Origin of the sequence: Pseudomonas sp. R3-18-08, from assembly GCF_003852065.1 — a bacterium.
Taxonomy (GTDB): Bacteria; Pseudomonadota; Gammaproteobacteria; order Pseudomonadales; family Pseudomonadaceae; genus Aquipseudomonas.
In genome coordinates, this window is sequence record NZ_CP027729.1 from 2,964,339 (window position 1) to 3,078,160 (window position 113,822).

General features: G+C 60.5%; 109 protein-coding genes, 1 tRNA gene and 4 pseudogenes (1 of these 114 only partly in view). 59 read left to right on the plus strand and 55 right to left on the minus strand.

The features are described from left to right. Both C4J92_RS13465 and C4J92_RS13470 read right to left on the minus strand, forming a co-directional pair. Window positions 1-1,314, minus strand: the 5' portion of a protein-coding gene (locus tag C4J92_RS13465; RefSeq protein ID WP_124404188.1) for a HAMP domain-containing sensor histidine kinase. Its footprint begins 30 nt before the window's first position; the window shows 1,314 of its 1,344 coding nt (coding positions 1-1,314); its start codon is at window positions 1,312-1,314; the stop codon falls past the left edge of the window. Continuing rightward, window positions 1,311-2,051 (minus strand): response regulator, encoded by a 741-nt coding sequence (locus tag C4J92_RS13470; RefSeq protein WP_124404189.1) that lies wholly within the window; start codon window positions 2,049-2,051, stop codon window positions 1,311-1,313. The genes C4J92_RS13465 and C4J92_RS13470 overlap by 4 nt, the downstream gene beginning before the upstream one ends. Before the next feature lie 268 nt (window positions 2,052-2,319). Between C4J92_RS13470 and C4J92_RS13475 the strand changes: the two genes are divergently transcribed. The 5 genes from C4J92_RS13475 (at window position 2,320) to C4J92_RS13495 (ending at window position 7,541) form a co-directional block, all read left to right on the plus strand. Further along, on the plus strand, window positions 2,320-3,642 hold the full coding sequence (locus tag C4J92_RS13475) for an epoxide hydrolase family protein (protein ID WP_256657409.1): 1,323 nt from the start codon (window positions 2,320-2,322) through the stop codon (window positions 3,640-3,642). Between the two features lie 62 nt (window positions 3,643-3,704). Then, on the plus strand, window positions 3,705-4,778 hold the full coding sequence (locus C4J92_RS13480; RefSeq protein WP_124404191.1) for an alpha/beta fold hydrolase: 1,074 nt from the start codon (window positions 3,705-3,707) through the stop codon (window positions 4,776-4,778). Between the two features lie 14 nt (window positions 4,779-4,792). Next, window positions 4,793-5,293, plus strand: coding sequence for a cytochrome P460 family protein (locus tag C4J92_RS13485; RefSeq protein ID WP_124362886.1), 501 nt, complete (start codon window positions 4,793-4,795; stop codon window positions 5,291-5,293). Window positions 5,294-5,315: 22 nt separating this feature from the next. Next, window positions 5,316-6,092 carry an alpha/beta fold hydrolase gene (locus C4J92_RS13490; protein ID WP_124404192.1) on the plus strand — a complete coding sequence of 259 codons (777 nt, stop codon included), beginning with the start codon at window positions 5,316-5,318 and terminating at the stop codon, window positions 6,090-6,092. 30 nt (window positions 6,093-6,122) lie between these two features. Further along, a complete protein-coding gene (locus tag C4J92_RS13495) occupies window positions 6,123-7,541 on the plus strand; it encodes an aldehyde dehydrogenase family protein (RefSeq protein WP_124404193.1) in 1,419 nt (472 codons plus the stop codon). On the opposite strand, the gene C4J92_RS13500 is transcribed toward C4J92_RS13495, so the two are convergent. Further along, a complete protein-coding gene (locus C4J92_RS13500; protein ID WP_124404194.1) occupies window positions 7,538-8,269 on the minus strand; it encodes a helix-turn-helix transcriptional regulator in 732 nt (243 codons plus the stop codon). The genes C4J92_RS13495 and C4J92_RS13500 overlap by 4 nt on opposite strands. Before the next feature lie 74 nt (window positions 8,270-8,343). On the opposite strand from C4J92_RS13500, the gene C4J92_RS13505 reads away from it, so the two are divergent. Continuing rightward, entirely contained in the window at window positions 8,344-9,519 is a 1,176-nt protein-coding gene (locus C4J92_RS13505) for a cytochrome P450 (RefSeq protein WP_164487535.1), read from the plus strand. A gap of 71 nt (window positions 9,520-9,590) precedes the next feature. On the opposite strand, the gene phzG is transcribed toward C4J92_RS13505, so the two are convergent. Genes phzG through C4J92_RS13540 form a run of 7 tightly spaced genes read right to left on the minus strand, consistent with a single transcriptional unit; the run spans window position 9,591 to window position 15,874 of the window. Next, window positions 9,591-10,259, minus strand: a complete 669-nt coding sequence (phzG, locus tag C4J92_RS13510) for a phenazine biosynthesis FMN-dependent oxidase PhzG (RefSeq protein ID WP_124404195.1) — start codon at window positions 10,257-10,259, stop codon at window positions 9,591-9,593. Next, window positions 10,256-11,092 (minus strand): PhzF family phenazine biosynthesis protein, encoded by an 837-nt coding sequence (locus tag C4J92_RS13515; protein WP_124404196.1) that lies wholly within the window; start codon window positions 11,090-11,092, stop codon window positions 10,256-10,258. Before C4J92_RS13515 ends, phzG begins: the two co-directional genes overlap by 4 nt. Window positions 11,093-11,094: 2 nt before the next feature. Further along, window positions 11,095-12,984, minus strand: a complete 1,890-nt coding sequence (locus tag C4J92_RS13520; RefSeq protein ID WP_372238392.1) for an anthranilate synthase family protein — start codon at window positions 12,982-12,984, stop codon at window positions 11,095-11,097. A gap of 20 nt (window positions 12,985-13,004) precedes the next feature. Continuing rightward, window positions 13,005-13,628: an isochorismatase family protein gene (locus tag C4J92_RS13525; RefSeq protein WP_124404198.1), complete on the minus strand. Its 624-nt coding sequence runs from the start codon at window positions 13,626-13,628 to the stop codon at window positions 13,005-13,007. Continuing rightward, a complete protein-coding gene (locus C4J92_RS13530; RefSeq protein ID WP_124404199.1) occupies window positions 13,625-14,845 on the minus strand; it encodes a 3-deoxy-7-phosphoheptulonate synthase in 1,221 nt (406 codons plus the stop codon). The genes C4J92_RS13525 and C4J92_RS13530 overlap by 4 nt, the downstream gene beginning before the upstream one ends. Before the next feature lie 23 nt (window positions 14,846-14,868). Continuing rightward, window positions 14,869-15,357: a PhzA/PhzB family protein gene (locus C4J92_RS13535; protein WP_124370729.1), complete on the minus strand. Its 489-nt coding sequence runs from the start codon at window positions 15,355-15,357 to the stop codon at window positions 14,869-14,871. Between the two features lie 25 nt (window positions 15,358-15,382). Further along, window positions 15,383-15,874, minus strand: coding sequence for a PhzA/PhzB family protein (locus tag C4J92_RS13540; protein WP_124404200.1), 492 nt, complete (start codon window positions 15,872-15,874; stop codon window positions 15,383-15,385). A 401-nt stretch (window positions 15,875-16,275) separates the two neighbouring features. Between C4J92_RS13540 and C4J92_RS13545 the strand changes: the two genes are divergently transcribed. Next, window positions 16,276-17,001 carry an autoinducer binding domain-containing protein gene (locus C4J92_RS13545; protein WP_124404201.1) on the plus strand — a complete coding sequence of 242 codons (726 nt, stop codon included), beginning with the start codon at window positions 16,276-16,278 and terminating at the stop codon, window positions 16,999-17,001. 47 nt (window positions 17,002-17,048) lie between these two features. On the opposite strand, the gene C4J92_RS13550 is transcribed toward C4J92_RS13545, so the two are convergent. Continuing rightward, entirely contained in the window at window positions 17,049-17,639 is a 591-nt protein-coding gene (locus C4J92_RS13550) for an acyl-homoserine-lactone synthase (protein ID WP_124404202.1), read from the minus strand. A gap of 267 nt (window positions 17,640-17,906) precedes the next feature. Here C4J92_RS13550 and C4J92_RS13555 point away from each other — a divergent pair, with 267 nt between their 5' ends. From C4J92_RS13555 to C4J92_RS13570, 5 genes and pseudogenes are all read left to right on the plus strand, one after another. Further along, window positions 17,907-20,090, plus strand: coding sequence for a PAS domain S-box protein (locus C4J92_RS13555; RefSeq protein ID WP_124404203.1), 2,184 nt, complete (start codon window positions 17,907-17,909; stop codon window positions 20,088-20,090). After that, window positions 20,087-20,452, plus strand: coding sequence for a response regulator (locus tag C4J92_RS13560; protein ID WP_124404204.1), 366 nt, complete (start codon window positions 20,087-20,089; stop codon window positions 20,450-20,452). Before C4J92_RS13555 ends, C4J92_RS13560 begins: the two co-directional genes overlap by 4 nt. 207 nt (window positions 20,453-20,659) lie before the next feature. Continuing rightward, window positions 20,660-21,337 (plus strand): annotated as a pseudogene (locus C4J92_RS27495) (PAS domain-containing protein); the annotation flags it as partial. A gap of 111 nt (window positions 21,338-21,448) precedes the next feature. Then, window positions 21,449-21,925: pseudogene (locus C4J92_RS27500) on the plus strand (methyl-accepting chemotaxis protein); the annotation flags it as partial. A 161-nt stretch (window positions 21,926-22,086) separates the two neighbouring features. Continuing rightward, on the plus strand, window positions 22,087-22,692 hold the full coding sequence (locus C4J92_RS13570) for a class I SAM-dependent methyltransferase (protein WP_124404206.1): 606 nt from the start codon (window positions 22,087-22,089) through the stop codon (window positions 22,690-22,692). Between the two features lie 104 nt (window positions 22,693-22,796). Here C4J92_RS13570 and deoC read toward each other — a convergent pair whose 3' ends face one another. After that, window positions 22,797-23,480 carry a deoxyribose-phosphate aldolase gene (gene deoC / locus C4J92_RS13575; RefSeq protein WP_124404207.1) on the minus strand — a complete coding sequence of 228 codons (684 nt, stop codon included), beginning with the start codon at window positions 23,478-23,480 and terminating at the stop codon, window positions 22,797-22,799. A 128-nt stretch (window positions 23,481-23,608) separates the two neighbouring features. On the opposite strand from deoC, the gene deoR reads away from it, so the two are divergent. Further along, window positions 23,609-24,367 (plus strand): DNA-binding transcriptional repressor DeoR, encoded by a 759-nt coding sequence (deoR, locus tag C4J92_RS13580; protein ID WP_124404208.1) that lies wholly within the window; start codon window positions 23,609-23,611, stop codon window positions 24,365-24,367. Here deoR and C4J92_RS13585 read toward each other — a convergent pair. From C4J92_RS13585 to C4J92_RS27510, 5 genes and pseudogenes are all read right to left on the minus strand, one after another. Next, complete coding sequence (locus C4J92_RS13585; RefSeq protein ID WP_124404209.1) at window positions 24,364-25,410, minus strand: aldose 1-epimerase family protein; 1,047 nt, start codon at window positions 25,408-25,410, stop codon at window positions 24,364-24,366. The genes deoR and C4J92_RS13585 overlap by 4 nt on opposite strands. Then, entirely contained in the window at window positions 25,407-26,738 is a 1,332-nt protein-coding gene (gene fucP, locus C4J92_RS13590) for an L-fucose:H+ symporter permease (RefSeq protein ID WP_124362920.1), read from the minus strand. Before fucP ends, C4J92_RS13585 begins: the two co-directional genes overlap by 4 nt. 26 nt (window positions 26,739-26,764) lie before the next feature. Beyond that, window positions 26,765-27,685, minus strand: a complete 921-nt coding sequence (gene rbsK, locus C4J92_RS13595; protein ID WP_124404210.1) for a ribokinase — start codon at window positions 27,683-27,685, stop codon at window positions 26,765-26,767. Between the two features lie 193 nt (window positions 27,686-27,878). Further along, entirely contained in the window at window positions 27,879-28,742 is an 864-nt protein-coding gene (locus C4J92_RS27505; protein WP_372238393.1) for a methyl-accepting chemotaxis protein, read from the minus strand. After that, window positions 28,737-29,492, minus strand: a pseudogene (locus C4J92_RS27510) (MCP four helix bundle domain-containing protein); the annotation flags it as partial. The gene C4J92_RS27505 and the pseudogene C4J92_RS27510, both read right to left, overlap by 6 nt. 135 nt (window positions 29,493-29,627) lie before the next feature. Here C4J92_RS27510 and C4J92_RS13605 point away from each other — a divergent pair. Further along, window positions 29,628-30,824: a multidrug effflux MFS transporter gene (locus C4J92_RS13605; protein WP_124404212.1), complete on the plus strand. Its 1,197-nt coding sequence runs from the start codon at window positions 29,628-29,630 to the stop codon at window positions 30,822-30,824. A gap of 3 nt (window positions 30,825-30,827) precedes the next feature. Here the strand turns inward: C4J92_RS13605 and xerC are convergent, their stop codons facing one another. Both xerC and C4J92_RS13615 read right to left on the minus strand, forming a co-directional pair. Further along, on the minus strand, window positions 30,828-31,742 hold the full coding sequence (gene xerC, locus C4J92_RS13610; protein WP_124404213.1) for a tyrosine recombinase XerC: 915 nt from the start codon (window positions 31,740-31,742) through the stop codon (window positions 30,828-30,830). 108 nt (window positions 31,743-31,850) lie between these two features. Next, window positions 31,851-32,663: a M949_RS01915 family surface polysaccharide biosynthesis protein gene (locus tag C4J92_RS13615; RefSeq protein ID WP_124404214.1), complete on the minus strand. Its 813-nt coding sequence runs from the start codon at window positions 32,661-32,663 to the stop codon at window positions 31,851-31,853. Between the two features lie 412 nt (window positions 32,664-33,075). On the opposite strand from C4J92_RS13615, the gene arnC reads away from it, so the two are divergent. From arnC to C4J92_RS13675, 12 genes are all read left to right on the plus strand, one after another. Continuing rightward, window positions 33,076-34,110: an undecaprenyl-phosphate 4-deoxy-4-formamido-L-arabinose transferase gene (gene arnC / locus C4J92_RS13620; protein ID WP_124362926.1), complete on the plus strand. Its 1,035-nt coding sequence runs from the start codon at window positions 33,076-33,078 to the stop codon at window positions 34,108-34,110. After that, window positions 34,107-36,098: a bifunctional UDP-4-amino-4-deoxy-L-arabinose formyltransferase/UDP-glucuronic acid oxidase ArnA gene (arnA, locus tag C4J92_RS13625; protein WP_124404215.1), complete on the plus strand. Its 1,992-nt coding sequence runs from the start codon at window positions 34,107-34,109 to the stop codon at window positions 36,096-36,098. Before arnC ends, arnA begins: the two co-directional genes overlap by 4 nt. Beyond that, window positions 36,098-36,982 carry a 4-deoxy-4-formamido-L-arabinose-phosphoundecaprenol deformylase gene (arnD, locus tag C4J92_RS13630; RefSeq protein WP_124404216.1) on the plus strand — a complete coding sequence of 295 codons (885 nt, stop codon included), beginning with the start codon at window positions 36,098-36,100 and terminating at the stop codon, window positions 36,980-36,982. Before arnA ends, arnD begins: the two co-directional genes overlap by 1 nt. Further along, on the plus strand, window positions 36,979-38,634 hold the full coding sequence (arnT, locus tag C4J92_RS13635) for a lipid IV(A) 4-amino-4-deoxy-L-arabinosyltransferase (RefSeq protein WP_124404217.1): 1,656 nt from the start codon (window positions 36,979-36,981) through the stop codon (window positions 38,632-38,634). Before arnD ends, arnT begins: the two co-directional genes overlap by 4 nt. Continuing rightward, entirely contained in the window at window positions 38,631-38,978 is a 348-nt protein-coding gene (gene arnE / locus C4J92_RS13640; protein ID WP_124404218.1) for a 4-amino-4-deoxy-L-arabinose-phosphoundecaprenol flippase subunit ArnE, read from the plus strand. Before arnT ends, arnE begins: the two co-directional genes overlap by 4 nt. After that, complete coding sequence (arnF, locus tag C4J92_RS13645; RefSeq protein ID WP_124404219.1) at window positions 38,975-39,388, plus strand: 4-amino-4-deoxy-L-arabinose-phosphoundecaprenol flippase subunit ArnF; 414 nt, start codon at window positions 38,975-38,977, stop codon at window positions 39,386-39,388. Before arnE ends, arnF begins: the two co-directional genes overlap by 4 nt. Next, entirely contained in the window at window positions 39,385-40,764 is a 1,380-nt protein-coding gene (locus C4J92_RS13650) for a UDP-glucose/GDP-mannose dehydrogenase family protein (RefSeq protein ID WP_124404220.1), read from the plus strand. The genes arnF and C4J92_RS13650 overlap by 4 nt, the downstream gene beginning before the upstream one ends. A gap of 3 nt (window positions 40,765-40,767) precedes the next feature. Further along, on the plus strand, window positions 40,768-42,390 hold the full coding sequence (locus tag C4J92_RS13655; protein WP_124404221.1) for a glycosyltransferase family 39 protein: 1,623 nt from the start codon (window positions 40,768-40,770) through the stop codon (window positions 42,388-42,390). Window positions 42,391-42,686: 296 nt separating this feature from the next. Continuing rightward, window positions 42,687-42,866, plus strand: a complete 180-nt coding sequence (locus C4J92_RS13660) for a hypothetical protein (protein ID WP_124404222.1) — start codon at window positions 42,687-42,689, stop codon at window positions 42,864-42,866. 164 nt (window positions 42,867-43,030) lie between these two features. After that, complete coding sequence (locus tag C4J92_RS13665; protein ID WP_124362935.1) at window positions 43,031-43,738, plus strand: HPP family protein; 708 nt, start codon at window positions 43,031-43,033, stop codon at window positions 43,736-43,738. 131 nt (window positions 43,739-43,869) lie between these two features. Further along, window positions 43,870-44,973, plus strand: coding sequence for an enoyl-CoA hydratase/isomerase family protein (locus tag C4J92_RS13670; protein WP_124404223.1), 1,104 nt, complete (start codon window positions 43,870-43,872; stop codon window positions 44,971-44,973). A 3-nt stretch (window positions 44,974-44,976) separates the two neighbouring features. Further along, on the plus strand, window positions 44,977-46,128 hold the full coding sequence (locus C4J92_RS13675; protein WP_124404224.1) for an acyl-CoA dehydrogenase family protein: 1,152 nt from the start codon (window positions 44,977-44,979) through the stop codon (window positions 46,126-46,128). 186 nt (window positions 46,129-46,314) lie between these two features. Here C4J92_RS13675 and C4J92_RS13680 read toward each other — a convergent pair whose 3' ends face one another. From C4J92_RS13680 to C4J92_RS13700, 5 genes are read right to left on the minus strand one after another with little or no spacing between them, the layout of a single operon-like run. Then, a complete protein-coding gene (locus tag C4J92_RS13680) occupies window positions 46,315-47,088 on the minus strand; it encodes an enoyl-CoA hydratase (protein ID WP_092243611.1) in 774 nt (257 codons plus the stop codon). Between the two features lie 11 nt (window positions 47,089-47,099). Next, window positions 47,100-48,227, minus strand: coding sequence for an acyl-CoA dehydrogenase (locus C4J92_RS13685; protein WP_124404225.1), 1,128 nt, complete (start codon window positions 48,225-48,227; stop codon window positions 47,100-47,102). A gap of 9 nt (window positions 48,228-48,236) precedes the next feature. Further along, window positions 48,237-49,421, minus strand: a complete 1,185-nt coding sequence (locus C4J92_RS13690; RefSeq protein ID WP_124404226.1) for an acetyl-CoA C-acyltransferase — start codon at window positions 49,419-49,421, stop codon at window positions 48,237-48,239. Window positions 49,422-49,433: 12 nt separating this feature from the next. Continuing rightward, on the minus strand, window positions 49,434-50,201 hold the full coding sequence (locus tag C4J92_RS13695; protein ID WP_124404227.1) for an SDR family NAD(P)-dependent oxidoreductase: 768 nt from the start codon (window positions 50,199-50,201) through the stop codon (window positions 49,434-49,436). A gap of 21 nt (window positions 50,202-50,222) precedes the next feature. Further along, window positions 50,223-51,872 carry an AMP-binding protein gene (locus C4J92_RS13700; RefSeq protein WP_124404228.1) on the minus strand — a complete coding sequence of 550 codons (1,650 nt, stop codon included), beginning with the start codon at window positions 51,870-51,872 and terminating at the stop codon, window positions 50,223-50,225. A 203-nt stretch (window positions 51,873-52,075) separates the two neighbouring features. Here C4J92_RS13700 and C4J92_RS13705 point away from each other — a divergent pair, with 203 nt between their 5' ends. The 3 genes from C4J92_RS13705 to C4J92_RS13715 all read left to right on the plus strand — a co-directional run bounded on the left by C4J92_RS13705 (window position 52,076) and on the right by C4J92_RS13715 (window position 56,450). Beyond that, window positions 52,076-53,137 carry a tetratricopeptide repeat protein gene (locus tag C4J92_RS13705; protein ID WP_124404229.1) on the plus strand — a complete coding sequence of 354 codons (1,062 nt, stop codon included), beginning with the start codon at window positions 52,076-52,078 and terminating at the stop codon, window positions 53,135-53,137. Between the two features lie 143 nt (window positions 53,138-53,280). After that, entirely contained in the window at window positions 53,281-54,777 is a 1,497-nt protein-coding gene (locus tag C4J92_RS13710) for an ATPase domain-containing protein (RefSeq protein WP_124404230.1), read from the plus strand. Window positions 54,778-54,779: 2 nt separating this feature from the next. Continuing rightward, entirely contained in the window at window positions 54,780-56,450 is a 1,671-nt protein-coding gene (locus tag C4J92_RS13715; RefSeq protein ID WP_124404231.1) for an ATP-binding protein, read from the plus strand. Window positions 56,451-56,475: 25 nt separating this feature from the next. Here the strand turns inward: C4J92_RS13715 and C4J92_RS13720 are convergent, their stop codons facing one another. The 5 genes from C4J92_RS13720 to C4J92_RS13740 form a co-directional block, all read right to left on the minus strand. After that, window positions 56,476-56,853: a response regulator gene (locus C4J92_RS13720; protein WP_015372062.1), complete on the minus strand. Its 378-nt coding sequence runs from the start codon at window positions 56,851-56,853 to the stop codon at window positions 56,476-56,478. 78 nt (window positions 56,854-56,931) lie between these two features. Continuing rightward, window positions 56,932-58,125, minus strand: coding sequence for a hybrid sensor histidine kinase/response regulator (locus C4J92_RS13725; protein WP_124370774.1), 1,194 nt, complete (start codon window positions 58,123-58,125; stop codon window positions 56,932-56,934). Next, window positions 58,119-58,718, minus strand: coding sequence for a chemotaxis protein CheB (locus C4J92_RS13730; protein WP_124404232.1), 600 nt, complete (start codon window positions 58,716-58,718; stop codon window positions 58,119-58,121). The genes C4J92_RS13725 and C4J92_RS13730 overlap by 7 nt, the downstream gene beginning before the upstream one ends. Then, window positions 58,715-59,545: a protein-glutamate O-methyltransferase CheR gene (locus C4J92_RS13735; protein ID WP_372237478.1), complete on the minus strand. Its 831-nt coding sequence runs from the start codon at window positions 59,543-59,545 to the stop codon at window positions 58,715-58,717. The genes C4J92_RS13730 and C4J92_RS13735 overlap by 4 nt, the downstream gene beginning before the upstream one ends. Continuing rightward, window positions 59,546-63,043: a response regulator gene (locus C4J92_RS13740; RefSeq protein WP_124404233.1), complete on the minus strand. Its 3,498-nt coding sequence runs from the start codon at window positions 63,041-63,043 to the stop codon at window positions 59,546-59,548. A gap of 236 nt (window positions 63,044-63,279) precedes the next feature. Between C4J92_RS13740 and C4J92_RS13745 the strand changes: the two genes are divergently transcribed. Next, a complete protein-coding gene (locus tag C4J92_RS13745; protein ID WP_124370777.1) occupies window positions 63,280-63,636 on the plus strand; it encodes a response regulator in 357 nt (118 codons plus the stop codon). A 107-nt stretch (window positions 63,637-63,743) separates the two neighbouring features. Continuing rightward, window positions 63,744-65,138, plus strand: coding sequence for a DUF1254 domain-containing protein (locus tag C4J92_RS13750; protein WP_124404234.1), 1,395 nt, complete (start codon window positions 63,744-63,746; stop codon window positions 65,136-65,138). A 54-nt stretch (window positions 65,139-65,192) separates the two neighbouring features. On the opposite strand, the gene C4J92_RS13755 is transcribed toward C4J92_RS13750, so the two are convergent. The 5 genes from C4J92_RS13755 to C4J92_RS13775 all read right to left on the minus strand — a co-directional run bounded on the left by C4J92_RS13755 (window position 65,193) and on the right by C4J92_RS13775 (window position 70,515). Continuing rightward, window positions 65,193-65,864, minus strand: a complete 672-nt coding sequence (locus C4J92_RS13755; protein WP_124404235.1) for a DUF3313 domain-containing protein — start codon at window positions 65,862-65,864, stop codon at window positions 65,193-65,195. Window positions 65,865-66,307: 443 nt separating this feature from the next. Then, entirely contained in the window at window positions 66,308-66,802 is a 495-nt protein-coding gene (locus C4J92_RS13760) for a hypothetical protein (protein WP_124404236.1), read from the minus strand. 112 nt (window positions 66,803-66,914) lie between these two features. Beyond that, complete coding sequence (idi, locus tag C4J92_RS13765; protein WP_124370781.1) at window positions 66,915-67,457, minus strand: isopentenyl-diphosphate Delta-isomerase; 543 nt, start codon at window positions 67,455-67,457, stop codon at window positions 66,915-66,917. Between the two features lie 41 nt (window positions 67,458-67,498). Further along, window positions 67,499-68,296, minus strand: a complete 798-nt coding sequence (locus C4J92_RS13770; protein ID WP_124404237.1) for a trans-aconitate 2-methyltransferase — start codon at window positions 68,294-68,296, stop codon at window positions 67,499-67,501. Beyond that, entirely contained in the window at window positions 68,293-70,515 is a 2,223-nt protein-coding gene (locus tag C4J92_RS13775) for a cytochrome P450 (RefSeq protein ID WP_124404238.1), read from the minus strand. The genes C4J92_RS13770 and C4J92_RS13775 overlap by 4 nt, the downstream gene beginning before the upstream one ends. Window positions 70,516-70,770: 255 nt before the next feature. Between C4J92_RS13775 and C4J92_RS13780 the strand changes: the two genes are divergently transcribed. Continuing rightward, the gene (locus tag C4J92_RS13780) at window positions 70,771-71,463 is read left to right on the plus strand and encodes an aspartate/glutamate racemase family protein (protein WP_124404239.1); all 693 of its coding nucleotides are present in this window, start codon (window positions 70,771-70,773) and stop codon (window positions 71,461-71,463) included. Here C4J92_RS13780 and C4J92_RS13785 read toward each other — a convergent pair. The 3 genes from C4J92_RS13785 to C4J92_RS13795 all read right to left on the minus strand — a co-directional run bounded on the left by C4J92_RS13785 (window position 71,460) and on the right by C4J92_RS13795 (window position 74,502). Beyond that, window positions 71,460-71,972 carry a GNAT family N-acetyltransferase gene (locus C4J92_RS13785; RefSeq protein ID WP_124362955.1) on the minus strand — a complete coding sequence of 171 codons (513 nt, stop codon included), beginning with the start codon at window positions 71,970-71,972 and terminating at the stop codon, window positions 71,460-71,462. The genes C4J92_RS13780 and C4J92_RS13785 overlap by 4 nt on opposite strands. A gap of 189 nt (window positions 71,973-72,161) precedes the next feature. Further along, the gene (locus C4J92_RS13790; protein ID WP_124404240.1) at window positions 72,162-73,304 is read right to left on the minus strand and encodes a glycerate kinase; all 1,143 of its coding nucleotides are present in this window, start codon (window positions 73,302-73,304) and stop codon (window positions 72,162-72,164) included. 97 nt (window positions 73,305-73,401) lie between these two features. Continuing rightward, the gene (locus C4J92_RS13795; protein WP_124404241.1) at window positions 73,402-74,502 is read right to left on the minus strand and encodes a sugar diacid recognition domain-containing protein; all 1,101 of its coding nucleotides are present in this window, start codon (window positions 74,500-74,502) and stop codon (window positions 73,402-73,404) included. 161 nt (window positions 74,503-74,663) lie between these two features. Between C4J92_RS13795 and C4J92_RS13800 the strand changes: the two genes are divergently transcribed. Beyond that, a complete protein-coding gene (locus C4J92_RS13800) occupies window positions 74,664-75,974 on the plus strand; it encodes an MFS transporter (protein WP_124404242.1) in 1,311 nt (436 codons plus the stop codon). A 21-nt stretch (window positions 75,975-75,995) separates the two neighbouring features. Here C4J92_RS13800 and C4J92_RS13805 read toward each other — a convergent pair whose 3' ends face one another. Then, window positions 75,996-76,700, minus strand: coding sequence for an SDR family oxidoreductase (locus C4J92_RS13805; protein ID WP_124404243.1), 705 nt, complete (start codon window positions 76,698-76,700; stop codon window positions 75,996-75,998). Between the two features lie 99 nt (window positions 76,701-76,799). Here C4J92_RS13805 and C4J92_RS13810 point away from each other — a divergent pair, with 99 nt between their 5' ends. From C4J92_RS13810 to rarD, 3 genes are all read left to right on the plus strand, one after another. Beyond that, window positions 76,800-77,702 carry a LysR family transcriptional regulator gene (locus C4J92_RS13810; protein WP_124404244.1) on the plus strand — a complete coding sequence of 301 codons (903 nt, stop codon included), beginning with the start codon at window positions 76,800-76,802 and terminating at the stop codon, window positions 77,700-77,702. 81 nt (window positions 77,703-77,783) lie between these two features. Further along, window positions 77,784-78,797, plus strand: a complete 1,014-nt coding sequence (locus C4J92_RS13815) for an aldo/keto reductase (protein WP_124404245.1) — start codon at window positions 77,784-77,786, stop codon at window positions 78,795-78,797. Between the two features lie 136 nt (window positions 78,798-78,933). Beyond that, a complete protein-coding gene (gene rarD, locus C4J92_RS13820; protein ID WP_124404246.1) occupies window positions 78,934-79,815 on the plus strand; it encodes an EamA family transporter RarD in 882 nt (293 codons plus the stop codon). A gap of 131 nt (window positions 79,816-79,946) precedes the next feature. Here rarD and hppD read toward each other — a convergent pair whose 3' ends face one another. Continuing rightward, window positions 79,947-81,023: a 4-hydroxyphenylpyruvate dioxygenase gene (gene hppD / locus C4J92_RS13825; protein WP_124404247.1), complete on the minus strand. Its 1,077-nt coding sequence runs from the start codon at window positions 81,021-81,023 to the stop codon at window positions 79,947-79,949. A gap of 263 nt (window positions 81,024-81,286) precedes the next feature. Next, the gene (locus C4J92_RS13830; RefSeq protein WP_124404248.1) at window positions 81,287-82,210 is read right to left on the minus strand and encodes a DMT family transporter; all 924 of its coding nucleotides are present in this window, start codon (window positions 82,208-82,210) and stop codon (window positions 81,287-81,289) included. A 73-nt stretch (window positions 82,211-82,283) separates the two neighbouring features. Between C4J92_RS13830 and C4J92_RS13835 the strand changes: the two are divergent. From C4J92_RS13835 to C4J92_RS13845, 3 genes and pseudogenes are all read left to right on the plus strand, one after another. Further along, window positions 82,284-83,161: pseudogene (locus C4J92_RS13835) on the plus strand (LysR family transcriptional regulator). Window positions 83,162-83,257: 96 nt separating this feature from the next. Continuing rightward, window positions 83,258-84,799, plus strand: coding sequence for an EAL domain-containing protein (locus C4J92_RS13840; RefSeq protein WP_124404249.1), 1,542 nt, complete (start codon window positions 83,258-83,260; stop codon window positions 84,797-84,799). A 192-nt stretch (window positions 84,800-84,991) separates the two neighbouring features. Continuing rightward, the gene (locus tag C4J92_RS13845) at window positions 84,992-85,357 is read left to right on the plus strand and encodes a histone-like nucleoid-structuring protein, MvaT/MvaU family (protein WP_124362963.1); all 366 of its coding nucleotides are present in this window, start codon (window positions 84,992-84,994) and stop codon (window positions 85,355-85,357) included. Window positions 85,358-85,457: 100 nt separating this feature from the next. Here the strand turns inward: C4J92_RS13845 and C4J92_RS13850 are convergent, their stop codons facing one another. Further along, window positions 85,458-85,994, minus strand: coding sequence for a DUF4946 domain-containing protein (locus C4J92_RS13850; RefSeq protein ID WP_124405805.1), 537 nt, complete (start codon window positions 85,992-85,994; stop codon window positions 85,458-85,460). 179 nt (window positions 85,995-86,173) lie between these two features. On the opposite strand from C4J92_RS13850, the gene gloA reads away from it, so the two are divergent. Continuing rightward, window positions 86,174-86,695: a lactoylglutathione lyase gene (gene gloA, locus C4J92_RS13855; RefSeq protein ID WP_124362964.1), complete on the plus strand. Its 522-nt coding sequence runs from the start codon at window positions 86,174-86,176 to the stop codon at window positions 86,693-86,695. A gap of 49 nt (window positions 86,696-86,744) precedes the next feature. Here gloA and ahpF read toward each other — a convergent pair whose 3' ends face one another. The 3 genes from ahpF to C4J92_RS13870 all read right to left on the minus strand — a co-directional run bounded on the left by ahpF (window position 86,745) and on the right by C4J92_RS13870 (window position 90,063). Beyond that, window positions 86,745-88,310, minus strand: a complete 1,566-nt coding sequence (ahpF, locus tag C4J92_RS13860; RefSeq protein ID WP_124404250.1) for an alkyl hydroperoxide reductase subunit F — start codon at window positions 88,308-88,310, stop codon at window positions 86,745-86,747. Window positions 88,311-88,433: 123 nt separating this feature from the next. Beyond that, entirely contained in the window at window positions 88,434-88,997 is a 564-nt protein-coding gene (gene ahpC / locus C4J92_RS13865; RefSeq protein WP_003191303.1) for an alkyl hydroperoxide reductase subunit C, read from the minus strand. 133 nt (window positions 88,998-89,130) lie between these two features. After that, complete coding sequence (locus C4J92_RS13870; RefSeq protein WP_124404251.1) at window positions 89,131-90,063, minus strand: site-specific integrase; 933 nt, start codon at window positions 90,061-90,063, stop codon at window positions 89,131-89,133. Window positions 90,064-90,234: 171 nt separating this feature from the next. On the opposite strand from C4J92_RS13870, the gene C4J92_RS13875 reads away from it, so the two are divergent. Continuing rightward, window positions 90,235-91,242 (plus strand): DNA-binding protein, encoded by a 1,008-nt coding sequence (locus tag C4J92_RS13875; protein ID WP_124404252.1) that lies wholly within the window; start codon window positions 90,235-90,237, stop codon window positions 91,240-91,242. On the opposite strand, the gene gorA is transcribed toward C4J92_RS13875, so the two are convergent. Both gorA and galU read right to left on the minus strand, forming a co-directional pair. Continuing rightward, window positions 91,243-92,601 (minus strand): glutathione-disulfide reductase, encoded by a 1,359-nt coding sequence (gene gorA, locus C4J92_RS13880; protein WP_124404253.1) that lies wholly within the window; start codon window positions 92,599-92,601, stop codon window positions 91,243-91,245. Between the two features lie 106 nt (window positions 92,602-92,707). Continuing rightward, window positions 92,708-93,547, minus strand: a complete 840-nt coding sequence (galU, locus tag C4J92_RS13885) for a UTP--glucose-1-phosphate uridylyltransferase GalU (protein WP_003173830.1) — start codon at window positions 93,545-93,547, stop codon at window positions 92,708-92,710. A 299-nt stretch (window positions 93,548-93,846) separates the two neighbouring features. Here galU and C4J92_RS13890 point away from each other — a divergent pair, with 299 nt between their 5' ends. Both C4J92_RS13890 and C4J92_RS13895 read left to right on the plus strand, forming a co-directional pair. Continuing rightward, window positions 93,847-94,032 (plus strand): hypothetical protein, encoded by a 186-nt coding sequence (locus tag C4J92_RS13890; protein WP_003173828.1) that lies wholly within the window; start codon window positions 93,847-93,849, stop codon window positions 94,030-94,032. Window positions 94,033-94,175: 143 nt separating this feature from the next. Continuing rightward, a complete protein-coding gene (locus tag C4J92_RS13895; protein ID WP_124362970.1) occupies window positions 94,176-94,457 on the plus strand; it encodes a hypothetical protein in 282 nt (93 codons plus the stop codon). Between the two features lie 9 nt (window positions 94,458-94,466). On the opposite strand, the gene C4J92_RS13900 is transcribed toward C4J92_RS13895, so the two are convergent. The 4 genes from C4J92_RS13900 to C4J92_RS13915 all read right to left on the minus strand — a co-directional run bounded on the left by C4J92_RS13900 (window position 94,467) and on the right by C4J92_RS13915 (window position 96,866). After that, window positions 94,467-94,697 carry a hypothetical protein gene (locus C4J92_RS13900; protein WP_124404254.1) on the minus strand — a complete coding sequence of 77 codons (231 nt, stop codon included), beginning with the start codon at window positions 94,695-94,697 and terminating at the stop codon, window positions 94,467-94,469. A 75-nt stretch (window positions 94,698-94,772) separates the two neighbouring features. Continuing rightward, a complete protein-coding gene (locus C4J92_RS13905; RefSeq protein WP_124404255.1) occupies window positions 94,773-95,684 on the minus strand; it encodes a c-type cytochrome in 912 nt (303 codons plus the stop codon). Continuing rightward, a complete protein-coding gene (locus C4J92_RS13910; RefSeq protein ID WP_124404256.1) occupies window positions 95,681-96,328 on the minus strand; it encodes a c-type cytochrome in 648 nt (215 codons plus the stop codon). The genes C4J92_RS13905 and C4J92_RS13910 overlap by 4 nt, the downstream gene beginning before the upstream one ends. Window positions 96,329-96,515: 187 nt before the next feature. After that, window positions 96,516-96,866 (minus strand): hypothetical protein, encoded by a 351-nt coding sequence (locus C4J92_RS13915; protein ID WP_124404257.1) that lies wholly within the window; start codon window positions 96,864-96,866, stop codon window positions 96,516-96,518. 212 nt (window positions 96,867-97,078) lie between these two features. On the opposite strand from C4J92_RS13915, the gene C4J92_RS13920 reads away from it, so the two are divergent. The 10 genes from C4J92_RS13920 (at window position 97,079) to C4J92_RS13960 (ending at window position 105,707) form a co-directional block, all read left to right on the plus strand. Next, the gene (locus C4J92_RS13920) at window positions 97,079-97,381 is read left to right on the plus strand and encodes a DUF1883 domain-containing protein (RefSeq protein ID WP_124362975.1); all 303 of its coding nucleotides are present in this window, start codon (window positions 97,079-97,081) and stop codon (window positions 97,379-97,381) included. A 25-nt stretch (window positions 97,382-97,406) separates the two neighbouring features. Continuing rightward, window positions 97,407-97,574, plus strand: a complete 168-nt coding sequence (locus C4J92_RS26985; protein ID WP_164484542.1) for a hypothetical protein — start codon at window positions 97,407-97,409, stop codon at window positions 97,572-97,574. Between the two features lie 3 nt (window positions 97,575-97,577). Next, entirely contained in the window at window positions 97,578-98,243 is a 666-nt protein-coding gene (alkB, locus tag C4J92_RS13925) for a DNA oxidative demethylase AlkB (RefSeq protein WP_124404258.1), read from the plus strand. A gap of 133 nt (window positions 98,244-98,376) precedes the next feature. Further along, window positions 98,377-99,438 carry a nitronate monooxygenase family protein gene (locus tag C4J92_RS13930; protein ID WP_124404259.1) on the plus strand — a complete coding sequence of 354 codons (1,062 nt, stop codon included), beginning with the start codon at window positions 98,377-98,379 and terminating at the stop codon, window positions 99,436-99,438. Between the two features lie 96 nt (window positions 99,439-99,534). After that, window positions 99,535-100,287 carry a molybdate ABC transporter substrate-binding protein gene (gene modA / locus C4J92_RS13935; protein WP_124404260.1) on the plus strand — a complete coding sequence of 251 codons (753 nt, stop codon included), beginning with the start codon at window positions 99,535-99,537 and terminating at the stop codon, window positions 100,285-100,287. After that, the gene (modB, locus tag C4J92_RS13940) at window positions 100,288-100,968 is read left to right on the plus strand and encodes a molybdate ABC transporter permease subunit (protein ID WP_124404261.1); all 681 of its coding nucleotides are present in this window, start codon (window positions 100,288-100,290) and stop codon (window positions 100,966-100,968) included. Between the two features lie 5 nt (window positions 100,969-100,973). Next, entirely contained in the window at window positions 100,974-102,053 is a 1,080-nt protein-coding gene (gene modC / locus C4J92_RS13945; RefSeq protein WP_124404262.1) for a molybdenum ABC transporter ATP-binding protein, read from the plus strand. Window positions 102,054-102,128: 75 nt separating this feature from the next. After that, a complete protein-coding gene (locus tag C4J92_RS13950) occupies window positions 102,129-103,178 on the plus strand; it encodes a DNA topoisomerase IB (protein WP_124367146.1) in 1,050 nt (349 codons plus the stop codon). 125 nt (window positions 103,179-103,303) lie between these two features. Continuing rightward, complete coding sequence (locus C4J92_RS13955; RefSeq protein ID WP_124404263.1) at window positions 103,304-104,938, plus strand: ATP-binding cassette domain-containing protein; 1,635 nt, start codon at window positions 103,304-103,306, stop codon at window positions 104,936-104,938. A 64-nt stretch (window positions 104,939-105,002) separates the two neighbouring features. Continuing rightward, window positions 105,003-105,707: a YoaK family protein gene (locus C4J92_RS13960; RefSeq protein WP_124367148.1), complete on the plus strand. Its 705-nt coding sequence runs from the start codon at window positions 105,003-105,005 to the stop codon at window positions 105,705-105,707. A 121-nt stretch (window positions 105,708-105,828) separates the two neighbouring features. Here C4J92_RS13960 and C4J92_RS13965 read toward each other — a convergent pair whose 3' ends face one another. From C4J92_RS13965 to C4J92_RS13980, 4 genes are all read right to left on the minus strand, one after another. Then, complete coding sequence (locus C4J92_RS13965) at window positions 105,829-106,182, minus strand: hypothetical protein (RefSeq protein WP_124362984.1); 354 nt, start codon at window positions 106,180-106,182, stop codon at window positions 105,829-105,831. Window positions 106,183-106,354: 172 nt separating this feature from the next. Continuing rightward, window positions 106,355-106,666: an AzlD domain-containing protein gene (locus C4J92_RS13970; protein ID WP_124362985.1), complete on the minus strand. Its 312-nt coding sequence runs from the start codon at window positions 106,664-106,666 to the stop codon at window positions 106,355-106,357. Continuing rightward, window positions 106,663-107,358 (minus strand): AzlC family ABC transporter permease, encoded by a 696-nt coding sequence (locus C4J92_RS13975; protein WP_124404264.1) that lies wholly within the window; start codon window positions 107,356-107,358, stop codon window positions 106,663-106,665. The genes C4J92_RS13970 and C4J92_RS13975 overlap by 4 nt, the downstream gene beginning before the upstream one ends. Window positions 107,359-107,429: 71 nt before the next feature. Beyond that, window positions 107,430-107,645: a hypothetical protein gene (locus tag C4J92_RS13980; RefSeq protein WP_046068240.1), complete on the minus strand. Its 216-nt coding sequence runs from the start codon at window positions 107,643-107,645 to the stop codon at window positions 107,430-107,432. Window positions 107,646-107,816: 171 nt separating this feature from the next. On the opposite strand from C4J92_RS13980, the gene C4J92_RS13985 reads away from it, so the two are divergent. From C4J92_RS13985 to C4J92_RS13995, 3 genes are all read left to right on the plus strand, one after another. Further along, entirely contained in the window at window positions 107,817-108,017 is a 201-nt protein-coding gene (locus C4J92_RS13985; protein WP_124404265.1) for a hypothetical protein, read from the plus strand. Window positions 108,018-108,036: 19 nt separating this feature from the next. Further along, entirely contained in the window at window positions 108,037-109,320 is a 1,284-nt protein-coding gene (locus C4J92_RS13990) for an arsenic transporter (RefSeq protein ID WP_124404266.1), read from the plus strand. Window positions 109,321-109,386: 66 nt separating this feature from the next. After that, a complete protein-coding gene (locus C4J92_RS13995) occupies window positions 109,387-109,998 on the plus strand; it encodes a LysE family transporter (RefSeq protein ID WP_124404267.1) in 612 nt (203 codons plus the stop codon). A gap of 25 nt (window positions 109,999-110,023) precedes the next feature. Here C4J92_RS13995 and C4J92_RS14000 read toward each other — a convergent pair whose 3' ends face one another. After that, window positions 110,024-110,716 carry a tellurite resistance TerB family protein gene (locus C4J92_RS14000; RefSeq protein ID WP_124404268.1) on the minus strand — a complete coding sequence of 231 codons (693 nt, stop codon included), beginning with the start codon at window positions 110,714-110,716 and terminating at the stop codon, window positions 110,024-110,026. Window positions 110,717-110,841: 125 nt separating this feature from the next. Here C4J92_RS14000 and C4J92_RS14005 point away from each other — a divergent pair, with 125 nt between their 5' ends. The 3 genes from C4J92_RS14005 to C4J92_RS14015 all read left to right on the plus strand — a co-directional run bounded on the left by C4J92_RS14005 (window position 110,842) and on the right by C4J92_RS14015 (window position 113,054). Further along, window positions 110,842-111,369 carry a DinB family protein gene (locus C4J92_RS14005; RefSeq protein WP_124404269.1) on the plus strand — a complete coding sequence of 176 codons (528 nt, stop codon included), beginning with the start codon at window positions 110,842-110,844 and terminating at the stop codon, window positions 111,367-111,369. A gap of 151 nt (window positions 111,370-111,520) precedes the next feature. Next, window positions 111,521-111,607: transfer RNA gene (locus tag C4J92_RS14010), tRNA-Leu, on the plus strand. Window positions 111,608-111,770: 163 nt separating this feature from the next. Then, a complete protein-coding gene (locus C4J92_RS14015; protein ID WP_124404270.1) occupies window positions 111,771-113,054 on the plus strand; it encodes an integrase arm-type DNA-binding domain-containing protein in 1,284 nt (427 codons plus the stop codon). Window positions 113,055-113,822 lie beyond the last annotated feature (768 nt).

A 113,822-nucleotide genomic window follows, 5' to 3' on the forward strand; every position in this document is an offset into this window, starting at 1 on the left:
GAAAGGTCTCAGTGTTGGCGGCAGTTTCAACTCGGCACACAGACCGCCGCCATCCCGGTTCACCAAGCGCAGGGCGCCTTGCAGGGTAAGCGCCAGTTGTTGCGAAATCGCCAAGCCCAGCCCTGTGCCACCGGTTTCCCGGTTTCGCGAATTCTCCACGCGATAAAAAGGTTTCAGCACTTCGGGCAATTGGTGGTCAGGTATGCCGGGGCCACGGTCCAGCACTTGAATCAGCAGCCCACCGTCCGGCTGGTGCTGCGCGATGATTTGCACCTCTGATCCGAACTTCAAAGCATTGTCCAAGAGGTTGACCAACACCCTGCGCAGCGCATGGGGGCGAGTATCGATGGCTGCGCCGCCGTCAGCCTTCAACGTCACTTGCTTGCCGGTATCGAGGTAGTCAAAGACCAGGCTTTCCAGAAAGGAATCGACATCCACGCGCCGGCTTGGCTCATTGGAACCCGCCATGCTCCGCGCGTAGGCCACGCCTTCCTGGACCAGGTGCTGCATTTCCTCCAGGTCGTTGCAGAGATTGTCCTTTTCCATCGAATCGTCCATGAACTCTGCGCGAAGCTTCATTCGTGTGATCGGGGTTTGCAGGTCGTGGGAAATCGCTGCCAACAGCTGCATGCGTTCCTTCACGTAATTGGCGATGCGCTCCTGCAGGGTATTGAAGGCGACGGCCGCGTAGACCACTTCGATTGGCCCTTCCTCCTTGAGCGGTTCGCCCTGGCCATTCGGATCCAGGCTGTCTACCGCTTGGGAAAGCCGCGTCAGTGGCCGTATGACCGTGCGTACGGCGAGCCAGGTGCAGACGAACAGCAGCAACAGTTGCGCAACCAGAACTGCCGGTAACCAAGGTGATAGCGGCATCACCGCAGGTCGCACATCAATCGTCAGGGGGCTGCCGTCCTTGAGGCGCAAGTGGGCCTGATAATGAGGGCGCGCATCGGCAATATCGCTGAAGCTCAGTGGGTACTCCCGGCCCAGCGTGGCTTGCATGGAGCGCACGGAGACGGGAGCGCTGGTCATGTCCATTGGCGTGCCCGGCTGGCCCTCATCCAGTTGGTATCGGTAGTTGGGATGTTCCAGGCGCGGCAACCAGGCCTCACGCTCATTGGCCGGCAACCGCTCCAGTATCGCCAGTGAGGTGGTCAGGTCTTGTTCGAAATTGTCCAGCATCAACATCTTGGCACTTTGGTAGCGCTCATAGAACTGCAGCCCGAATGACAATCCATGGGCCACCGCCAGGCTCACCAGGAAGATCAGTGTCAACCGCGAGGCCAACGTGCGCGGCCAGCGCGTCATGGTCATGGCTGTGCTCCTGACACTTGCACCGCGTAGGTAAAGACATAGCCCTCGCTGCGAACAGTCTTGATGTAGGCGGGATCGCGGGCGTCGTCCTGCAGCCGGTGGCGCAGCCGGCTGACGAGCAAGTCAATCGATCGGTCGAAGAGGTCGGCGTCCCGGCCCTGGGTGAGGTTGAGCAGTTGATCGCGGTTCAGCACGCGCTGGGGGTGATCGAGGAAGACCCGCAGCAAGCGATACTCGCCGCCACTTAACGTCACGATGGTGCCTTCGCTGTCCAGCAGGTGTCGAGCCGTGGTGTCCAGCCGCCATTTGCCGAATGCGAGCAGCCGGCCTGCTTCGGTGACAATCAGGTTGGGCGGCAACATGCGGGTGCGGCGGAGCACGGCATTGATTCGCGCCAGCAACTCCCGGGCGACAAAGGGCTTGGCCAGGTAATCGTCGGCGCCCATCTCCAGGCCGATGATTCGATCCGTATCGTCATTGCGCGCGGTCAGCATCAGAATCGGTGTGGCCTTATGCTTGCCTGCGCGCAGTTCCCGACACAGCACCAGCCCATCGTCTCCGGGCATCATGATGTCCATCACAATCAAGTCGACCGGCGTGGACGCCAGAAAGACACGCATCTGGCGACCGTCCGCCACTACCGTCGTGCGCAGTCCGTTTTTCTGAAGATAGTTCCCCACCAGCTCTCTGATCTCGCGGTCATCGTCGACGATGAGGATGTGATCTACGTGCTCCACTTGACTCACCTTTATCCCTGTTTAACGGCGTTGAAGAAGGTGGCGTCGAGTATATCCAGGTGACGCTTTCCAGCTGGTAAAACTTTTGCACCAGACTCGCCTGGGTGGATTTGTATCGTTGTGTATCTGCGCCGCAGCCAGATACACAGTGATTCGTTCAAGGCGGTTGGTGACACATACGGGATACCTGCGGGGCGTTAAATGAACACATCGAGAAGGCGCAGTCCCTCTTCAATTGATGGCTCATCTAACGCTCGGAGATCTCGTTATGCCCTGGAAAAACCCCGTGAGGATGGGCGTGTTTGGTTTGGCACTGGTCGCAGGCAGCGGCGGTGCCTGGGCCGCCGAAGCGTCAGTTGCCAGTTCGGCCGCGACCCAACCCGAATCGATTCGGCCTTACCGAATTCATGTCGATGAAGCTCAACTGACCGATCTGAAACAGCGCATCGCCGCGACCCGCTGGCCAGACAAAGAGACGGTCAATGACGTCTCCCAAGGCGTGCAGTTGGCCCAGGTTCAGGCGTTGGTGAAGTATTGGGGCAACGGCTATGACTGGCGTAAGGCCGAAGCGAAGCTCAATGCGCTGCCTGAATTCATCACCACCATCGACGGCGTGGATATTCAGTTTATCCACGTCCGCTCGCGCAACCCGAATGCAATGCCGCTGCTGCTGACACACGGATGGCCGGGCTCGCAATTTGAGTTCCTGAAGACCATCGGCCCGCTGACCGACCCTGTGGCTTACGGCGGTAAGGTCGAAGATTCGTTCGACGTAATCATCCCCTCGATCCCCGGACACGGCTTTTCCGGCAAGCCCACTGAATTGGGCTGGGGGCCGGATCGCGTCGCGAAGGCGTGGGATGTGCTTATGAAGCGTCTCGGATACTCCCACTATGTTTCCCAGGGTGGTGATCACGGCTCGGTGATATCGGATGCGCTGGGTCGCCTGAATCCGCCGGGTCTGTTGGGCATTCACTTGAACATGCCGGCCACCATTCCGCCCGAGCTGGTCAAGCCGATCAACAGTGGTGACCCGGCACCTGTCGGGCTCAGCGAGCCTGAACGCAAGGCGTTTGAGTCCCTGAGTACCTTCTTCGGCCGCAACGCTGCCTACGGCGCGATGATGGTGACCCGCCCGCAGACCATCGGCTACCTGCTGGCCGATTCGCCCACCGGTACGGCGGCGTGGATGTACGAAAAATTCGCCGCCTGGACCGACAGCAACGGTCAGCCTGAACGGATACTTACCCGCGACGAGATGCTGGACGACATCAGCCTGTATTGGCTGACGAACGTCGGCGCATCGTCATCGCGTTTCTACTGGGAAAACAACAACAACAATTTCAGCGCCGCCGCGCAGAAAACCGCAAGTATCAAGGTGCCGGTGGCAATCACGGTCTTCCCCCACGAAATCTATCAGGCCCCCAAAAGCTGGGCGCAACGCGCTTACCCCTCACTGGCCTACTACAACCAGGTTAACAAGGGCGGCCACTTCGCTTCCTGGGAACAACCGCAACTATTCAGCGAAGAATTGCGTGAGGCCTTCCGGCCACTGCGCGCCAAGCTCGGCGTAACGAAGACCGCTCAGTAACACTTACCCAACCCCGTCAATACACCGGGCCGTTATGCGGCGGCTCGCTACGGAGAAACATCATGGAGATGACCTTGCTGAACAACCAGAATAAATCCGGCCGCCTGCGGAGTTTTGCCCCCTCGCTACTGGCAGCAGCGTTGCTGCAATTGGGCGCCGTGGCGGCAGGGTTTGCCCAGGCCAGCGCTGCTGACGTACCGGCCTCCACGGTGGCCGCTATTACGCCGGGCGCTCACACTTCGCTGGGTGACCTCAAGCATGTGAAAGCGGGTCTGCTGGACGTTTCCTACGCGGAACTCGGCCCCGCCGACGGCCCGGTGGTTATTTTGCTGCACGGCTGGCCCTACGATATCAACGCCTTCGCTGATGTCGCGCCTGCTTTGGCGGGCAAGGGCTATCGGGTGTTGATCCCGTCTGCCCGTGGGTATGGCGACACGCATTTTCTCTCGCCCAAGACCGTTCGCAATGGGCAACCCGCTGCACTGGCCACCGACCTGATCGACTTCATGGACGCGCTGAAGATCAACAAAGCCGTGCTGGGTGGATTCGACTGGGGCGCCCGCACTGCCGATATCGTTGCCGCACTGTGGCCGGAACGCGTGAAAGCCCTGGTGGCGGTCAGCGGTTACCTGATCGGCAGCCAGGAAGCGGGCAAAGCACCACTGCCACCCGCCGCCGAGTTGCAGTGGTGGTACCAGTTCTACTTCGCAACCGAGCGCGGGCGTCTGGGCTACGAGAAAAACACCCATGACTTCGCCAAGCTCATCTGGAAGCTGGCGTCGCCAAAGTGGAATTTCGACGACGCCACGTTTGACCGCAGCGCGGCATCCCTGCAAAACCCGGATCACGTGGCCGTGTCGATGTTCAATTACCGCTGGCGCCTGGACTTGATCAAAGGCGAGCCCAGGTACGACGCGATCGAGAAGAAGCTGGCGGCATTCCCTTCCATCAGCGTACCGACCATCACGATGGAGGGTGACGCGAACGGTGCGCCCCATCCACCGGCTGAAGCGTATGCAAAACGGTTCACCGGCAAGTATGAGTACCGCCTTATCAGCGGTGGAATAGGCCACAACCTGCCTCAGGAAGCGCCGCAGGCGTTCGCCCAGGCGGTGATTGACGCCGATCATCTCTGACAGGGAGCGTCACCATGAAACTCATGCATCTGTCCGGGGCTGTTGCAGCGCTTGCGCTCACCGTCGCTGGCGTCGCAGCGGGCGATTCCGCTGGCGGTGACGCTTCACCAATCTACGGCGTGAAGATTCCCGAAGGCTATCGCCAGTGGCCGCTGATTGCGCCAGCCCAGGAAGCCGCGCCCTTGGATGAACTGCGCGCCGTGGTCGGCAATAACTTGGCAATCAAGGCCTATCAGGATTCAGCGCTGCCGTTTCCCGATGGCACGGTGCTGGTGAAACTGGCGTGGAAGCACGTCCAGTCGCCGGAATTCGAGCCCGCCTCGATACCCGGTGCGGCCACCACGGTTCAAGTCATGGTGAAGGATTCGAAGCAGTACGCGGCGACCGGTGGGTGGGGCTTTGGGCGTTTTATCAACGGCAAAGCGGTCGACCAGGCTCAGCACGAGACGTGTTTTGCCTGTCATCAAGCGCGCGTCAAAAACCATGATTTCGTGTTCACCCGGTACGCCCCATAACCCCAAGTTCAAGGAGTTTTCCATGAAGAAAATCATTGCCTCGCTGGCAGTCGCTGCCTCTGTGTTGGTCGGTGCTGACGCGTTCGCGCAGACTGAAAAGCCAACAGTCGTGCTTGTTCACGGCGCCTTCGCCGACGCCTCGAGCTGGAACGGCGTGGTCAATATCCTCGAAAAGGATGGCTACACCGTTGTCGCCGCGGCCAACCCGTTGCGCAGTGTGAAAAGTGATGCCGCATCCGTCGCGTCGCTGATTGCGAGTATCAAGTCACCCGTTGTGCTGGTGGGGCATTCCTACGGCGGTAACGTCATCAGCGAAGCGGCCAATGACCAGGTCAACGTCAAGGCGCTGGTCTACGTGAGTGCGTTCGCCCCGGACACCGGCGAAACCGTCGCCGGCCTGGCCGGCAAGTTTCCCGGCAGCACCTTGGGGCCAACCCTCGCGGCACCGGTGCCATTGAATGAGGGTGGCAAGGATTTGTACATCCAGCAGGACAAATTCCACGCGCAATTCGCCGCTGACGTGCCCGCGACTGAAGCGGCAGTGATGGCCGCCACCCAGCGTCCGGTCACCGAAGCCGCGCTGAATGAGCCGTTTACCACGCCGGCGTGGAAGCACATTCCAAGCTGGGCTATCTACGGCGACAAGGACAAGAACATCCCGCCCCAAGCACTGGCCTTCATGGCCCAGCGAGCAGGGGCTAAAGCCGTGGAAGTGGTGAAGGGCGCCTCCCATGTGGTGATGGTTTCAAACCCGGCGCCCGTTGCTCGCTTGATCGAAAGAGCCGCGACGGCGAAATGAGCGCGCTATAAAGACCCCAAGGTGAAGCCCATGTACACCCTCAGCACGAGCTATATAGACGGCACATTCGTCCCGGTTCGGGGCACGGAGAGCTTGCCGATTATTTCCCCCACGACCGAGAACGTCCTCGGGACGGTCACGCTGGCAAACCGCGAAGATGCGGTGCTGGCCATCGAAGCAGCCGCGCGGGCCCAACGTTTATTCGCCAGAAGTCCTAAGGCGCAGCGGATCGACATGCTCAGAGCGCTGCAAGCTGCGGTGTTGAGGAACGCCGATAGCATTCGCGATTCGGCCATCGAGGAGTACGGCGGCGTTTACTCGCGTACTCAATGGGTAAGCCAGTACGTCTCGCAGAGCTTTGCCAATGCTATCCAGACGCTCGAAGATTACCCGCTGATTCGAACAATCGGCGCGGCGCGAGTGTCGATGGATCCAGTCGGTGTCGCAGCGCTGATTGTGCCCTGGAACAGTGTCGCTGGAACGGTCTGCAGCAAATTAGCCTCGGCCATCGCCGCGGGTTGTACAGCGGTCATCAAACCCAGCGAGCTCAGCCCAATCCAGACACAGGTGATCACCGAGGCGCTTCACAGCGCGGGTTTACCGGATGGAGTGTTCAATGTCTTGCTGGGCAGAGGGCTGGACGTTGGGGATGAGCTGAGTACAAATCCAAAGGTTGCGAAGATTTCATTCACGGGCTCTACCCCAACCGGCAAGTTGATTGCGCGTGCAGGCCTCGACAGCCTGAAACGGGTGAGCCTGTCGTTGACCGGCAAGTGCGCCTCGATTCTGCTGGAGGACGCAGATTCAGCGAGTGCCATCCCGATGATCGTGAATGCCGCGTTCATGAACAACGGTCAGGCCTGTGTCGCTGGCTCGCGACTCCTGGTGCCGAGCCAGCAGGCAGACGAGGTCGTTGCTGCCGTGAAGGCCTGTGTTGATGGGTTGGTGGTGGGCGATCCATGGCGTCCCGATACCAGCTTGGGGCCGCTGGCCAGTGCAGCGCAGTTTGATCGAGTCCAGCATTTCATCCGCCAGGGCCTGGAACAGGGGGCCCGACTCGTCGCTGGCGGGGCAGGGCGCCCGGACGGCATCGACAGAGGCTACTTCGTCAAACCGACGGTATTTGCCGACGTGACGAGTTCGATGACGATCGCGCAGGAAGAGATATTCGGGCCGGTGCTGTCAATCATGACCTACGATTCCGAGGAACAGGCTGTCGAGATTGCCAACGACACCATTTACGGACTGCAGGCCTATATCTTCGGTAAAGATCTCGACCGCGCCAAGCGTATGGCCTCCCAGCTTGAGGCTGGCACCGTCTTGATCAATCATGCCACTCCAGAATTACTCGCACCCTTTGGCGGAGTGAAGCAGTCGGGGATAGGCAGAGAGTTTGGCGTGCATGGCCTGGAAGCGTTTCTTGAGGCTAAATCGGTGGTGGTGGGTTAGTCGGCAGGGTCTTTCTCACATCCGGCCGAACTCAGCATGATCCCGAATCGCCCAGACAGCTCCTTTCGTCCCTTGGATGTCACGGCCAGTGCTCGACTATCAAGGTCCTGGATCACCCACTTGCGGCTTATGACCATTTGTAGAACAGCCGCTCCGAGTGCTCCGGCAAGATGTGGGCGGCGCATGCTCCAGTCCAGGCAAGAGCACGCGAAACGGCGTCGCTGGGCTCTTGCTTTTTCTATCCCGATACCGAGACCGCTCATGGCTTTTTCGCCGCTTGTTGTAAGCTGATACAGGCCTTCACCTGAAACCGGCACGGTTAACCAGCCTGACGCCATGAAATGGTCGTGCAGTTGTACCGCCAGTGTTCCTGCCATGTGGTCATAACAGGTGCGCGCGAACTGCAATCGGGTCGGGGTCGTGGACACATATTGTGTCGCTGTGTTTTGGCTGATCACCATGAGAGCCTCAATAGCCTGGGCCACTTGCGCGTCAGCCAGGCTGTAGTAGCGATGCCTGCCTTGGGTGTGCAGCTTTACCAACCCATCCTCTTTTAATCTCGCTAAATGCGCGCTCGCCGTGGATGCACTCACGTCGGCGATGACGGCCATTTCGGTACTGGTACGGGCGTGGCCGTCCATCAACGAACACAGCATTTTCGTTCTCGCAGGTTCGGCTATCGCGCCGGCTACTCGAGAAATCGCGGTGTCATTGCTTTGAGCGTCCATATTTCGTTCCTGAGCGAATCGTCGCCATGAAGGGTGTTCGATAGTAGCTGTTCTTTGTGAACAGGATTTGTGGAATGACGCCTTTTGACGCAGCGACCCATGCTGATCCATACGCTTATTACTCGGGCCTCAGGCGACAAAAAGGCTTGTTATTCGATGCAGGTCTGCGTTTATGGATCGCAAGCAGCGCCAACGCTGTGGAAGCCATTCTGGGGCACCCCGACTGTCGGGTGCGCCCGCTGAAGGAGCCGATACCGCCTGCCATTGCGCAGGGCGCGGCGGGCATGATTTTCGGTCGGTTGATGCGCATGAACGAGGGCCCGCGGCACCTGTGCCCCAGGATGGCTATCGAACCCGCCCTGGCCTCCGTAGAGGTGCAAAGCATCGCAGCCATCGCGTCACGCTTGATCGAGACGCTCGATAAGCCGCTCGAAGACCCGGATGAGTTGATGTTCACGTTACCGGTTTGCGTCGTTGCGGCCTTGTTAGGCCTCCCATCCGACCGGCTACAGGAAGTAGCTCGACTCACACAGAGCTTTGTCGCTTGCTTTTCGCCCTTAAGCGATGCAACTAAACTCGGTGAATCCAATTCCGCAGCCGCTCGGCTGAGCCAGTTATTCAGCGCGCTGCTGAGTAAGGACGATCAGCGCAGCTGCTTCTTGAGCCATATCTTGAGCGGCTGCGAAGCCACCGCCTGGAGAGATGATGAGGCATTGATCGCTAACCTGATCGGCCTGTTGTCACAGACCTGCGAAGCCACTGCGGGCCTGATCGGCAATACCCTTGTAGCGCTCAATCGTAACCCTGGTCTGCTTGAAGACTTGCAAGCTGCGCCGATGCTCGTTGCAGACCTGGTGAAAGAGGTCGCGCGCTACGACTCGCCCGTGCAAAACACCCGGCGATTCGTTGCGAAACGATGCACTATCGAGGGCAGCGTCTTGGAGGCGGGTGATACGGTTCTAGTGTTACTCGCTTCAGCGAACAGGGATTCCAGTGCGAACCCGGACCCCGATAGCTTCTTGCTCAAACGAACTCATCGACGCACCTTCAGCTTTGGCTCTGGGAGACATGAATGCCCAGGCCAGCAACTTGCAATGACGATCGCCTCCGAGGCGATTTTGGCATGGCTACATTGCAAGCCAGCCTCGTCTCGTCGTCATTATCAGTGGAGCTATTTACCCTCTCTTAATAGCCGCATTCCCAGGTTTTATCGTGATAGGGAACTCAGTAGTGATCGCGGTTATGTGTGAAGCATGGCTGCAGGAGGAGCAATAGCCTTCCCTGCAGCGCCTGCGTTCGGAGCGTGAGTTGGCCGCACGCGTCAGGGCTGCAAACGCCGCACCCTCCAGCCTGTATCGCTGCGGTCATAGCGCAACCGCTCATGCAGCCGCTCCTGCCCATTCCCCCAGAACTCCAGCGATTCAAGCCGCAACTCGAACACGCAATACCCCTCGGGACGCGGCAGTGGGCCTTGCGCCTCGGCCAGTTGCCTGGCGGCGTTGCGCATGGCTTGCACGTCTTCTAAATCTTCACTCTGGTGCGATACCGATGACATCGGATGCGTCGCATACGGGCGCTTGAGCCATGCTTCATCGGCCTTGGCATCCGGCAGGCGCACGGCCTGGCCGTTGAGGATGATCTGTTGACTGGTCTCGCGCCAATACAGCACACCCGACGCCCACGGGTTGTCGGTCAGTTCACGGCCTTTCTGGCTGCCAGCATGGGTGCTGAACAACAGCCCGGCGTCGCTGATTTCACTGATGACCACGATCCGCGTAGAGGGCCGGCCCTGGCGGTCGGCGGTGGCCAGCGCCAGGGCCTTGGGTTCGCGGATGCCCACGCGGCGCGCACGCTCCAGCCAGTTGTGCAGCACACTCATGGGGTCGGCGGGCAGTGTCTGATATTCGGGGAAGGGCGCATCCAGTGTGCCGGTGAGGGATTCCGACATACCTTTACCCAGCAGCGGCTTGCCTTGCAGTGAAAGGTTCATAACACGATGCTCCCGCGTCCGAACGTGACGCCATGACCGGATACCTCGACTCGCGTCAGTTGGTCGGCGCGGCCCTCCGCTTTGGCGAACATCAGTGAAGGGCGGCCGATTTCCACGCCTTGCAAAATCTCCACGGGTTGGCCGAACGCTATCTGGCCGTGGCGCGCCAGGTGAACCGCCAACGGCCCGGCAGCAGAACCGGTTGCCGCATCCTCGACCACGCCGTAGGCCGGCGAGAACATCCGGCTGCGCCAATGGCGTCCCGCGCCGGCAAAGCAGTTGATGGCCATGTCGTGGAAGCTGGACAGCGCACGGTGGTCGGGGTGCAGGGCCGACAAGGCTGCAATGCTCGGCAGGCCGACGAACACATGGCGCGGGCCGTTGTGATAAATCTCGATGGGAAAGGTCGAGTCGCCGATGCCCAGGGCCTCGAGCAATTCAGCGTCGCGGCCCAGGGCCGTCCAGGTCGGGATCGGCTGGTCCATGCTGGCGGCGATCACGCTGCCGTTCTGGCGCTCGAGTTCAAAGGCGATGGTGCCCATTTGGGTTTCCAGGTACAGCCGGTGATTGTCGGTGTGCGCACCCAGGGCAATGGCCGTACCCAGCAACGGGTGGCCGGCGAAGGGCAGTTCGTTGACCGGGGTGAAAATCCGGATCAGCGCATCCCCATCGTTACGTGGCTTGAGTACGAAGGTGGTCTCCGACAGGTTCATTTCTCGGGCGATGCGTTGCATCTGCGGGGCCGGCAAGTCGTCGGCGTCAAAGAACACCGCGACCGGATTGCCTTCCAGCGGCACGCTGGCAAAGGCGTCGATGATGACGTAGTTGTGCATGGTTATCTCCCGGCGGCCGAAACGGTGCTGTCGACAGGTGCGTGGATGAGAGCGTGCCGCAGCAGGTCGGCGATGATGCGCGGGCCTTCCTGGGTCAGCAGCGACTCGGCATGAAACTGCATGGAGGCAAACGACGGCCCGCGCAGGGCATGGACCTCGCCGGTCTCGCTGTCACGACTGATCTCGACCGTGCCGATGCCGTCGATGTCCAGGCGGTCACTGGAGCTTTGGGCCGCGAAGGTGTTGTAGAAACCCACCCGTTCGGCGTTGCCGAACAGGTCGATCTGTTTTTGCACGCCCTGGTTGGGAATGGCCTTGCGTTGCAACTGCAGGCCCAGGCACAGGCTCAGCACCTGATGACTCAGGCACACCGCCAGGAAGGGTCGCTGCTGGCTGAGCAGGGAACGGATCGCCACGTGCAAATGGTCGATTTTCGGCAGTTGGACATCGCTCGGGTTGCCAGGGCCAGGGCCCATGATCACCAGGTCGTAACCGTCGAAACTGTACTCGTCGCTGAAGCTGCACACCGTCACCACCAGGCCCAGCGCCCGCAGCTGTTTGGCGATCATCGAGGTGAAGGTGTCTTCGGCGTCGACGATCAGCACATGCCGCCCGTTGAAGTCGGCCTGGGTCTGTTGGCGCTGCTGGCTGTCCATCAACCAGAAATCCGAGACGTAGGCATTGCGGCTGGCCAATGCTGCGCGCACCTGCAGATGGCCACCGAAGCGCGAAGGTGCCTGGTTTTTCAGTGCGGCGATCAGGCCGGCGGCCTTGGCCCGGCTTTCGGCGGCTTCGGTCAGGGGTTCTGAGTGGCGCACGATGGTCGAGCCCACGCTGATGCGGACCTGCCCGCTGTTATCGATGTCGGCGGTGCGAATCAGGATCGCCGAGTCCAGGGAGCGTCCGCCTTTACCATCGCTGCCGATCAGCGCGGCCATGCCGCTGTAGTACGCACGGCCTTGCGGCTCATAGCGCTGGATCACCCGGCAGGCGCTTTCCAGCGGGCTGCCGGTAACCGTCGGGGCGAACAGGGTTTCGTGCAGGATCTCGCGCACATCGCGGCGGGTCTTGCCTTCGATGAAGTACTCGGTGTGAGCCAGGTGCGTCATTTCCTTGAGGTAAGGACCGAGGACGTGCCCGCCGTCTTCACAGATGCGCGCCATCATTTTCAGCTCTTCGTCGACCACCATGTACAGCTCATCGGCCTCCTTGCGGTCAGCCAGAAAGTCCATGACGTCGGTCAGGCTGGGGCCGGCGGGAGGGTAGCGATAGGTGCCGCTGATGGGGTTCATCACCGCGAGCCCGTCCTTGACGCTGATGTGGCGCTCGGGGGACGCGCCGACAAAGGTGCGACTGCCGGTGTGGATGATGAATGTCCAATAGACGCCTTTTTCCCGCTCCAGCAGATGACGAAAGAACGACAGCGCACTGGCCGGGCCATACTCACTGATCTCGGCCAGAAAGGTGCGCTTGATCACGAAGTTGGCGCCTTCCCCGGAGCCGATTTCGTTGGCGATCACTTGGCTGACGATCTCGGCATAGGTGGCGTCGCTGAGGTCGAAGCGTTCGTTGTTCAATTGAATCGGCACGTTGGGCAGCAACGCCAGCAACTGCTCAATGCCGATGGACTGCTGCTCGGTGATGTTCATCGCCAGCAGCGGTGACCCATCGTCCACCGCCTCGAAGCCGCGTTCGGCAATCTGGCGGTAGGGAATCAGCGTCAGTACATCCAGGCGCGGGGCACCGATCGACGGGGCAGGCAAGTCGATATCGGCCAGTACCTGCGGCTGCGACATCTCTCCAATCAGCACGTTCAGCAGCCCGGGGCCGCTGGATTCCGGACGATACAAGAGTGCAAACGGTTCGGGCGCCGGTTGCAGGATGCGTTCCATGAGGCGGGCGGCGGCTTGGCTCATAGCACCACCTCGTCGGTGGTGATGACCATGGCGCAACGGCTGGCGGCGTATTCCATGGCCATCCAGTGATGCTCCTTGCTGAAGTCGGCGATCGCGTCGGCCACGAGGAAGGGTTGGATGTCGTTGGAGTAGGCATCCACGCTGGAAATCAGTACCCCGACATGCGCATACACCCCGCACAGGATCAACTGGTCGCGCTCGCCGGCGTGCATGCGTTGCAGCAAGTCGGAATTGAAGAAGGCGCTGTAGCGCCACTTGGTCAGCAGCCAGTCACCCGGTTGGGGCGTGAGGGCGTCGACCACCTCGCGGTCGGCCGGGCTGGCCTGCATGCCTGGGCCCCAGAAATCCTTGAGCAGCCCGCGTTGCTCCGCGTTCATGCTGCCCGGTTGGGCGGTGTAGGCCACCGGCACGTGGTTGTCGGCGGCCCACTGGCGAATGCGCGCGGCATTGCTCACGACCTCTTCACGCAGGGCCTGGGGCAAGGGCCGCAGAAAGTAGCGCTGCATGTCATGCACCAACAGCACGGCGCGCTCGGGGTCGATACGCCACTGCGCGAGGTTGGAGGGCAGGTCGCGGGAGGTGGGCAGGGCGTAAGGGACGATCGATGGAATGCCGGTCATGGCGACAAACTCCAGTCAGAGGGAACCAGGGGTGGAGGAGGGCAGGTTTGCCAGGCCATCACCGCAGCAATGGCTTGCCTGGGGTTCAGGCGCGGGTCGCACAGGCTTGTGTAGTGGCTGGCAACCTGGTTCAGGCCGGCGGCATCGGAGGCGCACTCGCTGACGTCATCCGGAGTGGTTTCCAGGTGCAGTCCGCCGGCCACGCCACCAGCGGAGGTCACGGCATGTTTGAAGGCGGTGATTTCCTCGGTGATGGTCTGCACCATGCGGGTCTTGTTGCCGCAGGGCGCGACGATGGTGTTGCCGTGCATCGGGTCGCTGAGCCAGATGATCTGGTGGCCGGCACGGCGCACCGCTTCAACCAGCGGTGGCAGGCGGTCGGCGACCTTGTGGGCGCCCATGCGGGCGATCAGCGTCAGCCGGCCGGGTTCGCGCCTGGGGTCCAGGCGCTCGCACAGGCTCAGCAGCTGGTCCTGGGTGATGTCCGGGCCGACCTTGCAGGCCACCGGGTTGAGCACTTCGCTGAGCAAGGCGACGTGAGCGCCGGTCAACTGGCGGGTACGCTCGCCAATCCACGGCCAGTGGGTTGAACCGAGAAATACCCGGCCCTGCTCGTCCTGGCGCACTTGCGGCAGTTCGTAGTCGAGCACCAGCATTTCGTGGCTGGTCCAGGCGGGAGAACCGCTAAGCGGCTCCTTGCCGGCCGGGTCCTTCCACCCCAGGTGTTGCATGATGTCCTGCGCCGCGCGATAGCCGCGCACCAGGCGTTGCGCATCATGCTGGCGATGGCCGCTGACTGCCTCGCGACCGTTGACCATGTCACCGCGATACACCGGCAACTCGACATCGCCGATGCGTTCGCTGTGGTTGGAACGCGGTTTGGCAAACTGCCCGGCAATCCGCCCCACCCGCACCACCGGTTGCTGGGTTACCAGCCGGAACGCACCGGCCAGGATGTCCAGCACCGCGGCTTTGCGCGTCACATGGCTGGGCGCGCTTTCATCCATGTCCTCGGCGCAGTCGCCGCACTGGATGATGATCGCTTCGCCAGCCGCGACCCTCGCCAGGGTGGCACGCAGGACCAGAATGTCTTCGACGCGAATCAGTGACGCGCTGTCCCTGAGGTAGGCCTGCGCGTCATGCAATTGTGAGGGTTCGCTCCATTGAGGCTGCTGGAACGCTTCACAATTTAGAACCCGTTTCAGTAAGTCTTCCATGATGCGATCACTCTCCCAAAGGATTAAGTAGGGATGCCTTCACGCTTGATATGCGGTACCGCAATACCCAGGGCGCGCAGTTGTTGAAAGACGTTCATGAATTCACGATTGCGTTTTACTTTGCCGTCCTCCAGTTCGAAGGAGTGCAGGAAGTGATTCTCGTAATAACCTTCCGGGTAACCGGGAAAGAGAATCTTGCCGTGACCATCGCACTCGACCCAGATATGGTTAGGGTCATCGGTTTCAAACACCTTGACGTTGTACCATTCCCAATCCGGGAAGCACTTGAGTGACCAAATAGCGTGTTCGGCCAACTTGGCTTTGCCACTGATTACAATCGGAGCGCCGGTATCCGTGGTCCATAAGCCGCCGGAACCGTCTTCGGTGAATAGTTCATGCCGGCGCAGGCGATCCTGGCCTTTGGTGCGCATGTATTGCTCGACCGTGGCGCGGTTCTTGCGACGTAGTTCAGTGTCATTAGTTGTCAGTTGTTGTGCTGCGCTGGTAGACATGCTCAATCTCCAATGGATAAAGGGCTTATGAGGCGGGGATCCCTTCACGCTTGATGCTTGGAATCGGGATGCCCAAGGCGCGAAGTTGTTCGAAGGGGTTCATGAATTCACGGTTTTGCGTGATTTTGCCGTTGTCCAGCTCGAAGGAATGGATGTAATGGTTTTCGCAATACCCCTCCGGGTAACCGGGCACCAGGGACTTGCCGCGGCCGTCGCTTTCCACCCAGAAATGGTTGGGATTGTCGGTTTCAAACACCCGGACGTTGTGCCACTGCCAGTCTGGAAAGCACTTGTCCAGCCACACGCCGAGGGCGGCGAGTTTCGCGTGGCCTTTAAACACAAGGGGCTCACCGGTTTCGGTGTTCCAGGAGCCGCCACTGCCATCCGGCGTGAACAGCTCATGCCGGCGCAGGCGATCTGCGCCGTTAGTGCGCATGTACTGTTCAACCGTGGCGCGATTCTTTTGGCGAAGTTCGAGCTGATCATTAAAACCGCCAGGGGTAAGCGAAGCAGGCATGGGCAGCGTTCTCCTTAGTTGGATTAAGATTTAAAAATCAAGTAAATATTTAGTTAATTGCGCATGGCCCTATCTAACAGTTGTTTTAACTGTGGTGCCTTCGCGGCTGTTCCGAACGGTGTTGTTTATACACCCGCATTTCCTGGGCTTGGAACTACCAGATCTTGTAGTGGCTCAAGCCTGAGCGGGGCGGTGCGGGCTGTCGGACAGGTTGTTGCATTATTATGAATGAGCAGGTTCATTCGTCGGCCGGGAACAGTGGCCTATGGCTAGTTAGTTGGGTTAGACATAAGAAATCTAGTGCTAGTGCGAAGCAGTCTATAGCGCTGGAATTTTGTGTTTGACATGAGTTCAGGTTGCTTTAGTCTCACGATTCCTTTCGAGCTTTATAGGTGTTCAAAATGGAATTAGGACAGCTGTTGGGATGGGATGCTTATTTTTACAGTATCTTTGCGCAAACCATGAACATGGAGGAATTCACGGCGGTTTCATTGAGAGTCTTGCGTGAACTGCGGTTTGATTTCTTTGCCTATGGCATGTGCAGCGTGACGCCGTTCATGCGGCCCAGAACCTATATGTACAGCAATTATCCCGAAGACTGGATACAGCGCTATCAGGCAGCTAACTACGCAACGATCGACCCTACGGTGAAACACAGCAAAGTCTCGTCGGCCCCTATTTTATGGAGCAATGAGCTGTTCCGGGGCTGCCCGCAGCTGTGGTCTGAAGCCAACGATTCGAATCTGTGCCACGGCCTGGCACAACCTTCGTTCAACACCCAGGGGCGTGTCGGAGTGTTGAGCCTGGCACGCAAGGACAATGTCATCAGTCTTCAGGAGTTCGAAGCATTGAAGCCGGTGACCAAAGCGTTTGCCGCGGTGGCCCTGGCGAAGATTTCCGAGTTGGAAAGCGATGTTCGTGCGTTCAACACCGATGTGGAGTTCAGCGAGCGGGAATGTGATGTGTTGCGCTGGACCGCAGACGGCAAGACCTCGGAAGAAATTGGCGTGATCATGGGCGTGTGCACCGACACTGTGAATTACCATCACCGCAACATCCAACGCAAACTCGGTGCCAGCAACCGCGTGCAGGCCGTGTCTTACGCGGTCGCGCTGGGCTATATCTGAGGTTCATCGACTGCGCCGAGTCGTCCAGCAGGACGACTCGGCCGGTATCATGCGGTCTCTTCCAGAAACGCCCCGGATGTGAAGGCTGAAGGCATGCGCGCACCACGGTGGTGTTCACGGTGGGCCGAAAGCTTGATGGCGAGGATTTTTTCGTCCTGGTGCAGGGTGACTGGCCCCAGGCGTTCGTAGTTGACCCCATTGATTTTGTAATAGCGCTCCATCGTGCTGTTGACGATTCCGACGATGGCATCGGCGCCTGCCAAGCTGGCAGTCTTGAGGCTTTTCCAGAACAAAGGCATGGCCAATTGCGGTTCGCGGGTGGTGAAGCGGGTCATTTCCCAGATGGCGGTATGCTTGGGCGGTGTACCTGCGCAGGTATGGCTGAAGACGCCCTCCAGCAGGTTGGGGAATATTGTGGGTATCAGACGGGCGCAGCCTATAATGGAATGATGCTCGTTGAACGCCAGGAGGTAGCGGGCGTGCTCCGTGTCGTATTGGTCCCACTCACAACCGGCCTGGTGCGGCTGGATGGGCAATCGCCATCCAAGTTTCTCGACGAATTGTTCGTGCCGAAAGCGACCTAACATGAGTTTGAGCTCGTCACTCATTTCGCTCAGCGTATGCTCTTCCATGTGCATGACAGGATGTTCCTTGGGGAGGGGGCAAGTGCGGGTTTTTATAGAGGACTTGTAGAGGCTTGGCACCTACAAGATCTTGTAGTGGGCTCTATGCGCCATTTTTACTGAACTACCGAAACCCATAATGATCTAGCGTCCATTGCAGGCTCAGAAAAGATCTTTCCGGGTGAAACGAGATTTATCTGAAGTGGAACGCCGTCTCAGGCAGAGTAGGCCCCAAGACGGTAAAAACAGATGCGTTCCAATCAGGTGTTCGAGGGATGAACGATGTTGAATTTTGATGAGCGCCCCAGGGACGCGCGCGAGCCCAGCGAGTACGAGAAGCTGGTCGCGATGGGAACTCAAACGCTCGATGCCATTCCCGGGGCTATCTATCTCTGTGACCACAACGGGTGGCTCGTCCGATTCAACAGCGAAGCGGTCGAGCTGTGGGGCAGGACACCGGCGCTGGGGGAGGGCGGAGACCGCTTCTGCGGTTCGTATCGCCTTTATTCCACAGGTGGCACGCCGTTGGCCGTTGACGAATGCCCGATGGCCTCGACCCTCAACGCGGGGCAGTGCGCGCGTAACCAGGAAGTCTTGATCGAGCGCCCTGACGGATCGCGATTCGTGGCACTCATGAGTATCCGCACGCTGAGAGACCGGGAGGGACACATCCAGGGCGCAATCAACTGCTTTCAGGATGTCTCGACGCACCACGCCATCGCCGAGGAACTGCGACGCAAAAGCTGCGACCTTGAAGACTTTTTCGAAAACAGCGCCGTGGGCCTTCATATTGTCAGCGGCGAAGGCATTATTCTGCGGGCCAACAAAGCCGAGTTGTCGCTGCTGGGCTATTCAGTGGACGAGTACATCGGCCGTCACATCACCGAATTCCATGTGGATGAGCCGGTTATCGGTGACATCCTCACCAAGCTTGGCAGCGGCGATTGCCTGAACAGCTATCCGGCGCGCCTTAAAGCCAAGAACGGCACCATCAAGCATGTCGCGATTACCTCCAATGGGCGCTTTGAAAACGGCAAATTCTTTAATACCCGTTGTTTCACTATCGACGTGACCCGCGTGCACGACGCCGAAACCGAGCGCCAGGAGAGCGATGACCGCTTGGCGGCGACTTACGAGGCGGCGACCATCGGCATTGCGGAAGCAGGGGAGGACGGTCGCCTGCTGCGGGTGAACGATGCCCTGTGCACCATGCTCGGTCGGTCTCGCGAACAACTGCTGGCGATGACCTTCCTGGACTACACCCATCCAGACAGTGTCGAGCAGGACGCGGCGTTATACGCACGGCAGGTGGCGGGCGAACTGGACAATTACGTGTTGCGCAAACGTGCCGTAAAGCTCGATGGCCAGCCGATCTATCTGGATATTCACAGCTCATCGGTCAGGGCTGCCGATGGCAGGTTCCGCTACGGCGTACGGGTCATCCAGGACGTGACGCTGGCCCGAGAGATGGAACACCGCGTGCGCGAAAGCGAGCGACACATGCGCAACCTGCTGGAGGCGCTGCCGGCGGCCGTCTACACCACCGACGCCGAAGGGCGCATCAACTTCTATAACGGCGCGGCCGTCGAGTTGTCGGGGCGCACACCGCAACTGGGCGACCTGTGGTGCGTCACCTGGAAACTGTTCAACACCGACGGCACGTATCTGCCTCACGACCAATGCCCGATGGCCGTGGCGCTCAGGGAAAATCGGCCGGTGCGGGGCGTCGAGGCCATTGCGGAACGCCCGGACGGCACTCGCGTGTCCTTTGCGCCGTATCCGACCCCTCTGCACGATGCCGACGGAAACCTGATCGGTGCGATCAACATGCTCGTGGACATTACTGAGCGAAAGCAGGCAGAAGACCGACAGAAAAACCTGATCGATGAACTCAATCACAGGGTCAAGAACACCCTGGCCACGGTCCAGTCCCTGGCGGCGCAAACCGCGCGCAGCGCGCAGGATGCCAACGAAGGTTATGTCCGCTTCGAAGCCAGGCTGCTCGCGTTGTCGCGTGCCCACGACCTGCTGACGAAGCGGCATTGGGGCCACACGCCGCTGAGCGTGCTGGCCCATGAAGTGCTAATGCCGGTATTCGGCGATGAACCTGGGCGCATCATGATCGCCGGTGACGCCATCGATGTGGACACCCGCGTCGCCCTGAGCCTCACCATGACCCTCAATGAACTGGCAATCAACGCCCTGAAATACGGTTCGATGTCGAACGAAACCGGGACGCTTTACGTGAACTGGAGCGTTCAACCCCAGCCGGACGGCGCGCTACTCACCCTGGACTGGCGCGAGGAGGGCGGCCCTGCAGTGATCACGCCAGAACGCAAAGGGTTGGGTTCGCGTTTGATGCAGCGCTGCATCGAGCGTGATCTAGGCGGTTCTTTTGAACTCGACTTCGCCCGTGAGGGCGTTCATTGCCGCTTTTCGTTCATGGTCGTTGAGAACACACCATGACCGGATTCCCAGGAACCAGGGTGCTCCTGGTTGAAGACGAAGGCACCATCGCGATGTTGATCGAGGAAATGCTCGAAGACATGGGATGCACGGTAGTTGCCTCCGTGGCCCGACTCGCGAAGGCACTCGAAAAGGCCAGTGTGCTCGACGTAGACCTGGCGATTCTGGACGTGAACCTGGCGGGAGAACACGTGTTTCCGGTTGCCAGCGTTTTGCGCGCGCGCAACATTCCGTTCTTGTTCAGCACGGGGTACGGCGTCAGCGGTTTGCCGAAAGAGTTTGCTGACTGTCCGGTGTTGCATAAGCCGTTTGCGGAAAAGGATCTTCGGTTGAAGATGGCGCTGGCGTTGAATGAGGCGTGATCAAAGCGCAGTTTATTGACGTCAAATCATAATTGTGTAATGCCCCATTCAGTTGCCCGATTGTCCGCCGATATCTATTCAAGTCGTATCCGTTGGCGGTAAACCGAGGGGCAGTCCATGTTCAATAAAACTATAAAAGATGAACTGGAGGCCAGGAAGGCTGAAGTAATGGGTTACAAGGGATTGTTCGAAGCACTGGGCCGCTCCATGGCGGTGGTCGAGTTTGATCTGGACGGAAAGGTGCTGCGAGCCAACGATAATTTTCTCGCCACCATAGGCTATAGCGCCGACCAATTGCTTGGTAAGTCGCATCGTGACTTCTGCACGCCTGCGTTAACCCGCAGCGCGGATTACAGCCAGTTTTGGTCGCAACTGCGTGCCGGTACATTCGTGTCGGGGACTTTCCAGCGAATTAACGCGATGGGGCAGAATGTCTGGCTTGAAGCCAGTTACAACCCGGTGCTCGACGAGCGCGGCCAAGTGAACAGGATCGTCAAGTATGCACTGGACGTGACTGAAAAAGTCGCTCAGGAAGCGCTGGCGCGGGGCAAACTGGCCGCGCTGGATCGCGCCATGGCTGTGATTGAGTTTGACCTAACGGGCAATATCCTCTCGGCCAACGACAACTTTCTACACACCATGGGCTACAGCCTGAGCGAGCTCAAGGGTAAGCACCACCGGCTGTTTTGCGAGCCAAGCTTGATCAATAGCAGCGAATACAGCGACTTCTGGCGTCGATTAAATGCCGGCGAGTTTTTCAGTGGTCAGTTCAAACGTATCGGCAAAAACGGACGGGTAGTCTGGCTGGAAGCCACCTATAACCCGGTGTATGACGCTGACGGCAAATTGTCGAAGATCGTCAAGTTCGCCAGTGATATCACCGCGCGCATCGAGCGCTTTGAAGAGGACTCGCGCGGCGCTTCCCGGGCGTACCATATTTCCGCCGAGACCGAGAAAGTCGCCGAACAGGGCGCCCAAGTCATCCAGGAAACAGCCAGAGAGATGCGCCAGATAGCCGAAAACATTGGCGCGTCGGCGCGGCTGGTCGGTCAGTTGGGTGACCGTTCCGAACAGATCACGGCCATCGTCAATACGATTCGCGGTATCGCTGATCAGACCAACCTGCTGGCCCTCAACGCCGCCATTGAAGCAGCCCGAGCGGGCGATCAGGGCCGAGGCTTTGCGGTAGTGGCCGACGAAGTCCGACAGCTGGCGGGACGCACCAGTCGCTCGACTGCGGAAATTGCCGAAATGATTGGCAAGATCCTTTCCGAAACCCGTGATGCCGTCGCCAGCATGAACGCTACTCAAGAGGGCGCGCAACGCGGAGTAGGCCTGGCCGATCAGGCCGGCTCGGTGATATTGCAGATCCGCAGCGGCACCAGCGACGCCGTCGCGGCAGTGAGCATGTTCGCCTCCAAACTCGACGAGTCGGAAGTGATTCCCAAAACTGCTGTGAGTTGGGTTGGGTAAGAGGTTAGAGCAGGTGTGCGCTTTGGGGCATGCCTGTCTTAATAGCTAATTTAACATAATATACATTATGCGAACCCATTGGTATTCCACACAGGCCGTCTCCCAGGTACATTTCAAACCTCAGCCACGCCTCTTGACCACATCCCCTCAGGATTTCCCGCATGCATGAAGCAGCCCATCAGATCATCGATCTTTACGAACGTCACGCTCAAACATGGGATCGAGTTCGTTCACGGCGCCTTGTTGAACAACACTGGCTGGATCGTTTTCGCCAGGCCATGCCGGTTGCAGCTGGTCATGTCCTCGATGTCGGCTGTGGCTGCGCCGAACCCATGGCCGCTTACTTGATCGGCGCGGGTCACGCTGTATCTGGCGTTGATTCTTCCACGGCGATGATCACCTTGTGTCGGCAACGTTTCCCGCAACACGCCTGGCATGTGGCCGACATGCGCCAGTTGGCGTTGAATCAGCGTTACGCTGGCATTCTGGCGTGGGACAGTTTCTTTCATCTGACGCCTGATGATCAGCGTCGAATGTTCCCTATTTTCCAGGCCCATGCCCAGCCTGGTGCTGCACTGATGTTTACCAGTGGCACGGCACATGGCGTCGCGCTGGGCAGCTTTGAGGGCGAAACGCTTTATCATGCAAGCCTGGACCATGGTGAATATATTGCGCTGCTCAATGCCCACGGTTTCAGCGTCGTTGAGCAAATAACAGAAGATCCGGAATGTGGCGGGCATACGATCTGGCTGGCTGTTTTCGGTTGAAATCGGCCTGTCGCCCTGCCCGTTTATATAGATATATCGTATAACTCAACTAAATGACTATTTAGTATAGTTATATCTACCGATCGCTGATCAGCAAAAAACCTTCAATAACCACCCGCCGCCGTCATCGCTCCGCCCACGATCGCAATTCCTGAACTACTGCCCAAACGTGTCGCCCCGGCTTCAATCATCTTTAAAGCCGTCGGATAATCGCGCACACCGCCGGACGCCTTTACACCAACCCCTGCGCCCACGGTCTGGCGCATCAGTGCCACATCTTCGACTGTCGCACCGCTTCGGCTGAAGCCGGTGGAGGTCTTGACGAACGCCACACCCAAGTCGCGGCAGATTTCGCAGGCCTGGACCTTCTGCTTGTCGTCGAGCAGACAGGTTTCCAGTATGACCTTCAACGGCACGGCGCCGCAGGCCTCGTGGACCAGGGCGATGTCTTCGCGCACGGCTTCCAGTAGCCCATCTTTCAACCATCCGATATTGAGCACCATATCGATCTCCCCTGCCCCGGCGGCAATTGCCCGTTGGGCTTCGAAAGCCTTGGTGTCACTCAGACCGGCCCCCAATGGAAAGCCCACAACAGCACAAATCACTACGCTTTTATCGGTCAGGCATGACGCGGCGTAAGGTACTTGACCCGAGTTCAGGCATACGGAGTAAAAGCCGTGTTCGCGGGCCTCTTCGCACAAGGTTCGGATCTGCTCACGGGAGGCGTCGGGAGCCAGCAGGGTGTGATCGATGTACTTGGCCAATGCTGCGGGTGGAAGATTGTTCATTTAACGAGCCCTTGCCTGTATGTTGCCAATGATTGTGGCGCGCGTGTCACAGTGCGCACATAAAATAGTTACAATATTAACATTTAATGTTACTTATTTAACAACAACAATCAACCTCTGGAATACTCGTGGACAGTAGAAAAGCCGATCGACTGAAGCTCATTCAACAAGCCTTGCAGGACCAGAATGCCATTCACTTGAAGGAAATGGCCGCGCTGCTGGAGGTTTCCGAAATGACCCTGCGCCGCGATCTCAACCATTTCAGCGATCATCTGCGCCTGCTGGGCGGCTACATCACGCGAGTCGGCAACGAGGCCGGCGATTATCGCGTGGCGGAGCAGGACACGCGTCACGTTGAGGAAAAACGCCGCATCGGAAAGCTCGCTGCCCAGTTGATCCAGGCCGGTGACACGGTATTTTTTGACTGCGGCACCACCTCGCCTTTTGTGGTTGATTTCATTCCCGATGCGCTGGAGTTCACGGCGGTGTGCAGCTCGCTGAACGTGCTGCTCAAACTGCAGAACAAGCCCAATTGCCACATCGTGTTGTGCGGTGGCACTTTTCACCGCAAGAATCAGGTTTTTGAAAGCCGCGCCGAAAGCAGCATCCTCGACAGCGTGCGCCTGACATGGGCCTTTGTGACCGCCGCCGGCGTCAGCCAGGAATTCGGCGTGACGTGCTTCAACTTCAACGAAGTCGAGGTCAAGCAAAAGGTCATACGCCAGGCCCAGCAGCGCGTGCTGCTCGCCGATTTCAGCAAGTTCGACACGGTGCGCACCGCTCACTTCGCCGCCCTGGAAGACTTTCATTACGTGGTCAGTGACAAGAAAATCCCCCGTGGCTACAAGGAAGTCATCCAGGCCAACGGCACGCAATTGCTGGTCTAACCCAACAGCTTCTGCCGCTCCTGCGCACTCAAGTAACCGGTGGTGACACTGAACGAAGCGCTGGCTCCAGCCGCCAGCACACGCACGTGACCTTTGGCTTTCTCGGCGTTATAGCCCTCGGGCTCACAGGTGGACGGCAGGACGAACGCCGCCACTTGCTGATCCGGTGTGTACAGGATCCAACGCGCGGCGTGCTCGAACTGTTCGGGACGGTAACGGGTGTAAAACGCCGCGCCATTGGGATGATCGAGTAGAAAATGCGCCTGGCCCGCGGCGTCAGTGGCAACACCATCAAAGAAAAACACGATCTCGGGGTCGTACAGTGACGGCTGTTCAAGGCAGGCCAACTGAGTCGGGTGCTCGGCCAGTCGGGCCATGTAGGCGCTCCAGGCTGGCGTCGGCTTGACGTGGTCCGGCACGCTGGTACGCAGACGCAGGCGTTGCACGCCCAATGGTTCGACAAACCGCGCACCGGTCACAAACGCGTAGTTCATGTGGGCCATGTACATCAGGTCCATGGGCTTTGCGGCCAGGTTCGTCACGTCCATATCGATATCGAACAAGGCCGAATCGGCGCGCAATGTGACGCTGGGGCAAGCCAGGTAACGATCGCCGAACCCCTTGGCGTACTGATACGAGCCGCCCAGGCGCAAAAAGCCCTCGCCCACTTCCAGCCAGGCCGTGTCCAGGGGCGCGCAGGGCATTTCGCCGTGCAAGGCGTGCGTGTCGTCCGGCGTCGGGCAACCATTGCGCAGCAGGCCACTGTGAAACATGAAGCAGCCATAGGTGTCGATGATCGTCGGGCTGGGCCGAGGTTGCTCGAACAGGTTGCTCATGGTCAGGTTGCAACCGTCGAACTCGGCTGACCAGATCATCTGTCCTTGATAAGGCAGTACCACCAGCTTGCCACGGCTGTTCTCCAGGCTCAGGGCCAACACACCGGACGCATAGGTCCAGGCACTGACCTTGAATGCAGGGGATTGCAGAAGGATCTTTTCCTGCTCGCCAAACACCGCTCGGTACAGTGGGATACGTGTATTCATGAGGCCACCGCCCCGGTGGCGCCCGCCGGTAAGGTGCCGGGTTGGCGCATGCACTTGAGCGCATACATCACGATCACGATAAAGCACAGTAACGGCACGCTGTAAGCCAGCTGCATGTTGCCGCCGCTGGCGTCGGACAGCAGGCCCTGGAAGATCGGGATCACCCCGCCGCCTACAATGCTCATCACCAGCAAAGAGCCACCGACACCGGTGTCTTCGCCCAGGCCATCGATGGTCAGGCCGTAGATGGTCGGCCAGCAGGGGCCGAGGAAAATGCTCACGCCGACTGCTGCATACACCGCCGAAATGTTCGGCACCAGAATGGTATAGGCCAGCAGCACGATACACAGCACGCCGTAGATCGCCAGGACCTTGGCGGGGTGCAGCCGCCGCATCAACAGGTTGGCGATCAGCTTGCCGACAAAATACGCGGCAAAGGTGGTCAGCAAAAACCAGGAGGCGCTGCGCTCGTTCATACCGCCCATTTGCATGGCCAGGCGAATGGTGAAACTCCACACGCCGACCTGGGCGCCCACGTAAAGAAACTGCGCCAATACGCCAAAGGTAAAGCGTGGGTTGCGCCACAGCCGGCCCAGGCTCTGACGCAGGCTGCCGGGCTTGCTGCCAGCGGGCTTATTGCCCTTGCAGGCGGGAAATCGCGTAATCGCGATCAGGATAAAGATCAGCACCAGCACGGCAATCATCCACTTGTAGGGCAAGAGCGTGGACTGGATCATTTGCAACTGCGCAACCGCCGCCTCGGAAGCGCTCATCTGAGTCAGTTGTTCCCTGGTGGCATCCGTGTCCTTGAACATCACAAAACTGCCTACGTACACCCCGGCCATTGCGCCGAATGGGTGGAAGGTTTGCGAAATGTTCAAGCGTCGGGTCCCGGTTTCCCGTGGCCCCATCAGTGTCGAATAGGTGTTGCACGCGGTTTCAAGGAACGACAGCCCGGCGGCTATCACAAATAGCGCCAACAGGAACATGCCGTACTTGGCCGTGGACGCCGCCGGAAAAAACAACAGGCAGCCGAACATATACAGCAGGAGGCCGATCAGGATCGTGCTCTTGTAGCTGAAGCGACGCACCACCATCGCGGCCGGGATCGCCACGAAAAAGTAGCCCAGATAAAACGCCGACTGCACAAAGGCGGTCTGGAAATCACTCAGCAGAAACGCTTTCTTGAAGTGGGCGATCAGCACGTCGTTCATGCTCGCCGCCGCCGCCCACAGCGCAAAGATGCTGCACAGCAGGATAAAGGCGAACCAGGGCGTGCGGTTCAGGTAGAAGCCATCGGGAGTCGGTTGCAGCGCAGGTTTGTTCATTATTGTTCTCCGGGCTGGGTGGGGTATTACCGCTGTTGCTGGAAACTTGTGAACGTTTCGTGGTCGGGATAAGACGTTTGCGTACCCAGCGCCATGACCGAGCACGCGGAATACGCTACCGCCTGTTCAATGGCCTGACGGATAAGGCCGTCGCGGTTCCAGTGGTGAATGAAGCATCCGATAAAGGCATCGCCGGCCCCCGTGGTATCACGGGCCACCACCTGTACGCCGGGCACATGGAATTCGCCCTCTTCGCCCACGTACAACGCACCGTGCTCGCCAAGGGTGACGATCACGTGGCGAATGCCGCTGGCGACCAGGCTGCGCGCGGCGGCCTGGGCCGAGGCCGGCGAGTTCACGACGTGACCGGTGATCAGCGCCAGTTCCGATTCGTTGGGGATCAGGAAGTCCAGCTGCGCCAAGTGCTCGGCGCTTAACCCGGTCAGCGCCGGTGCCGGGTTGAGCAGCACCGCGATAGCGTGTCGGTGAGCGAATTCGATGGCGTGGTAGACCGTCTCCAGGTTGATTTCCAACTGCAGCACGATCAGCGTGCATTCACGCAGGTCCGCTGCAGCGGCATCGATGTCCGCCGGCGACAGATGCGCATTGGCTCCTTTGACGATCAATATGCTGTTGTGCGAGTCAGTTCGCACGAAGATCGGCGCGACGCCGCTGGAAACACCCGGCACGCGCTGCACGTAACGGGTGTCGATGCCAAAGCGTTGGAAGTTGGCCACGGTGTTGTCGGCAAACATGTCGTCGCCGACCTTGCTCAGCATCAGGACATCAGCCCCCAACTTGGCGGCCGCGACGGCCTGGTTGGCCCCCTTGCCGCCGCAACCGAGGGCAAAACCCGGCGCTTCGAGGGTCTCGCCCTGGGCCGGCATGCGGTCGATGTAGGTAATCAGATCAACCATATTGCTGCCGATGACTGCGATCTTGCTCATTGCTATTCCACCTTGTTACGGCACGACGAGGCAAAGCGTGCCGCTCTTGTTTTGTTATTTAAATAACATTAGGTGTGAATATTCAATCTTTTTTTTGTGGGGTCGAATCAATTTTTGCCGGATGGTCTTACCCGGTTCCCCTTTCTGCGGACAAAAAAAACCGGCCTCAGAGGCCGGCCGTTGATCAACAGGTCTACACGCTGAACCGATCCACCGACTGCGACAATTTCCCGGCCAAGCCAGCCAGCTCATCGGTGGTCGCGGCTGTTTCACCGATGACGCGGCTATTGTTTTGCGACATACCGGCGATCATCTCCACCTGGTGGGCAATTTCATTGCTGGCCAGGCTCTGCTCGCCGATGGTCCGGGAGATGTCGTTGACCAACTCCGTGGTGCTCAAGGTGGCCTGCAGAATCTCGCGAATGGCGCGCTCGACATCGGCGGTCACGGCCATGCCTTTGTCCACTTGGGCGACGCCCTCCTCCATGCTGGTGACCGCTTCCCGGGTGCTTTGCTGGATACGCCCGACCATGCTGGCGATTTCCTGGGTGGAAGCGCTGGTGCGGCCGGCCAGGCTGCGTACTTCGTCGGCAACAACGGCAAAACCGCGCCCTTGTTCACCGGCGCGAGCGGCTTCGATGGCGGCGTTGAGGGCCAGCAGGTTGGTTTGGTCGGCGATGCCCTTGATCACTTGGATGATGCTGTAGATGGCCTCGGATTCCTTGTCCAGGGTGCGAATGACCAGGGCCGACTGCTGGGCGGAACGGGCAATGCCGTCCATGTCGCTGACCACTTGGTGAATCACCCGGCCGCCGTCCTTGGCCAGGGCTTCGGCCTGGTTGGCCATGTCCAGCGCGCGCCCGGCGTGGCGGGTGATTTCTTCGATGCTGGCGGTCATTTCGCTGGCGGCGGCGGCCATGGTGCTGGCGGCGGCGCTTTGCTGCTGGCTGCTGTCCGCCACTTCATGGCAGCCCTGGCTCAGTCGTTCGCTCACGCCATTGACGCCATGGGCATTGCTGCGCACCACGTCGATCATGCCGCGCAAGTCGCGCTGCATGGTGGCCAGGCTGCGAATCAATGAACTGGCTTCGTCGTTGCGGCTGGGCTCGACAATTGGTTCGCTCAAGTTGCCACGGGCGATACTCGCGGCAATGCGGCTGGCTGCTTGCAGAGGCCCCATGATGCTGAGGATTACCCAGCGTCCCTGGGCCAGCAGCAACAGCAGGCTGGCGATCAATACCGAGCCCAGGATCAAGTTGGCGTTATGGATGGTGTGTTGGGTGGCATCACCGGTCCGTTGGGTATGGCTTTCGATCAACTCACTGAAGGCGCCCATTTGGTCTTCGAGCTGACTGAAGGCTTTATTGAAGGTTTCAAGCTCCCCGCGAGCGCCTTCGGGGTTGCCCAAGGCCAGCGCGACGATACGCTCGGCGGCGCTGATGTAGGTGTCCAGGCTGGGCTTGATGTTGTCCAGGTTGGTTTTGAACGTCGCTTCCAACGGCAACTTGAGGTTGTCCCCCAGTACCTTGCGAAAGTTCTCGGCGTGCTCCTTGAGCGAACTATTGACCTCTGCGGCGGTGGTGGTGCTTTTGCCCAGGCCCACCAGCATGGCGGACAACACATCGGCGCGCAGCGCGTCATGCATCATGTCGGCTTCCATGTGGTTGCGCAAAACGGTCATGCTGACCTCGTTTTCCTGCACGGCGGCGCTCATCTGCCGGTTTCCAAGGTAACCGGCCAGGCTCATGACCAGGGCGGTCAGCAACCCGGTCGCAATCAACAGCGTTAAGCGTAACTTGATCGTCATGCGGATATCCCCTTACCCAAGCGCCGATGCGTCGTTACCAGTGTTATCGGCATCACTGGCTGTTAGTGAAGCTCAAGTTTGCGGATCTGCGCGGATACCTTAAGCTGGGCGTCTTTTGCTTGCCCCGGGACACCCATGCCTCAACGTATTGCCCACCTCGCCTTGCTGCTGGGGTTGATCACCGCCATCGGCCCGTTCGCCATCGACAGCTACCTCCCCGCCCTGCCCACCCTGGGCGCCAGCCTGCAGGCGTCGCCTGCCGCCGTGCAGATGAGCCTCACGGTATTTTTCATGATCATCGGCGTGTGCCAGCTGTTCTATGGGCCGCTCAGCGATGTGTATGGGCGCAAGCCGCCGATCTACGCCGGCCTGGTGATTTTCGCCGTGGCCAGCGTCGGTTGCGCGTTGGCGCCGAGCATTGAAGTGCTGATCGGGTTTCGCGCCCTGCAAGCGTTTGGCGCGTGCGCCGGCATGGTCATCCCGCGAGCGATCGTGCGCGACCTCTATACCGGCCATCAAGCCGCGCGCTTGATGGCCTTGCTGATGCTGGTGATGAGTGTGTCGCCGATCCTCGCGCCCCTGGCCGGCAGTGTGGTGATTTCACTCTGGAGCTGGCGCGAGGTGTTCGCCGTGCTGGCGGTGGTGGCCGTGCTGTGCCTGGTGATGACCGTTGTACAACTGCCCGAAACCCACCCGGCCGAGCGGCGCCTGGGCAAAACCCTGGGCGGTGCGATCCGCAGCTACGGCGCGCTGCTGCGCGACCCGGTGTTTATCGGCCTGGCGGTGGTCAGCGGTTTTGGCCTGGCCACGTTCTTTGTGTTTATCGGCAGCGCGCCGTTCGTGTATATCCAGTATTTCGGCTTGACGCCTACCCAGTTCAGCCTGTGCTTTGCCGTCAACGCCGCCTCGTTTTTCGCCATGAGCCAGCTGACAGCCCGCCTGAGCGCGCGCTTTGGCCTGGCACCGCTGATTCGCTGGTCGGTAATTGCCGTGGCCGCCGTGATGGCGCTGCTGGCGGCCACCACGCTGTGGGGCGATAACCTGGCGTTGATGATGACCCTGCTGTTTGTCGGCTTCGGCTTTCTCGGCCTGTTGTTGCCGGCCGCCGGGGTGTTGTCGCTGGAGGATCACGGTGCGGTGGCAGGGTCTGCGTCGGCGTTGCTGGGTGCGATTCAGATGGTCACCGCCGCTGTGTCGATGACGCTGGTGGGGCTGTTCGCCGACCATACGCCCGCGCCAATGTTGGTGGGCATCGCGCTGTGCGCGGCCGCCGCCCTGCTCACGGTGCTATGGACGCTGCGCCGCTTGCCGCCGCACCTGGCGAATGCTTGAACCTTACAAATCGAAGCGATCCACCGCCCGCCGCCGCTCATTGCCGTCACGCACGTCATAGCTGGCGGTGGTCTGGATATTGGTGTGATGGGCCAGCTTCTGTGCGATCGACAGGTCATGCTCCTCGATCACCCGGGTAATGAACGAGCGGCGAAAATCATGGGGCATGATCTTCACGCCCACCTGGTCCCCACGCTGGCGAGCGATGTAGTAAATCGCGTGCTTGGTGATGCGTTCACGGGTGATATGGCTGCCGCGACGGATTCGGTTGAACAGGAACGGGTCGTCCTGTTCGCCTTCCTTGAGTTGCCCGCGACGAAACTCCAGCCAGGCTTGCAGCTTGGCGAAGGCCCAGTCCGGCGCGTATTTGATCAGCTCTTTATTGCCCTTGCCGATCACGCGCAAGCTGCGCTGCTCAAAATCGATCTGCGCCAGGTCAAGGTTGACCGACTCCGATTTGCGCATGCCCGAGCCGTACAGGATGCCGATCACGGCGGCATCGCGCAGGCCCTGGGGGCGTGGGTCGGCGGCGCAGACCTCCATCATTTCGCGGATCAACGTGCGGCGCAGGTTACGCCCCTGCCCCAGGCGCGTACCGGACGCGGCCTTGACCGAACGCATCTTCAACAAGTGTTCCTGGCTGATCAGGCTCATCCGCCACGCTTCGTTCATCACCCCGCGCACCGCATTCACATACAGCGACGAGGTGTTCGGCGCATAGCCGTCCTCGCGCAACGCGGCGACCAGGGCGATCACCTGTTCGGGTTGCAGCAGGTGCCAGTCGATGTCTTCAAGGTTGACGTCTTCAAAGCCCAGGCGGTCGGCGGCGTCCTGCAGCACGTAGCGCATGGTCAGCTGGCTGGAGGGCGCCAGGCGGGTGAGGTAGAGGGTCAGCGGGTTGCGGATGGACTCAGTCAAGGTAGATCAGCCTTTGGATTAAATATCACGAGCAATCTATTGATTAATCGCGATATTTATTGAATTGGCGAAGGCCGAGTCTAGCGCAGTCTTGGCACTGCCATCAAATCACGGCGCCACGTCATCCTCTTGCGTCGGCTGCTGGGGTTGGGTCTGGGACTGGCCCCAGTCGGCGTCCTGTTTTTTCATCAGCGCAAACCAGTGCTGACGCATGAACGCCAGGTAGCTGTCCGGCGCCTTGGCAAAATCCTTCTCGTCGCCATAGCAGCCCGGCAGCGGTAGCTCGGTGCCCTGCTCTTTGTACTGGCTGACCAGCGCCTGCTGCGCGGCAACGCTGCAATCGGTCGGCAACGGCATGCCGCGCAGGGCGCCGGCGTCTTCGTCCCACCAGGCTGCGCCGTAACGGTCGACGCCGCGCAGGCGATACTTCTCGGACTTGCCGGCGTGCATGATCAGCTTGAATTCATTGGGGCTGACATCGCTGGTGCAGGTGCGCGAGTAGCCAACAGTCGCCTGGGTCGTGCCGTCACCCAAAAGGTCGGTGACTCGGGTGGCTGCCGTGTCAAAGTGCAGCCCGGCGTCGAATTCGCACTGGCGCACATCGTCGTAAAGCATCCACACGCGCTTGGGATGCTCGCCGGCCAGCAGGTACTGGGCCGCATAGACAAAGGCCGACTGGGTGCCATCGTCGTCCCGCTCGCTGACCTGTTCGGCCAGCACCAGCAGGTTCTTGCCCTGGCGGTCGTCCCAGGTATAGGCAGCGACCTGCTTGCCACGTACTTCGACGCCTTCCGGCACCTGGTCAATGCTCGCCAGGGCCACGCCCTCATCGGCCCGCACTGTGGTGACACAGGCGACGCACACTAACAATCCGATCAACACCGGCCGCAACTGGCCGCGTAAAAGCTGCACGCTATTCATCCGAGTACCCTGGCAAGAGATGGCTTACTTTACCGGCACTTGAAGGGCAATGCAGAGAAGATTGTTGAATAGAGGCAGTGGAGCCATCACGGGCGCCGATCACATGAACCAAATACGTGTCAGCCCGTTCCTATTCGGCTGAACATTCACAAGGTTTAACACCTTGGCCACATAGCTGAACACTGGCTGTCTACCTGTCAAATAAACGAGTTTTTCATCCGCCTTTCATATTCGTTGAACATTTTTGCGCTTAACCTTATAGGCATCACTTCAGAACAATCCGGGGTTTATCGACTAACCTGTTGATTACACTTTATCTTTAGCGCCGTTTTGTCATCTGCGGGCCGTAGTTTCGCCCACTAATCGCTGCTGTTTTCGCGCTCCAAGTTGCTCCAGCCGAGGTTATTAATCTTTGAAACCCTACCCTATTCATTGCGTATCGATCGTTATCCCGGTCTACAACGAACAAGAGAGCCTGCCTGAGTTGCTGCGCCGTACCACGGCCGCTTGCCAACAACTGGCCTACGACTACGAAATCATCCTGGTGGATGACGGTAGCCGCGACAATTCGGCGCAATTGCTTGAAGACGCCGCCGCCGAAGATGGCAGCAAGGTAGTGGCGGTGATTCTCAACCGTAACTATGGCCAGCACGCCGCGATCATGGCGGGTTTCGAACAGTGCCGGGGCGAAGTGGTGATTACCCTCGACGCCGACCTGCAAAACCCGCCGGAAGAAATCCCGCGCCTAGTGGAACAAGCCGCCCTGGGCTACGACGTGGTCGCAACGGTGCGTAACAATCGCCAGGATTCGGCCTTCCGCCGCTGGCCTTCGCGCCTGATCAACCTGGCCGTGCAGCGCTCCACCGGCGTGGCCATGACCGATTACGGCTGCATGCTGCGCGCCTACCGCCGCACCATCGTCGACGCGATGCTGGCCTGCCGCGAGCGCAGCACCTTTATCCCGATCCTGGCCAACGGCTTCGCCCGGCACACCACGGAAATCCTGGTGCACCACGCCGAGCGTGAACACGGCGAATCCAAATACAGCGCCATGCGCCTGATCAGCCTGATGTTCGACCTGCTCACCTGCATGACCACCACGCCGTTGCGCCTGCTGTCCATCGTCGGGTTCAGCCTGGCGGCGCTGGGCGTGCTGTTTGCCTTCGCGCTGATCGTCATGCGCCTGGCCTTCGGCGCCACTTGGGCGGGCGACGGCCTGTTCGTGCTGTTTGCGGTGCTGTTCGTGTTCACCGGTGGCCAGTTCATCGGCATGGGCCTGCTGGGCGAATACCTGGGGCGCATGTACAGCGATGTGCGCGCCCGCCCGCGTTTCTTTATTGAAAAAGTGCTGCGCAACCAACCGGCCGCACCGGCTCCCGTGGTCGTCGTCGATGGCCTGGTGTCTTCCCATACTTCTACTTCTTCTTCCGATCAGGTCCAGTCATGAGTTCAAAAGCCGTTGTGTTCGCCTACCACGATATTGGCTGTGCGGGTATCGAAGCCCTGCTCGCTGCGGGCTACGACATTGCCGCCGTGTTCACCCATGCCGACGACCCCAAGGAAAACAACTTCTACGGCTCCGTCGCCCAGCTGTGCGCCCGCAACGGTATCCCGGTGCACGCCCCGGAAGACGCCAACCATCCGCTGTGGGTCGAACGCATCGCCAAACTGAACCCGGATTTCATCTTCTCGTTCTACTACCGCAACCTGCTCAGCGAACCGCTGCTGGCCCTCGCCCGCCAAGGCGCGTTCAACCTGCATGGTTCGCTGCTGCCCAAATACCGTGGCCGCGCGCCGGCCAACTGGGTGCTGGTCAACGGTGAAACCGAAACCGGCGTGACCCTGCACCGCATGGTCAAGCGTGCCGATGCCGGCGCGATCCTGGCCCAACACAAAGTCAGCATCGAGCGCAGCGACACCGGCCTGAGCCTGCACGCCAAGCTGCGAGAGACCGCCAGCCACCTGCTGCGCGACGCCCTGCCGCAACTGGCCCAGGGCACACTGGCTGAAACCGCCCAGGACGAAAGCCAGGCGACCTGCTTCGGCCGCCGTACCGCCGCCGATGGCAAGATCGACTGGAACAAGCCCGCCGAACAATTGTTCAACCTGGTGCGCGCCGTGACTCAGCCTTACCCTGGCGCCTTTTGCGCCGTGGGCGAGCACAAACTCATCGTCTGGCAGGCCGACGTGGCCAAAGGCAACGAAGGCCTGGCGCCGGGCCGCGTGATCAGCGTCAATCCGTTGCGCATCGCCTGCGGTGAAGACTCGCTGGTGATCAAGTTCGGCCAGCGCAACGACAACGGCCTTTACCTGGCCGGCCCGTCCCTGGCCGATGAACTGGGCCTGGTGGACGGCTCCGTGCTGCGCGGCGCCGAGTCGGGCCGCAAGCCACGCCGCACCCGCGTGCTGATCCTGGGCGTGAACGGCTTTATCGGTAACCACCTGTCCGAGCGCCTGTTGCGTGACGACCGCTACGAAGTCTACGGCCTGGACATCGGCTCCGACGCCATCGAGCGCCTGCGCAGCCACCCCAATTTCCACTATGTGGAAGGCGATATCAGCATTCACACCGAGTGGATCGAGTACCACATCAAGAAGTGCGACGTGGTACTGCCGCTGGTGGCCATCGCCACGCCGATCGAGTACACCCGCAACCCGCTGCGCGTGTTCGAGCTGGACTTCGAAGAAAACCTCAAGCTGGTGCGCTACTGCGTCAAGTACAACAAGCGCGTGATCTTCCCCTCGACCTCCGAAGTCTATGGCATGTGCCAGGACCAGTACTTCGACGAAGACACCTCCAACCTGGTGGTGGGCCCGGTCAACAAGCAACGCTGGATCTACTCGGTCTCCAAGCAACTGCTCGACCGCGTGATCTGGGCCTACGGCGACAAGGGCCTCAAGTTCACCCTGTTCCGTCCGTTCAACTGGATGGGCCCGCGCCTGGACCGCCTGGACTCGGCGCGTATCGGCAGTTCCCGCGCCATCACCCAGCTGATCCTGAACCTGGTGGAAGGCACGCCGATCCGCCTGTTCGACGGTGGCGAGCAGAAGCGCTGCTTCACCGACATCGCCGACGGCATCGAAGCCCTGGCGCGCATCATCGATAACGACAAGGGTGTCTGCGACGGCCAGATCATCAACATCGGCAACCCGGAAAACGAAGCCAGCATCCGTCAGTTGGGCGAAGAGCTGCTGCGTCAGTTCGAAGCGCACCCGCTGCGCGGCAACTTTCCGCCGTTCGCGGGTTTTCGCGACGTGGAAAGCAAGGCGTTCTACGGCACCGGTTACCAGGACGTGGCACACCGCAAGCCGAGCATCGAGAACGCCAAGCGCCTGCTGAACTGGGAGCCGACCGTGGCGATGAGCGAAACCATCGGCAACACGCTGGATTTTTTCCTGCGTGAAGCGATGCTTGAAATAGCGGACAAAAAGTAATGAAGGCAGGCCTGCGCATCGACGTCGACACCTACCGAGGCACCCGTGAAGGCGTGCCACGGCTGCTCGAGTCCCTGGACGAAGCCGGGATTAAAGCGACGTTCTTTTTCAGCGTCGGGCCGGACAATATGGGGCGCCACTTGTGGCGCCTGATCCGCCCGCAGTTCCTGTGGAAAATGCTGCGTTCCAATGCCGCCGGCCTGTATGGCTGGGACATCCTGCTGGCCGGCACCGCCTGGCCGGGCAAGCCGATTGGCCGTGACCTGGGGCACTTGATGTGCCAGGCCAAGGCCGCCGGGCATGAAGTCGGCCTGCACGCGTGGGACCACCACGGCTGGCAAGCCAATACCGGGCGCTGGAGCGACGCACAACTGGTCGAGCAGATCCGACGCGGCGTGGATACCTTGAGCGACATCCTCGGTGAGCGGATCGACTGTTCCGCAGCCGCCGGTTGGCGCGCCGACGAGCGTGTGGTGCAAGCCAAACAAACCTTCAACTTTCGCTACAACAGTGATTGCCGGGGCACCAGCCTGTTTCGACCGACCCTGGCCGATGGCAGCGCAGGCACCCCACAAATTCCGGTAGACCTGCCGACCTTCGACGAAGTCGTCGGGCCGGTAGTGGCTGCCAAGGACTTCAACACCTTCATCCTTGACCGGTTCAACGCGTCGAAGCTGAACGTCTACACCATTCACGCAGAAGTAGAAGGGATTCTGATGGCCCAGGATTTTCGCCAGTTGCTCGCCCAGGCAGGGCAGCGCGGCATTGATTTCCAACCCTTGAGCGCGTTGTTGCCCACGGATGTGACCACCCTGCCCCAGCAACAGCTGGTGCGCGGCGCGTTGAGCGGCCGCGAAGGTTGGCTCGGAGTGCAGCAGGCATGATCCGCCGCTGGGCATTGCCCTTGCTCCTGTTGGCGTTTGGCGTGTTTTATCTGGTACCGCTGGCCACCCACGGCCTGTGGATTCCGGATGAAACCCGCTACGCGCAGATCAGCCAGGAAATGCTGCTGACCGGCAAGTGGGCCGCGCCGCACTTCATGGGCATTCGCTACTTCGAGAAACCGGCGGCGGGCTACTGGATGATCGCGCTGGGCCAGGCGATCTTCGGCCAGAACCTGTTCGGCGTGCGCTTTGCGTCGGCCTTGAGCACCGGCTTGAGCATCCTGCTGGTTTACCTGATGTCCCGCCGGTTGTGGAACGACCCGCAGAAAAGCCTGATCAGCAGCGTGCTGTACATGAGTTTCGTCAGCGTGGCGATGCTCGGTGGCTACGCCAACCTGGACCCGCAGTTCACCTTCTGGGTCAACCTCACAGGCGTTGCCCTGTGGTTTTGCTTCGACAGCCGCACGCAGCGCGTCAGGTTGTGGTCCTGGGCCTTGCTCGGCCTGGCCTGTGGCATGGGTTTCATGACCAAAGGCTTCCTGGCGTGGCTGCTGCCGGTGTTGATCGCCCTGCCCTACGCCCTCTGGCAGAAACGTTCGATGGAACTATTCAAGTACGGCCCGGTGGCGGTGGCTGCGGCGATCCTGGTCAGCTTGCCATGGGCCCTGGCCGTGCACCTGCAAGAGCCGGATTACTGGCACTTCTTCTTCTGGCATGAGCATATCCAGCGCTTTGCCGGTGAAGACGCGCAGCACGCCGAGCCGTTCTGGTATTACCTGCCGTTGCTGGTGGCGTTCACATTGCCCTGGGTTGCGCTGCTGCCGTCCAGCCTCAAACAGGCATGGCTGGACCGGCGCCTGCCGAACACCGCGTTCCTGCTGCTGTGGCTGCTGATGCCCTTGGCCTTTTTCAGCCTGGCCAAAGGCAAACTGCCCGCCTACATCATGCCGTGCCTGCTGCCCCTGGCCTTGCTGATGGGGTCGACCTTGAGTGACAAGCTCGCTCAAGGCCGTGGCCGCGTATTGCGCATCAACGGTTGGCTGAACCTGGTCATCGGCGTGCTCGCCCTGTTGGCAATCATCTGGTTCCAGTGGAAGAAACCGGTGTACGAACCCGGTGAAGAAACCCTCAGCCTGGTGCTGCTGTTTACCTGTCTGTTCGGCTGGATCCTGGTCAACCTGTTTCAGGCGGCGCGCCCGTTGACACTGTGGGCCGCGCCGCTGATCGGCAGTGCCTTGCTGGTTGCCCTGGTGCCCGCCGCACTGCCCCATTCGGTGGTTTATAACAAGACCCCGGACCAGTTCATCATCGATCATGCCGAAGAACTCAAGCCCTCCATTGCGCTGTTGAGCAACGACCTGGGCGCCTCCGCTGCACTGTCGTGGCGCCTGAAACGGCCCGACATCACGCTCTACAACACCTCTGGCGAGGTGAAATACGGCCTGGCTTATGCGGACACCGCCCAGCGTCTGGTCGACCGCAATCGAATCCAGGCCTGGATGGCCGAAACCCGCCGCAGCGGCGCCGTCGGCGTGGTGATGCGCGTCAACAGCCAGGGCGAAAAGGAAGAACTCGCCCTGCTGCCCGCGGATGGCAAGCGCTATGCGCAGGGCAACATCGTGATTCTGATTTTCCCGCAGGTCGCGCAATGATCACCCTGCTTCTGTTACTCAGCGCCTGCCTGCTTACGTGCGCGGGCCAGGTCTCGCAGAAATTTGCCGTGGAAAGCTGGCGTGAATTGCCCGACGGTTGGGCGCTGAAACTGCGCTCACCCTGGTTGTGGTCGGCGCTGGTGTGCCTGGGCCTGGGTTTGCTGGTGTGGCTGCTGGTGCTGCAGCGCCTGGAAGTGGGCATCGCCTACCCCATGCTCAGCCTGAACTTTGTCGTGGTCACGCTGATGGCGCGCTTTGTGTTTGCTGAACACATCGATGGCCGCCACTGGCTGGGCGTGGTGCTGATCATTGCCGGCGTTGTGCTGCTGGGGCGCCAGGTATGAGCCGGATGCGCGGTTTTGCCCTGGCCCTGGGCAGTGTCGGCCTGGTCAGCGCGGCCCAATTGGGCATGCGCTGGAGCATGACGCGCCTGCCGTTGCCGGAGGCGTGGTTGAGCGCCTTGAGCACCGGCAGCATCGACCTGAACGCCCTGGGCGTGGTGGTCCTCGCGATCAGCGCCTATGCACTGTCGATGCTCTGCTGGCTCGGCGCGCTGAAGCACTTGCCCCTCGGGCGCGCTTACTCGCTGCTGAGCATCAGCTACGCGCTGGTGTACCTGCTGGCCGCCTGCCTGCCGGTATTCAACGAACACTTTTCGCTTGCAAAAACCCTGGGGGTGGCCTTGGTCATCCTCGGCGTACTGGTTATCAACTCTCGTCGTGCTAGCACCTCAAGTCCCAGGAATACCCCATGAAAATCAGTGTATTTGGTAGTGGTTACGTCGGCTTGGTACAGGCCACCGTATTAGCCGAAGTCGGTCACGATGTCATTTGCATGGACGTTGACCGGAGCAAGGTCGAGTCGCTGCAGAAGGGCCATGTGACGATCTTCGAGCCGGGCCTGGCGGCCATGGTCAAGGAAAACCTGGAAAGCGGACGCCTGCATTTCACCTACGACGAAAAACTCGCCGTCGAGCATGGTGAGGTGCTGTTCATTGCGGTGGGCACGCCGTCGGACGAAGACGGTTCGGCCGACCTCAAATACGTGTTGTCGGTGGGTGACGCGGTGGCGCGCCATCGCGTGGCGCCGGTGATCCTGGTGGAAAAGTCCACGGTGCCAGTGGGGACCGGCGACACCCTGCGCGATCATATGCACAAAAAGCTGCACGCAGCGGGCCGTGAACTGCAGTTCGATATCGTCTCCAACCCGGAGTTTCTCAAAGAAGGCTCTGCCGTGGCCGACTGCCGTCGCCCGGATCGCATCATTATTGGCTGCGAGCGCGAAGAAGTGCGGGAGGTGATGCGTGACCTGTACGCGCCGTTCAACCGCAACCATGACCGCATCATCTTCATGGATGTGCGCAGCGCCGAACTGACCAAGTACGCCGCCAACTGCATGCTCGCCACCAAGATCAGCTTCATCAACCAGATCGCCGAGCTGGCCGAACACCTGGGCGCCGACATCGAAGCCGTGCGCCTGGGCATTGGCGCCGACTCGCGCATCGGCTACCACTTCATTTATCCCGGTTGCGGCTACGGCGGCTCCTGCTTTCCCAAAGACATGCGCGCCCTGATCCACAGCGCCAAGCAGGCCAACTGTTCCAGCGACCTGCTGGAAGCCGTGGAAGCGATCAACCAGCGCCAGAAAAGCAAGTTGTTCGAGCGCATCAACGCGTTCTTCAAAGGTGACCTGCGCGGCAAGACCTTCGCCCTGTGGGGCCTGGCCTTCAAGCCCAACACCGACGACATGCGTGACGCGCCGAGTCGCGTGCTGATGGAAGCCTTGTGGGCCGCCGGCGCCAATGTGCGTGCGTTCGACCCCGAGGCCATGCAGGAAACCCAGCGCATCTATGGTGACGACCCACGACTGATGCTGATGGGCACGCCGGAGTCCACCCTGGGCGGCGCCGATGCGCTGATCGTCTGCACCGAGTGGCAGCAATTCAAGGCACCGGACTTCGACCTGATCCACCAGCGCCTGAAAACCCCGGTGATCTTCGACGGTCGCAACCTGTACGACGGCGAGCGCCTGACGCGCAAAGGCTTCAAATACTTCCCGATTGGCCGTGGTGACTCGTGCGAGTTGCCGATTCCCCAGCAAAACTGGGTGCAACAGGCCAAGGCAGGCTGATCAGTGCACAAGGTTCACCCGCCCCTGCTCACGCCAACGCTCCGCCGACAGTCACTGGGTTTGGGGCTGTTGGCGCTGCTGCTGTTCATCGCGGGCAGCTGGCACCAGGCGATTATCGGCTTCGACTCGCGCTTCGTGGTGTTTGCCCAGGAGATGCTGCGCCATGGGCCGAGCTTCTTTCCCACCACCTACGGCCAGCCGTATGCCGATTACCTGGCCACCTCGACCCTGCTGACCTGGCTGTTGTCCCTGCCTATCGGCCAGGTCACCAGCTTCACCGCGTGGCTGCCCAGCGCTGTGGCTTCGGCGTCGATCGTGGTGCTGGTCTATCGGCTCACCGCGCCCTACTCCGTGCGCTGGGGCCTGCTGAGCATCGCAATGTTGCTGCTCAGCAGCACCTTTATCAGCCAAACCCGCGCCGTCTCCCTCGACCAGATGCTCGCGGCCGTGACCCTGGCGGTGTTCTACCTGGGGTATGCCCATGAGCATTTTGCTGCGGCCAAACGCCTGCACTGGGTGTTTGCGCTGTTGATGCTGGGGTTTGCGATTCGTGGGCCGATCGGCCTGGTGATTCCTACCGGGGTGCTGTGCAGTTATTACCTGATCAACCGTCAATGGCGTCAGTTGTTCAGCTTCGGGCTGCTGGCGCTGGCGTTGCTGGCGGCGTGTATCGGCCTGCTGTTGCTGCTGGCCAAGCTCAGCGGTGGCGAAGACTTCATGCGTGAGGTGATTCGCATGCAGTTTCTGGGGCGCATGGATGGCAGCGAAGGCTCCGGCGGCGTGCTGTATTACTTCACCAGCTCCCTCGGCAACTACGCCCTGGCCTATCCGGTGGCGCTGCTGGTGCTGCTGGCCGTGGTGAGCGGCGGCCGCCGAGCGCCGGACCCGGCGTTGAAGCTGGTGCTGTACTGCGCGGCGGCGGGTGTCTTGGTGATGCTTGGCTTGTCGGTGCCCCAGGCAAAAAAGGCGCGGTATATCCTGCCGATGCTGCCGATGGCGGCAATCATTGCCGCGTATCCGTTTCAGGTCGCCCAAGGCCGGCTGTTCAGCGGGTTGCGCGGTTTGATGCTGGTGCTGTGGACGTTGCTACCCGCGCTGTTGGCGGTGGGCCTGATCGTTGCGCGACGGCGCTACCCGCAACTGTTGGCCGATCTCGGGCCGATGTTTGGCGTACTGGCAGTGCTGCAGGTATTGGCGTTGCTGGCACTGTTCCAGGCTCGGCTGCGCCCGGTCGGTCCGGCATTCGCTGCAGTCATGGCGATCTGGACGACTTACATCATGGTGGTCGAGCCCTTGGAGCGCAGCCTTTACGACACCCGTACATTCACCCTGGCGGCCAAGGAGCAGATCCTGCAACAACCGGCGCCATTGGTCTTGCATGCGTTGGGCAAAGACGCAAAAGCCATCAAGTTCATGGTCAACTTCAATTGCGACAAGGTTCCGCTGTTTACCCAGTTGCCCATCGAGCTCCAGCCTGTTCAGGCGCCCGCCTGGCTGGTGATGAGCCAGGCCGACTTTAACAACCTGACTGACCCACGCTTGCGTGCGCTCACGCCGACGCTCACCGGCGCGTTCGATATGACTCCCTATGTGTTGCTGCACCTGGAGAAAAAAGCACCTCTCTGAGTGTGTTTGCAGCCGTCAGGTAAGAAAAACGCCCGCTTATAAACCCCCTGGGCGTTTTTCATCATAATCACCGAGAAACCCCCTACAGTGCTTTGCGTAACGGCCGCTGAACTTTGCCTTCCGGTGCCTGGAGCCCAACTGTAGACTCGTTTGCAAGGGCATTAACTATCTACCACCCGTATCAAGGGCTGCCTGTAACAGCCCTGGTCAGGGAACCTGCATAACGACATAACAACAAGGAGGGCAATGCCGTGCGAGAGGATCGGTTATCTGTAGCCGCGCCGAGACTGGATCGGTTGAGGGGCTTACGTGACGCGCTGGTAGCGTTGAAGGGGCCGCTGGCCGATGAACCAGGCCTGCAGGCGAACCTGCAAAAACGCTTGTTCAACGAAGAAGTCGACAGCCTTGTACTGGGCAAGATTTGCACGCCCGCCGCCCATAGCACCGATCGGATCTTTTTTGACGAAGTCCCTTAAATACATAATTTTTGCATTCAACCCTCATTAATATGCATTGGCGCCGCTGCAACCCAGTTGGCACACTGTTCGGGTTCCTTCCCCCAATGTTGGAACTTTCAAGGGCTTTTCCGGGAAACCAGGCAGGCCTTTTTTTTCGCCTTCAGTTTCAGGACCCCTCTTCAATGCTCGCTCGCTGGTTACCTGCTGCCATCAATACCCGTCCTTCCGAATGGAGTCGCGCCGCTATCGGCATGGCCTTGGGCACACTGCTCAGTGTCTGGGTGTGTGCCCAGGTGTTCGGCATGGAAGTCGCTCTGCACCTGCTCGGCCCGCTGGGGGCGTCGGCGGTGCTGCTGTTTGCCGTGTCGTCGGGGGCGCTGGCGCAACCCTGGTCGATCATGGGCAGTTATCTGTGTGCTGGCGTGGTGGCGTTGCTCGTGGCGCGGGTGTTGGGACGCACCCTGGGCAGCGCTTGCCTGGCGGCGGGCATGACGGTCGTGCTGATCTGCTGGTTGCGCTGCCTGCATCCCCCGGCCGGTGGCCTGGCCATGACGCTGGTACTGGCCGACCCTGCCTCCATCGCCCTCGGCTGGCACGAGCTGGCACCGGTCATGCTCGGCGCCGCTGCCCTGCTGGCGTGTGCGCTGGCCTACAACAATGCCACCCGCACGCGTTATCCCAAGGGACAAGCCGAGCCGGTACCTGTCATGCTCGGCAGCGCGCCGGTGACCGACCCGGCCATCACCGCCGCCGACCTCAAATTGGCATTGGCCGACATGGAGCAGTTCTTCGACGTCGAGCCCACGGAGCTGGAGCAATTGATTCATGCCGCCGAAGGCCATGCGCGACGGCGCAGTATCGGCGAAGTCCTGGCCAGTCGCGTGGTTTGACGCGGTGTGCATAAATGCAACAACGACCTGCATGATTCCGGGTTGTAGGCGGCAAATTTGCGCTGGTACGATCACGCGATAGTTCGCCCGCGAACATCTTGATAAAGAACAATAAAAGCAGGGAGTTAGTGATGACTGCTCAGGTGTCCTCCGAAGCACGCCACGCCGATATTCAGCAGGAAGAAGTACTGAGTGAGGTGCGTAACCATATCGGTTACCTCACCCTCAACCGCCCCGCCGGCTTGAATGCCATCACCCTGGACATGGTGCGTCTGTTGACGAGGCAGCTGCAGGCCTGGGCCGATGATCCGCTTGTCTACGCCGTGGTGTTGCGCGGTGCCGGCGACAAGGCCTTCTGTGCCGGCGGCGATATCCGTTCCCTGTACGACAGTTTCAAGCGTGGCGACACCCTGCATGAAGACTTCTTCGTCGAGGAATACGCGCTCGACCTGGCCATCCACCATTACCCTAAACCCGTGCTGGCCTTGATGGACGGCTTCGTGCTCGGCGGAGGCATGGGGCTGGTACAGGGCGCCGACCTGCGCGTCGTGACCGAGCGCAGCCGCCTGGCGATGCCGGAAGTGGCCATCGGCTATTTTCCGGATGTGGGTGGCAGCTACTTCCTGCCGCGTATCCCAGGCGAGCTGGGGATTTACCTCGGCGTCACCGGGGTGCAGATCCGCGCGGCGGACGCGCTGTACTGCGGCTTGGCCGATTGGTATCTCGACAGCGCCAGACTGACGGAACTGGGGCACGCGCTCGACAGCCTGCAATGGCGCGACTCGCCCCTCAAGGACCTGCAAGGCGTGCTCGCCAGACTCGCTGTACAACAACTGCCGGATGCGCCGCTGGCGGCCTTGCGCCCGGCCATCGATCATTTCTTCGGCCTGCCGGACGTGCCGAGCATGGTCGAGCAACTGCAGCAAGTTACCGTCGCCGACAGCCACCACTGGGCGCTGACCACTGTCGCCCTGATGCAGACCCGCTCGCCCCTGGCCATGGCCGTCACCCTGCAGATGCTGCGCCGTGGGCGCCACCTGCCGCTGGAACAGTGCTTTGCCCTTGAACTGCACCTGGACCGCCAGTGGTTCGCACGCGGCGATCTGATCGAAGGGGTTCGCGCCCTGATCATCGATAAAGACAAGAACCCGCAGTGGAACCCGCCCACCCTGCAAGGGCTGGACGCCGACCATGTCGACAGCTTCTTTCGCGACTTCACGCAGATTGAGAAATAAGCCATGCAAGATCTTGAATACACTGAAGAACAAGTGATGATTCGCGACATGGCGCGTGATTTTGCCCGTGGCGAAATCGCACCCCATGCCCAGGCCTGGGAAAAGGCCGGCTGGATCGACGACGCGCTGGTGGCCAAGATGGGCGAGCTGGGCCTGCTCGGCATGGTGGTACCGGAAGAATGGGGCGGCACCTACGTGGATTACGTCGCCTATGCCCTGGCCGTGGAGGAAATTTCCGCCGGTGATGGCGCCACGGGCGCACTGATGAGTATCCATAATTCAGTGGGTTGCGGCCCACTCCTCAACTACGGCACAGAGGCGCAGAAACACACCTGGCTGGCCGCGCTCGCCAGCGGCCAGGCCATCGGTTGTTTCTGCCTGACCGAACCCCAGGCCGGCTCTGAAGCCCATAACCTGCGCACCCGCGCCGAACTGCGCGACGGTCAGTGGGTGATCAATGGCGCCAAGCAGTTTGTCAGCAATGGCAAGCGCGCGAAGTTGGCCATTGTGTTTGCCGTGACCGACCCGGAGCTGGGCAAGAAAGGCCTTTCGGCATTCCTGGTCCCCACGGATACGCCGGGCTTTGTGGTCGACCGCACCGAACACAAGATGGGCATTCGCGCATCGGACACCTGCGCCGTCACCTTCAACCAATGCACTGTGCCCGAAGCTAACCTGCTGGGCGAGCGCGGCAAAGGCCTGGCCATCGCCCTGTCCAACCTGGAGGGTGGGCGCATCGGCATCGCTGCCCAGGCCTTGGGCATCGCACGTGCCGCCTTTGAAGCGGCGCTGGCCTATGCCCGTGACCGGGTGCAGTTCGACAAGGCGATCATCGAACACCAGAGCGTGGCGAACCTGCTGGCCGACATGCAAACCCAACTCAACGCGGCGCGCCTGCTGATTCTGCACGCCGCACGCCTGCGCAGCGCCGGTAAGCCATGCCTGTCGGAAGCGTCCCAGGCCAAGCTGTTCGCCTCGGAAATGGCCGAAAAAGTTTGCTCGAAGGCGATGCAGATTCACGGCGGGTATGGGTATCTGGAAGACTATCCGGTGGAGCGTTACTACCGGGATGCACGGATCACGCAGATTTACGAAGGCACCAGCGAGATTCAGCGGATGGTGATTGCCAGGGAGTTGAAGAACTATCAGCTCTGACTGATAAGGGTTAAAAATGTGGGAGGGGGCTTGCCCCCGATGAGGGTAGATCAGTCAATATCTCAGTTGACTGTCACACCGCCATCGGGGGCAAGCCCCCTCCCACATTTGGATCTCCAGCGCTCGGGAGGTTTGATCGTTCCCACGCTCTGCGTGGGAATGCCACCTGGGACGCTCCGCGTCCTGCTACTTGTCTTTAAACTCCGGCGCCCGCTTGGCCACAAACGCCGCCATCCCTTCCTTCTGATCCTGGGTCGCGAACGCCGCATGAAACACGCGACGCTCAAAACGCACGCCTTCGGACAGGCTCACTTCAAACGCGCGGTTCACGCTTTCCTTGACCATCATGCTGATCGGCACCGATTTACCGGCGATCAGGGTGGCCACTTTCAACGCTTCGTCCAGCAGCTCGTCAGCAGGCACGATGCGCGCGACGATGCCGCAACGCTCGGCTTCTACCGCGTCGATAAAGCGCCCGGTCAGGCACATTTCCATGGCCTTGGCCTTGCCCACCGCACGGGTAAGCCGCTGAGTGCCGCCCATGCCCGGCAGCACGCCCAGGTTGATCTCCGGCTGGCCGAACTTGGCGCTGTCACCGGCCAGGATGAAGTCGCACATCAGCGCCAGTTCGCAGCCGCCGCCGAGGGCGAAGCCGTTGACGGCGGCAATGATCGGCTTGCGGCGGTTGGCCACGCGGTCGCTGTCGCTGAACAGGTCGTCCAGGTAGATCTGCGGGTAGGTCAGCTCGGCCATTTCCTTGATGTCGGCACCGGCGGCGAAGGCTTTCTTGGAGCCGGTCAGCACGATGCAGCCGATTTCCGGATTGGCTTCCAGGCCATCCAGCGCCTGGTTCAACTCGCTGACCAGTTGGGCGTTCAAGGCGTTCAGCGCCTGCGGGCGGTTAAGGGTAATCAGCCCGACGCGGCCCTGGACTTCGAGCAAAATGGTTTCATAACTCATGTATCGGCTCCTTAAAGATTGCGTGAGATGACCATGCGCTGGATATCGCTGGTGCCTTCGTAAATCTGGCAGACCCGCACATCGCGGTAGATCCGCTCCAATGGGAAGTCGCTCAGGTAACCGTAACCGCCCAGGGTTTGCAAGGCGGCCGAACAGACTTTCTCGGCCATTTCCGAGGCGAACAGCTTGGCCATCGACGCCTCGACCAAGGCCGGTTTGCCGCTGTCACGCAGGGCTGCCGCGTAATGGACCATTTGCCGGGCGACGGCAATTTGCGTGGCCATGTCCGCCAGGCGAAAGGCCACGGCCTGGTGTTCAATCAGCGCCTTGCCGAAGGTTTCACGCTCGCGGGCGTAGTCGCGGGCCGCTTCAAAGGCAGCGCGGGCCATGCCCACCGATTGCGCGGCAATGCCCACCCGCCCGCCTTCGAGGTTGGCCAGGGCGATCCTGTAGCCCTCGCCCTCCTCGCCCAGACGGTTGGCGACCGGCACCTTCACGTCTTCAAACAGGATCTGGCAGGTATCCGATGCGTGCTGCCCCAGCTTGTCCTCGACCCGCGCCACGGTATAGCCCGGCGAGTCGGTGGGAACGATAAACGCACTGATGCCGCGCTTGCCCGCCGCCGGGTCAGTGACCGCAAACACAATCACCACGCCGGCGTTTTGCCCGGAAGTGATGAATTGTTTACAACCGTTGAGCACGTAATGATCACCGTCTAGGCGTGCACGGGTTTTAAGGCTGCTGGCGTCGGAACCGGCCTGGGGTTCGGTCAGCGCAAAGGCGCCGAGCATGGCTCCGCTGGCCAGGGGCTTGAGGAACTGCTCTTTCTGCTGTTCATTGCCAAATTTGAGGATCGGCACGCAACCCACCGAGTTGTGCACGCTCATGATGGTCGAGCAGGCCCCATCGCCGGCGGCGATTTCTTCCAGGGCCATGGCGTAGGCCAGGTAACCCGTGTCGCAGCCGCCCCATTGTTCCGGTACCAGCATGCCGAAAAAGCCTAGTTCGGCCATTTCACCGACGGCTTCCTTGGGAAAGCGATGCTCGCGGTCCCATTCGGCGGCGAACGGTTTCAGACGCTCCTGGGCAAACTGCCGGGCCGCGTCGCTGATTTGCAGTTGTTCGTCATTAGGCAGCATGGTCAGTCCTTAATACAGGCATTCAACGGCCATGGCCGTGGCTTCACCGCCGCCGATGCAGATGGCGGCGACCCCGCGCTTGAGGCCTTTCTGGCGCAGGGCCGAGAGCAAGGTCACCAGGATGCGCGCGCCCGAGGCGCCGATCGGGTGGCCCAGGGCGCAGGCGCCGCCGTGCACGTTGACCTTGCTGTGGGGAATCTCCAGTTTGCTCATGGTCACCAGGCTGACCACCGCGAACGCTTCGTTGATCTCGAACAGGTCGACATCCGCCACGTTCCAGCCGGTTTTGCTCATCAACTTACGGATCGCGCCGACAGGCGCCACCGGAAACAGCCCCGGCTCATCGGCAAACGCTGCATGCCCATGAATCACCGCCAGCGGCTTGAGGCCGCGTTGCCGTGCATCGGACTCACGCATCAACAACAGCGCCGCCGCGCCATCGGAGATCGAGCTGGAGTTGGCTGCAGTCACCGTGCCGCCTTCGCGAAAGGCCGGTTTCAGGCTGGCGATCTTGTCCAGCTTGGCCTTGGGCGGCTGTTCGTCGTGCAGGATGGTTTTTTGCTCTTTGCCGACGGTGACCTGTACCGGGACTATTTCGGCGGCAAAGCTGCCGTGGGTGATGGCTTCCTGCGCACGCGTCAGCGAGGCAATCGCAAAGGCGTCCTGGGCTTGCCGGGTAAAACCGTTGTGCTCGGCGCAATCTTCAGCAAAGGTGCCCATCAGGCGCCCCTTGTCGTAGGCGTCTTCCAGGCCGTCGAGGAACATGTGGTCGAGCACCTTGCCGTGGCCCATGCGATAGCCGCTGCGGGCGCGGTCAAGCAGGTACGGCGCGTTGGACATGCTCTCCATGCCGCCGGCAATCACCACGTCGACGCTGCCGGCGCGCAACGCGTCGTGGGCCAGAATCGTCGCCTGCATGCCGGAACCGCACATCTTGTTGAGCGTGGTGCAGCGGGTGGCTTTGTCCAGCCCGGCGCCCAGCGCTGCCTGGCGTGCCGGCGCCTGGCCGAGGCCGGCGGGCAGCACACAGCCAAACAACACCTCATCGACGGCGTCGCCGGCGATACCCGCGCGCTCCACGGCCGCACGAATCGCGGCGGCGCCCAGTTGCGGTGCGGTCAGGCCCTTGAGGTCGCCCTGGAACCCGCCCATGGGCGTGCGCACGGCGCTGACGATAACGATAGGATCGTTCATGAAGAGACCTCCTTACTTGGCAGCCATACGCAAGGCACCGTCAAGACGGATCACCTCGCCATTGAGCATGCTGTTTTCAATGATATGCCGCACCAGGGCCGCATATTCGGCGGGTTTGCCCAGGCGCGGCGGGAACGGCACGCCGGCGGCGAGGGAATCGCGGACTTCCGGGGTCATGCCGGCCATCATCGGGGTTTCGAAAATGCCGGGCGCGATGGTCATCACCCGGATACCAAAACGCGCCAATTCCCGTGCGGCCGGCAAGGTGAGGCTGGCAATCGCGCCCTTGGAGGCGGCATACGCGGCCTGGCCGATCTGCCCGTCGAACGCCGCCACCGAAGCGGTATTGATGATCACACCGCGCTCGCCATCGGCATCCGCGGGTGTTTCAGCGATCGCCGCCGCAGCCAGGCGCAGCAGGTTGAAGCTGCCGATCAGGTTGACGTTGATCACCTGGGCGAAGCTGGCCAGGGCGTGCGGGCCGTTTTTGCCGAGGATTTTCTCACCGCGCACCACACCGGCGCAGTTGACCAGGCCATGCAACCCGCCAAAGGCGGCAACGGCGGCGTGCACGGCGGCTTCGGCAGCGGCTTCCTGGCTGATATCCGCCACGACGCTGCGGGCGTTATCGCCAAGCTGCCGGGCCTTGGCGGCGACGGCATCGGCGTTGAGGTCTACCAGCATGACCTTGGCACCCGCTGCGACCAGCATGTCGGCAGTGGCCGCACCGAGGCCCGAAGCGCCGCCGCTGACCACAAATACCTTGTTTTCAATCTGCATCATGGTTTCCTTTTCAACGGATCACGCCAAGGCCGCCTGGGCCTTGGCGATTTCCTGATTACGCAAAATAAAACGTTGCAGCTTGCCGCTGGGAGTCTTGGGCAAGTCGCTGACGAATTCGATTTCTCGCGGGTACGCATGGGCCGCCAGGCGCTGGCGCACATGCAGGCGCAATTCTTCGGCGAGTTCCGGAGTCGCGCGGTACTGTTCGTTGATCACCACGAAGGCTTTCACCAGCTCGGTGCGCTCCGGACAGGGCTTGCCGACCACGGCGGCTTCGACCACGGCCGGGTGTTCGACCAGGGCGCTCTCTACGTCGAACGGCCCCACGCGGTAGCCGGAGGTGGTAATCACGTCATCACTGCGCCCGACAAAACTGATGCTGCCGTCCGGGTTGAGCTCCACGGTGTCGCCACTGAGGTAGTACTTGCCGACAAAGGCTTTGGTGTTGACGCCTTCATACCCGGCGAACCAGCACATCGGCGATTGCTCACGGTCGATGGCGAGAATGCCGGGCTGACCGGCGGGCAGTTCCTGGTGATTGTCATCCAGTACCACGATGCGATGCCCAGGCGAAGCGAACCCCGCCGAGCCGACATGCACCGGATGCGCCAGGCCATGGTGATTGCACAGCACCATGCCCAGTTCGGTCTGCCCGTAGTGATCGTGGATGGTCACGCCGAGGTTGTCGGCGAACCAGCGGATCACCTCGGGGTTCAGGGGCTCGCCGGCGCTGCTGACGATGCGCAGCTTGCCCTTGATCGAACGGGCGAACGGCTCGCCGCCGGCAATCAACAGTCGATACGCGGTGGGCGAACCAGTGAGGTTGGTGATGCCGTATTTGTTGATGATCCGGCAGGTGCTTTCCACGCTGAAGGGGCCATCGTAGAAGGTGATCGGATGCCCCAGGGACAGCGGCCCGGTCACGCCGAAATAAATGCCATAGGCCCAGCCCGGATCGGCCACGTTCCAGAACGCGTCTTCTGGGCGCAGGTCCACCGCGTCGCGGGTGTAGCTCTGGAACGCGACAATCGCCTTGAGCGGTACCGACAGGGCTTTGGACGGGCCGGTGGTGCCCGAGGTGAACATCAGCAGGAAGGGCTCGTCGCCCCCCAGCAGCACGGGCTCGCAGACGTTCGAGTGGTTGGGCAGTTCGGCCCAGAAGCTGAAATCGCCGCGTACCAGGCCTTCGCCCTTGGCCCCGGTGACCGTCACGATGGTGGGGCAGCCGTCCACGTCGGTGAGCTTGGGCCGGTTCACGGCATCGGTGACGACCAGCGCGGCGCCGGAACTGTTCAGGCGATGCTCGATCGCCTTGGGCCCGAACGCCGTAAACAAAGGTTGATAGACCGCGCCGATACGCCAGGTGGCGAACACCACCACCAGCAGTTCGGCTGTGCGCGGCAACAGGCCGGCGACCTTGTCGCCGCGCTTGACGCCCTGGGCCAGCAGGAAATTGGCGAAGCGTGAGGCCTGGTCCTGCAGCTCGCTGAAGGTGACCGTGGCGCTGCGCCCGTCCCTGCCCTCCCAAAACAGCGCAATCCGCCCCGGCAGCGCGTGACGGTCACAGCATTCCACACAGGCGTTGAGCGCCTGCAGGTTGCCGGCCAGGGCGGCGTCGACGGTGTGCTGGTAATCGAACTCGGTGGTGGCGGCCAGGTAATCACGCATCGCTTCAGTTCCTTGTGTGTTTTTGTTTTAAGGACACTTTCCAGGCGGTCAATCGCTCTCAAATAGTCGCTCTGCAGCGGCGCTACGAGCAATGGTCAAAGCCTCCAACATGGCTGACCGGTTTGGCCAATCGGGTTTGACACTCGCCCTGCACTGGCCGAAGCTTGAGGCTTTGTACCCGTACCCTGCCTTCGGACACCTGCATGTCAAAGTCACGCCGTTACGCCATCGTCGGCCTGTGCGCCCTGTTGTCGATTCTGTTGATCACCTGGTTTTTCGCCCGCGCAACGCCGGTGGCCGTGCCCCCGGCGATTGCCCACGGTTATGCCAAAGCGTTGAAGCAGGCGCGCAACGGTGAGCCGGGCGCGGCGCGGGTGTTGTATCAACAGCTGGGGCGGCCGGACCTTTCACCTGAGCGCCGCGCCGCGCTGCATGCCGAATTGCCCAACTACCCCAGCCCCCAGGCGTTGAAACTGGCAGATAAAGACTTGGCCAATGAATCGCCACGGGTGCGTGAAGCGGCAATTCACAGCATTGTCGGCCTGGTACCTTCCGGCCAGCGCACCTTGCTGCTCGGCCCGGTGCTGGATGACCCCGAGCAGCAGGTGCGCTTTGCCGCCGCCAACGCCCTGCTCGGCCTGTCGCCGGACACCCTGGGCCTGTACTTCGGCCCGCTGCAGCAAGTGCTCGACGAATTCGCCAATACCCTCAAGGCCCAACCCGAGACCGCCGAAAGCTGGATTCAATTGGCGCGCCTGTATATCCACAGCGCCCTGCTGCCGGAGGCGCAAAACGCCCTGCAGCAGGCCATGCGCCTGCAACCGGACAACCTGCAAGCGGTGGTGGCGCAGATCGAGCTGCTGGATAAACAGGGCAAGACCGACGAATCGCGCCAGCTGCTCGCGCAGCAATTGGCGGCGCACCCGGAATCGGCCTACCTGCAACACGCCCTGGGCATGTGGCTGCTGCACCATGGCGAGCGCCCGTATGCCCTGCTCGGCCTGTCCAAGGCGGTGGAGCTTGAGCCGGACAATCAGGACTACCGCTACGACCTGGCCACCACGCTGCACGACCAGGAAGAACTCGAGGCTGCCCAGCGCCAGTTGGAAGAAATCGTGCAGCGCCACCCGGCCAATCGGAAAGCGCGGGTGCTGCTGGTCAACTATTGGAAAGAGAGCGGCCAGTTGCAGAATGTCCAGGTGCTGCTGGCACAGCTTGAGCAACAGAACCCGGACGACCCCGCGCTGCAGCAGCAAGGTCTGTGACCGCGCTCAAAAAAATGCGTAGAAGATGCCGGCGCCGCGCACAAATAATTCAAAACGTTGAACCGCCACAGGTCGATACGGTCAAGTGAATATGGCGCGCCCAGCGGCGTGCACCCAACTTGTACGTGACCTGAGGGCACTTCTTGTCTACATCTAATTCGCTTTTAAGTGAAAAGGCAGCCACTGGTATCGAAGGTCTTGATGACATTCTTTCCGGGGGGCTATCGCGCAGCCACCTGTTCCTGCTGGAAGGCGAACCGGGCACAGGTAAAACCACCGTCGCCCTGCACTTCCTGCAGGCGGGAGCGAAAGACGGTGAAAAATCGCTGTATATCACCCTGTCCGAAACCGAACATGAGCTGCGCCAAGGCGCCAAGTCCCATGGTTGGGACCTGGATGACAACATCCATATCTTCGAATTGACCCCGCCGGAAAGCCTGCTCAACGCCGAGCATCAGCAGAGCCTGCTGTATTCCTCGGACCTTGAACTGGGCGAAGCCACGCGGCAGATTTTTGAGGTGGTGGAACGGGTCAAGCCGACCCGCGTAGTGGTCGACAGCCTGTCGGAGATCCGCCTGTTGGCGCAGAGCTCCCTGCGCTATCGCCGGCAAATCCTGGCGATCAAGCACTACTTCGTGCGGTATGACGCCACGGTGCTGCTGCTCGATGACCTGACCACCGAATCCCTCGACAAAACCGTTCACAGTGTGGCTCACGGCGTGATTCGCCTGGAAGAACTGACACCCAGCTACGGTGCCGAACGCCGCCGGGTGCGGGTAGTGAAATACCGTGGCCAGAAATACCGTGGCGGCTTTCACGATTTCACCATCATGGGCGACGGTGTACACGTATTCCCTCGCCTTGTCGCCGCCGAACATCGCGGCGGCTACACGCGCCAGACCATGAGCAGCGGCATCCCCGAACTCGACGCCCTGATGGGCGGCGGCGTCGAAACAGGTTCCAGCAGCCTGATCCTGGGCCCGGCCGGCACCGGCAAATCGCTGATTTCAATGGTCTTCGCCGCCGCCGCCGTACAGCGTGGCGAAAAGGCCGCGCTGTTCATTTTTGACGAAGAGATGGGTTTGCTGTTCGAGCGCATGCATAACATGGGTATCGATCTGGCTGCGATGCAGGCCACCGGTAACCTGTTGATCGAACAGGTTGACGCGGCCGAGCTGTCTCCTGGGGAATTCTCCCACCGAGTACGGCGTTGCGTGGACGAAGGCGGCATCAAAACCGTGGTCATCGACAGCATCAACGGCTACCAGGCGGCCATGCCGGAAGAGAACGCGCTGATCCTGCACATGCACGAACTGCTGCTGTACCTGAACCGACGGGGTGCCGCGACGTTCATGACCGTGGCCCAGCATGGCCTGGTCGGCGATATGCAGACCCCCGTGGATATCACCTACCTGGCCGACACCGTGATCCTGCTGCGTTACTTCGAGGCATTGGGCAAGGTGCGTCGGGCCATTTCGGTGATCAAGAAACGCACCGGCAGCCATGAGTCGACGATTCGCGAGTACCGCATCAGCGGTCGCGGCATGACCGTTGGCGAACCCCTGGATAATTTCCAGGGCGTGCTGCGCGGCATTCCGATCTACATGGGCGCCGGCTCGCCTCTACTCAAGGAAGAGTAAGTGTGACGCCCCTTTCCTCAATCTTTGAACGGGCCATTATTCTTGCGCCTGTGGGCCGCGACAGCTCGTTGGCGCTGATGATGCTCAAAGAGGCCGGCTACCATGGCTTGGTTGCCGGCAGCCTGGCCGACCTGTGCGAAGCACTGCACGAGGGTGCCGGCGTGCTGATCATCGCCGCCGAAGCCTTGCGCGGCGTGGACATGGAGCCGCTGCTGGAGTACCTGCACCAACAGCCGGCCTGGTCGGACCTGCCCATTGTGCTGATGACCCATCACGGCGGCAGCGAGCAAAACGGCTCGTCGCACCTGAGCGGACTGTTGGGCAATGTCACCTTTCTCGAGCGCCCATTTCATCCCATCACCCTGATCAGCCTGGTCAGCACCGCCCTGCGTGGGCGGCGCCGGCAATACGAAGCCCGGGACCGCTTGGTCGACCTGAGCGCCAGTGAACTGCGCCTGCAACGCACCCTGGAAACCCTCGAACAGCAAGTGGAAGAACGTACCGCGCAATTACGCAGCAATGAAGAAGCCCTGCGCCAGTCGCAGAAAATGGAAGCCGTCGGCCAGTTGACCGGGGGCATCGCCCATGACTTCAACAACATGCTGACCGGCATCATCGGCAGCCTGGAGCTGCTGCGCCGGCGCGTGGCGCGGGGCAAGCTGGACGATCTGGACAGCCTGATCGACCTGGGCGTCACCTCGGCCAACCGCGCCGCTGGCCTCACCCATCGCCTGCTGGCGTTTTCGCGCCGGCAGTCGCTGGACCCGAAACCGGTGGAGATCAATAAACTGGTGACCTCCATGGGCGAACTGCTGGAGCGCAGTATCAATGAAAGTATCTGCCTGCAAATGCGTCTGAGCGACACCCTGTGGACGGCCGAAGCCGACCCGAATCAATTGGAAAGCGCCCTGCTCAACCTGGTGATCAATGCGCGTGACGCGATGCCCAGCGGCGGCAGCCTCACCGTGGAAACCACCAACCGTCACCTCGACAGTGTATTCACGGCCGCCTATGGCACCTTGAGCCCTGGTGACTACGTCGAGTTGAGTGTCAGTGACACCGGCTGCGGCATTCCAGAGAGTGTCATGGGCCGAGTGTTCGACCCCTTCTTCACCACCAAGCCGATCGGCCAGGGCACGGGCCTGGGTCTGTCGATGATCTATGGGTTTGCCCGTCAATCCCGGGGCCACGTCACGCTGCACAGCGAAGTGGACAAGGGCACCACCGTCAGTTTGTTCCTGCCGCGCTTTGTCGGGGAAATGGTTGAGGATGCCGCGGTGAATCCGGCCTTGTTGCCGTTCGCCAATGACGGAGAGACCGTCCTGATCGTTGAAGACGACCCGGCGGTGCGGGTGCTGGTGAGCGCGGTGCTCAAAGAGTTGGGATACGCCTTTGTCGAAGCCGGTGATGCCAGCACGGCGGTACCGATCATCGAATCCGATCAGCGTATCGACCTGTTGATCAGTGACGTTGGCCTGCCTGGCATGAACGGCCGGCAATTGGCGGAAATCGGTCGACAAATCCGCCCTGACCTCAAAGTGCTGTTCATCACCGGTTATGCCGAACATGCGGCGGTGCGTGGCGGGTTTCTTGACCCCGGCATGCAGCTGATCACCAAGCCGTTCACGTTCGACCTGCTGACCGAGAAGGTGCGCGAGATGATCAGGGACTAGGGCTGCACGGCAGCCCTGGAAGGCGTCAGGCCAACAGGCGCTGGATATGCTCCTGCAGCGTGTCCAAGTCAAACGGCTTGGCCAGGATCGGCGCGTTGCGCGTGATCGGGCTGTCGCAGTCGAGAATTTCCTGCGGATAACCGCTGATAAAGATCACTTTCAACTCCGGGCGCACCTTGAGCGCCGGTTCGGCGATCTGCACGCCGGAAATGCCGCCGGGCAGGCGGTAGTCGGTGACCATCAGGTCCAGGTGCGGTTTGGTCGCGAGGATTTCGAAGGCCTCTTTTCCATTGACCGCCTTCAACACCCGATAACCCAGGCCCGCCAGGTATTCACCCAGCACAAACATAATGGATTCGTCGTCTTCGACGATCAGTACGACATCTTGCGCATCTTCACTCATGGGAAGCCTTTGTTCGGTCAGTTGCTGGTGTTACGACCATGGGGTCACGTAGAGGTTGCGTCCAGGTGACGATTGATTTCATGCCGTCGCCTGAAGCGGCAGGCACACCCGGAACAGCGCGCCCTCGCCTATCTGGCTTTCGACCTCGATGGTCCCGCCGTGGGCCGCGACAATCTGTTCGGAAATGAACAGGCCCAGGCCCAGGCCGGCCGCCGCGTGGTTGACGGAAACCCGCTCGAACTGCTGAAAAATGCGCTTCTGGTTCTCCTCACTGATACCAATGCCGTGGTCACGCACTTCCACGCGCGCTTCGCCGTGTTCGGTGTAAACCCGCACTTCGACCGGGCTCTTGGCGCCGTAGCGCAGGGCGTTGGTCAACAGGTTGGTGACCACCTGCTCGATGCGGAACTCATCCCAATGGCCTTCCACCGGCTCGTCGGCGACCAGCTGCATCGACGATTCGGCAGCGGCAACCTGTGGCTCGAAGTTATGCACCAGGTTGCGCACCAGTTGCGCCAAGTCAAAGCGCGCCGGGCGTATCGACAGTTTGCCGGTGCGGATGCGCGACACGTCGAGCATGTCCTCGATCAGGCGGATCAGGCTTTTGATCTGGCGCTCATCGCGGTCGACCATGGCGTGCATCTTGTCCAGGGTAAACGCTGCGGCGTTGTCGCGGGCCAGGTGCATCTTGCGCAATTGGGTTTCCAGGATCAGCCCGTTGAGCGGCGTGCGCACTTCGTGGGCGACGATCGACATGAAGTCATCGCGCATGCGCACGGCCTGCTCCAGCTCCGCCTGAGTGGCCTGCAGGCGCGTCAGCAGCAGCTCCTGCTCACGACGGCTGCGCTCCAGGGCTTCGACCTGCAGCTTCATCGCCTTGCTCTGGCGGTACAGGTCAACGAACACATTGACCTTGCTCTTTACCGCGTGGATATCCAGCGGTTTGTGCAGGAAGTCCACCGCGCCGCTTTCATAGCCCTTGAAGGCGTAATTGAGTTCGCGGCCGGCGGCGCTGACGAACACGATCGGGATGTTCTTGGTCTTTTCGGTGCCGCGCATCAGTTCGGCCAGTTCGAAACCGTTCATGCCAGGCATCTGCACGTCGAGGATCGCCATGGCGAATTCATGTTCCAGCAACAGGGACAACGCCTCGTCGGCACTCAATGCCTTGAATACCTGGCGGTCTTCACGCTTGATCAACGCTTCGAGGGCCAGCAGGTTTTCCGGCAGATCGTCGACGATCAGCAGTTTGGCCTGGACAGTACTTAACATGGGGAAGGTTCCAGGGAAGCCAGCAATGAGCCAATCTGGCTCAAGGAAAGAATATGGTCGGGTGTGTGCAACGCCAGGGCCGCCAGGGGCATCACGGCAATCCGGGCCTCAGCGGGGTCTTGTACAACAGTGATACCGCCGGATCGCTTGACGTGGGCCAGGCCGCGCGCGCCGTCCTGGTTGGCGCCGGTCAGCAGGATCGCCAGCAGGCCTCGCCCGTAGGCATCGGCGGCCGAGGCGAAGAGAAAATCGATGGCGGGCCGGGAATGGTGCACGCGGTCTTCCTGGCTCAGGGACAGGCTGCGGTCGAGTTCCACCGACAAATGATAGCCGGGGCCGGCGAAATACAAGGTGCCCGCCTCGATCGACTCCTTGTCCCGCGCCTCCTTGACCGGAATGCGCAAGCGCCGCGCAAAGACCTCCGCCAACTGGCTGCGACGCTCATCCGGCAGGTGTAGCACGGCAATGATCGGCAGGCCGAACGTGTTCGGCAGCCGGCCAAAAATACTCAGCAACGCCTCCACACCGCCGGCGGAGGCGCCGACGACGATGGCTTCAAGCCCGATAATCGGGGAGATTGCAGCGTCGCTCATAATTTGCGGTAGATCCGTTCCTGTTTGACCAAGGGTTCGAATTGCTTGCTGTAGGCGGAAAAATCCAGGGTTTCCTTGCTGCCCAGCACCAGGAAACCGCGATGGCACAGCGACTCATGAAACAACCCAAACGCCCTGTCTTGCAACTTTTTATTGAAATAAATCAACACGTTGCGACATGAAATTAATTGAGTTTCTGAGAATACACTGTCGGTTGCCAGGCTATGGTCGGCGAACGTGACGTTCTCGCGCAGCGTCTTGTCGAAGATCGCGTTATCGTAAGCTGCGGTGTAGTAGTCGGCAAATGAGCGTTGGCCGCCGGCCTGCTGATAATTGGCCGTGTAGGCGCGCACGTTCTCCAGGGAGAAGATGCCTTGCTTGGCTTTGTCCAGCGATGCCGGGTTGATGTCGGTGGCGTAGATGATGGTGCGCTCGAGCAAGCCTTCTTCGCGCAGCAGGATCGCCATGGAGTACACCTCCTCGCCGGTGCTGCAGCCGGCGATCCAGATCTTGATCGACGGGTAGGTCTTGAGCAGCGGCACCACTTCCCGGCGAATCGCGAGAAAGTGCGAGGGGTCGCGAAACATCTCGCTCACCGGGATCGTCAGGAACTGCAGCAACTGCATGAACGCGGCCGGGTCATGCAGCACCCGCTCCTGCAGCGCGGAAATGGTCGCACAGTCGAACTGGCGCAAGGCGTGGGCCACCCGCCGTTTGACCGACGCACCGGAGTAGTCGCGAAAGTCGTAGCTGTACTTGAGGTAAATCGCCTCGATCAACAGGCGCAGCTCAATGTCGCTGCTTTTGTCCAAAAAACTTCGCTCCACTTAAATGCGTTCCATCTTTGGTAGCCACACGCGGATCAACGAGAACAGCCGGTCCAGATCAATCGGTTTGGCCAGGTAGTCGTTGGAGCCAGCCGCCAGGCAACGCTCCTGGTCGTCCTTCATGGCCTTGGCCGTCACGGCGATGATCGGCAGCTTCTTCCAGCGCGGGTCCTGGCGGATCAGGGCGGTGGCTTCGTAACCGTCCATCTCCGGCATCATCACGTCCATCAGTACCAGATCGATATCCTCGACTTCATTGAGCTTGTCGATCGCTTCGCGGCCGTTGCGCCCGATCACCACCACGGCGCCTTTGTGCTCCAGGGCGCTGGTCAGGGCAAAGATATTGCGCACGTCGTCGTCCACCAGCAGGATCTTGCGCCCTTCGAACACCTTGTCGCGGCTGCGCGCGGTCTTGAGCATCTTCTGGCGGTCATGGGACAACTGCGATTCGACTTTGTGCAGAAAGAGTGTGACTTCATCGAGCAGGCGCTCCGGAGAACGGGCGCCCTTGATGATGATCGAGCGCGAATACTTGCGCAGTTCGGCCTCTTCGTCGCGGGTCAGGTTGCGCCCGGTGTAGACGATCACCGGCGGGAACGAGCAGATATCCTCGGTGGCCATGCGCTTGAGCAGCTCGTTGCCAAGCATGTCCGGCAGCTTGAGGTCGATGATCATGCAGTCGTAGACATTGGTGCGCAGCAGGTCCAGTGCAGCCTGGGCGTAGCCGACATCGGTGATTTCAATGTCATCGTCGCCGATCAGGCGGGCAATGCTGTCGCGCTGCAGGTCGTCATCCTCGACCAGCAGCACGCGTTTGACCTTTTGCGTCAGCTTGGCTTCCAGGCGCGCGAACACGTCCTTGAGCTCTTCACGGGTGGTGGGCTTCACCGCGTAACCGATGGCGCCCATGTGCATGGCGGCTTCGACGCGGTCTTCCACGGAAATCACATGCACCGGAATGTGCCGGGTATTGGCGTGCGCCTTGAGACGCTGCAGCACTGTCAGCCCGGAATGGTCCGGCAGGCGCATGTCGAGCAGGATCGCGTCGGGGATGAACTCCTCGGCCAGGCTGTAGCCTTCGTCAGCACCGTGGGCGACCAGGCAGTTGTAGCCCAACTCATGGGCCAGGTCGAAGAGGATGCGCGCAAAGCTCGGCTCATCTTCCACCACCAGGATACAGCGGGTGGTGAATGGCCCTTTGTCACGGTCGTCGGCAAAGCGCGGGATCGGCTCGGCATCGGCTACCGGCAACGTCGCAACCTTTACGGGCGCGGGAGCCGGTACCGCTACGGCCTGGCGCGGGGCCTCGATCGGCGCGGCGTCTTCGGCGCGCTCAACATACTGTTCCGGCAATACCAGCGTGAAAATGCTGCCCTTGCCCGGCTCGCTGGCCACGCTGATGTAGCCGCCCAGCAAGTTAGCCAGGTCGCGGGAAATGGACAGGCCCAGGCCGGTACCGCCGTAACGGCGATTGGTGGTGCCATCGGCCTGGCGGAAGGCTTCGAAGATGCTTTCCTGCTGATCCTGGGCGATACCGATGCCCGAGTCGCGCACGGTAAAGGCAATGCCCTCCCCCGGTGCACGGGACACCGTCAGGCTGACATCGCCCTGCTCGGTGAACTTGATGGCGTTGGACAGCAGGTTCTTGAGGATCTGCTCCAGGCGCTGGCGATCGGTGAACAGCAAGGCCGGTGCGCCTTCCTGCAGGTCGATCTGGAAGCCCAGATTACGATCCTTGGCCAGCGGCTCGAACATGCCGCGCAGGCCATCCACCAGGCGCTCGACGCTGGAATTTTCCGGGCGTACTTCCAACTTGCCGGCTTCTACCTTGGAAATATCCAGGATGTCGTTGATCAGGTTGAGCAGGTCATTGCCGGCCGAATAGATCGACTCGGCAAACTTGACCTGTTCGGCACTGAGGTTTTCCTGAGGGTTTTCGGCCAGCAACTTGGCCAGGATCAACGAACTGTTCAGCGGCGTGCGCAGCTCGTGGGACATGTTGGCGAGGAACTCGGACTTGTACTTGCTGGAGCGTTGCAGCTCATCGGCGCGGTCTTCGAGCTCCAGCTGCACCCGGTTGAGTTCGATGTTCTTGCGGTCCATGGCATCGCGCTGGTCGGCCAAGGTCTGGGTCTGTTCGGCCAGTTGTTCGTTGGTCTGCTCAAGCTCCGCCTGCTGGGTTTCCAGGTGCGCCTGGGATTCCTTGAGGATGCGTGACTGTTCTTCCAGCTCTTCGTTGGCGGTCTTGAGCTCTTCCTGCTGCACTTGCAGCTCTTCGTTGAGCTGCTGGGTTTCAGCGAGTACTTCCTGCAGACGCTGGCGATAACGCGCAGCTTCGATGGACGTACCGATATTGCCCGCGATCAGCTCCAGCAATTCGACATCGCGTTCTTCCAGCGGGCGCAGGAAGCCCAGCTCGATCACGCCGTTGACGCGGTCGTCATCGCTGGTCGGCACTACCAGTACGCTGCGGGCCGCGCCCTCGCCCAGCCCGGAGCTGACCTTGAAGTAGTCCACCGGCACGTCGTCCAGGCGGATCAGGCGATCGAGCTGGGCGGCCTGCCCCACAATGCCTTCGTCGCTGTAGATCGCTTGTTCCAGCTGCGCCTGCTCGCGGGAGAAACCGTAGGTGGCCACGCGTTTGAGCCCGCCGTGTTCCTCGCGCACATACAACGCTCCAACGGCCGAGCCCATGTATTGGGCAAAGAACTGCAGGATATTGCGGCCCAACAGGTTCAGAGTCAGCTGGCCGAGCACCTGCTCGGCCAGTTCAGTTTGGCCGTTGCGCAGCCAGGCTTGCTGCTCCAGGCGCTTGGCGATCTTCTTTTGTGACGCGAGGCTTGCGCTGTAACTGTTTGATAGTTCGACTAAGTTTTTTCGGCCGACATACGCCAGAAACCCACTGAGCCCGAGTACGAACACCAGGTACAGGGTGACGCTGAGCACCGTGGTGCGGGTGACCTCTTCATTGCGGGTGATACGGAACTGCTGCTCCATCGCCACCGCGTCGTCGTACTCCTTGCGGATCTCATCGGTCAGGCGCTTGCCCCGGCCTGCCTTCACCGCACCGCGGAAGTCGCCGCTGTCGCGCTGCAATTCAATCATCGACTGCGCGTAGTTGTTCCACTCTGCCTGCAACGCTTCAAGACGCTTGAGGCGGTCGACCTGCTGCGGGTTGTCGGCCACCAATTCCTGCAGATTGCGCAGGTCGGCAATGATTCGCGGCTTGGCCACCTCGTAAGGGTCGAGGAAATGCTCGTCACCGGTAATCAGGAAGCCGCGCATGCCGGTTTCCAGGTCGACCGTCAGTTTGGACGACTCATTGAGGTTGTTGATGACCCGGTCGGTGTGCTCCACCCACTGGATCACCGACAGCAAATAAGTGATCAGGAAAACGAAAAACACCGCACTGAGCACACCTACGCCCAATGGCAGGGCCACGTTGCGGCTCAGGAGTTTACGGAAGCTCTTTTCATCAACTGACGACGCGGGAGTCATGGGCATGCCTTGGCCAAGTGCGGAAAAACCGGAAGTTTGCCCCAAAGTGACGATCAAGACCATTTTTCTGGAGTGATTTGGTAAAGATTCCTACGAAAGAACAGGCTATTCTGCCTGGTCTTTTCTATCGTTTTTACCGCCCGACGGAACTTGTCGATAACCTGCGCTTACTCAAGTAACAGGTCGGTCAGAACGGCCGCTGGTAAAAACCTCGTCTTTTTTGGGAACGCCTTATTATGTCTAGCTCCACCATCCTTGTTGTCGAAGATGACGCTATCGTGCGCATGCTGATCGTCGATGTGCTTGAGGAGTTGGAGTTCACGGTACTCGAGGCCGCCGATGCCGAAGAGGCGCTGAAGATTGTCGAAGGCAAAGACACGGTCATCGACCTGATGATGACTGACGTCGGCCTGCCGGATATGGACGGTAAGCAACTGGCGACCCAGGTGCGCGAACTGCGCCCCACCCTGCCCATCCTGTTCGCCAGCGGCTATGCCGAAAACATCGACGTGCCAGCCGGTATGCAGGTGATTGGCAAGCCATTCTCGATCGATCAACTGCGCGATAAAGTCAAATCGATGTTGCCCACATGATCCGTTGTCCTTTTGCAGGTTTTAACGTGACGTCCGGGAAATAAAACAGGAAACTCATCGCCTTTATTTCCCCGTCAGTCAAACGAACTCTGGAAGGACGCAACAACATGATTGGACAACCTGCGCGCCTGGTGTTGGCGAGCCTCTCGATACTACTGAGCACCAGCGCCTGGGCCGACTTCACGGCGACGCCGACCGAAGCACGGGCCATTGCCAAGGAAGCCTATTTGTACGGCTATCCTGTGGTGCAGATGTACAAGACGCTCTACACCCAGGCCGTTGATAAAGGCGGGGTCAACTACAAGGCCGCGTTCAATCACATCGGCAATACCGCGCAGGTTTTCACCCCTAAGGACACCGCGTTCGTGACCCCGAACTCGGACACGCCCTACTCCTTCGTCTGGATGGATCTGCGCAAGGAACCCTTGGTGCTGACCCTGCCCAAGGTCGAAGACAACCGTTACTACTCGGTGCAGTTGATCGACCTCTATACCCACAACCTCGCCTACCTGGGCACGCGCAGCACCGGCAACAACGGCGGTCACTATATGATCGCGGGCCCGGACTGGAAGGGTCAGCAGCCAGTCGACATCGACCGCGTGGTCTACAGCGAAAGCAATATCGCCTACGCGCTGTATCGCACCCAGCTGTTCGATGAAAAAGACTTGAGCAAGGTCAAGCAAATCCAGAGCGGCTACAAAGTGCAGCCGCTGAGCAGCTACGTGAAACAAGCGGCCCCGGCGAAAGTGGCGAAGATCGAGTGGCCCAAGCCGATGGCGAACATGAGCGACAGCCCGCAGTTGTTCCGCTACTTGAACTTCATGCTGGCCTTTGCGGCGCCGCAGGACAGTGAGAAAGACCTGCTGGCGCGTTTTGCCACCATCGGCATCGCCCCCGGCGCGCCCTTCAAGCTGAACCAGCTGACCGCCGAACAGCGTAAAGCGCTGGAAGATGGGATTGCCGACGGCAAGGCCGAGTTCGCCGCCTTCAAGAAAGACAAGGTCGACACTCACCAAGTCTCCAGCGGCGAGTTGTTCGGCAGCCGTGACCGCCTGAAAAACAATTACCTGTACCGTTACGCCGGCGCCAACCTGGGCATCTTCGGCAACTCTACCGACGAAGCTGTTTACTTCACCTACTTCGATGACAGCGAAGGCAAGCCGGCCAACGGTGCACGCCGCAGCTATACCGTGCACTTTGCCAAGGACCAACTGCCGCCCGCCGATGCGTTCTGGTCGCTGACCATGTACGGCGCCAAGACCAAGTTGCTGGTGCCCAACCACAAGAAACGTTACCTGATCAACTCACGCATGCTGCCTGAGCTGAAGCGGGACGCCGACGGCGGCCTGACCCTGGCGTTGCAGCATCATGAGCCACCGAAGGCCGAACAGAGCAACTGGCTGCCCGCCCCCACCGGGCTGTTCTTCGCGGTGCTGCGTGTTTACCTGCCCAAGCCTGAAATCAGTCAATGGACGTTGCCGCCGTTGACGCCGCTCAAGTAACACCACGCGCGGCGGGAGTCGACTCACAGTGGCCTCCCGTCGCGCGTTTATGCGTCATTGCTGTTTGAGCTTCAGAAAAGACTGATGCAGGTCGGATGCCCATCCATCGATGACACTTTTCACATCACCGGCTTTCATCACCTGAGTGTCGTTTGCCAAGGGCTCCCCTGTGCCTTTGCGCACCACCTGGGCAATCACTTTTCCGTTGGCGCCATCGAGGAACTGCGCCTCGGTGCCCAAGGTGGTTTCCTGGTCGCGAATCCCCGTGCCGGTACTCACCGCCGCCGCGACAAACGCAACCGGAATGAACTCGTAAGGCTTGAGACCTTCGGTTTTACTGCTGACGGCCGTAATCGCTGCGCGCACGACGATTACCCCGGGGCCTGGGCCATTTGCCAACGGCATTGAACGGGCCAGTTCACGCTTGAGGGCCTGGTTGTAATAGTCGTTGATGCCGCGAAGGGTGCTGTCTGGAATCCGGGGGGTGGCTTGAGGCTTGGGATAGAACTGCGTGGGTTCGATGTAAACCGCGCTGTAGCGGTTCAGGTCCAGTGTGGGATCGACCCAGCGCATTACTTCGGCTCCGGAGGGCGACTTGGCTTCCTTGAGTCGGCTGTAGTCCGACAGAAAGCCCGAATATTCGTCCGGTTGCGTGACCTTGCTGGCGCAGCCCGCCATGCCGATCGAGGCGACGCACAGCATGCTGACCATTAGCCTGAGTTTCATCGTTGGAGCTCCCCATCGATAGATTGAGCTCTAGGTATAGCCAATCTTGGGAAAACGGGCTGCTTATTTTGGCCATGAGCCTTGGGGGGCGAAGGCTCAGGTTATCGGTGACGGCTCGGGAGCCGAAGCCTGTTAACTGACGCCCCGCGCTCCAAATGTGGGAGGGGGCTTGCCCCCGATGGCGATGGGTCAGTAGCAGATGCATTTACTGACCCACCCTCATCGGGGCATAGGTATCTACGCTCTGATCCAGCATTCTGGTCGGCTGTCAGGCCGCCATCGGGGGCAAGCCCCCTCCCACATTTGGAACGCGGGGTCTCAGTTGGGGAGGCTTCGGCTGCCGAGCCGTCACAGGTTCAGGCCCCACCAAACTGTGTAGACACCTATGCAGCTACGGGACAGATTCAACCCCTGCCGCCTCGCCCTTCATGATCAGTATTTGCTCAGCCGCGTTCGCGGGGGATCAGGCTCTGCAACTGCGTAGCCAGGAAATTGGCGTCGAAGCCGAAGGTATCCGGGTCTTTCAGGCCATTGGTCTTCTTCCAGAGCCAATCATTTTTATCCGCCGGCAGCACCAGCGACACGCTGCCGTGGCGGGCGGCGGTCAGGCCCATTACCGCAACAGAAATAAACCCGTCCGCGCCCATCACGTCCGGTACGAACTCCACGCTTTTACCCGTGATGAGCACATTCAACTTCTCGGTCTTAAAGGTCGATGCCTCCACTGGCACGCTCGGACTGCTAGCGACATAGGCTTCCCGACGCACCTCCAGCAAACCGGCGCGTTTGACCGGTTCCAGCCACTGTTCGATCTGCTCGAACAACTCGCCAAGCTTCTGCGCCCAACGCGCCGACTGCAGCTCGAATTGCTGTTTTTTCTGCGCTTCGCTCTCGGCGTAATGACGAAGCATCTCGCCCAGTTGCTGTACATCGTCCATTGCGGATTTCCTTGGGTGAGCCAGGTTGCGAAGCCTGATCATCGCAGATGCGCGTGCCAGGCGTACGGGTTAAAGGTGATTGCGCCTGGTTCGGCATTCGGCGGCAAGCAGGTCATGCCTGCGGTAACGGTGTATCGAACGAAGGATGCTCCAGTAGAAGGCGACGCCACTGCATTCGAAACCAGGGCGTAAATGACGCGTGCGGCTCAGCGAGCCGGGCTGATATTTCGGCACGGGTCAGCCAGCTGATTTCGCTGATTTCGTCAGGAACGGGTGAAACCACAGCGTCCGATCGAGCCACCAGCACATGACACAGTTCGTGCTCGGCGCCGATCGAGCCAAAGCGGGCATGGTACTCAAAGCTGTATAGCGCCCCACAGGAAGCTCGGACGCCCAGCTCTTCGCGCAAGCGCCGAGACGCGGCATCCAGCACAGTCTCGCCAGGCGCCGGGTGACTGCAGCACGCATTCGACCAGAAACCTGACCAGAGCATTTTCCCTGGGGCACGACGCTGAAGCAGATGACGCCCGCGCCGGTCGATCAAATGTACCGAAAACGCACGGTGAAGCTGCCCCGCTCCCAGGTGCGCATCGCGTTTGCCACACACGCCGATCGGTACATCGTGTGCGTCTACTAACACCACATCATTGTTCATTCATAGTTCCTTCGCTGACCGGCTCGGCGCCTTGCTTGCTGTTAGACAACCTGTCCCCACGCGCTGACCAGGGTCAAAGCTGCAGCGGTGAACGCGGGATCGGCCCGGAGCCGGGTCATGCCATCCAGGTCGTCCTGTTCGAGTAGCCCGCGTTTGAGCAACGCCGGGCCGGCCTGTGCCGTGGTTGCGGCCCAAAAAGTGTCGGCGGGACTGTTATCGCCAATACGGCCTTCAAGGGTGCGATGCCCTACATTGGCAAGCCCTCGATCACGCAACCGATCCGGGAGCGTAGTGGCCCAGAGCATGTCGGAGCCAACGGTCTGCTCCAGCAGGGTAATCCCGGCCTGGGCCACTTTTCGGAACAACGGGTTCGCGGCGCTCAGGCTCGGCTCCAGGCTCACGTCCTCGATCACCAACCAGCCTCCCGGGCGCAGCCAGGTGATGGCTCGCGTCAATAGGTCCTCACGCTCGCCGAGGTGACACAGCAGCGCCCTGGCATGTACCACGTCAAAGGAGGCAACAGGAAAATCATCGGTCGCGGCATTGTGGGTAAGCACCCGGATACCGGGGATATCGGTAAGGAACCGGGTGTCGATATCCGTGGCGGTGACGCTCGCTTGGGGATATCGCTGGCTCAGCCAGCCGGCGAGCGATCCGGCCCCGGCGCCTAGATCGAGGATGGCAGGCTTGTCGGCAAGCACCAACTGATCAAAAACCCCTTGGCTCAACGGGTCAAAGACACGCTCCAGGGTGCGCAGCCGTGCCAGTTGGCCAGCGTGCTGGTCTGCGAGATAGCTGCTGGTGTAGCCGGGCTCGTCGAGGTTGACGGTAAGGGTCACAGCACGACCTCCAGTCGATCAGGGCAGCGATTGAGGAAACCGCGCTCAATGGGCTTGAAACCCGGAGCCCAGCGCACGTTTGGAAAGGTCTGCAGCAGCAGGCGAGCGCCGAGCGTGATTTCCAACCGCGCCAGCATGGAGCCCAGGCAGAAGTGGCGGCCCGCGCCGAAGGCGAAATGGCTGGTAGCCTGTTCGCTGCGCGACAGATCAAACGTGTCCGGGTCGCTGAAGTGGTCCGGATCACGGTTGGCCGAACCAATCAGGCAGGCCATTGTTGCGCCAGCCGGAATCGTGCCCGAAGGCAGTTGCAGCGGTTCACGGGCTTCGCGGAGCACGAGCTGCAAGGGCGGGTTGCGCCGCAGGGTTTCGGCGAGGGCGTTATCCATCAGCTCTGGATCAGCGATCACCGCGTCTTTGACGCCCGGTTCGCTCAGCAGATTCACAATCAGGTTCGCCAGCGCGCCGTGGCTGGTTTCGCTACCCGCCGTCATCAGGATCGCGCAGTAAGCGCGCACGAACGTCTCGGACAATGGCTGGCCGTCAATCCGTGCCGCCAGGAGCTGCGAGATCAAGTCGTCCGCAGGTTCGGCGCGTCGAGCGTCAATGTGGGGCTGAATAAAGTCGTAGAAACTGTCTCGGTTGGATAATCCACCGGTCAGCAGCGCCGGGTCCTGTCGATAGTTGCCCATATACGCGAAGCCGATGGCGCACCACCGCTTCAGCCGCTCCACCTCTGCGCAGGTTTGCGCCGGCAGCCCCAGTGCATGCGCCATCACCCGTACCGGCAGCGCAGCGGTGAAATCGGCGATCAGGTCAACCTGGGGGCGACCGTGCATGTGCGCCAGCAAGTCTGTGGTCACCGCGATGATGGAAGCTTCAAGCGCCGCGAGGGCCTTGCCACGAAACGCAGGGCTGAGCAACGCGCGGTGCTGGGCGTGTTCACATCCGTCCATCGTGACGATGGTGTGGCCCAGCAGCGGTCCGATCTGCCAACTGTAGTTATTGTTGCTTGCACCCGGATGAGTCAGGGCGGCTTTGACGTCCACATGCCGGCTGACCAGCCACACATCGGTGGGCTCGTCGTAAGCGATCGGCAGCGTGGTACGCAATTGCTCATACAACGGGTATGGATCGATTTCGAACTGCCGGGATTTGAGCGTCGGAGGGATAAGCTTCAGGTCCACTTGCTGATTGTTCCGGGCCGCAGAGTCGGCGGCATGCAGCAGATAACGAGAGACGCTGCGGTGCCAGTCGCCTGCCGCCCGCACAACCTGACGCAGCCGGTCCGGGTCGGTCGCCGCGCTCGGCGGGTGGCTCGCAGGCTCGGCAGCGAGCGCCGTGAACTGCGCCACTGCCGTGTTTATCATCTGATGGGCGGATTCGATCGCGGCGGGCCAATCCATGCCAGCGCAGGCCGCGAGTACCGACACCAGGTTGAAGCGCTCACCACACACCACATCCTTGGCAATCGAATGGATATCGTTGGTCCAGGCGATGATATCGGCAGCGTGCTCTCGCATCGTGCTCCACGCTTGAACATCCTCTGGGGACGCATACGGATCGAGGGTTTCGGCCCCGTCGATGAGATCAAAGAAGAACAGTGCGCCGAACGAATCCCGGCGCAACGGCAGATAGGCGGCCAATGTGAGCGCTGTGTCGGTTTCCCGCACGCGCACCAGCGTTGCCTGCGCACGCAAATGCTGGATCAGATGTCGCACCAGCCGGGCCCGCCAACGGTCGCCGCCCCAGCTCCGGGTCCGCGGCCAAAGATCATCGACCAGAACGGCGAGCATCGGGTCTTCGAACCGGCTGCTTTGGCCTGAGGAAGCAGCGCCGCTGCTTTCGGTCAGCGCCTGCACCGAGGCGATGAAACCTTCCAATGCTCCGTTTTCCGCCCAGGGCCCATCGTCGATACGGTCATCCAGCGTGAGCGCCCACAGGTACCAGCACACCAGGATCTCGGCTCGGTCCGTGGGCGCCCTGCCGCATAATGCCAGCCCCAGGTCGAGCAGCGCCGTGGTACTCAACCGATGCGCGCCACGGCGGCCGATCAAGCCGTATCGCTGCGCCCAGGCGAGGGCATGCGCGCGCAACTGCTCGCTGTCGGAGCGTGGCGGCGGGCCGGCGAAAGGAAACTGAATCTCGGGGATGATGAGGGGCGGCGGTGGGTGATCTCTGTGGCTGGGGCCGGGGTCGTCCTCGCAGTGTGGCGGTGCCATGATGAACTCCTCTTGAATGAACTTTCATTAAGAACGACCTTACAGAAAACCAACCCCATCAGGGTGTGAGGGGAGTCTGACTATTCATCTAGTAAAGGCAGCTCTGGAGCGTAGGAAAAGGTCTATCGCCATCGTAAGCAGTGACCGGTCATCAACATTGCATGAACTGCACTGGTGGATTGGCCGGCAACTGCACATGACTAATGCGCCTTCGGTGAGTATGGTGGAACCCACATTCCCTGCCCGGAGCATCGCATGCGCACCATCGGCCTTATCGGCGGCATGAGCTGGGAGTCCAGCGCCGAGTATTACCGCATCATCAACCAGCAAGTACGCGACCGGCTCGGCCCGCTGCGTTCGGCGCAACTGTTGATGTACAGCGTGGACTTCGGCCCGGTGGAACAGGCCCAGCACGCCGGGCGCTGGGACGATACCGCGCTGATCCTGGAAGACGCCGCGCGCCGTTTGCAGGACGGGGGCGCCGAGTGTGTGGTGCTGTGTACCAACACCATGCACCGGGTGGCGCCGCGTATCGAGGCGGCGGTGTCGATTCCCTTCCTGCATATCGCCGATGCGGCGGGCGCTGCCGCCGTACAGGCGGGCACCTTGACCGTGGGATTGCTCGGCACTGCATTCACCATGGAACAGGACTTCCTCAAGTCCCGCCTGACCGCACAGGGCCTGACCGTGCTGGTGCCGGATACGGACGAACGCAAAGCGGTGCACCGGATCATCTATGAAGAATTGTGTGTGGGGGTGATCAGCGCCGAATCACGCGCCGTCTACCAGCGGGTGATCGAGTCCCTGGCCGCGCGCGGTGCCCAGGCGGTGATTCTCGGCTGTACGGAAATCAGCCTGCTGATCAAGCCCGAGCACTGCGACCTGCCGCTGCTGGACACCACCGAGCTGCATGCGCGGGCTGCGGTGGCGTTTGCATTGGAGGACTAAACCGGCGTGCGCAGGCGCGCCATGCTCAACGTGTCGACGAACACACCGTCACGCAGGGCGTAATCGCGCAAACAGCCTTCGACCTCGAAGCCGAATTTGCGGTACAGGTTGTGCGCCGCTTCGTTGTCGGCGTACACCGTGAGTTCTACGCGATGCAGGTTCATCCAGTTGTCAGCCACATCCAGCGCGGCCGTCAGCAACTTCGAACCCACGCCCTTACCCTGCCAGGCCGTCGCCACCCCCATGCCGAGCGACCCCACATGCGCCTGGCGCACGCGCAGGTACTGTTCCAACCCCAATTGACCAATCACTTCGCCACCGTGCACCGCCACCAGTTGCAAACGGCGTTCGTTATCCATTACCAGGCGCTTGCGCCACGCTTCCACTGACTGAAAAGGCATTTGCAGCACCTGACGGCATACCGCCGGTTCGTTATAGAGCGCAGCGACACCCTCAAGATGGGCCTCGGTGAAACGCTGGATCACGATATGGGGCTCGGGGGTGTGCATCGTATTTCATCCTTTGAAAGACACGTGGCCGTCTAGTGTAGGGGATAGGCATCTCGCAGTCAGTTAAGTGAAAGTGGTCCACTGTAGGAGCGAGCTTGCTCGCGAAAAACCTCCAGGCAACGCGTTCATTCTGAATAAACGCGGAGGCCCGGGGTTCTCCGCGAGCAAGCACGCTCCTACAAAAGGCATTTAAGCAACAGGCCGTGCCAGGCGCCACACCCGCGCAATATCCGAGGCCCGCTCACGCAACAAGCGCGGCGCCTCGCTGCATGCCTGCGCAAGACTCATCGGCCCCGAGGGCAACGCAAAGGCGGCATCCACGCCGTGGGCGTACATCTGCTCGTAGCCATCGCCCAGGGTTCCGGCGATCACGATCACCGGGACATTGTGTTGCCGGGCAATACGCGCCACGCCAAACGGGGTTTTCCCGCGCAGGGTCTGGGCATCGAAGCGGCCTTCGCCGGTGATGACCAGGTCGGCGCCACGCACCACGGCGTCGAGGCCAACCAGCTCGGCCACCACTTCAACGCCGGCGCGGAACTGCGCGCCGAGGAATGCCTTGGCGGCGAACCCCAAGCCGCCTGCCGCGCCGCTGCCGGGTTCGTCACGCACGTCCTGGGCCAGCACCCTGGCGCAGTGGTCGGCAAAATGACCAAGGGCGGCGTCCAACTGCTGCACCTGTTCGGGGTTGGCGCCTTTTTGCGGGCCGAAAATCGCCGAGGCGCCGTGGGGACCGCACAGCGGGTTGTTCACGTCCGCCGCGATTTCGAAGCAGACCCGCGCCAGGCGTGGGTCGAGGTTTTCCAGGTTAATACGCGCCAGGCCGCTCAACGCCAAGCCACCGGGTGCCAAGGGCTGGTTCTGGGCGTCGAGCAACTGCACGCCGAGCGCTTGCATCGCGCCTGCGCCACCATCGTTGGTGGCACTGCCGCCGATCGCCAGGATAATGCGCCGGGCGCCCAGGTCGAGCGCGGCGCGGATCAGCTCGCCGGTGCCATACGTGCTGCTGGAGCAGGCATCGCGCTGGCCCGGTGCAACCAACTGCAGGCCGCTGGCCTCAGCCATTTCGATGATCGCGGTGTGGCTGTCGGCCAACCAGCCCCAATGTGCCTGCACCGTATCGCCCATTGGCCCGCGCACGGCCTGGCTGCGCATTTGGCCGTTACACGCGGCGAGCACTGCTTCGACCGTCCCCTCACCGCCGTCCGCCATCGGGCATTGCACCAGCTGTGCGTCAGACCAGACCTGAGCCAACCCTTGCGCAATCGCCTGGGCGACCCCTTCGGCACTCAGGCTGTCCTTGAACGAGTCGGGGGCGATGATGATTTTCATGGGCGTTCTCCGGTTTTTATAACGCCCATGCTGCCAGTTGGCACCGCCGATGACGCCGGTCCAATGCACAAGTGCGGCAGAGGTTTGTTGTTCATTTTTACAAAGCCTGGGGCAACAGTTGCACGCCCAGGTACAGCGCCAACATGCCATCCAGAGTCAGCGGATCGACGCCGCTCAGTTCGGCAATCCGCTCCATGCGGTAGCGCAGGCTGTTGCGGTGAATCCCCAGGGCATCGGCACAGGCCTGGCTTTGCCCGTCGTGGTCGCACCATGCGCGCAGCGTGGCCAGCAGTTGGCCATTATTGTCCTTGGCGAGGACTTTGCGCAGGGGGTTGAGCAATTCATCCAGGGCATCGTCGTTACGATGGCGCCAGAGCATGACCGGCAGACGATAGCGGTTGAGGATCAACAGCCGCGAATGCGGCAGGATATCGCGACCGTAGGCCAGCAAATCACTGACACGGCGATAGCACCGGCGCAACCCGGCCAGATCCTGGGCCTGCCCGCCTACGGCGACCCGCAGGACAGTCCAGCCCAGCCCGTCGAGCTTTTCCAACAGGCGTAGGTTATCGACCTGCACCGCCGCGGGGCGACACCACAACAGCGACAACGGCGCCGAACTGACGCACCAACTGTCCGGATAACGCGACGTCAGCCAGGCACTCAAGGCTTCGGCCGACTGCCCCGCGCCCAGTTCGAACAGGTAAGGCGTACGCGCCAGTTGCGGCTTGAGGCCCAGTTGTTGCGCTTCGTCGACCAGGCGCGGCGAGTCACCGGTATCGGCCAGCAGCAATGCCAGCAGGTCGTCACAGCGCTGGCGCCGCCACTGCTGCTCGGCCTGCTGGTGGCGCTGACTGACCAGCATCTCGGCGGTCATGCGCACCAGTTCGGCGTAGGTGCGCAGGCCTTGCGGTTCACCGGTGATACCCAGCACACCGATCAAGCGCTGATCATGCATCAGCGGCAAGTTGATGCCAGGCAGCACACCCTTGAGGTGCTTGGCGGTCTGCCCATCGATTTCCACCACGCGCCCGTTCGCCAGCACCAGTTGGGCGCCTTCATGTCGGGTGTTGATGCGTTCCGGTTCGCCGCTGCCGAGGATCAGGCCCTGGTTGTCCATAACGTTGACGTTGTAGGGCAGGATCGCCATGGTTCGATCGACGATATCCTGTGCCAGCTCATGATCCAGCTCGAACATAGGGCTATTTTCCTTCCAAAGCGAATTGGTCACCGGCACAGCGCAAAGCGGGCATGGCTGTGCGCAAGCACAAAGACAGTTGCCCATCGCGTCGCCGAGACTGTTTGGGCGATCAACGTTACCCTCGCATCGCTAAAAAACATAATAAAGAGAGACTCGCCATGTCACAGAGCGCCGCCGCAGCACTGGCCACCGATGACGATAAAAACGCCATCTACAAGCGCGTTACCCTGCGCCTGATCCCCTTCATCTTTATCTGCTACCTGTTCAACTACCTTGACCGGGTGAACGTTGGCTTTGCCAAGTTGCAGATGCTCGACGCGTTGAAATTCAGTGAAACCGTGTACGGCCTCGGTGCCGGGATCTTCTTTATCGGCTACGTGCTCTGTGGCGTGCCGAGCAACCTGGCGCTGACCCGGTTCGGGCCAAGGCGCTGGATAGCGCTGATGATGATCGTGTGGGGCACCTTGTCCACCTGCCTGTTGTTCGTGACCACGCCGACGCATTTCTACACCTTGCGCCTGTTCACCGGTGCCGCCGAGGCGGGGTTCTTTCCCGGTGTGGTGCTGTACCTCTCGCAGTGGTTTCCGACGTTTCGCCGGGGCCGGATCATGGCGCTGTTCATGTCCGCGATCCCGGTCTCGGGCCTGCTCGGCAGCCCGTTCTCCGGCTGGATTCTCAACCACTTTGCGGCAGGTCAAGGCGGCCTCGCCGGTTGGCAGTGGATGTTCCTGTTGCAAGGCATTCCCACCGTGATCCTCGGCGCCCTCGCCTACTTCCTGCTCAGTGACAGCTTCGCCCACGCCAAGTGGCTCAAGCCCCACGAACGCGCGGTACTAGAAGCCGACCAGGCCACCGATCTTGCGAACAAACCGAAGACCACCACCGACTCCCTGGCCGAGGTGTTCAAGAACCCGGCGATCTGGGCATTCGGCCTGATCTACTTCTGCATCCAGAGCGGCGTCTACGCGATCAACTTCTGGCTGCCGTCGATCATCAAGAACCTGGGGTTCAGCGATAACCTGGTGATCGGCTGGCTCAGTGCGATCCCGTACCTGCTGGCCGCAGTCTTCATGTTGCTGGTGGGCCGCTCCGCAGACTTGCGCAAGGAACGCCGCTGGCACTTGGTGGTACCGATGCTGATGGGCGCGATTGGCCTGGTGATCGCGGTGAATTTCGCTACCACCCCGGCTATCGCCATTCTCGGCCTGACCATCGCCACCATGGGCGCCCTCACCGGCCTGCCGATGTTCTGGCCGGTGCCCACCGCCATGCTCAGCGCGGGCGCGGCGGCGGGTGGGCTGGCGTTGATCAACTCCATGGGCCAGATGGCCGGGTTTCTCAGCCCCTACATCGTCGGGTTCGTGAAGGATGCGACGGGGTCCACGGATGTGGCGCTGTACTTGCTGGCAGCGGTCATCGTCGCCGGCAGTGTGTTGGCGTTGCGTATGACACGCACCTTGAAGGTGTAAAGCGCCCCACACAGGACGCTGTTACAGCAAACCGCCGCCGTCGATATCGATCACGGCGCCGGTCATGAAGCCGTTTTCCATGGCCAGCACATACCCTGCCGCCACTTCCTGCGCCTGCCCGACGCGCCCAACCGGCAAGGCCCCACCGGCCTTGGCAAACATCGCCAGACGCTGCTCTTCGCCAAGCCCGGCGTACGCCGGCGTATCGATCACCCCGGGGCTGATCACGTTGACGCGGCGCGGCGCCAGTTCCTTGGCCAGCTGCTTGCCCAGCGCTTCGGTGGCGGCATTGATGCCGACCTTGATGAACTGTCCCGCAACCAATTTGCGCCCCAACTGGCCGGAGGTCAGGCTGATGCTGCCGTGCTCATGCAGAAACGGCAGTGCCTGTTGAATCGCACGCAACGCGCCCCAGAGTTTCACATTGAAGTTGGCCTGGGCTTCGTCCAGGTCGGTGTCGATCAGGGTTTTGGCGTTGACCGAAGGGCCTGATGTGTAAACCAGATGATCAAAGTGCCCCACTGTTTCGAACAGGCGTTGCAAGGATGCGCTGTCGCTGACATCCACCGGCTCGCTGCGCATGCCGTCGTGCTGCGCCGAGGTCAGGCGGCGCCCCGCCACCACTACCTGCGCACCCCGCTCGGCCGCCGCTTTGGCGACGGCTGCACCGATGCCGCTGCTGCCGCCGATCACGATAATGGTTTTGCCGCGAAGAGACGTTGTCATGGGAAATGTCCGGTTGAGGAAGTGAGCGTTCATCTTCCACGCTTGGTAATCGGAGAAAAATCCCGGTAAAACGACAAGATCTTTAAAGGAATTTTACAAATGAGTTCGATCCTGGACCTTGAAGTGTTCGTGCGCACCGCCGATGCGGGCAGCCTGTCTGCTGCGGCACGCGGGCTTGGCCTGACCCCGGCAGCGGCCAGTATTGCCCTCAAGCGCCTGGAAACCCGCCTGGGCCTGCGCTTGTTCGCCCGCTCCACCCGCAGCATGCGGCTGACCGAGGAAGGCCGGCGTTATCTGGACAGCGTGCGTGTTGCGCTGGCCGCATTGAATGAGGGTGAACAGGCGCTCAAGCAGCAAAGCCAGGGCCTGACCGGTTTGCTGCAAGTGGCGGCACCGTCGGATTTCGGGCGCAATGTGGTGCTGGGTTGGCTGGACGCCTTCAAGGCCGAACACCCGAACATCCGTCTGCAACTGATGCTCAACGACAGCAACGCCGATCTGTTTCGCGAAACCGTCGACATCGCCCTGCGTTTTGGCGTGCCGCAGGACTCCAGCCTGGTCGCCCTGCCTATTGTCTGCGACCACCATCGCGTCGCCTGCGCCAGCCCCGCCTACCTGGCGCGCTACGGCACGCCGCAGCATCCCGCGCAGCTGTCACGACACAGCGCGTTGCGCTACATGCGCCAAGGCCAAGTGAGCAATACCTGGCGCTTTCGCCAGGGCGCGCAGGTGGAAGACGTCGAGGTCAGCGGCGACTTTCTCAGCGACGACGGCGAGGTCGTGCGCCGTTGGGCCCTGGCCGGCCACGGCATCGCCTATAAGGCCCGGCTGGATGTGGTGGGCGACCTGGCCGCCGGCCGGTTGGTGGCATTGTTCGATGAGTGGCAAGGCGAACCGGCGCCCTTCAACCTGATGTGTCCCCATCGCCTGCAGGTATCGGAACGGGTGAAAGTGCTGCAGCGTTTTCTACAGGTGCGCTGCCAGACGTTGCTGAGCGCATGAAGAAACACACACAGGGCTTGTTCCAGAGCGTTGGTGTCTGGTATTGCATTACCCACGTTTGCCTGCCATGAGGAGCTTTGCATGATTTACCGCACGTTGGGCCAGTCCGGGTTGAAGGTCAGCGCACTGACACTGGGCACCATGATGTTTGGCGAACAGACCAGCACCGAAGACTCGTTGCGTATCATCGACAAGGCCTGGGATCAAGGCATCAACTTTATCGACACCGCCGACGTCTACACTGGCGGGCGCTCCGAGGAGATCGTCGGCGAGGCGATCGCACGCAACCGCCAGGACTGGGTGGTGGCGTCGAAGGTCGGCTTCGGCCCGGCAGATGGTGTGCCCAACCGCAATGGGCTGAGCCGCAAACGCCTGTTCAACGCGCTGGAGGCGAGCCTGGCGCGCTTGGACACCGATTACCTGGACATCTACTACCTGCACCGCGAGGATCACGACACGCCGCTGGAAGTCACGGTATCGGCGATCGGCGACCTGATTCGCCAGGGCAAAGTGCGCTACTGGGGGTTATCCAACTACCGTGGCTGGCGTATCGCCGAGGTCATCCGCGTGGCCGAGCGCCTTGGCGTTGACAGGCCCGTCATCAGTCAGCCGTTGTACAACATCGTCAATCGCCAGGCCGAGGTCGAGCAGATCACCGCCGCGGCCGCCTATGGACTGGGCGTGGTGCCCTACAGCCCGTTGGCGCGTGGCGTGCTCAGCGGCAAGTACGCCCCCGACCTGACACCTGAACCGGGCAGCCGCGCGGCACGCCAGGACAAACGCATCCTGGAAACCGAATGGCGCGTGGAATCGCTGCGCATCGCCCAGCAAATCCAGCAATACACCCAGGGCCGTGGCGTGGGCATGGTTGAGTTCGCGATTGCCTGGGTGCTGAACAACACGGCTGTGAGTTCAGCGATTGTCGGCCCGCGCACCGAGGCGCAGTGGGATGCATATACCGGGGCATTGGCGGTAGAGATCACGGCGCAGGATGAGGCGTTTGTCGACTCACTGGTGACGCCGGGGCATTCGTCCACGCCGGGCTTCAATGACGTCGGGCATTTCGTGTCGGGCCGAATGACGCCGTCTCGCTGACCACCGGAACGCGTTCAAACCGCGGCTTACACGAAAATTTACGCAAGCCCGCCCCAAAACAGCGCAGCGCTTTAACGCTAAAAGCACCATAATCCTCTGCTGGAATTGGATCTGAATCGGCTTTCGCGAGGACAGCGTGTCTAAAGGTGTTGCGTTATCGGTATTCGCCTCGGTGTTGTTCGCCGTGATGTATTACTTCACGTCCCTGCTCACACCACTGAGTGGCCTGGAAATTTTCGGCTGGCGCATGTTGCTGACCGTGCCCTGCATGACCGTGTTCATGGTAGTCAGCGGCGAATGGCGGCGGGTGTGGGAGTTGCTGCGTCTGCTGGCGGCCAGGCCGCGCTTGATCGGCGGCGTGCTGGTGTCGTCCGCGTTGCTCGGCGTGCAGTTATGGCTGTTCATGTGGGCACCGCTCAATGGCCGCAGCCTGGATGTGTCGGTGGGGTATTTCCTGTTGCCGCTGACCATGGTGTTGACCGGGCGCCTGGTCTACGGCGAACAGTTGTCGCGCTTGCAGCAGATCGCCGTGGTATTTGCCGCATTGGGTGTGCTCAACGAGCTGTACCAGGCCGGCGGTTTTTCCTGGGCGACCCTGGTAGTGATCATCGGTTACCCCGTGTATTTCGTGGTGCGTAAATACCTGACCACCGATCATCTGGGCGGCCTGTGGCTGGACATGGCGTTGATGCTACCGGTGGCCTGGTGGTTCGTGCAAAGCGGTGAACAGGGCTTTGCGGTACTGGATGCACAGCCCAAGCTCTACGCGTTGATACCCATGCTGGGCGTGATCAGTGCTTCGGCGCTGGTGAGCTATATCATCGCCAGCCGTTTGCTGGCCTTCAGCCTGTTCGGCCTGCTCAGTTATGTGGAGCCGGTGTTGTTGCTGGCAGTCGCGCTACTGCTGGGTGAAGGCATCAAGGGCGGGCAATGGCTGACCTATATCCCGATCTGGCTGGCGGTGATGGTGCTGGTGTATGAAGGATTCAAGCACTTGGTGCGTCAGCGCAAGGCTTGACTCGGTCAAAAATGTGGGAGGGGGCTTGCCCCCGATAAGGCAGTGTCAGTCAGCGCATATGTGACTGAGCCACCGCCATCGGGGGCAAGCCCCCTCCCACATTTGATCGCTGTTGTGTCAGGGATTATTGCTTAGTCAGCGGTCAACACACCGCGACGCACCTGATCACGCTCAATGGACTCGAACAACGCCTTGAAGTTGCCCTCGCCGAAGCCATCGTCGCCTTTACGCTGAATGAATTCGAAGAACACCGGGCCCATCAGGGTTTCCGAGAAGATCTGCAGCAGCAGGCGCTTGTCGCCCTCGATCGAGGAGCCATCGAGCAAAATGCCGCGCGCCTGCAGTTGGTCCACCGGTTCGCCGTGGTTCGGCAGGCGGCCTTCGAGCATCTCGTAGTAGGTGTCCGGCGGCGCGGTCATGAAGCGCATGCCGATCTTCTTCAGCGCGTCCCAGGTCTTGACCAGGTCGTCGGTGAGGAACGCCACGTGCTGGATGCCCTCGCCGTTGAACTGCATCAGGAACTCTTCGATCTGGCCGGCGCCCTTGGAGGACTCTTCGTTCAACGGGATGCGGATCATGCCATCCGGCGCGCTCATGGCCTTGGAGGTCAGGCCGGTGTATTCGCCCTTGATATCGAAGTAGCGCGCTTCACGGAAGTTGAACAGCTTCTCGTAGAAGTTGGCCCAGTAAGCCATGCGGCCGCGGTAGACGTTGTGGGTCAGGTGATCGATCACCCTCAGGCCGGCGCCCTGCGGGTTACGGTCGACGCCTTCGAGGTAGACGAAGTCGATGTCATAGATTGAGCTGCCTTCGCCAAAACGGTCGATCAGGTACAGCGGCGCGCCGCCGATGCCCTTGATCGCCGGCAGGTTCAATTCCATCGGGCCGGTGTCGATATGAATCGGCTGGGCCCCGAGTTCCAGGGCGCGCTTGTAGGCTTCCTGCGAGTTCTTCACGCGAAAAGCCATGCCGCACACCGACGGCCCATGCTCGGCGGCGAAGTACGAGGCAAGGCTGTTGGGCTCATTATTGAGGATCAGGTTGATCTCGCCCTGACGGAACAGGTGCACGTTCTTGGAGCGGTGGGTTGCAACCTTGGTGAAGCCCATGATCTCGAAGATCGGCTCCAGGGTGCCCGGGGTCGGCGAGGCGAATTCAATGAACTCAAAGCCCATCAGGCCCATCGGGTTTTCGTATTGGTCGGTCATATTCGGTGCCTCATCATGCTTTGGGTAATAGCTAGTTATTTACTAGCTATGTGGTTATTCGCGAGCAAGGATGAGGTCAGCGGGTGGCGCACAGGAAAGGCCTCGCACGCTGCGGGCGAGGAAGTCACCAAAGATGAGGGGCGAACCGAGTTGCTTCATGGTGTCATCAGTCTCTGACGGCGAGGCTTGCGTGAGCGCAAGTCCATATTCTTGTATGCGTAAATCGATTCTACACAGCGTAACAGTGTTTGTCCGTACTCTTATCAAATCTCCATTGCCTTGCCTTGCGCAAGGGGTTTGTTACACAGGTAAATGCCCAGCAGGATCACACTGCCGCCAAGCAGCATGGGCAGCGTCAGGTGTTCGCCAAGTAACAACGCCGCGCAAATGACGGCGGTCAGCGGGTTGAGCGCAATGAACACGCCGGAACGCGTCGCGCCGATGCGCCGAATGCCATCGTAATAGCCGATATAGGCCAGGGCCGAGCCCATTATGCCCAGGTACCCCAAGCTGGCCCATTGCGACACATGCAGCACGCTCAGGCCCGCCAGGGTCATGCGCCCGGTGACAAGGGTCGCGGCCAGGAGCATCACCGTGCCCAGCAGAATTGACCATGTCACGGTTTGCAACGGCCCGAGGCTGTGATTCAACTGGCGCGAGCCCAATGAATAGACGCCCCACCCCGCGACGCAGCCGAGTATCAACAGATCGCCGCGCCAGGCATCCACATTGCCCTGCAGCAATTGCGGGTTGCGACTGATAATGACAGCCGCCGCCCCGCCCAGGCACAACGCAATACCCACGCACTTGGCGCGCTCCAGGCGCTCGTTGAACAACCACCAACCCGCCAGGCCGATCACGGCCGGGTTCAAGGCGACAATCAGTGAAGCCCGCGACGCATTGATGTAATGCAACCCATAGAAAAAGCACAAGTTGTAGAAAAAAATCCCGAAGAAACCCAGCGTCGCCAATTGCACCCATTGCCGTGGGCTCGGGCAGGTCAATCGGACCCGGGCGAACAGCATGTACAACGACAACGCTACGCTGGCCAGCACAAAGCGCAAGCTTGCCGCGAGCAACGGGTCTACCTGATCGGCCAGGTAGCGCCCGGCAACGAAGGTTCCGCCCCAGATAACGCTGACAGCGGCAAGCTTGAGATAAGTGAAACCATCAGCAATGCGGCGCATAAATTTGCTCGAAGAATAAGGGAGAGCCTATTCTTCAAGTAATGACCAATCATCGTAAAATGAGTCTTTTCTCATGACCCTGACCCAGTTGGAAATCTTTTCCCTGGTAGCTGAACTGCAAGGCTTTACCAGCGCCGCTCACCGCCTGGGTATCAGCCAGTCGGCGGTGTCCCATGCGATCAAGGCACTGGAGCAGGAGTTGGGTGTGGAATTGTTCCGACGTCACCAGACCCTGGTTGAACCGAGCGATATCGGCGTGCAATTGCTGGGGCGCGCCGTGCCATGCTGGGCCTGGCCAACACGTTGCAGCAGGAAGCCGCCGACGCCCGTGGCATGAAGCGCGGTACGCTGCGTATAGGCTCGTTCGGGCCCACTGCTTCAATCCGCTTGCTGCCCAACATCCTCAGCCACTTTCGGCAGGCTTTCCCAGGCATAGAGGTACACGTCGACGAAGGCCCCGACCGGCAGGTCATACAGTGGCTGGATGAGCGGCGGGTGGATGTCGGGTTTGTCGTTTTGGAGCAGGACCGCTTCGATACCGTGGCGCTGTTGCAGGATCAATGGGTAGCGCTGTTACCGGCCGGGCATCGGTTAACCGCCCAGGTCGCGCTGCCCCTGCAAGCGTTATGTGATGACCCGTTTATCCTGACTGAAGCCGGATCGTCGGAATGGGTCACGCACCTGTTCAGCCAGGCCCGATTACAGCCGAAGGTGCGTTACCGCTGCGCGCAGTTGCTCAGCACGCTGGAAGCGGTCAGCCGTGGCGACGGACTGAGCATTGTCGCACAGGCATCGCTGCCGGCAGCCATCGATCCGCGTTATGTGGTGCGGCCATTGGCGCCTCAAGTGCCGCGCCAGATTGGTCTGGCTGTGCTCGACCGTCGCCAGTCATCACCCGCGACACTGGCGTTCATTGCAGTGGCGCAAAAGTTGTATCCCGCCCCGGTTTGAACTCGATCAAGCGCTGTTACGTTTTGCCAAGCACCGTGTGGCAATGCCATCTATTATCGGCATAGTCTCCCCCCTTTTCTGCATGGCTGCCCCTCTATGCCCCTGACCTCCAAAGGCCCACGAAGCCGAGTCGCCCGCTATTCGTTCAGCGCAGTCTGCGGCCTGCTTCCCGTTTTGCTTGGGGTGGTGATTCTTTATTGGCAGGCCGAGCGCACTCTTGAGCAAAGCACCGCTCAAACGGCGCAGGAAGCCGTGCGCCAGTTCGACTTGATGCTCGACAACACCGCCGCCGCCGCCCAAGCGCTGTTACCACTGGCCGGCTTGCCGTGTGATAAGGCCGCGAAGCTGGCACTGCGTGAGCAGGTCACTCGTCGGCCGTTCGTGCGTGCCACCACCCTGTCCTGGCAGAGAAACATTTATTGCAGTTCGTTGTTTGGCAGCGGTTATGAGTCGCCGGTCAACCCGGATGACTACGTTGACGGCAATTTGTGGTTGATGAACGGCAACCCCGTCACGCCGGATACCGCGCTGCTGGTTTACCGGCTGGTCGATGGCGATCGAGCCGCGTTTGCCTCGATTGACGGCTATCACCTCACCAATGCCTTGCGCCTCATCAGCCGCTATGCCTTCCTAGTGCTGAAGGTCGGCCCCCATTGGCTGGACGCCGGGGGCAAAGTGCATACCAGCGCGCCACCGACGTTTGCCGTGGCCCGGCACTTTTTGGCCTCCAACCGCTATCCCTACAGCGTTGACGTGGGCATGCCCGAGGGTGAGGTGTGGCGTTATATGCAGGCGCGTTACCCGGCAGTGTTCAGTCTGGTGGTGTTTTTTGGGGTGCTGTCCGGCGTCCTGGCCCATTGGCTGCAAAAGCGCTCTTCGGCGCCAACCCACGAGTTGCAACGGGCCCTGGGCGCCAACGAGTTTATTCCCTATTTCCAGCCGGTGGTGCGCGGCGACACTCGCCAATGGGCCGGCTGCGAAGTATTGATGCGCTGGAAACACCCTAAAGAGGGCCTGGTGCGGCCAGACCTGTTTATCCCCCTGGCCGAGCACTGCGGACTGATCGTGCCCATGACCCGCGCCCTGCTCCGCCAGACCGCCGCGCAATTGGCGCCGCATGCTGCGCACTTCAGCCCGGGTTTCCATATCGGCGTGAACATCACCGCACGCCATTGCCTGGACCTGGACCTAGTGGACGATTGCCGGGAATTCCTCGCAGCCTTCCCGCCCGGCCAGGTCACCCTGGTCCTGGAATTGACCGAGCGCGAGCTGATCGAACCCACCGACATCACGCGCCGCCTGTTCGACGCTCTGCACCAGTTGGGTGTGATGATCGCAATCGACGACTTCGGCACCGGGCATTCCAGCCTGGGCTACTTGCGCAACTTCAATGTGGATTACTTGAAGATCGATCAAAGCTTCGTCGCTATGATCGGAGCGGATGCGCTCTCCCGGCATATTCTCGACAGCATCATAGAACTGTCCGCCAAGCTCGACCTGGGTATCGTGGCTGAGGGTGTGGAAACCGCGCAACAGTGTGATTACCTCATTGCAAAAGGCGTGGACCTTTTGCAAGGTTACCTGTTCGGCCGTCCGGTACCCTGCGATGAATTCATTAAGGCGTTGACCCGCCATTGAATAACCATCGACTTTAGATGAAACAATCTTATTTAGACAAAGACATGATTTACTCGAAGTGGATTAACCACTACAATTTTTCGTGCCGGCGATACACTCATGCAGGTGTTTTCGTTGAGTTAGCTTAATCCTCTTGGCTTAAGGCTTTCTTCGCAGTAGCTATCAGCTAACTACACTATTGGAGTACAGATTTTGTCCAGACTCGCCGAATTTCGCGCAGCAGAAAAAGCCCTTCAAGAGCAGCTCGCCCAGCTGGAATCGCTGAAGAACGACGCCGGGCTGAAGAAAGAAATCGAATTTGAAGAAAAACTTACAAAGCTGATGAGCAGTTATGACAAGAGCCTGCGCGATGTGATCGCCATCCTTGATCCAAACCCGGGCAAATCGGCTGCAGCAGCCGTTCGTGCGCCGAAACAGCGCCGCGCACGTGTGGTCAAGGTTTACCAGAACCCGCATACCGGCGAGCTGATCGAGACCAAAGGCGGTAACCACCGCGGCCTTAAAGCCTGGAAAGAAGAGCACGGCGCAGCCACTGTAGACTCTTGGCTTCGCGGTTGATTAACATGCACTAACAGAAAGCCCCGCTTACGCGGGGCTTTTCGTTTATAGGTTCACAAACGAAACTAACTTAAGTTCACATTCGTTCGCCTAGAACCTTTCAAAGTTTGAGGCTATCACGCACCGAACTGACCTCATCTTTGCTGGCCTCGTACGCTTGCGCCTGGCCCGCATATGAAAACACGTAGGCTTTATCGACATCCACTGCCCCCACTAGTGTTTGCGACAGCACATGTCGACCGTTCTCGGTAATCACACAGGTAGTTTCCAGCGCCTCAAGACGGCTCAATGTAGCGGGGTGCATTTTGGTGCACACGCTTTGATAACCACCCTGGGCAAAATCTTTCTGGATGGATTTACGCATTTCCAGCAAAACGCCTTGAAGATTGACGTTATGCCCAGCCTCGATCGGCGTACCGGTCAACTCCATCACCATCAAGGTCTTGCCATTTTCATCATTTTTGATCGCGCGCTGTCGCGACACGGCCTGGGTCCTCCCGGCTGCGTTGCCATCGGGTTCAACTTCCTCGACCTGCCAGCCGCTGGGCCAATGAATTTCCGGCTCGGCCGCCAGTACGAACGGGCTGCCCAACACTAAGCACAACGTAGCCAATAACGGTTTACGAAACTCGATCATTGCCAAAAGCATCCAAGGTTCCAGCACCAAAGTTTGCGGCCCGAGCCCCGCCCCTCGCAAGGGCCGCGTGAGCTTTTTCATTTGGCGCGATCGGCAGGCCTTGCGTATCATGGCTCGGCTGCACGGATGCTTGCCGCAAGCCAAGGGACCGCTTTGCCCCATTTTTTTCTGGAGGGCCCATGAGCCTGCACGAACTGAACACCTTTCCCGGCGTCACTGCCCAACCGGATACCGCCACCACCAACTTCGTGTTCAACCACACCATGTTGCGGGTCAAGGACATCACCAAGTCGCTGGATTTCTACACCCGCGTCCTGGGGTTTTCCCTGGTTGAAAAACGCGATTTCCCGGAGGCCGAATTCAGCCTGTATTTCCTGGCCCTGGTGGACAAGGCACAGATCCCGGCTGACGCTGCCGAGCGCACCCAGTGGATGAAGTCGATCCCAGGCATTCTGGAACTGACCCACAACCACGGCACCGAAAACGACGCCGACTTCGCCTACCACAACGGCAACACCGACCCGCGTGGCTTTGGCCATATCTGCATCTCGGTGCCGGATATCGTTGCGGCATGCGAACGCTTCGAGGCCCTGGGCTGCGATTTCCAGAAGCGCCTGAGCGATGGCCGCATGAAAAGCCTCGCCTTCATCAAGGACCCGGACGCTTACTGGGTTGAGATCATTCAGCCAGCACCGCTGTAAAACAAAAACCCCATGATCGCTCATGGGGTTTTTTATTTGCGCGCTGTTTTTACGCCGGCGCGGACGTGCGGATCAGATGGTCGAACGCGCTAAGGGAAGCCTTGGCGCCCTCACCTACCGCGATGACAATCTGCTTATACGGCACGGTCGTCACATCACCGGCGGCGAATACACCCGGCAATGAGGTCTCGCCGCGCGCATCGACGATGATCTCGCCGCGAGGCGTCAGTTCCACGGTGCCTTTGAGCCAGTCGGTGTTAGGCAGCAAACCGATCTGCACGAAAATGCCTTCCAGGTCGATGGTCTTGAACTCGCCGCTGTCGCGGTCCTTGTAGGCAAGACCGGTGACTTTCTGGCCATCGCCTTTGACTTCACTGGTCAACGCGCTGGTGATCACATCAACGTTGGGCAGGCTGTGCAGCTTGCGCTGCAACACAGCGTCAGCGCGCAGCTTGCTGTCGAACTCCAGCAACGTGACGTGGCTGACAATGCCGGCCAGGTCGATGGCCGCTTCGACGCCGGAGTTACCGCCACCGATCACTGCCACGCGCTTGCCCTTGAACAGCGGGCCATCGCAGTGCGGGCAGAAGCACACGCCTTTGGCCTTGTATTCCTGCTCGCCCGGCACACCCATTTCACGCCAGCGCGCACCGGTGGCCAGGATCACAGTCTTGGACTTGAGCGTCGCGCCGCTTTCGAAGCGAATTTCGTGCAACTCACCGGCATTCTTCGCGGGTACCAGGCTGCTGGCACGCTGCAGGTTCATGATGTCCACGTCGTACTGACGTACGTGGGCTTCCAGGGCGCTGGCCAGCTTCGGGCCTTCGGTTTCCTGGACCGAGATAAAGTTCTCGATGGACATGGTGTCCAGCACCTGGCCACCAAAACGCTCGGCGGCCACGCCAGTACGAATGCCTTTGCGTGCCGCGTAGATCGCGGCCGATGAACCCGCCGGGCCACCGCCGACAACCAGCACATCAAAGGCATCCTTGGCACTGATTTTCTCAGCCGCTTTTTCGATACCGCTGGTGTCGAGCTTGGCGAGGATTTCTTCCAGGCCCATGCGGCCCTGGCCGAAGTTCACACCGTTGAGGTAAACACTGGGCACCGCCATGATCTGGCGCTCATCGACTTCGGCCTGGAACAGCGCGCCGTCGATGGCCACGTGGCGGATGTTGGGGTTAAGCACGGCCATCAGGTTCAGCGCCTGGACCACGTCCGGGCAATTCTGGCACGACAGCGAAAAGTACGTCTCGAAGCTGAACTCGCCTTTCAGCGCGCGGATCTGTTCGATCACTTCGACACTGGCCTTCGACGGGTGGCCACCGACTTGCAACAGGGCCAACACCAAGGACGTGAATTCATGGCCCATGGGGATGCCGGCGAAACGCAGGCTGATATCGGCACCCGGGCGGTTGATGGAGAACGACGGCTTGCGCGCATCGTTGCCATCGGTGTTCAGGGTAATCAGCGTAGAGAGGCTGGTTACGTCCTGCAAAAGAGCGAGCATTTCCTGGGATTTCGCACCGTCGTCGAGGGAGGCGACGATCTCGATCGGCTGGGTGACCCGCTCCAGGTAAGATTTCAACTGAGCTTTAAGATTGGCGTCCAACATACGGGCGATTTCCTTTAATTGCGGGTATAAAAAAACGCCCGAGCGAATCTCGCCCGGGCGTTTTTGAGGGCGGTTGCAGCTTACTGGGTAGGTGCGGATACCCGCCCTTGGGACTTCACAGACTTAGATCTTGCCGACCAGGTCCAGGGACGGAGCCAGGGTGGCCTCGCCTTCTTTCCACTTGGCTGGGCACACTTCGCCTGGGTGGGCAGCGACATACTGAGCAGCCTTGATCTTGCGCAGCAGCTCGGAAGCGTCACGGCCAACACCGCCGTCGTTCAGTTCAACGATCTTGATCTGGCCTTCCGGGTTGATCACGAAGGTACCGCGGTCTGCCAGGCCAGCTTCTTCAATCAGCACGTCGAAGTTGCGGGAGATGGTCAGGGTTGGGTCGCCGATCATGGTGTACTGGATCTTGCCGATGGCTGGCGAGGTGTTGTGCCAGGCAGCGTGGGCAAAGTGGGTGTCGGTGGACACGCTGTAGATTTCGACGCCCAGTTTCTGGAATTCGGCATAGTTGTCAGCTAGGTCTTCCAGTTCAGTCGGGCAAACGAAGGTGAAGTCGGCTGGGTAGAAGAACACTACGGACCACTTGCCTTTCAGGTCAGCGTCGGTCACATCGACGAAGCTGCCGTTTTTGAAAGCGGTGGCTTTAAACGGTTTTACTTGGCTGTTGATGATAGGCATCGTTGACTCTCCGTCAGGGGTTAAGAAGTTGATGAGGTGAATCCTACCCACTCCGACCGACGATGGCTCATTGGCAAACCTGATGCTGACGATTGGTTTTCCCTATCAGGCAGCTGTATTAATAGAAGAAATCTCACAGCAGCGGTTGAGTCGCCAGGGTCATGCCGAGAAAGGGCGTCGCTTCAACATAGCGCATGGCCGATTTCATGTCGCTCCAGCCGACGTAGCTCATCAATGACTTCAAATCCCAGCCGCTGCGATGGGCCCAGGTAGCGAAGCCGCGTCGCAGGGAATGACTGGTGTACTGCTCGGCGGGGATGCCTGCGCGCTCCAGGGCTTGACGCAATAAGGGGATCACGCTGTTGGGGTGCAGCCCCTCCTCCCCCAGATTGCCCCAGCGATCGATCCCGCGAAACACCGGGCCACGTACCAATGCCGAGGCACTGAGCCATTCGCTATAAGCCTGTACCGGGCACAAGCGCAACAGCGCGGGGGTGTGGTAGGTCTTGCCGAGGTTATCGCGGTCACTTTTGCTGCGCGGCAAGTACAGGCTGATGCCGGCCCCGGGTACTGCCTGGACACGCTCGATGCTCAAGCGACACAGCTCATCGCTGCGAAAGCCGCGCCAGAACCCCAGCAGGATCAGCGCCGTGTCGCGTTTGGCGCGCAGTAATCCGGGTTGATCCTGGTTTTCAGCGGCTTGCCTGGCCTCATTTTCAAGCGATGCAACCACCTGCTCCAGATGCGTGAGCTGCAATGGCTGCGCTTGCCGCTCCTGCGCCGGGTGCACGGCGCGGATGCCCTTGAGCACCTTGCGCACCACCGGCGCTTTGGTCGGGTCGGCAAACCCCTGGCTGTTATGCCACTGCGCCAAGGCCGAGAGCCGCAACTTCAAGGTGTTCACCGCCAGCACGCCCGCATGCGCCACCAGATAGCGCGCCACGCTGTCGCTGGTGGCCGGCAGGAACCCACCCCAACTGACTTCGAAATGCTCGATGGCCGCGCGGTAGCTACGGCGGGTGTTATCGCGGGTAGCAGCATTGAGGTAACGGTCAAGATCACTCATGGCAGGGCCTATTCGTACTGCGAACGCCTGGATCGACGCTAAAAACGCTAATGACACGGGATAATACGCCAATATCCCATCTGTTAAATAATGAATTTAAAGAGCTTTACAGCCGTGATACAGTATGTATATACATATCATGTACCACAGTACGAAATCGACGGAGACCCCATGGCACGCGGCGGTATAAACAAAGCAGTAGTTCAAACGGCACGCCTGGCAATCCTCGCCCGCGGTGAAAACCCCAGCATCGATGCTGTACGCATCGAGATGGGCAATACCGGCTCAAAAACTACGATCCATCGCTATTTAAAGGAGCTGGACGAAAGCGAAACCCGGCAAACCATCATCGAAGCGCCTATCGACGATGAGCTGGGTGAATTGGTGGCACGCCTCGCACAGCGCCTGAAGGAGAAGGCTCAGGAGCCCATCGACCTCGCCCTGGCGCAGTTCGAACAGCAGAAAAGCGCCCTCCTCACTCAGCTTGAAGCGCTGCAGGAGTCCCATCACCAGTTGCAACAGCAGTTTGATATCCAGGCCGCTGCCCTCGCCGAGGAAAGCGCCGCCCTGCACACCGCCAGCACCAGCCTGCAAGCCGAGCAAACGCGTAACGCCGGGCTAAGCCAGGCGTGCAGCGATTACGAACTGAGGATCAACGACAAGGACGAGCAGATTCGCTCCCTGGAAGACAAGCACCTCCACGCCCGCGATGCGCTTGAGCACTACCGCAATGCCGTCAAGGAGCAGCGTGAGCAGGAGCAGCGTCGCCATGAAGGCCAGTTGCAGCAGGTACAGGCCGAACTGCGCCAGGCCCAGCAGAGTGCACTGGTGCGTCAGGATGAAATCACCCAGTTGCATCGAGACAACGAGCGCTTGTTGATCGAGCATCGGGTGACTGCCAAGGAGCTGAGCGCACTGCAGGAGCAGGGGCGCAAAGACCAAGGCTTGCGCATCGAGTTGAACGAGAAAATCAACCAGGTCGACAGCGAGCGCACGCTGCTTCAGGAGCGCTTGCGGGTTGCGCTGCTGGAAAGTCAGTCACGAAAGGACGCGCTGACTGAACATCAACAGGCCAACAAGGCGCTGGAACTGGACCTGATCAAGGCCCAGGCCAGCATTGAAGCGTTGCGCCTGGCCGCCGTCGTTGCAACGACGCCAGAAGCGACGCCCGAGACCTGATCAGCCTGCCACAGGCGTGCGCATGGTGACGAACTCTTCCGCCGCCGTCGGATGCACGCCAATGGTCTCGTCGAAATGCTGCTTGGTCGCGCCAGCCTTCAGCGCGATCGCCAGGCCCTGGACGATTTCGCCGGCGTCGGGCCCGACCATGTGGCAGCCCAGCACTTTGTCGGTGTCGGCGTCGACCACCAGCTTCATCAAGGTCTTTTCCTGGCAGTCCGTCAGGGTCAGCTTCATGGGCCGGAAACGGCTTTCGAAGATCTGCACCTTGTGGCCGTTCTTCTTCGCCTCCTCTTCCGTAAGGCCCACCGTACCGATATTCGGCAGGCTGAACACGGCCGTCGGGATCATCGCGTAATCCACCGCTCGGTATTGCTCAGGCTTGAACAGGCGACGCGCCACCGCCATGCCTTCGGCCAGGGCCACCGGGGTCAACTGCACGCGGCCGATCACATCACCGATGGCCAGGATCGACGGCTCGGCGGTCTGATACAGATCGTCCACGCTGACAAAGCCACGCTCATCGAGTGTGACACCGGTGTTCTCCAGGCCCAGGTTGTCCAGCATCGGGCGGCGGCCGGTGGCGTAGAACACGCAATCAGCTTCCAGCACGCGACCGTCTTTCAAGGTGGCCTTGAGGCTGCCATCGGCTTGCTTGTCGATGCGCTCGATATCGGCATTAAATTGCAGGTCGAGGCCGCGCTTGGTCAGCTCTTCCTGCAAATGCTTGCGCACCGCGCCATCGAACCCGCGCAGGAACAGGTCGCCGCGGTACAGCAACGAGGTCTGCGCGCCCAAGCCATGGAAAATGCCCGCGAACTCAACGGCGATGTAGCCACCGCCCACTACCAGCACGCGCTTCGGCAGCTCTTTAAGAAAGAACGCCTCGTTGGAGCCAATGGCATGCTCGCGCCCTGGTATCTCGGGGATCTGCGGCCAGCCGCCCGTGGCGATCAGGATATGTTTGGCGCTGAAGCGCTCGCCGTTGATTTCCACCTGATGGGGATCAACCAGACGCGCATGCCCTTCGTGCAGGGTTACGCCGCTATTGACGAGCAAATTGCGATAGATGCCGTTGAGACGGTTGATCTCGCGGTCTTTGTTGGCGATCAGGGTCGCCCAGTCAAAGTTCGCCTCACCCAACGACCAGCCAAAACCGCTGGCCTGTTCGAAGTCTTCGGCAAAGTGCGCGCCGTACACCAACAGCTTTTTCGGCACGCAGCCCACATTCACACAGGTACCGCCCAGGTAGCGGCTTTCCGCCACGGCCACCTTGGCGCCAAAGCCGGCGGCAAAGCGCGCCGCGCGAACACCGCCGGAACCGGCGCCAATTACATACAGGTCAAAATCGTAGGCCATTTCATTCTCCTCGGCAGGCCATCAGCATACCGACTTACATGGGGCTGAAAAACGAAAAAGCCACCCGAAGGTGGCTTTCACTTGAAACAGATGAGCAACGCTAAAATCAGTAAGCCTTGCCAGTCTTGTAGAAGTGCTCGTAGCAGAAGTTGGTGGCTTCGATGTAGCCTTCAGCGCCGCCGCAGTCGAAACGCTGGCCTTTGAACTTGTAGGCAATCACGCAACCGTCTTTGGCTTGCTTGAGCAGGGCGTCGGTGATCTGGATCTCGCCGCCTTTGCCTGGCTCGGTTTCTTCGATCAGCTTAAAGATGTCCGGGGTCAGGATGTAACGGCCGATGATCGCCAGGTTCGACGGTGCATCTTCCGGCGCAGGTTTTTCGACCATGTCACGCACGCGGATCAGGCCATCACCAATGTCGTCACCGGCGATCACGCCGTACTTGTTGGTTTCCGTCGGGTTGACTTCCATCACTGCAACGATGGTGCAGCGGTATTTCTGGTAGAGCTTGACCATCTGGGTCAGCACGCCGTCGCCTTCCAGGTTCACGCACAGGTCATCGGCCAGCACCACGGCGAACGGTTCATCACCGATCAGCGGGCGACCGGTGAGAATGGCGTGGCCGAGGCCTTTCATCTGGGTCTGACGGGTGTAGGAGAACGAGCATTCGTCGAGCAGCTTGCGGATACCGACCAGGTATTTTTCCTTGTCGGTGCCCTTGATCTGGTTTTCCAGCTCATAGCTGATGTCGAAGTGGTCTTCCAGCGCGCGCTTGCCACGGCCGGTCACGATGGAGATTTCATTCAAGCCGGCATCCAGTGCCTCTTCGACGCCGTACTGAATCAGTGGCTTGTTCACCACCGGCAGCATCTCTTTGGGCATGGCTTTGGTCGCTGGCAGGAAGCGAGTGCCGTAACCGGCTGCTGGGAACAAGCATTTCTTGATCATATGAGTCCTTACAGAGGGCTGTGCGTACGGAATTCGGCGCAGTCTAATCAGGCCGCAGTCACCTTACAATGGGTCCTGCTGGCGCCGCGATGTCATCATAGAGAAAATATGTCGGCGTAAGTTCCGCTGATCTTTCAACAGGCAGACGGACCGGCGCCTGGGTGTTGATGTTTCCAGAGGCTGCACCCTTTGTAGCACGCTTTTCGGCACCGGGCACCGGGCTTGAATTACTTGGGCAAACCCCGTGTATTTGCGGCTATCATTGCACCCTTGAATCAGCTCACGAGATTGCTAATTAGATGTCAGAACCAAAAGGCGTAAACGGCTACCTGATCACCCAACGTGCGGACGGCTGGCACCTGATCAACTTTCATGGCGACAGCGTCGCAGGCGTTTTCGAGACCGAAAGCATGGCGATTGCGGTTGCCGAAGTGTTCGTCGATGAAGCAGGTCATGCGTCGAGCAAGCGGCCAAAAGGCAAATAAGCCGCGCTGCCTTGCATCAAAAGCCCCGCCAAGCGGGGCTTTTTTGTGTTTGGCTGTACCTAGATGGCAGTTCGCTATAATCTTCCGCCAACGCCCCACAATAGTGTCAGCGCTCCCCTCAACACCTTCGAAGACGATTCTCTATGAACAAAATCCTGGCACTCACTGCGGTATTGGCGCTGGCCGGCTGCACCACCACGTCGGACACTTATCTGAAAAATGGTGAACAAGGCTTGACCATCGACTGCTCGGGCGAAGCCAACTCATGGGCCAGTTGCTATGAGAAAGCTGACGCCTCGTGCGCGGGGACTGGCTACCGTATCGTCGGCACCGACGGCACCCCATCACTCAAGGAAAGCGAACAGACCCTGGGCAAAGACGTGGGCAATTTCAAAAGTCGCAGCGTAGTGGTGGTGTGCAAGTAAGCCGTAGCACTAAAGATGAACTTCGGCGAACTTGATCCCCAGGCTGCGCAGGATGTCGATCAAGTCATCCAGGCGCGGAAACGACTCGACCTCATCCTGATCGTCCACCAGGAAGTAACTGCGGCCGTCACTCTTCTTGAAAAAGACGATCCACTCGCCCAGGTCGGCGGGGTTCTGGATGACGTGGGTGGCCGTGATCTGACCTTCAGCATGGCGGGCTTTGACGTGTTCTCGCTTCATAATGGGCGTTCCAGGCAGGGCATGCCGCTCAGACCCAGGGTTTGAGCGGCATTTTTGTAGGCGGTGACCGACAGTTTACCGGATGCCTTGCCCGATCAACACGCCGTCTACCGTCTGGCCATAGAGATTGACGCCATCATTGGCGTGAAACTTGATGCGAGTCTTCTCTATCGATCCCTCGACCAGCCTCGGATCCTGGGGCCGCTCGTGGCTGTTGATGTACGCCGCGACATCCCATGCCTGCTGATCGCTCAAGCTGCCGATCTTGCCCAGCGGCATATTGTGCTTGATGAAGGACGCTGCCGTGTTGATCCTGTGCATACCGGCGCCCCAATTGTAGGAATCCTTACCCCATAACGGCGGCATGACATAACCCTCGCCCACCTTCTGCCCCTGCCCTTCAGCGCCATGGCACACCGCGCATTGCCCGTTGTACACCTGCGCGCCCTGGGCCAGGTCGTAGCCTTTAGCCGGTTGCGCCACCTCGGGATAGCCGCGCCCGGGTAATTCAACCCCCAAGGGCGCTTTGCTGGAGAGCCAGTAGGCATACACCGACAACGCGGTGATCTCGGGACTGTCCGCCGCCGGCGGAGTACCGCCGTTCATGCTGAACTGGAAGCAGCCCTGCAAGCGTTCGGCAAAGGTATTGACCTTGTCATTCTTCTTGCGATAAGCCGGGTACATCGGGTAAGCACCCCACAATGGCGCCGAGTTGGCCATGCGGCCTTGGTCGAGGTGGCAATTGCTGCAGTTGAGCCCGTTGCCTACAAATTGTGGTGCCAGGCGCTTGGTGTCGACGAACAAACCATACCCCTGCCTGACCAGCTTGCCATAGGCATTGTCCGGCAGTTCGCTTTCCTGAGGGGGTTGAAAGGCAGGGGCATTGGGGTGCGTAGCGGCCCGCAATTGGGACTGGTCTTCCATAGCGATCGGCGTGGCATGGGCGGGCACTGCCATCAACATCCCCATCAACATGAGCGCCTTCATGGCATGGCCTCCAGCGGTAATGAGGCGAAGTACTGGGCCACGCCCTGCACCTCATCCGGGGTCAGGGATTTGGCGATGTGCCCCATCAGGTCATTGGGATCGTCGCGCCGTGTGCCGTTCTGCCAGGCGCTCAATTGCGCGGCCAGGTACGCCGCCGGCTGGCCGGCCAACGGCGGGAATGCATCCCCCACACCGACACCGGAAGGGCCATGACAACTGACGCACGCGGGAATCTGCCGCTCCCATGCCCCTTGCAGGGCCAGTTTCTGTATCGGGTTGGCAGGCATTTCGCTGCGGGGCATCCTGGCGGTCAAAGGGGCTGGCATCGCGGCCACAGCCTCGCTTAGCGCGGCGATTTCGGCGTCAGTGAGCGCCTTTGCCAACGGCTGCATCACCGGATTACTTCGCGCCCCACTGGCAAAGTCCGACAATTGCCTGCGCACGTATTGTGCGGGCAATCCCGCCAACCTGGGGAAACCTGCCGCCGCAAGCCCCAGCCCATCGGCGCCATGACACGCCACACAGGGCATCGCGCCAGGCTGCGAACCGCCCTCGGTATAAATTGTGTTGCCGTCGAGCGCGTAGGCATTACCCAACAGCAGCCATAACGCGCTTCCCACCAGTGCTCGTTCCAGAGACATCATCACAGCTCCATCTTTATGGTTATAAGCTTCGGCATAAAAAGCATAACCATGCAGATAGTATGGGAATGAACCCTGCGTCACAACACCCTGAAACAGCCAAAAAAAAGCCCCACCCTGTAGGAGCGAAGGTGCTCGTGCCTACAGGGTGGGGCTTTTATCGGGTTCAGTGCGTGGGATACGCCTTGGCTTAACCGGAAATGCAATCTTCCCCGGCTTTCTTCACATCGCCCGGCCGGATCGGAACATTGGACATGCTTTCATAAAGCTTGATGCTGCTACCGCTGGAGCGGTCCTCGATTTCGAAGATCGCCGACGGATCGGCCGAGAACTTCTGCGGCACGATCACTTGAAAACCCTCTTTATGGGGTTCGATCTGCGGTGGACGACGTGTCGCCTCCAATTTGCGCACTATGCACGCAGCATATTCCTGCGGCTTTTTCCCGGAAATGACCACCAACGTAGGTGGGGTCTGCTTGATATCTGCAACCGAAGCACAGCCACCTATCGCCAAGGCCAGCACCAACACACTCCACTTCATACTAAAACCTCCGATAAAGACCCTACGACAGCGGGCGCAGGAGATTTCTCCCGCAGATGTAGGATTTATCTCTGAAAACTCGGTAAATAACTGTTTTAAATTGTCGAAGTCGTCGACGACGACCCGATAATAAACGCGCTGAGGCTGATAAACTCCATCTTATCCTACGTATCGTTCTGATTTTTCAGAAAAAGCCCTTCTGGAGACACCCCTTGAAATTTATCCATCAGCGTGAGCACCTCAACGAGGGAGACATTGTCGTCATCGAATGCTCGCAGACCTGTAATATTCGTCTCATGAGCGACGCGAATTTTCGCAGCTTCAAGAACGGCGGCCGCCATACCTACCACGGAGGGGCATTCGACACATTCCCGGCAAAAATCACCGCACCCAGCACTGGTTTCTGGAACATTACCCTTGATGTGGTCACGCGCCGTGCCATCAGCGTTACCCGCAAGCCCGCGTTATCCCACAAGATTCGCATCGTTCGTCGCACCGGCACCAAGCTGAGCTGACCCGAACACCGCAAGGAAAAAAGCTGTGACCACCACGACCAAATACGTCATCAAGTACAAGCTCAACGGCGAACGTCGCTTCGAATTTGCCCAATTGACCAGCAATAGCGTTGAGGAAGCCAAACAAGCCCTGGCGAAAATCCACGATGCAAGCGACGAAATTACTGACATAAACGTGAGCAAGGCGCTGTAAGCCATGCCGGGCCCTACTGCTGACCTGTTTGCCGATGACGCCTTGCAACAACCCGCAAGGCGCGAACAGATTGGCGAAGCGTCTTACGTTCTGGGGGGCTACGCCCTGCCCTGGATTGAGCGTTTACTGCCTGAGTTGCGGCGTGTCCTGGCCCAATCGCCGTTTCGGCAGATGGTCACGCCCGGCGGCTTTACCATGTCGGCCGCGCTGAGCAGTTGCGGCGAGCTGGGCTGGACCACCGACACGTCCGGCTATCGCTACAGCCCGCTCGATCCGCGTAGCCAGCAGCCTTGGCCGCCAATGCCCGACGCATTGCGCGAACTGGCGATATCGGCGGCAAACGCGGCGGGCTTCGCCGATTTCTCACCGGATGCCTGCTTGATCAACCGTTATGTGCCCGGCGCAAAAATGTCCCTGCACCAGGACAAGAACGAGCGGCGTTACGATGCACCAGTGGTCTCGGTGTCCCTCGGTCTGCCGGCGATTTTTCTGTTCGGTGGTCACCAGCGCAGCGACAAGGCGCAAAAGATTTCGCTGTTCCACGGTGATGTGGTGGTCTGGGGCGGCGTGGATCGCCTGCGCTACCACGGGGTGATGCCGGTCCGAGAAGGCGTGCACCCGATCATGGGGTCGCAACGCATCAACCTGACCTTTCGCACCGCCGGTTGATTTGACCGCAAGCTTCGCCCGTTAACCCGCTGCACAACGCACCGCCCCCGTCCAGTGAATAAAACAGACTGGCCGGGCGCCAGGGGGCCTGCTAAAACAGCGCAACGCCTTACTGAAGCTGGAGACGCACCCCATGAGCACCTGGCCAGACACGCGCATTATCGATCTGCTGGGCATCGAGTTGCCCATCATCCAGGCCCCGATGGCGGGAGCGACCACTACCGCCATGGTGATCGCCGCCTGTCAGGCCGGTGCGCTGGGGTCCATGCCTGCGGCGGCGCTGAGCATCGAGCAACTGCGCGAAGCATTGACCGTCATTCGCCAGGCCGGCACCCGCCCGCTCAATGTCAACTTTTTCTGCCACCAGCCGCCCGAGGCGGACGAAGCGCGCGACCGTCGCTGGAAAGCGTTGCTTGCGCCCTACTACCGCGAACTGGGCGCCGATTTTGATGCGCCGACTCCGGTATCCAATCGTGCGCCCTTCAACGAAGCGGCACGTGAAGTGGTTGAAACCTTCCGCCCTGAAGTCGTCAGTTTTCATTTTGGTCTGCCGGAAAAATCCTTGCTGGCCCGGGTAAAAGCCACCGGCGCCAAGGTGTTGTCATCGGCTACAACGGTGGAGGAAGCGGTCTGGCTGGAAGAAAACGGTTGTGACGCCGTGATTGCAATGGGCATTGAAGCCGGTGGGCACCGCGGGATGTTCCTCAGCGACGACCTCAACAGCCAGATCGGCTTGATGGCGCTGCTGCCGCAAATCGTCGACGCCGTCAGCGTGCCGGTGATCGCGGCCGGTGGTATCGCCGACTCGCGCGCAATGGTCGCAGCCTTTGCCTTGGGCGCCTCGGCGGTGCAGGTCGGCACGGCGTATCTGTTCACCCCGGAAGCCAGCGTCAGCGCTGCCCATCACCATGCGTTGCGACACGCCCAGGCCAGCGAAACAGCCCTCACCAATCTGTTCACCGGGCGTCCGGCGCGGGGCATTGTCAATCGGGTGATGCGTGAGCTGGGCGCGATCAACCCCGCTGCGCCGGCGTTTCCACGGGCCGGTGGCGCGTTGATGCCGCTCAAGGCCAAGGACGAAGCCGGCTTCAGCAACCTGTGGGCGGGCCAGGCATTGCGTCTGGGTAATGAGCGCTCCACCTATGACCTGACCCGCCAACTGGCTGAGCAGACCTTGGCCAAACTGCAACGTTAGCGCTTGGAACAACGCGGCACTGTACCGGCGGCAGGCAACCGCTATATATTCCCCTACATAGCGGTACCCAGCCGTACATCCTCAAGGAGTTGTTTAATGTTGATCCGCGCCTCACGCCTAGCCCCCATGCTTGCCGCCTTTGCCTTGGGTTCGGCGCATGCCGATGAAGTGCAAGTCGCCGTGGCCGCGAACTTTACCGCGCCGATCCAGGCCATTGCCGCCGACTTCGAAAAAGACACCGGCCACCGGCTGATCGCGGCCTACGGGGCGACCGGGCAGTTCTATACCCAGATCAAGAACGGCGCGCCGTTCGAAGTGTTCCTCAGTGCCGACGACACCACCCCGCAAAAACTCGAGGCCGAAGGCGATACCGTCAAGGGTTCGCGCTTTACCTACGCGGTCGGCACCCTGGCCCTGTGGTCGGCCAAAGAAGGCTACGTGGATGCCAATGGCGACGTGCTCAAACAGAATGCATTCAAGCACCTCTCCATCGCCAACCCGAAAGCCGCGCCCTACGGCCTGGCTGCCACCCAGGTGCTGGCCAGGGAAGGCTTGACCGACAAGGTCAAGGACAAGCTCGTCGAAGGCCAGAACATCACCCAGGCCTATCAATTCGTCTCCACGGGTAACGCCGAGTTGGGCTTTGTGGCGTTGTCGCAGATCTATAAGGACGGCAAAGTGTCCAGCGGCTCGGCGTGGATCGTACCGTCGTCCTTGCATGACCCGATCAAACAAGACGCCGTAATCCTCAATAAAGGCAAGGACAGTGCTGCCGCCAAGGCGCTGGTTGACTACCTGAAAGGGCCGAAGGCCGCTGCGGTGATCAAGTCCTACGGTTACGAGCTGTAAATGCCGCTGACGAGCGCCGATTTTTCCGCGATCTGGTTGACGGTCAAACTGGCGTCGCTGACCACTGTGATCCTGTTGGTGATCGGTACGCCGATCGCCCTGTGGCTGTCGCGCACCCATTCGTGGTGGCGCGGCCCGGTGGGGGCCGTGGTGGCGTTGCCATTGGTGTTGCCGCCGACGGTCATCGGTTTTTACCTGCTGTTGTCCATGGGGCCCCATGGCTACTTCGGCCAGTTCACCCAATGGCTCGGCCTGGGCACCCTGACTTTCAGCTTTGCCGGGCTGGTGATAGGGTCGGTGATCTACTCCATGCCCTTCGTCGTGCAACCGCTGCAGAACGCCTTCTCAGCCATCGGCACGCGCCCGCTGGAAGTGGCCGCGACCTTGCGCGCCGGTCCTTGGGACACTTTTTTCACGGTGATCCTGCCGCTGGCACGCCCGGGCTTCATTACGGCGTCGATTCTCGGCTTCGCCCACACCGTCGGCGAGTTCGGCGTGGTGCTGATGATCGGCGGCAATATTCCGGACAAGACCCGGGTGGTTTCGGTGCAGATCTACGACCACGTCGAAGCCATGGAATATGCCCAGGCCCATTGGCTGGCCGGCGCGATGGTGGTGTTCGCGTTCCTCGTGCTGCTGGCGCTCTACTCCAGCCGTAAAAGCAACATGGGCTGGAGCTGAGCGCGATGATTGAAGTACGCCTGCACTTGAAATACTCCGGCTTCGCACTGAACGTGGAGCTGCAACTGCCCGGCCGTGGCGTGACCGCCCTCTACGGCCCATCGGGCTCCGGCAAGACCACCTGCCTGCGCTGTATCGCTGGCCTGGAGCGCGCCGAAGACGGATTTGTGCAGATCAACGATGAGGTCTGGCAAGACAGCCGTAGCGGGCGGTTCGTGGCGCCGCATAAACGCGCCTTGGGTTATGTCTTCCAGGAGGCGAGCCTGTTCCCTCATCTGTCGGTGCGGGCCAACCTGGCGTTCGGCCTCAAGCGCATCCCGCGTTTGCAGCGGCGTGTGGAGATGGCCCACGCCACTGAGTTGCTGGGCATCGCGCACCTGCTTGAGCGCAATCCGCAGCATCTGTCCGGCGGTGAGCGCCAGCGCGTCGGCATCGCCCGTGCGTTGCTCACCAGCCCCCGATTGCTGCTGATGGATGAGCCCCTGGCGGCCCTCGACAGCCAGCGCAAAAATGAAATCCTGCCCTATCTCGAACGCCTGCACGACGAGCTGGATATCCCGGTGCTGTACGTCAGCCATGCCCAGGACGAAGTGGCGCGGCTGGCCGACCACCTTGTCCTGCTCGGCGACGGCAAGGTCCTGGCCAGCGGGCCGATCGGCGAAACCCTGGCGCGGCTCGATCTGCCCCTGGCACGAGGCGACGATGCCGGTGTGGTGGTCACGGGCAGCGTGATTGCCTACGACGATCACTATCAGTTGCTCACCCTGCAATTGCCCGATTGCCCGCTGCAGATACGCGTGGCCCACACGCCGATGGCCGTGGGCAAACAGCTGCGGGTAAAAATTCAGGCGCGGGACGTCAGCCTCAGCCACCAGGCGCAGGAACACAGCAGCATCCTCAATCGCCTGCCGGTGACGGTCATCCAGGACGTTGCCGCGGATAACAGCGCTCATGTACTGGTACGCCTGGATGCCGGTGGCACGCCGTTGCTGGCGCGCATCACGCGGTTCTCGCGGGATCAGCTACAGGTGCAGCCGGGCCAGGCGCTGTGGGCGCAAATCAAGGCGGTGGCGGTGCTGGCCTAAACCATTTGGCACGACCGCAGGGCGACGCGGTCAATCAGACATACCGGCCTGATCCATTGCCAAGGAACCTGCACCATGCCCGACTCTTCGCCGCCCGTCGCTCTGCCTCGCGACCTGCATTACGTTGACGACACCCAACCCGGCATCCGCCGCAAAAAACTGCGTGGCAAGTTTCAGTATTTCGGCCCCGACGGCGAGCGCATCACCGATGCCGATGAGATCAAGCGCCTGAATGCCCTGGCGGTACCGCCCGCCTACACCGATGTATGGATCTGCGCCGACCCGCAGGGGCACCTGCAAGCCACCGGCCGAGACGCCCGTGGCCGCAAGCAGTACCGTTACCACACGCGTTGGCGCGAAGTGCGCGACAGCGACAAGTACGCGCGGCTGCAGGCATTCGGCAACGCCCTGCCCAAGTTGCGCAAACAGCTGGAAGCCCAGATCGCCGAACCCGGTTTCACCCGCGAAAAGGTGCTGGCCACGGTGGTGATGCTGCTCGATGCCACGCTGATCCGTGTCGGCAATACTCAGTACGCCCGCGACAATAAATCCTACGGCCTGACCACCCTGCGCAACCGCCATGTGGACATCAAGGGCAGCGAGATAAAATTCCAGTTTCGCGGCAAAAGCGGCGTGGAGCATCAGATCAGCGTCAAGGACCGGCGCCTGGCCAGCGTGGTCAAGCGGTGCATGGAGTTGCCGGGGCAGAACCTGTTCCAATACCTGGACGAGGACGGTCAGCGCCATACCGTCAGCTCCCAGGACGTCAATGCTTACCTGCATAGCCTGACCGGCGAAGATTTCACCGCCAAGGACTACCGCACCTGGGCCGGCACGGCCATGGCGCTGGCGGTGTTGCGCGAGTTGGCGTGGCAACCGGAGTCCGATGCCAAACGGCACGTGGTGACCATGGTCAAGGACGTTGCCCGGCAGTTGGGGAATACGCCGGCGGTGTGTCGCAAGTGCTATATCCACCCGGCGGTGCTGGAGCATTTCAGCCTGGGTGAGTTATCGAAGCTGCCCAAGCCACGGGTGCGCAAGGGGCTGAAAGCCGAAGAAGTCGCCCTGGCGATGTTCCTTGAGCAACTGGCCGCCGACTTGCCCGGGCAAGCCAAGGCGGGTTAGCCTCTGCATCCCTTCTGAATCGCGGGACGATCGCCGACGTGAACAACTAAGCCTTCCAAAATGTATCTGCAACAAGCCCGCCTGGCGCGCTTGTTGGCCTGTTCGACATTTTCCTGGAGGTGCTGATGACTCACGTCAACCGGCTGCCCGTACTGGTCTCCCTGCAACACCTGTCTTTCCAGTTCGCCAATGGCGAAACCTTGCTGGAAGACCTCACCTTGTCCATCGACCACACACCGACTGGCATCGTCGGTCGCAACGGGCGTGGCAAAAGTATCCTCGCGCAACTGATCGCCGGCATCCTGCAACCCTCCTCCGGTACGCTGAACGCACCGGCCCAGGTAGCTTACGTGCCCCAGACCGTGGCGGTGCGGCCGGGTGCGACCGTCGCCGATATCACCGGCACCACCCAGTGCCTGGCCGCCCTTGCACGCATGGCCCAGGGCACAGGCGTGGTCGGTGATCTTGAACGGATCGATGATCGCTGGGACCTCGCCGAACGCCTGCGCGTGGCCCTGGATACGGCGGGACTGCCCTCGCTCAGCGCGGCTTCCCGGGCCGACCGGCTCAGCGGTGGCCAATTGGCCAAGGTGGCGCTGATCGGCGCGTTGTTGGCGGCGCCGCCGTTACTGATCCTCGACGAACCCAGCAACCACCTCGACAGCCTCGGGCGCGTTTGGCTGCTGCAGCAATTAGCGCAATGGCGTGGTGGCCTGATGGTGGTCAGCCATGATCGCCAACTGCTCAACACCATGGGCCGGATCATCGAACTGTCGCCCCTGGGTGCGCAGGTGTATGGCGGCAACTACGATGCCTATCTTCAGCAACGCGACACACAACGGCAGGCGGCTATCGCGGCATGGGAATACGCCCGCGAACAGCGCAGCCGCGAACGTCGACGCTTGCAAAAAGACCATGACAACCTGCAGCGCAACGCGGCGCGTGCACGCCAATACGCAGCGACCGCCAACGTCGACCGGTTTACCAAGGCACGATGGAAAAGCGCGGCCACGCAAATCGTCAGCACCCTGGGCGGCGCCCATCATGATCACAAAAACACCCTCGACGCGCAGGTGCGCCACGCCTATGAGCGCGTGGTGGATGAGACGCCGACCTTGTTGGCCTTGCCGGGTGCGGCGGTGCCCAACGGCCGCCAGGTCCTGAACCTGCAACAGGCACAGTTGCCCTGGCTGGATCCGCAGGCACCTTCCACCTTTCTGACGCTTGACCTGACCGGCCCCATGCGGGTCGCCGTGCGCGGGCCTAACGGTTGCGGCAAATCCACTCTGCTCAAGCTGCTTGCCGGGCAATGGCAAGCGCTCAGTGGGACGTGCACGGTGGCGCTGCCCTGCGCGTATATCGACCAGCACCTGACGCTGCTGGATGACCGGCGCACTGTCGTCGAACAGCTCAACCTGCTCGACACGCCACTGGTCGAAGCCGAATTGCGCACGCGCCTGGCCTTGCTGCAACTGGATGCCTCGCGGGTGACCCAGCCGGCAGGCCAACTCAGCGGTGGCGAGCGGTTGAAAGCGGCGATGGCGATCGCTTTGTGGCGCGGGGTGCCGGCGCAACTGTTGCTGTTGGACGAGCCGACCAACCACCTCGACCTGGAGACGGTGAGTGCGTTTGAACAGGCCTTGAAAGGTTTTACCGGGGCATTGCTGGTGGTGTCCCACGATGAAGCCTTCCTGCAGGCGACCGAGCCCAGCCATTACTTGAGCTGGCATAGCACGGGCTGGCGCCTGGAGCCGGTGTGAGGTGATTGCGCGCACACGCAAAGCGCCCTAGGGTAGTGGCCGAATAACTTCATTGGAAAGCCCTATGCTGCCTTCGCCCGCCAAGCCTTACGCCAACGCCGCGCTCGCCCATCGACAGCGCTGGCGCGGGCGTGTGGGCTTGATGCTGGTGGCCGGTCTGTCGGTACTGGCAGGCATGACCGATGCCATTGGTTTCATGGCCAGCGGCGATTTTGTCTCGTTCATGAGCGGCAACACCACGCGCCTGGCGGTTGCGATCAGTGCGGGTGACCTTGGCCTTACCGGGCGGTTGCTGTTGCTGGTTGCCACCTTCATCGTCGGCAATGCCTTGGGCGTGGTTGTCAGCCGCGTAAGCAAGCGTCGCGCGCTGCCCTTGTTGCTGAGCATCGGCGCGCTGCTCTGCGGCGCGGCGCTGCTGCCATGGGCCGAGACCCTGCCCGCCCTGTTAGCGGCGATTATCGCCATGGGCATGCTCAACGCGGCCGTCGAGCAAGTGAACGGGGTGCCGGTAGGGCTCACCTATGTCACGGGGGCGCTGTCGCGTTTCGGTCGCGGGCTGGGCCGCTGGTTGTTGGGCGAGCGCCGCAATGGCTGGCGCATGCAGCTGATACCTTGGGCGGGGATGTTTATCGGCGCCGTGATCGGCGCGCTGCTGGAGCAGCAGATCGGCCTGCGCGCCCTGTGGGTCAGCGGTGCGTTGGCGGGGCTATTGGGCCTGGCGACCCTGGCGATTCCGCGACGCTGGCAGTTGGGCTTCATGCCACGCTGAACAGTGGCCCCGGAAGGAGGTGCCCGCCCGACGTTTAAGCCTCGACATCCGTGTACCGGTAAAGAGCCATTACGTCGGGCGAGCGGTTGAATAATAGGCCAAATATGACCAAGGCAAGGTATTAAAGACAAGTGGCGAGTGCGGCCAAACGGCGTTTGGCGGGCATCGTGTCTTCTGCAGCGTAATACTTGACGGTAGAACCTGCGCCCGTGCTCAGCACATCCACAAAGTAGTCACCGCCGGTGGTGTACACCGTGAAACCCCCGGCCTCGGTGGCTTCCTTGAAGCCGCCGGCGTCGACGCCAAACACGCTTTCGTCCTGCCAGCCGTACTGGATGCATTGGGCGACCACCAGGGTAGCCTTGTCCGAGGCCATGGTCTTGTAAGGGCTGCCCGCGCGCGCCTCTTTCATCTTCGAACCCGCGCAACCGGCCAGTGCTGCCAGTACCAATGCGCCTATCACCGCTTTATGCATGCTCGTGCTTCCCTGGAAAAACCGTGACTCTACCATTGCGCCGCCGCCAACTGACGCGCCCATGAATTTTGTTTCACTGTGCAGGCAAAACCGGCCGCTTATAGTGGCCAGGCTCATTTTCAAGAAGTCCTCCTTCTGCCCGCCCTCCCGCGGGCTTTTTTTCGCCTGCGGCTCACAACCACCAGCGCAACAGATAGAACAACACCATGCTCGACAACACCGTGATCAGCACGCTGCGCGTCCAAATCATCAGCGCCACGGCGCAGATTCCGGCGAGCAGATAGGGGTTGCTCGGGCTCAGGTTGAGCTGGTGGTCTTTGATGAAAATAATCGGCCCGCAAATCGCGGTAAGCATGCCCGGCACGGCGAACCCGAGGAACTCACGCGCCCCTCGATTGAGCCGCACCGGCAGGCGCGGCTCGATAAACAGGTAGCGATTGAAAAACACCACCAACCCCATCGCCACAATCATCAGGTAGATCATCGCTGGCCTACTCCCAGGCGCTTGCAGACGAACCCGGCGCTCATCCCCAACACCCCCGAGACCACCACCGCCGATTCCCAGTGCAGGTAACTCAGCCACACCGAGCACAACAGCGAGACGGCGACGCAGACCACCGTCGGCACGTCGCGCACTACCGGCGTGATCAGGGCGATAAAGGTTGCGGCAATCGAAAACTCCAGCCCCAACTGGTCCAGCCCGGGAATGCTTTTGCCCAGGACGATGCCGGCCAAAGTGAACAGGTTCCAGATGATATAGAACGTCAGGCCGACACCCAGGGCATACCAGCGATTGAAGGTCTGGCGGTCATAGTGGTTGACCAGGGCAAAGAACTCGTCGGTCAACAGAAAGCCCAGGCTCATGCGCCAGCGGGTGTTGAGCGAGGACAGCGTCGGGCGCATGTGCATGCCGTAGAGCAAGTGCTGGGAGGTCAGCAGCAAGGTGGTCAGCACGATGGAGATCAGGCTCGCGCCGCTTTTGACCATGCCGATCGCCACCAACTGAGCGGCACCGGCGAACACGATGGCGGACAACCCTTGGGCTTGCAGCGGGGTGAACTGCGCATCGATTGCCATTGAGCCGGCGAGCAAGCCCCAGGGGGCACAGGCCAGGGATAACGGAATAACAGCGATTGCGCCACGCGTGAACGCGTCATGAGGGAGGGCAGTAGGCATGGAAGGGGCTCATCGACAGACAGTCGGCAAGCATGCCAGCGCGCCCAGGCACTTGTCTTGAACGATCTTGCTCAGGCGAGCTTTACCGACACCAGCTCCACCGAGTCGCGCGCTTCGCGCAGTTCGTAGGCGTCCTGGTTCAACCGGTGAATCGTGTTGAGCAGGCGCTGGCGCAGCACCTCATCGCCGAGTTTTTCGACGGCACGCATCAGGTCGAACGCGGCGGTTTCGTTATTTTCCGCAACGGAATCCAGGGTCTTGCGCAGGTTACGAGTGGCTCGGGTCACGCGGGATCTTCCTTCATCAGCAATGGGCGGCACTTTAGGACATTCGTGTTTCAGTTTAATTTCAATCACTTGTGGCTGATTAGGAGGCAGTTGATCCACGTCAAACGAAATCAGGATTTGGCTTACATTGAGGCTTATCCGCCTGTACGAAGCCGCAGACAGGCAAACGCCATGGATAGGTCGGCCCCTACCCTGTTTAAATGCCTGGCCAACGCCACCCGAGCACAGCTGATGCGATTGATCCTGCGCAAACGCGAACTTTACGTGGACGAACTGATCCATGCCTTGGATGACAGCCCGCCAGGGTTGCAAAACGACGCGCGGCGTCTGGATGCAATGGGCGACAGATCACAACAGGCCAGCACTTGCTGAGCCATCGGAGCGTTTATTCATGCTTGTCGCAATTGCTATTTTCATCTTCACCATCGTGCTGGTCATCTGGCAGCCTAGGGGCCTGGGCGTCGGCTGGAGCGCCTCCCTGGGCGCGATCCTGGCCCTGGCCTGCGGGGTGATCAGCCTGGCGGATATTCCGGTGGTGTGGCACATCATCTGGAATGCCACCGGCACCTTTGTCGCGTTGATCATCATCAGCCTGTTGCTGGATGAAGCCGGGTTCTTTGCCTGGACCGCGCTGCATGTGGCGCGCTGGGGGCGTGGCCGGGGCCGGCGATTGTTTGCCTATATGGTGCTGCTGGGCGCTTTGGTGTCGGCGTTGTTCGCCAATGACGGCGCGGCGTTGATCCTCACCCCGATTGTGATGTCGATGCTGTTGGCACTGCGTTTTTCGCCGGCGGCGACGCTGGCATTCGTCATGGGCGCGGGCTTTATCGCCGACACGGCCAGCCTGCCGCTGGTGGTATCGAACCTGGTGAATATCGTCTCGGCGGACTATTTCAAGATCGGCTTCAATGAATACGCCGCCGTGATGGTGCCGGTGAACCTGGTCAGCGTCGCCGCGACCCTGGCCATGCTGCTATGGTTTTTCCGTCGCGATATTCCGCAGTCTTACGACCCCGCCGGCCTGGAACAACCCGCCAGCGCCATCCACGACCGTGCGACCTTTCGCGCCGGCTGGTGGGTGCTGGGTATTTTGCTGGTGGGCTGCTTCGCGCTGGAACCGCTGGGCATTCCCATCAGTGCGATTTCCGCAGTATGCGCCGTGCTGTTGTTGGTGATTGCCGCCAAGGGCCACACGATTTCCACGCGCAAAGTACTGAAAGACGCACCGTGGCAGATCGTGGTCTTCTCCCTGGGGATGTACCTGGTGGTCTATGGCTTGCGTAACGCCGGCCTGACCGACTACCTGGCCACCTGGCTCGACACCTTCGCCAACTACGGCGTGTGGGGCGCGGCCATGGGCACCGGCGTGCTCACCGCGCTGTTGTCCTCGGCGATGAACAACCTGCCAACGGTGTTGATCGGCGCGCTGTCCATCGAGTCGAGCCATGCCGTGGGCGTGGTCAAGGACGCAATGATCTACGCCAACGTGATCGGCAGCGACCTGGGCCCGAAAATCACCCCTATCGGCAGCCTGGCGACCTTGCTGTGGCTACATATTCTGGCGCGCAAAGGCATCACCATCACCTGGGGTTACTACTTCAAGGTCGGGATTGTGCTGACCGTGCCGGTGCTGTTGATCACCCTTGCCGCCCTGGCCTTGCGCCTGAGTGTGTAAAGGACGCAGTGTTCATTCATCTCGACACTGACGTATGCTCTCGCACTTTCTCGAAAGGACGCGGGCATGCTGACGATCTTTTTCTATGCGCTGGTTTTCGGTTTTGTGTTTTGCCTGTCTCCCGGCGCGGTGCTCGCTGAAACCCTGCGCCGTGGCTTGCTCTACGGTTTCACACCGGCCCTGTTGGTGCAGATTGGCTCGTTGGTGGGCGATGCGGTCTGGGCGGTGATCGGGCTGACTGGCATCGCGCTGCTGATCCAGCATGACGCGGTGCGCGTGCCGCTGACGGTGGTCTGCGCGCTCTACCTGGCCTGGCTGGGCATCCGCAGCCTGGTGGATGCGTGGCAGCTACCGCACGTCGAAAGTGCACCCGCCAGCTCCGGAAAAAACGCCCTGGCAGTGGGCGCGGCGATCTCACTGGCCAATCCGAAGAACATCGTCTACTGGGGCGCCCTGGGCAGCGCGTTGTCGGGCATCGTCGGCACCACCCCAAGCCATGGGCAAACCCTTATGTTTTTTGCCGGCTTCATGCTGGCGTCGGTGCTGTCATGCTTTCTAACTGCCGCGCTGGTCAACGTGCTGCGCAAGAATGCTTCGCCAACTTGGCAACGCATCAGCTATGGCGCCTGTGGCCTGGTATTGATTTATCTGGCCATTCTCGCGGCGCAGGGTATTTAACAGGCCGGGGCGCGACGGTGAGGTATCAGGCCTTGGTCTGCCGCTCCAGCTGCACTTGCAACTGCGCATCGATTTGCAACTGAGCGGCTAAATCGTCGAGGTAATTGCGCTCCGCGTCCTGCTGGTCATCCACCAACATGACGCTGGCCAGATACACCTCGGCCGCCAACGCCGGGTCGGCGGCGAACTCGGCGAAATCCGCCGCATCCAGAGGCTTGGCGACTTCAGCATCGAGCCACTCCTGCAATTGTGGGTCATCGGTATGCTTGCCCAGCTCAGTGGAAATCAGCTGCTGTTCTTTCGCATCAATCCGGCCATCGGCCTTGGCGGCAGCGATCAGTGCGCGCAACACGGCGTGGCTGTGCGCCTCGATTTGCGCGCCCGACAGCTGATCGGCCGTCTGAAAGGCCTGCTGCGGCTGGCTCGCCTGTTGACTCTGCCAGGCCTGATACGCCTTGTACGCCATCATCCCGAGAGAAGCCAACGCAGCATAGTTCATACCACCGGCGCGCCCTTGCGCCGGGCGCGTTGCCGCGCCACCGCCCAGCATGCCCCCCAGCCCACCCAATAGTCCACCCAGGCCGCCGCCGGCCGAAGCGTTGCCGGCGCTGGTGCCTTTGAGCAGCCCGCCAAGCAGACCGCCCAACCCGCCGCCCGAAGAAGCACCGCCCTGCCCCGCGCCGCGCAACAGTTGTTCCAGTAGATCGCTGGTATTCATGGTGTCGTCCTCCAGGGCGCATAGTGGCGTTAAATCAACCTTAGTCCGCCTCCGATGGAACACCATGACCGCCGGGCGGGCAAGCTTTATGATGGCGCCACCCCGCCATTCGAGAGGACGCATCGGTGAACCGCATTGAGCACATTGGGTTGATGGCCAACTACAACCAATGGATGAATAGCAAGGTCTACGAAGCCGCCGGCAAGCTGACAGACGCGGCGTTGGCTGCGAACCGACAAGCGTTTTTCGGCTCGATCCTCGGCACTTTGAATCACCTGGTGCTGGGCGATACGGTCTGGCTCAAGCGCTTTGCCGAGCACCCGGCAGGCTTTTCCGCGTTGCTCCCCCTGAGCGCCATCGCCACACCCGTCGACCTGAGGCAGCTGGCGTTCGCAGACATACGCGAACTCTCGGCCCAGCGTGCCTGGCTGGATCAATTGATCCTCAATTGGGCCGACAGCCTGCAGGAAACCGACCTGGACCAGCGTTTGCGCTACCACACCATGCGTGGTGCCGCAGCTGAGAAGGTGTTCTTCGGCTTGGTAGCGCATTTTTTCAATCACCAGACACATCATCGTGGCCAGGTGACCACGTTGTTGAGTCAGGCCGGCGTGGATGTGGGCGATACTGATCTACTGGCGTTGTTTGACTGAGAGCGGCGTTGATCTTGCCCATCGTGTTTTTCTTGTAGATCACTGATCTGGCAGGTTTTTTCGGATGTCGGTTTGTGCAGGAAAGCGTGCATCGAGGTTGCGTCGAAGCCGCTGGATCTATATATTCGCAACCCTGCTGCACCGCGCTACCGCCCGAATGGCGAAACTGGTAGACGCATGGGACTTAAAATCCCCCGCTCGTAAGGGCGTCCCGGTTCGATTCCGGGTTCGGGCACCATCTTCTGTTCCACTGACAGCCATCAACGTCCGTGAAACCCTTTAAAACCCGCCTCTTGGTGGGTTTTTTCGTTTATGGTAGTCCGTCGGTTTCCAGCTGATTCCAGTGTTTTTAAGGGTAATATTTTGGGGTAAAGGTCAGTTCGACAAAGAGGTGTACCCTTATGTCGCGCACTACAACCCCACTCTCTGATGCTGCTTGTCGCACAGCCAAGCCACGAAACCGCGCCTACAAGCTGTTCGATGGTGATGGCCTTTATCTGCTCGTTCAGACCAACGGACGCAAAGGCTGGCGGATGCGGTATGTCAAACCCAATGGCAAGGAAGGCTTAACCTCTTTCGGCAATTACCCAGTTGTCACCCTGACGGATGCACGAGCCATGCGGCTTGAGGCAAAGCGATTGCTTGTACACGGCATCGACCCCATAGAAAGCAAACACAAAGCCAAGGCCGAAGCGGATTCCAAGGGCCGCACGTTTGAAAGCGTTGCCCTAGATTGGCATAAAGAAATGTCTGCCAAGTGGACACAGAGCCATTCTCAAGCGGTTTTACGCCGCCTGAAAGCCTATGTCTTTCCGCTCATTGGCGCTCATCCGATCGCCGGACTGGACACCTACGACCTTTTGCAGCCACTGGAGGCCATTAAAAAAACAGGCTCCATGGACGTTGCATTGCGCGTGAAAAACCACCTGCTAAACATCATGCGCGAGGCAAAGCGTGCCCGCCTAATCAGCGTAAACCCTGCCTACGACTTGGAAGGCTCAGTCAAACCCCCGCGAGTGACTCACCGCCCTGCTCTCCCTCTATCGCGCCTTCCGGAACTGCTGGAGAGGATTGAACGCTATGCAGGTCGCACACTCACAAGGTTGACTGTAATGCTCTCACTACATCTATTCGTCCGCTCCAGCGAGTTGCGCTTTGCCCGGTGGAGTGAGTTCGACCTTAAACGTGCCATTTGGGAAATCCCGGACACACGGCCGGCACTGGAAGGCGTCAGCTTTTCAACGCGAGGTACGAAAATGGCGGGGGATGTCCATTTGGTGCCATTGTCACAGCAAGCGATTGCCCTACTGAAGCAAATTCAATCCCTGACGGGCGGGTTCGAACTGGTATTTGCCGGCGACGCCAATCCCCGCAAGCCTATGTCAGAAAATACGATCAACAAAGCTCTGCGGGCGATGGGGTATGACACTAAGTCTGAAATTTGCGGGCACGGTTTTCGTACGATGGCCTGCAGTGCACTTATCGAATCAGGACTGTGGTCAGAGACTGCCATTGAACGACAAATGAGCCATAGAGAGCGCAACAATGTTCGGGCAGCTTATATTCATAAAGCTGAATTCATTGAAGAGAGAGGGCTGATCATGAATTGGTGGAGTCAGTATTTGGAAGCGAACCATGACGAATATTTCACTCCACACGAGTTTGCCAAACGAAATCGCTCGTAGAGACTAAACCGGCATATAGAGTAATCATCACTCGAAGAGGCTGTTTGGATATGGGTCCGGAAACGAGACTCGTATCTGGTATACGACTCGTTGAAATCTAAGGGGTTTCTTTCTTTCCGAAGCAGGAAGAGACTCAATTCTGGACTTGTTTTTGAAGGGTATCAAGGGCCAAACAGGGGGCGCTTCGGGCTACGCGATTTGATTCGACCCACAGCCAATCGGATGAACGATCATCAAGCCGGCGGTGTCAGGATCAACAGGGGATGGGGTCCCCACCGAAAAAACAGATCCAGTTTCACTAGACATGGCTTCCGCTTGAGATCACTCATGAGCTTCGACTTTCACTGCTTCGTTCTCTGGCAGGCCCGCAAATTCATCGGCACTTGAAGGTTGGATACGTTTGGTTGAATAGCCGCTGGACCAGACGGGGTCAAAAGCTCGGGTTCTAAGCCTCGAATTGAATCGCCAGTTTGAGGCAAATTGTATGAATGAACAGGTATGATTCAACGCCCATCATCTCACTTGGCCTTGCGCGCTTATGCCGAATACCTCTGCAATCGATACCAGCGTATTAATCACTATATTGGGGCTGATCGCGGCTGTTTGGGCAGTGGTGCCATCGAGCACTCGCCTGCGTTTTCGGCTGGGAATGTCCTGGTTTGACTGGTGTATTGCGATAGGGGTATTACTGCTGGTCCACTACCTGGTTTTTGAGCAGGCCATTCGGTCCGTAGGGCGGTACTACAGTTTTGGCCCATGGAGCTCCGT

Coding starts and splice junctions, on each gene's coding strand:
- C4J92_RS13740 (WP_124404233.1), bottom strand. CDS start 63,043: ATGACTCCCGCGTCGTCAGTTGATGAAAAGAGCTTCCGTAAACTCCTG.
- C4J92_RS13535 (WP_124370729.1), bottom strand. CDS start 15,357: ATGTCTACCAGCGCAGCACAACAACTGACAACTAATGACACTGAACTA.
- C4J92_RS13605 (WP_124404212.1), top strand. CDS start 29,628: ATGCCTCAACGTATTGCCCACCTCGCCTTGCTGCTGGGGTTGATCACC.
- C4J92_RS13690 (WP_124404226.1), bottom strand. CDS start 49,421: ATGAACGATCCTATCGTTATCGTCAGCGCCGTGCGCACGCCCATGGGC.
- C4J92_RS13750 (WP_124404234.1), top strand. CDS start 63,744: ATGATTGGACAACCTGCGCGCCTGGTGTTGGCGAGCCTCTCGATACTA.
- C4J92_RS13800 (WP_124404242.1), top strand. CDS start 74,664: ATGTCACAGAGCGCCGCCGCAGCACTGGCCACCGATGACGATAAAAAC.
- gloA (WP_124362964.1), top strand. CDS start 86,174: ATGAGCCTGCACGAACTGAACACCTTTCCCGGCGTCACTGCCCAACCG.
- C4J92_RS13805 (WP_124404243.1), bottom strand. CDS start 76,700: ATGACAACGTCTCTTCGCGGCAAAACCATTATCGTGATCGGCGGCAGC.
- C4J92_RS13785 (WP_124362955.1), bottom strand. CDS start 71,972: ATGCACACCCCCGAGCCCCATATCGTGATCCAGCGTTTCACCGAGGCC.
- hppD (WP_124404247.1), bottom strand. CDS start 81,023: ATGACCGACCAATACGAAAACCCGATGGGCCTGATGGGCTTTGAGTTC.
- C4J92_RS13895 (WP_124362970.1), top strand. CDS start 94,176: ATGAACAAAATCCTGGCACTCACTGCGGTATTGGCGCTGGCCGGCTGC.
- C4J92_RS13960 (WP_124367148.1), top strand. CDS start 105,003: ATGCTGCCTTCGCCCGCCAAGCCTTACGCCAACGCCGCGCTCGCCCAT.
- C4J92_RS13540 (WP_124404200.1), bottom strand. CDS start 15,874: ATGCCTGCTTCGCTTACCCCTGGCGGTTTTAATGATCAGCTCGAACTT.
- idi (WP_124370781.1), bottom strand. CDS start 67,457: ATGAACAATGATGTGGTGTTAGTAGACGCACACGATGTACCGATCGGC.
- C4J92_RS13705 (WP_124404229.1), top strand. CDS start 52,076: ATGTCAAAGTCACGCCGTTACGCCATCGTCGGCCTGTGCGCCCTGTTG.
- C4J92_RS13965 (WP_124362984.1), bottom strand. CDS start 106,182: ATGCATAAAGCGGTGATAGGCGCATTGGTACTGGCAGCACTGGCCGGT.
- C4J92_RS13505 (WP_164487535.1), top strand. CDS start 8,344: ATGACGCCTTTTGACGCAGCGACCCATGCTGATCCATACGCTTATTAC.
- C4J92_RS13615 (WP_124404214.1), bottom strand. CDS start 32,663: ATGAATAGCGTGCAGCTTTTACGCGGCCAGTTGCGGCCGGTGTTGATC.
- C4J92_RS13950 (WP_124367146.1), top strand. CDS start 102,129: ATGCCCGACTCTTCGCCGCCCGTCGCTCTGCCTCGCGACCTGCATTAC.
- C4J92_RS13550 (WP_124404202.1), bottom strand. CDS start 17,639: ATGCACATGGAAGAGCATACGCTGAGCGAAATGAGTGACGAGCTCAAA.
- C4J92_RS13760 (WP_124404236.1), bottom strand. CDS start 66,802: ATGGACGATGTACAGCAACTGGGCGAGATGCTTCGTCATTACGCCGAG.
- C4J92_RS13700 (WP_124404228.1), bottom strand. CDS start 51,872: ATGCGTGATTACCTGGCCGCCACCACCGAGTTCGATTACCAGCACACC.
- arnT (WP_124404217.1), top strand. CDS start 36,979: ATGATCCGCCGCTGGGCATTGCCCTTGCTCCTGTTGGCGTTTGGCGTG.
- arnA (WP_124404215.1), top strand. CDS start 34,107: ATGAGTTCAAAAGCCGTTGTGTTCGCCTACCACGATATTGGCTGTGCG.
- C4J92_RS13915 (WP_124404257.1), bottom strand. CDS start 96,866: ATGAAGTGGAGTGTGTTGGTGCTGGCCTTGGCGATAGGTGGCTGTGCT.
- C4J92_RS13475 (WP_256657409.1), top strand. CDS start 2,320: ATGCCCTGGAAAAACCCCGTGAGGATGGGCGTGTTTGGTTTGGCACTG.
- C4J92_RS13720 (WP_015372062.1), bottom strand. CDS start 56,853: ATGAGTGAAGATGCGCAAGATGTCGTACTGATCGTCGAAGACGACGAA.
- galU (WP_003173830.1), bottom strand. CDS start 93,547: ATGATCAAGAAATGCTTGTTCCCAGCAGCCGGTTACGGCACTCGCTTC.
- C4J92_RS13665 (WP_124362935.1), top strand. CDS start 43,031: ATGCTCGCTCGCTGGTTACCTGCTGCCATCAATACCCGTCCTTCCGAA.
- C4J92_RS13990 (WP_124404266.1), top strand. CDS start 108,037: ATGCTTGTCGCAATTGCTATTTTCATCTTCACCATCGTGCTGGTCATC.
- C4J92_RS13870 (WP_124404251.1), bottom strand. CDS start 90,063: ATGAGTGATCTTGACCGTTACCTCAATGCTGCTACCCGCGATAACACC.
- fucP (WP_124362920.1), bottom strand. CDS start 26,738: ATGAACAAACCTGCGCTGCAACCGACTCCCGATGGCTTCTACCTGAAC.
- C4J92_RS13480 (WP_124404191.1), top strand. CDS start 3,705: ATGGAGATGACCTTGCTGAACAACCAGAATAAATCCGGCCGCCTGCGG.
- gorA (WP_124404253.1), bottom strand. CDS start 92,601: ATGGCCTACGATTTTGACCTGTATGTAATTGGCGCCGGTTCCGGCGGT.
- C4J92_RS13490 (WP_124404192.1), top strand. CDS start 5,316: ATGAAGAAAATCATTGCCTCGCTGGCAGTCGCTGCCTCTGTGTTGGTC.
- C4J92_RS13970 (WP_124362985.1), bottom strand. CDS start 106,666: ATGATCTACCTGATGATTGTGGCGATGGGGTTGGTGGTGTTTTTCAAT.
- C4J92_RS13795 (WP_124404241.1), bottom strand. CDS start 74,502: ATGTTCGAGCTGGATCATGAGCTGGCACAGGATATCGTCGATCGAACC.
- C4J92_RS13890 (WP_003173828.1), top strand. CDS start 93,847: ATGTCAGAACCAAAAGGCGTAAACGGCTACCTGATCACCCAACGTGCG.
- rbsK (WP_124404210.1), bottom strand. CDS start 27,685: ATGAGCAAGATCGCAGTCATCGGCAGCAATATGGTTGATCTGATTACC.
- C4J92_RS13485 (WP_124362886.1), top strand. CDS start 4,793: ATGAAACTCATGCATCTGTCCGGGGCTGTTGCAGCGCTTGCGCTCACC.
- modA (WP_124404260.1), top strand. CDS start 99,535: ATGTTGATCCGCGCCTCACGCCTAGCCCCCATGCTTGCCGCCTTTGCC.
- C4J92_RS13905 (WP_124404255.1), bottom strand. CDS start 95,684: ATGAAGGCGCTCATGTTGATGGGGATGTTGATGGCAGTGCCCGCCCAT.
- C4J92_RS13930 (WP_124404259.1), top strand. CDS start 98,377: ATGAGCACCTGGCCAGACACGCGCATTATCGATCTGCTGGGCATCGAG.
- deoC (WP_124404207.1), bottom strand. CDS start 23,480: ATGAACAATCTTCCACCCGCAGCATTGGCCAAGTACATCGATCACACC.
- C4J92_RS13545 (WP_124404201.1), top strand. CDS start 16,276: ATGGAATTAGGACAGCTGTTGGGATGGGATGCTTATTTTTACAGTATC.
- arnE (WP_124404218.1), top strand. CDS start 38,631: ATGATCACCCTGCTTCTGTTACTCAGCGCCTGCCTGCTTACGTGCGCG.
- C4J92_RS13810 (WP_124404244.1), top strand. CDS start 76,800: ATGAGTTCGATCCTGGACCTTGAAGTGTTCGTGCGCACCGCCGATGCG.
- C4J92_RS13685 (WP_124404225.1), bottom strand. CDS start 48,227: ATGCTGCCTAATGACGAACAACTGCAAATCAGCGACGCGGCCCGGCAG.
- C4J92_RS13675 (WP_124404224.1), top strand. CDS start 44,977: ATGCAAGATCTTGAATACACTGAAGAACAAGTGATGATTCGCGACATG.
- modB (WP_124404261.1), top strand. CDS start 100,288: ATGCCGCTGACGAGCGCCGATTTTTCCGCGATCTGGTTGACGGTCAAA.
- C4J92_RS13555 (WP_124404203.1), top strand. CDS start 17,907: ATGTTGAATTTTGATGAGCGCCCCAGGGACGCGCGCGAGCCCAGCGAG.
- C4J92_RS13560 (WP_124404204.1), top strand. CDS start 20,087: ATGACCGGATTCCCAGGAACCAGGGTGCTCCTGGTTGAAGACGAAGGC.
- arnD (WP_124404216.1), top strand. CDS start 36,098: ATGAAGGCAGGCCTGCGCATCGACGTCGACACCTACCGAGGCACCCGT.
- C4J92_RS13520 (WP_372238392.1), bottom strand. CDS start 12,984: ATGGAACGCATCCTGCAACCGGCGCCCGAACCGTTTGCACTCTTGTAT.
- phzG (WP_124404195.1), bottom strand. CDS start 10,259: ATGAACCTTTCACTGCAAGGCAAGCCGCTGCTGGGTAAAGGTATGTCG.
- C4J92_RS13755 (WP_124404235.1), bottom strand. CDS start 65,864: ATGAAACTCAGGCTAATGGTCAGCATGCTGTGCGTCGCCTCGATCGGC.
- modC (WP_124404262.1), top strand. CDS start 100,974: ATGATTGAAGTACGCCTGCACTTGAAATACTCCGGCTTCGCACTGAAC.
- C4J92_RS13500 (WP_124404194.1), bottom strand. CDS start 8,269: ATGGACGCTCAAAGCAATGACACCGCGATTTCTCGAGTAGCCGGCGCG.
- C4J92_RS13745 (WP_124370777.1), top strand. CDS start 63,280: ATGTCTAGCTCCACCATCCTTGTTGTCGAAGATGACGCTATCGTGCGC.
- C4J92_RS13585 (WP_124404209.1), bottom strand. CDS start 25,410: ATGAATACACGTATCCCACTGTACCGAGCGGTGTTTGGCGAGCAGGAA.
- C4J92_RS13900 (WP_124404254.1), bottom strand. CDS start 94,697: ATGAAGCGAGAACACGTCAAAGCCCGCCATGCTGAAGGTCAGATCACG.
- C4J92_RS13840 (WP_124404249.1), top strand. CDS start 83,258: ATGCCCCTGACCTCCAAAGGCCCACGAAGCCGAGTCGCCCGCTATTCG.
- ahpC (WP_003191303.1), bottom strand. CDS start 88,997: ATGCCTATCATCAACAGCCAAGTAAAACCGTTTAAAGCCACCGCTTTC.
- ahpF (WP_124404250.1), bottom strand. CDS start 88,310: ATGTTGGACGCCAATCTTAAAGCTCAGTTGAAATCTTACCTGGAGCGG.
- C4J92_RS27505 (WP_372238393.1), bottom strand. CDS start 28,742: ATGCAGCGCGACTTGCGCGGCATGATCGACGTGGTGCGCAGCAATGCC.
- C4J92_RS13815 (WP_124404245.1), top strand. CDS start 77,784: ATGATTTACCGCACGTTGGGCCAGTCCGGGTTGAAGGTCAGCGCACTG.
- C4J92_RS13525 (WP_124404198.1), bottom strand. CDS start 13,628: ATGACCGGCATTCCATCGATCGTCCCTTACGCCCTGCCCACCTCCCGC.
- C4J92_RS13530 (WP_124404199.1), bottom strand. CDS start 14,845: ATGGAAGACTTACTGAAACGGGTTCTAAATTGTGAAGCGTTCCAGCAG.
- C4J92_RS13670 (WP_124404223.1), top strand. CDS start 43,870: ATGACTGCTCAGGTGTCCTCCGAAGCACGCCACGCCGATATTCAGCAG.
- C4J92_RS13730 (WP_124404232.1), bottom strand. CDS start 58,718: ATGAGCGACGCTGCAATCTCCCCGATTATCGGGCTTGAAGCCATCGTC.
- C4J92_RS13775 (WP_124404238.1), bottom strand. CDS start 70,515: ATGGCACCGCCACACTGCGAGGACGACCCCGGCCCCAGCCACAGAGAT.
- arnF (WP_124404219.1), top strand. CDS start 38,975: ATGAGCCGGATGCGCGGTTTTGCCCTGGCCCTGGGCAGTGTCGGCCTG.
- C4J92_RS14015 (WP_124404270.1), top strand. CDS start 111,771: ATGTCGCGCACTACAACCCCACTCTCTGATGCTGCTTGTCGCACAGCC.
- C4J92_RS13875 (WP_124404252.1), top strand. CDS start 90,235: ATGGCACGCGGCGGTATAAACAAAGCAGTAGTTCAAACGGCACGCCTG.
- C4J92_RS13910 (WP_124404256.1), bottom strand. CDS start 96,328: ATGATGTCTCTGGAACGAGCACTGGTGGGAAGCGCGTTATGGCTGCTG.
- C4J92_RS13850 (WP_124405805.1), bottom strand. CDS start 85,994: ATGATCGAGTTTCGTAAACCGTTATTGGCTACGTTGTGCTTAGTGTTG.
- C4J92_RS13985 (WP_124404265.1), top strand. CDS start 107,817: ATGGATAGGTCGGCCCCTACCCTGTTTAAATGCCTGGCCAACGCCACC.
- C4J92_RS13830 (WP_124404248.1), bottom strand. CDS start 82,210: ATGCGCCGCATTGCTGATGGTTTCACTTATCTCAAGCTTGCCGCTGTC.
- C4J92_RS13515 (WP_124404196.1), bottom strand. CDS start 11,092: ATGCACAACTACGTCATCATCGACGCCTTTGCCAGCGTGCCGCTGGAA.
- C4J92_RS13495 (WP_124404193.1), top strand. CDS start 6,123: ATGTACACCCTCAGCACGAGCTATATAGACGGCACATTCGTCCCGGTT.
- C4J92_RS13955 (WP_124404263.1), top strand. CDS start 103,304: ATGACTCACGTCAACCGGCTGCCCGTACTGGTCTCCCTGCAACACCTG.
- C4J92_RS13725 (WP_124370774.1), bottom strand. CDS start 58,125: ATGTTAAGTACTGTCCAGGCCAAACTGCTGATCGTCGACGATCTGCCG.
- C4J92_RS13975 (WP_124404264.1), bottom strand. CDS start 107,358: ATGCCTACTGCCCTCCCTCATGACGCGTTCACGCGTGGCGCAATCGCT.
- C4J92_RS13995 (WP_124404267.1), top strand. CDS start 109,387: ATGCTGACGATCTTTTTCTATGCGCTGGTTTTCGGTTTTGTGTTTTGC.
- C4J92_RS13680 (WP_092243611.1), bottom strand. CDS start 47,088: ATGAGTTATGAAACCATTTTGCTCGAAGTCCAGGGCCGCGTCGGGCTG.
- C4J92_RS14000 (WP_124404268.1), bottom strand. CDS start 110,716: ATGAATACCAGCGATCTACTGGAACAACTGTTGCGCGGCGCGGGGCAG.
- alkB (WP_124404258.1), top strand. CDS start 97,578: ATGCCGGGCCCTACTGCTGACCTGTTTGCCGATGACGCCTTGCAACAA.
- C4J92_RS13695 (WP_124404227.1), bottom strand. CDS start 50,201: ATGCAGATTGAAAACAAGGTATTTGTGGTCAGCGGCGGCGCTTCGGGC.
- C4J92_RS13780 (WP_124404239.1), top strand. CDS start 70,771: ATGCGCACCATCGGCCTTATCGGCGGCATGAGCTGGGAGTCCAGCGCC.
- C4J92_RS13570 (WP_124404206.1), top strand. CDS start 22,087: ATGCATGAAGCAGCCCATCAGATCATCGATCTTTACGAACGTCACGCT.
- C4J92_RS13650 (WP_124404220.1), top strand. CDS start 39,385: ATGAAAATCAGTGTATTTGGTAGTGGTTACGTCGGCTTGGTACAGGCC.
- C4J92_RS13790 (WP_124404240.1), bottom strand. CDS start 73,304: ATGAAAATCATCATCGCCCCCGACTCGTTCAAGGACAGCCTGAGTGCC.